We start from the raw sequence: 80,941 nt of genomic DNA on the forward strand, positions 1-80,941 counted from the left end.
ATGGTCGCGCCCGAGCGCGAGGTGCCCGGGAACACGCCGGCGATCACCTGCGCCACGCCGACCAGGATCGCCACCGTCCAGGTGATGTTGGTGCGCTCGCCCAGCGTCTGCGCGCGCTTGGCCGCGTAGTGTTCGGCCAGCAGCATCCAGACGCCGCCCAGCACCAGCGCCCAGGCGATCGGCAGCACCTTGTCGGGCAACTCGAAGCCCAGTTTCTTGACCACGATGCCGAGCACCGCGGTCACGCCGAAGGCGACGATCAACTTGAGCAGGTAGTCGCGGTTCTCGCGCTGCATGAAACCGGTCGCCAGCTGCCACAGGCGCTGGCGATAGATCAGCACCACCGCCAGGATCGCGCCGGCCTGGATCGAGATGTTGAACAGGTCGGAGCGGTGCCCCAGCCAGTGCTGCGCGATCAGCAGGTGTCCGGTGCTGGAAATCGGCAGGAATTCGGTGATGCCTTCGATGATGCCGAGCAGCAGCGCGGCGAGCAGATCGGTCATTGGACGGCCGGGATTCGGGATTTGGGATAGGGGATTCGTGCAGCGGCGGGTGCAGCGGTAACGAGCAGCTCAAAGCGGTAGCACCAAATTGGTGCGAATACTTAGATTTACGCACCACAATAGGTCATTGCTGCGGTGCGTCAGGCTTTAATTCTATATAAATCAATTTCTTAAGAACAGTAGGAACTTGGCACGCTGCTTGCTTTAGCTAGTAAGCAGGCGGCTCCACGCCCTGAAGTTTTGCACGAATCCCCCTTCCCGAATCTCTAATCCCGGACCCTAATCCATGTCCCTCGAACACGTCGAAAAGCTCATCAAGGACCACAAGGTCGAATTCGTCGATCTGCGCTTCACCGACATGCGCGGCGTCCAGCATCACGTGACCTTCCCCAAGTCCATCGTCGAGCCGGCGCTGTTCGAGGACGGCAAGATGTTCGACGGCTCCTCGATCAGCGGCTGGAAGGGCATCAACGAGTCGGACATGATCCTGCTGCCCGATTCGACCACCGCCTTCCTGGATCCGTTCACCGCCGATCCGACCCTGGTGCTGACCTGCGACATCCTCGACCCGGCGACCATGCAGGCCTACTCGCGCGATCCGCGCGGCGTCGCCAAGCGCGCCGAGGCCTACCTCAAGTCCAGCGGCGTCGCCGATCAGGCCTTCTTCGGCCCGGAGCCCGAGTTCTTCATCTTCGACTCGGTGCGCTACGCCAATGAAATGGGCCACACCTTCTTCCACATCGATTCGGAAGAAGCGGCCTGGAACTCGGGCAAGGAATACGAAGGCGGCAACAGCGGCTACCGTCCGGGCGTGAAGGGCGGTTACTTCCCCGTCGCTCCGCTGGACTCGCTGCACGACATCCGCGCCGAGATGTGCAAGACCCTGGAGCAGGTCGGCATCGAAGTCGAGGTGCACCACCACGAAGTCGCCAACGCCGGCCAGTGCGAGATCGGCACCAAGTTCAACTCGCTGGTCGCCAAGGCCGACGAGCTGCTGACGATGAAGTACATCATCAAGAACGTCGCCCACCGCAACGGCAAGACCGCGACCTTCATGCCCAAGCCGATCGTCGGCGACAACGGCAGCGGCATGCACGTGCACCAGTCCTTCGCCAAGGGCGGCGTCAACCTGTTCAGCGGCGACGGCTACGGCGGCCTGTCGCAGCTGGCGCTGTGGTACATCGGCGGCGTGTTCAAGCATGCGCGCGCGATCAACGCCTTCACCAACTCCGGCACCAACAGCTACAAGCGCCTGGTGCCGGGCTTCGAAGCGCCGGTGATGCTGGCCTACTCGGCCCGCAACCGTTCGGCCAGCTGCCGCATTCCCTACGTGGCCAACCCGAAGGCGCGCCGCATCGAAATGCGCTTCCCCGATCCGATCCAGTCGGGCTACCTGACCTTCGCCGCGCTGATGATGGCCGGCCTGGACGGCATCAAGAACCAGATCGACCCGGGCGCGCCCAGCGACAAGGACCTGTACGACCTGCCGCCGGAAGAGGAGAAGGGCATTCCGACCGTCTGCCATTCGCTCGACCAGGCCCTGGAAGCGCTGGACAAGGACCGCGACTTCCTCAAGGCCGGCGGCGTGTTCACCGACGACTTCATCGACAGCTACATCGCGCTGAAGATGCAGGAAGTGACCAAGTTCCGCGCTGCGACCCATCCGTTGGAATACCAGATGTACTACGCCGTCTAACGCGCGCCAGGGACGGCGGCTCGCGCCGCCGTCCCGCGTTGCCGCACCGCAGTCAGGAGCACCGATGCAGATCCGCGCAGGCGAACTGGACCATCCCGAGGTGATCGCGCTGTTGCGCGAACACCTGCAGGGCATGGCCCAACTGTCGCCGCCGGAGAGCATCCACGCGCTGGACCTGGACGGACTGCGGCGGCCGGAGATCAGTTTCTGGAGCGCCTGGCGGGACGGGCAATTGCTCGGCTGCGGCGCGCTCAAGCAGCTCGATGCCGGGCACGGCGAGATCAAATCGATGCGCACGGTTTCGCGGCATTTGCGCAAGGGCGTGGCGGCCGCGATGCTGGATCATCTGATCGACGAGGCAGGGCGGCGCGCCTATCGGCGGCTGAGCCTGGAGACGGGTTCGATGGACGGCTTCGAGCCGGCGCGCAGGCTCTATGCGCGCTACGGCTTCGAACCCTGCGGACCCTTCGCGGACTACGTCGACGACCCCAACAGCGTCTTCATGAGCAAGCACCTGTAGACGCACCCGACGGCCCGTGGCGAAAGCTACGGGCCGTTCGCTTTTCAGTCCACCACCACAACCAGGAGGTCTCAACGACGGGCTCGCCCCGCCGCAAGGCGACTGCGTCCGAAAAAAAGCCCGGGCCGTGACGAAACGCCCGCGCCGCAACAGCACGAAGCACTGACCGGGGAGGGGCCACCGCTTATGAGGAGCCTGCGTCATGTCGTCTCGTACCAACGCCTGCACCACCGCGACCGCGCACGCCGCGCTCGCTCTGTCCGTGTTCGCCGCTTGCCTGGGCGCACCGGCACTCGCGCACGCCGGTACCTCGGGTTCGGTGAGCTTGACCAGCGATTACATTTTTAGGGGAGTGTCGCAGACCAACCAGGAGCCGGCCCTGCAGGGCGGCATCGAATACGCCGCCGACAGCGGCTTCTACGCCGGCGCCTGGGGCAGCAACGTCAGTTGGCTGTCCGACACCGTCGTCGTCGGCGACGACATCTCCAGCAGCCTGGAGCTGGACGCCTACGCCGGTTACCGCGGCAAGGCCGGCGACATCTTCGCCTACGACATCGGCGCCTTGTACTACTGGTATCCGGGCGACTACCCGGGCGGCTTCAACAGCCCGAACACCGCCGAGTTCTATGTGGGCGCCACCGTCACGCCGGTGGAGACCGTCGCCCTGGGATTGAAGTACTCCCACGCCCTCACCGATCTGTTCGGCTACGCCGATTCGGACGGCAGCGGCTATCTGGACGCCTCGGTCAACTGGACCTTCCAGCCCGGCTGGACCTTGAACCTGCACGGCGGCAAGCAGTGGATCAAGAACAACGACGCCTACGAATACACCGACTGGAAAGTCGGCGTGACCAAGGCCTTCGACCACGGGTTCTCGATCGCCGCCGCCTACACCGACACGGATGCGGAGCAGGCGCTCTACACCAACGCGCACGGCAACGACATCGCCGGCGACGCGTTCACCCTCACCCTCACCAAGGCGTTCTGATGCGCCAACGCACCTACGGAGCTGCGAGATGAAACTGATCACCGCCATCATCCGGCCGTTCAAGCTCGACGAAGTGCGCGAGGCGCTGACCGAGGTCGGCGTTTCCGGCATCACCGTCACCGAGGTCAAGGGCTTCGGACGGCAAAAGGGACACACCGAGCTGTACCGCGGCGCCGAGTACGTCGTCGATTTCCTGCCCAAGCTGAAGATCGAATGCGCGGTCCCCGAGGGCCTGCTCGAGGCCGCGCTGGAAGCGATCCAGAACGCCGCGCGCACCGGCAAGGTCGGCGACGGAAAGATCCTTGTGCTGCCGGTAGAGAGCGCGGTGCGCATCCGCACCGGCGAACTCGACGACGACGCCCTCTGACCCTGACGCGAGATCCGATATGAAGACGCATGCATTGAAGTCCCGCTCGCGCGAGCGGTCGTTGCCAACCCTGGCCCTGGGCGCGCTGCCCCTGGCCGCCCTGCTGGCTCCGCTGGCGGCGCGCGCGCAGGACGCCGCCGCCGCGGTCGAGCCGGTGGTCGACAAGGGCGACGTCGCCTGGATGCTGACCTCGACCCTGCTGGTGCTGTTGATGACCGTGCCCGGCCTGGCCTTGTTCTACGGCGGCCTGGTGCGCTCCAAGAACGTGCTGTCGGTGCTGATGCAGGTGCTGGCGGTGTTCTCGCTGATCGTGCTGTTGTGGGTGGCCTACGGCTATTCGCTGGCGTTCGGCGGCGGCGGCCCCTGGATCGGCACCTTCGACAAGCTGTTCCTGGCCGGCGTGAACAAGGAAACCCTGGCCGCGACCTTCACCGCCGGCGTGGCCTTGCCGGAGTACGTGTTCGTCGCCTTCCAGTCGACCTTCGCCGGCATCACCGGCGCGCTGATCGTCGGCGCCTTCGCCGAGCGCATCAAGTTCTCGGCGGTGCTGCTGTTCTCGGCGCTGTGGTTCACCTTCGCCTACCTGCCGATCGCGCACATGGTCTGGTACGGGCCCGACGGCTATCTGTTCGCCAAGGGCGCGATCGACTTCGCCGGCGGCACCGTGGTGCACATCAACGCCGGCGTCGCCGGCCTGGTCGGCGCCTATTTCGTCGGCAAGCGCGTGGGCTACGGACGCGAGGCGATCAAGCCGCACAACGTCGCCTACACCATGATCGGCGCCTCGTTGTTGTGGGTGGGCTGGTTCGGCTTCAACGCCGGTTCCAACCTCGAAGCCACCGCCGGCGCGGCCCTGGCCTTCCTCAACACCTTGCTCGCGACCGCGGCCGCGGCCCTGGCCTGGAGCCTGGTCGAGGCGGTGATCAAGGGCAAGCCGTCGATGCTGGGCGGCGCCTCGGGCGTGGTCGCCGGCCTGGTCGCGATCACCCCGGCCTGCGGCACGGTCGGGCCGATGGGCGCGATCGCGATCGGCGCGATCGCCGGCGTGGTCTGCGTGTGGGGCGTGCACGGGCTCAAGCGTCTGCTGCGCGCGGACGACGCGTTGGACGTGTTCGGCGTGCATGGCCTGGGTGGCATCGTCGGCGCGCTGCTCACCGCGGTGTTCAGTTCGCCCTCGCTGGGCGGCTACGGCCTGGGCGCGGGCAACGACACGATCGCCGCGCAGCTGGGCGTGCAGGCGCTGAGCGTGGGCATCACCGTGCTGTGGTCGGGCCTGGTGTCGGTGCTGGCGTTCGCCGCGGTCAAGCTGGTGTTCGGTCTGCGCGTGGCGGAGGAAGCCGAACGCGAAGGCCTGGACATCACCTCGCACGGCGAATCGGCCTACGAGCATTGACGATGACGGGCCGGAGGCACGCCTCCGGCCCGGCAGGCGGCGCGCGCCGCCGACCCTTCGCAGCAGCGGCGCGGACCGCGTCCGACTGCAAACGCCGTAGCGGCACGAACCGTAGCCCTGCGCGGCTCCGCGCCGCTGCTGCGAAGGATCGGCCTCCCCCTTTGAAAAAAGGGGGATTGAGGGGGATTTGCTCCCGCTGTGCACGCGCTGCGTCCATCAAGACCGCCGACCCTGCGCCACTACATTCACGGTGCTAGCATCCCCCCATGCACGTCACCACGCTGCTGCAAGGCCCGCTCACGGTGGTCGACTACCGCTGTCAGTCCGGCCCGCGGGATGCGCCTTTCGTCGAGGTGCACGGCCGCCATTCGCTGGCCTATGTGCGTCGCGGCAGTTTCGGCTACCAGACGCGCGGGCGCCGCTACGAACTGGTCGCCGGCTCGGTGCTGGTCGGCCGCCCCGGCGACGAATACCTGTGCAGCCACGATCACCACCTGTGCGGCGACGAATGCCTGTCCTTCCACTTCGCCGAGGAGCTGGTCGACGAGCTGGCCGGTGCGCGTCGTAGCGCGGCCAGCCACTGGCTCGCCGCGGGCCTGCCGCCGCTGCCGGAACTGATGGTGCTGGGCGAACTGGCGCAAGCCGCCGCCGACGGACGCAGCGATCTGGGCGTGGACGAGCTCGGCCTGCTGTTCGCTCAGCGCTACCTGAGCGCGATCGGCGCGGGCGACACCGGCGCCCCACGCACCCAGGCGCGCGATCGCCGGCGCGCGATCGAGGCCGCGCTGTGGCTGGACGCGCACGCGCACGAGGCGGTCGATCTGGAGCGCACCGCCGCCAGCGCCGGCCTCAGCGCCTTCCATTTCCTGCGCCTGTTCTCGGCCGTCCTCGGCGTCACCCCGCATCAGTACCTGCTGCGCGCGCGGCTGCGGCGTGCGGTGCCCCTGCTGGCCGACGAGGGCCGGCCGATCACGCAGGTCGCCTACGACAGCGGCTTCGCCGACCTGTCCAATTTCGTGCGTACCTTCCGCCGCGCCGCCGGGGTGTCGCCGCGCGGTTTCCGCCGCGCCGCGCGCGGCGACCGCAAGATTCTCCAAGAACGCATCGGCGCCTACGTCGCAGGCTGAGCCTCCATCCAAGGAGGTTCCGCCATGTACGACCATATCGGCCTGAAGGTTCGCGATCTCGACGTCAGCCTGCGTTTCTACGAAGCCGCCTTAGGCGCGCTCGGCCATCGCCTGGACTCGCGCTACGAGGGCGGTGCCGGCCTGGGCCCTCAGGGCGCGCCCGCGCTGTGGCTGTACGAGGACGCCAACGCCGTGGGCCAGAGTCACGTCGCCCTGCGCGCGCCCGACCGCGCCAGCGTCGACCGCTTCCATGCCGCCGGCGTGCAGGCCGGCGGGCGCGACAACGGCGCGCCGGGATTGCGCGCGGACTACAGCCCGACCTATTACGCCGCCTTCCTGATCGACCCCGACGGCCACAACGTCGAGGCCGTGTGCATGGACTGAGCGGGCGCGTTCAGCCCAGGCGCGCGCTGCGCACCTGGCCGATCTCCGAGCGCGGTGGCGCGCCGAACAGGCGCTTGTACTCGCGGCTGAACTGCGAGGCGCTCTCGTAGCCGACCTTGTGCGCGGCCGCGACCGCCTCGATACCGTCGATCAGCATCAACCGGCGCGCCTCGTGCAGGCGCAGTTGCTTCTGGAACTGCAGCGGCGACATCGTGGTCACGGCCTTGAACTGGTGATGCAGCGAGGAGGTGCTCATGTGCACCGACTGCGCCAGGTCGTCGATGCTCAGCGGCTGCAGGTACTGCTGGCGCAGCATCTCGACCGCGCGCGCGATCCGGTGCGAGCGGGTGTCGGCCACCGCCAGGTCGCACAGGCGATGGCCGAGGTCGCCGACCAGCACGCGGTAGAAGATCTCGCGCAGCGCGATCGGCGCCAGCACCGGCAGGTCGGCCGGCGTTTCCAGCAAGCGCATCAGGCGCAACACCGCGTCCAGCAGCGGCGCGTTCACGCGCGCGGCGTACAGGCCGCGGTCGATGCCGGTCGACGGCGCCTGCGGGCCGGCGTCCAGGATCAGCGCGGCGATCTCGTCCGGATCGATGTCCAGGCGCAGGCACAGGTAGGGCTTCTCCGGCGTGGCCTGGGTGATCTGCCCGATCATCGGCAGGGTCACCGACACCACCAGATAGTTCAGCGGATCGTAGTGATAGGTCTCGCCGGCCAGCATCGCGACCTTGCTGCCCTGGGCGACGATGCACAGGCGCGGCTCGTACAGGGTCGGCTTGCACGGCGTCGGGGTGCTGGAGCGGATCAGGTACAGCTGCGGCACGGCGGTGGGGTGCACGCCGTCCTCGGGGGTCAATCGGGCAATCCGGTCGGCCAGCTCCGCCTGCGGGGCGCAGACGCCGTTGCGGGCGACAGACTCGGCGGAAGTGTTGGCGTTCATGGCTTCCAGCATCCGGCAGGGACGCTGCGATTATGTTTGCGGATCCTGTCGTTCGGCAGGCCCGGTTGGCGAAATTGCAGGATTGGGCAACGATTCGACAGCATCGTACTAACTGCCGACGCCCCCCGGGGCCTAACGTACGCCTCACCCCCCGACCCGACCGGGCCCGCCCCGGCGCGGCGCGCGCGCGCCCCGCCCCGACGTCCCCGGCCGAGGTTCCCTCGCACCGGGAAACGCCGCGATGTGGATCGTTCAATACGCGCTGGACCGCCGCTACACCATCGGCGTGCTGGCTATTCTGATCCTGCTGTTCGGTACGTTGTCGGCGCGGCGCATGCCCACCGACATCCTGCCCGAGGTCGGCATCCCCTCGATCAACCTGATCTGGACCTACAACGGCCTGCCGGCCGCGGACATGGCCGCCAAGCTCACCTCGTTCTCCGAGGTCGCGATCATGAACACGGTCGACGACCTGCGCGAGGTGCGTTCGGAGTCGATCAACGGCGCCAGCATCGTGCGCATCGACTTCCAGCCCACGGTCAGCCTGGACCGCGCTCTGGGCCAGATCACCGCGGTCTCGCAGACCATCCTGCGGCGCATGCCGCCGGGCACCTCGCCGCCGCTGGTGATCCGCAACAACGTCTCCAGCACGCCGGTGCTGCAGTTGGTGCTGTCGTCGGACTCGCTGACCGAAGCGCAGTTGTACGACTACGCGCGCCTGCAACTGCGCTCGCAGATCCAGACCATCCCCGGCATCCGCCTGACCCTGCCCTATGGCGGCGCGGCGCGGCAGATCATGGTCGATCTGGATCCCTCGGCGCTGCAGACCTACGGCCTGACGCCCAGCGACGTGACCTCGGCGCTGGAACGCGGCAGCCCGACCCTGCCCTCGGGCGCGATCCGCGAGGGCGGGCGCGAGCTGCAGATCTCGCTCGACACCAGCCCGGCGACCGCGGCCGACTTTCTCGATCTGCCGGTGACCGCGCGCAATGGCAGCGTGATCTACGTGCGCGACGTCGCCTCGGTGCGCGACGGCGGCGCGCTGCAGACCAACGTGGCGCGCATGGACGGCTCCAGCGCGGTATCGGTGGCGCTGATCAAGCTCGGCGGCGCGTCCGCGGTCGAGATCGTGCGCGCGGTGCGCGAGCGCCTGCCCGAGATCGAAGCCTCGGCGCCGCCGGGCATGCGCATCCAGCCGATCTTCGACCAATCGGTGTTCGTCGATCACGCGATCGGTTCGATCCAGCATGAGGCGTTGCTGGTCGGCCTGCTGGTGGCGCTGGTGGTGCTGGTGTTCATCGGTTCCTGGCGCTCCAGCCTGATCGTGCTGTCGGCCATTCCGCTGGCGCTGCTGGCCTCGGTGTCGCTGCTGCACCTGCTGGGCTACACCTTCAACGTGATGACCCTGGGCGGCCTGGCGCTGGCGATCGGCATCCTGGTCGACAACGCGGTGGTGGACGTGGAGAACACCAACCGCAACATCGCCCTGGGCAAGGACGTGCGCACCGCGATCCTGGACAGCGCGCGCGAGGTGGTGTTCCCCGAGTTCGTCTCCACGGTGGCGATCTGCATCGTGCTCACCCCGATCCTGCTGATGACCGGCCTGTCGGCCTGGGTGTTCACGCCGCTGGCGCTGGCGGTGATCTTCGCCATGGCGGCCTCGTTCCTGCTCTCGCGCACCCTGATCCCGGTGCTGTGCTATCTGCTGCTGCCGGCCGACATCGAAAGCCGCGCGCGCCCGCGTTGGCGCGCCGAGCGCGCCCTGCTGGCGATCAACCACCGCGTCGAGCACACCCTGGAATCGCTGCGCGAGCGCCATCACGACCTGCTGGTGCGGCTGGGCCACCACGGCGGCGTGCTCGCCCTGGCCGCGCTGCTGACCGTCGGCGTGGGCGCGGCCTCGGCGCTGATGCTGGGCCGCGAGTACTTCCCCCAGGTCGATGCCGGCCAGCTGCGTCTGCAGGTGCGGATGCCCTCGGGCATGCGCCTGGAAGAGACCGCGGCGCGCCTCACCCAGATCCAGCGCGAGATTCGCGACATCATTCCCGCGCGGGAACTGGAAACCGTCTACGAACAGATCGGCGTGCCCGACGCGGTCAACCTGGCGATGGTCGACAGCGCCGTGGTCGGCTCCTTCGAGGCCGAGGTGATGCTGCAGCTGCGCTCGCCGCACGCGCCCAGCCGCTTGTACCTGCAGCGACTGCGCGAACGCATCGCGCAGAAATTCCCCGACGTCAAAGTGTTCGAGCGTCCGCCGGACGCGACCAGCCGCACCCTGTCCGGCTCGGCCGCGACCATGCTGGAGATACGCCTGGTCGGCCGCGACAGCGCCGGCAACCTCGCCCTAGCGCGCGAGATCGAACAGCGCCTGCGCCAGGTGCCGGGCGCGGTCGACGTGGCCCTGCGTCAGGTCCTGGATCTGCCCGAGTACCAGGTCAAGATCGACCGCACCCGCGCCGCCCAGCTCGGCCTGGACACCCAGCAGGCCAGCCGCGCCGTGCTGGCGGTGCTGGGCTCGGCCGGCACGGTGTCGCCGGTGTACTGGACCGACACCGTCAACGCGATCGCCTACACCGTGCAGGTGCAGGCGCCGCCCGCGCGCCTGGGCGACATCGACACCCTGTTGAACACGCCGCTGCGCATCGGCGCCAACGGCCAGGCGGTGCTGTTGCGCAATATCGCCACCGTCACCCCGCGCACGGTGCCGGCCAGCATCGGCCGCACCACCCTGGCGCCGACCATCAGCGTGCTGGCCAATGTGCAGGGCACCGACCTGGGTTCGGTCTACGATCGTCTGACCACGATCACCCATGAGCTCGAAGCCCGCCTCAAGCCTGGCAACCGCATCGAGATCGCGGGCCAGGCCGGCGAGATGCAAAGCGCCTACGGCGAACTCGCGGCCGGTCTGCTGATGTCGGCGGTGCTGGTGTTCCTGGTGCTGGTGGTGAACTTCCAGTCCTGGATCCAGCCGCTGGTGGCGATGTCGGGCCTGCCGATCGCGATCGCCGGCGCCGCCTTCGGCCTGTTCGCGACCGGCACGCCGCTGAGCGTGCCGGCGCTGATGGGCGTGATGATGGTGATCGGCGTGTCGACCGCGAACAGCGTGCTGGTCACCAGCTTCGCGCGCGGCCTGATCGCCGAAGGCCACGATCCCGAACTGGCCGCCTACGAATCCGCCGCGGTGCGCCTGCGCCCGGTGCTGATGACCGCCAGCGCGATGGTGCTGGGCATCGTGCCGATGGCGATCGGTCTGGGCGAGGGCGGCGAGCAGAACGCGCCGCTGGGCCGCGCGGTGATCGGCGGCCTGCTGTTCGGCACCCCCGCCACCCTGGTGCTGGTGCCTTCGATCCTGGCCGTGCTCGGCCGCCACATCAAACGACGCGCGGCGCGCCACGCGCACGCCGTACCCACCGCCGCCGGCGCCGCCGAGGCAGGAGCGACCCCATGAATCTGCTCATCCATTCCGACCGCACGCTCGCTCGCTCCGCCCGCGCCGCGGGCGCCTTGAGTCTGGCGATCGCCCTCGCGCTGGGCGCGGGCTGCAGCCGCAGCGAAGCCGAGACCACGCCGGCCAAGGGCCTGCCGGAAGTGCTGGCGGTGGCGGTGAAACCGGCCGACAGCGAACTCGAACTGCGCCTGCCGGCGCGCGCCTACGCCGGCGAGTCGGCGCAGATCTACGCGCGCGCCACCGGCTTCGTGCGCGAGCGCCAGGTCGATCTGGGCGATCGCGTCGCCGCCGGCCAGGTGCTGGCGACGATCTCCGCGCCGGAAGTCGATCAGGCCGTGCGCGAGGCCGCGGCCGATCTCAACCAGGCCAACGCCGATCGCGAGCTGGCCCAGGTCAACTTCGACCGCGCCCAGGTGCTGGTCGGCTCGGGCGCGATTTCCAAGGAGATGTACAGCGACCGCAAAGCCAACCGCGACGCCGCCGCCGCCGCGCGCGCGGCCGCCGAGGCGCGTCTGACCAGCGCGCGCGAGCGCAGCGCGTTCCAAAGCGTGCGCGCGCCGTTCGCCGGCGTAGTCTCGGCGCGCAATATCGAGCGCGGCGACCGCGTGGTCGCCGATTCGGCGGCCTCGGCGCTGCCGATGTTCGAGATCAATGCGCTGGACCCGCTGCGGATCGTGATCGACGTGCCGCAAAGCGCCGCGCTGCAGGTGCACGCCGGCCTGCAGGCGGAAGTGCGCTTTCCGGAATTGCCGGGCGAGACCTTCAAGGCCGAAGTCGCGCGCAGCGCGCAAAGCCTGTCGCGCGATCTCGGCGCGATGCGCGTGGAGCTGCGTCTGCCCAACGCCGATGGCCGCATTCCCGCCGGCATGGTCGGCGAAGTGCGCCTGAAGGTCGCGCGCGCCGCGCCGGCGGTGCTGGTGCCGGTCTCGGCGGTGATCCAGGGCGGTGCCGGCCCGCGCGTGGCGGCGCTGCGCAAGGACGCGACCCTGGAGTTCCGCAGCGTCGCCCTGGGCCGCAACCTCGGCGGCGAGATCGAGATCGTGTCCGGCCTGGCGCCGGGCGATACCGTGGTGCAGGCGCCGAACGCGCTGCTGGGCGAAGGCGACAAGGTGCGGATCAAGCCGCCGGCGGCACCGGGCAAATCCTGAGTATCGCCGCGCACGCGCGCGGCGCTTGGTCCCCACGGCTCTAAGGCTTCGCGCCGCCGGTCAGGGCGCGCACGCGTTCGCTGTCCAGCAGCGCGATGCGGCTGTACTCGACCCGGATCAGCCCCAGCGCTTCCCAGCGGTTGAGCTCCTTGCTCACGCTTTGGCGGGTCGCGCCGATCATGCGCGCCAGATCCTCCTGCGGCAGGTGCAGGTCGATCACGATGCCCGCGCCTTGGGTCGCGCTGCCGTACACGCCGGCCAGTTCCAGCAGACGCTTGGCCAGCCGCGCCGACAACGGCAGCGTCATCATGTCTTCGACGAAGTCCAGCGACATGCGCAGGCGCCGGCACAGCAGTTTGGCGAAGGCCCGGTAGAGCTGATGGTGCTGGTCCAGCAGCGCCATGAACTTGGCCCGCGGCAGCAGCATCACTTCGGTGTCGCCGACCGCATGCGCGTCCTGCGGGCGCGGGCTGGCATCGAACATCGACACTTCGCCGAACCAGCTGCCGGGTTCGAACCAGGTCAGCAGCACTTCGCGGCCGTCGGCGTGGGTCAGGCTGATCCGGATCCGCCCGCTCACCACGCCGTACAGGCCGTCGGCGTCGTCGCCGCGCGCGTACAGCAGCTCGCCGTGGCGCAGGCGCTTGCGCAGCGACATGCTCGCCAGCAGGGCCGTCACTTCGGGCGGCAGGTCGCGCAACCACGGGTCGGCGTTCGCGTTCGACAAGGGCATGGCCAGAGTGTCGGCAATCCGACGGACTCCGTCCAGCGCGGCTGCTAGCGTGCTGCGCTTCTGGTCCGAGGCGAAGCCATGAGCACAAATACGCATGCTACGAGTGCCGGATTTTCGGCGGAAGAATGGGCCCTGCGCGTGGATCTGGCCGCCGCTTACCGGCTGGTCGCCCTGTTCGGCTGGGACGATCTGGTGTTCACCCACCTCAGCGCGCGCATTCCGGGCCCGGAGCACCACTTCCTGATCAATCCCTACGGCTACATGTTCGACGAGATCACCGCCTCGTCCCTGGTCAAGATCGACCTGCAAGGCAACAAGCTCGACGACTCGCCGCATCCGGTCAATCCGGCCGGTTTCACCATCCACAGCTGCGTGCACGCCGCCCGCGAGGATGCGCAGTGCGTGATGCACGTCCATTCGATCAACGGCATCGCGGTCTCGGCGCAACAGCAGGGCCTGCTGCCCTTGTCGCAGCAGTCGACCCTGGTGCTGTCGTCGCTGGCCTACCACGACTACGAAGGCCTGGCGCTCAACGAGGACGAAAAGCCCAGGCTGGTGCGCGACCTCGGCGACAAGACCTTCCTCATGCTGCGCAATCACGGCCTGCTGACCGCCGCGCGCAGCATCGCCGATGCCTTCCTGGCGCTGTACATCTTCGAGGCGGCCTGCATGATCCAGGTGCGCGCGCTGGCCGGCGATCGCGCGCTCGTCCGCGTGCCGCAGCCCATCGTCGACGGCATGCAGGCCCAGGCCGCGCAGGTCACGCGCGGCCTGGGCGGCGCGTTGGTGTGGCCGGGGCTGCTGCGGCGTCTGCAGCGCTTCAACCCCGGTTACGACAGTTGACCTTCGGGGCCGGTTCGGGCGTCAATCCAGAATCAGCGGATTCCCACTCTCCGGCCCAAGGGTAAGCAGGCATGGAAGACAGCCGTTTGTTGCAGGTGCTGCTGCCGATCGCGATCGCGTTGATCATGACCGGCATCGGCATGTCGTTGACGCTCGCGGATTTCCTGCGCATAGGCGAACGGCCCAAGCCGGTGCTGGTCGGTGTGCTCGGCCATTATCTGTGGCTGCCGGCGCTGGGCTTCTTCATCGCCTGGGCGTTCGCGTTGCCGCCGGAATTCGCGGTCGGCCTGGTCCTGGTCGCAGCCTGTCCCAGCGGTTCTTCCTCCAATGCGCTGACCTACCTGGCGCGCGGCAACGTGGCCCTGGCGGTCAGCCTCACCGTGATCAGCGGCCTGGTCACCTTCCTGAGCGTGCCGTTGCTGGTCAATCTGGCCCTGCAGTGGTTCGCCGGCGAGCGCGCCGATCTGCAGGTGCCGTTCCGCAGCACCGCGCTGCATCTGGCCGCATTGGTGCTGGTACCGATCCTGGTCGGCATGGGCGTGCGCCGCCTGGCGCCGGCGTTCGCGCTGCGGATCGAGAAATGGACCGGCGCGTTCGCGTTGCTGGTGTTGTTCGCGATCATCGTCGCGCTGATCGTCCAGCAATGGGCGAATCTGCCGACCTTGCTGCGCGGCGTCGGCCTGCCCGCGTTCGCGCTGGCCTGCGGCGCCACCGCCGGCGGCGTCGCCCTGGGCCGCCTGCTGCGCCTGGACCTGCCCGATGCGCTGACCATCGGCATCGAGGTCGGCGTGCAGAACGCGACCCTGGCCGCCCTGCTGGCGCTGAGCCTGATGAAGTCCGAGCAGATCGCGGTGCCGGCGCTGATGTACGGAATGATGATGTACCTGCCGGCCGCGGTAGTGGTGATGTACGGACGGCGCGCATCGCGGCGCGCGGCCGTGCCGGCGACCTAGCGCAAAGTTCCGGCGTTGCGACGGGCCGGTGCGCGCCCACGCCTCGCGGCCCGTAGGCTAGCTCGTCGCGGCACGTATGGTGGCCGCCTGTCAGCTCGCAAGCAGGAAGCCGCCATGCCCGTCGAGTCCGCCTGTCGTCCATCGAACTCCGCGCGCGGCACCGGCATCGGCCTGCGCCTGCGTTGCTTGGGTTTGGCCGCGTGCGTCGTCGCGGCGACGGCGCAGGCGCCGACCGAACCGGATCCCTTCGCCGCTCTGGATCACGGCCTGCGTCCCAGCGTGATCGCCGCCGGCCAGGCGCCGCCGCGTTGGTCGCTGGCCGAGCGCATGCGCCATTACCACGTGCCCGGCGTGGCGATCGCGCTGGTGAAGAACGGCGAAGTGGTGCGCGCAGCCGGCTACGGCGTGCGCGAGGCCGGCACCCAGGACAAGGTGGACGGCGACACGCTGTTCTCGGTGGGCTCGATCAGCAAGGTCGCCACCGCGACCACCACCCTGCGCCTGGTCGCGCAGAGGCGGCTGGATCTGGACCGCGATGTCGGCGACTACCTGCGGCGCTGGAAGCTGCCGGCCGCCGTCGCGGACGCACCGCCGCCGCGGGTGAGCCTGCGCATGCTGATGTCGCACACCTCGGGCCTGGGCGTGCACGGCTTCGCGGATTACCAGCCGAACGAAGCGTTGCCGACGCTGGTGCAGGTGCTGGACGGCCAGGCGCCGGCCAAGGGCGAAGCGGTGCGCTTCAAGCATGCGCCCGGCGCGGTCGTGGACTACTCCGGCGGCGGCGTCACCGTGGAGCAACTCGCGCTGGAAGACGTGTCCGGCCAGTCCTTGCAGGCGCTGGCGCAGGCGCAGGTGTTCGCGCCGCTGGGCATGCGCCGCAGCACCTTCGAAAGCCCGCTGTCGGCCGCGCGCGGCAACATCGCCAAGGCCCACGACCTCGATGGCGACCGGGTCGCGCTGCCGCGCGGCTGGGAGAGTTTCGGCGAGGGCGGCGCGTCCGGGCTATGGACCAGCGCGAACGATCTGGGCCGCTTGGTCGGCGCTTTGATCAAGAGCTATCAGGGGCGCGGCGATTTCCTGCCGCAGCCCTTGGCGACGGCGATGATGACCGAGGTCTCGCCCAGCGTATTCGGCCTGGGGCCGCGTCTGGGCGGCTCGGGCCAGAGCCGCTACTTCTTCCACATGGGCGCCAACGAAAGCTATTTGGCCCTGATGGAGGGTTATCCGGAAACCGGCGACGGCTACGTGGTGCTGACCAACGCCAGCAACGGCGGCGTACTGATCGACGAAATCCGCAATGCCCTGGCCGACGCGATCATGCCGGGCGCTCGCCCGCCGGTACGGGCGGTGGCCCAGCGTCTGCCGCCGTCGCCGGATTTTGTCGGCGCTTATCGGCTCGACCCGCAGACGCCGATGGATCTGCGCCGCGCCACCGCCGACAACTTCGATTACCCGGGCTTCCGCGTGAACGTCGCCGGCGACACCGTCGAGCTGCTGATGGCCGGACGCGAGCAGCCGGTGCGCTTGCAGTCGCTGGGGCCGGCGCGCTACGTGTATGCCGGGCTCTACACCATCGTCTTCGACTTCCGTCGCGACGCCTGGGGCAAGGTGCGCGGCCTGACGGTGGCGATCCCGGAAACGGATTCGGTGACCTACTACCTCAGGGAGTAGTGGAGGTCCGCGCTCGGCCGCGGCGCCGTGCAGCGCGCCCCGACCGCGAGGCGCTCGCAGCGCTCGTCGCCGCGCCGGCTATGGTGTGCCGGCGGCATCCGTCGGCGTCTGCGCCACGATCAGGTCGCCGGCGCGCGCGCCCGGTCGCACGGACCAGCCGGGCGCCAGATCGAGCCGCCAGCCCTCGCCCTTGATTCCGGACGGGTCCGCGCCTTTTACGGACACCGTCGCTTGTTTGGCGGTCAGCAACGCGCCGCCGCTGTCGACCTGCAGCGCGCCCCATTCGCCGGTCAAGCGCAGGGTCGGGTAGACCATGCCCAGCTCGCCCAGCGGGATCAGGGTTTGCGGATTGAACTGACGATTGCTCTTCTTGAGCGCGATGATCAGGACCGGGCCGTCGACCAGGCGCGCCGTCAGCTCCGCCGCCTGCGCGCGCTTTTGCCGGTCGCGCGCCTCCTCCGCCGATCGCAGTGCGCCGTCGTCGTAGTGCGTGGCGCGCGCGGCTAGCGTCTTCGGGTCCGGATCGGGCAGGCGCATCGCCGCACTCAACAACTGGTCCAGCCGCTGTCCGGAACCGAGCTTGTCGCGCCAGGCCGGATCGGCCTCGTCCAGCAGCAGGCCATAGGCCGGGCCGGTGGCGTACGCGAACGAACGCACGAAGCTGGGCGCCTGCACGAACGCGGACAGGTCGTACTCGGCGTGGGCGAGGCGCGCCTTGGGATCGTTGAGGCCGACCTTGACGCCGGTGTATTCGGGCACGCCCTCATTGATCTCGAGCTGGCCTTCTTCCAGCGCGGCCTGCGCGAACAGGCGATAGCGTTCGTGCCGGAACAGCAGCGCGTCGCTCAGGGCCGCCTGCCGCAGCGCGGGCGTCGTCGCTTTCAGGGCCTGCGCCAGGGCGCGCCATTCCAGCTGCAACAGATAGCGGCCTTCCAGCGTGTCCAGGTGCCGGTTGCCGACTTCGTTGCGAGTGAGGCCCAACGTCGGCTGGATGCGATGGAACAGCTCGTGCGCGATCAGCACCTGGCGTTTGTCCGCCTCCGTGGGCAAAGGCCACAGCAGCTGGGTCCAGCGCACGCCCGCCCATTCGGTGGGCGTGTTGGCGATGATCACGCTCTCGGGCAAGGTCCCGGCGAACAGCGCGCCGGACGCCACCAGCCGGCCTTCCTTGTCGGCGACGTTGGCCACGACCGAACGATCCGTGTAGTCGACCAGCAGGATCGGGCCGCACAAGGAGGTTCCCCACAGCGCGCCCTCGTCGCGCTCGCACAGGGCTTTCGCCTCGGCGAACACGCGGGCCGCGTCGGCGGGGTCGGGAGCGGCGGTGGCGCGCGACGGCAGCAACAAGGCGGCCAGGGCGACGGCCAGGGCGGAACGGGTCAGGCCGGAGAGCAGGTCCATGCGATCCCTCTACGATGGTTGTCGTACTTATCTACGACGCGCATCGTATATCAGGGCCGGGCGGGTGGCTAGCCGCGCGCATTCCAACGGATTCGCCCATTCGCGAACACCCGCAAGGACACCGCCGGGCGTCGGTTCGCGCCCAGCAGCAGGACCGTATCGCCCTGCTGGATGATGCGTTCGCTGGGCACGGCCTGGCGTTCGATCGAGGCCTGCACGACCCGGCCCTGGCGTATGCGCAAGGCGAAGCTGCCGGCCGGGTCGCGCGCGTTGACGACCACGGTGGGGCCGAACCCGCTGGCGATATAGCGGTCCTGCATGCGCGCGGCGTTGAGGCCGGGCGCGGCCAGGGCCAGCGCGGCGCCAAGCACCGCCAGCACGCCGAAGGCGCCGCCCGCGCGTGCGCGCAGCGACGGCGCGGCGCGCTCGGGCGACAGCAACCGATGCAGGCGCACGCTCAGCGCGGCGCCACCGGAAGACGCCATCGCGACCGGATGCGCATGGCGGTCTTCCGCCAGGCGCAGCAGCCCCTGCGCGAGCGTCTTCGCCGCGGCACCCCGACGCACCGCGGCCGCGTCGCAGGCGGCCTCGCGCTCGAAAGCGAGGCTGCGATACAGCGCCCAGGCTGCGGGGTGAAACCACACCAGCATCAGGCCCAGGCGCTGCAGCAGGTTGCAGGCGAAATCCTGCCGGCGCGCGTGCGCCAGCTCGTGCAGCAGGACGGCCTCGCGCTCCGCCGCCGGCAGGCGGGTCATGAAATCCGCGGGCACCATCAGGACCGCGCGCCGGAAGCCGATCACCTGCGGCCCGGCGACCGCGGCGATGCGCGTCTCCAGCCGACGGTGCCCGCCGTCGTTGACGCGCAAGCGATCCACGGTAGCGACCAACGCGGCCGGCGCCGCGTGCAGCGGCATGGCCGCCAGGCGCGCGAGTTCGCCGAACAACCCGATCGCCTGCCAGCCGGCGCCGCACAGCCAGCATGCCGCGACCGACGCCAGTAGGCCCAGGTAGGCCGCGCTCACCGTCGGCGGCGGCAGATCGATGGCCGGCTTCTCGCGCGAAATCTCGCCGCCCATGGTCGCGAACAACAGATGGAACGACACGATCGTGAGCACGGGCAGGGCCGCCAGCAGCGCGAAATGCGCACTGGCCACGCGATAGCGAAGGCCGGGGCGGGCAACGGGAATCAGCCGGCTGGACAGGCGCCACGACGACCACAGCAGGACGCCTTGCAGCAGCGTCCCGCCCAGAGCGAACGCCAGCAGCTCGAAGACGTACGCCAGCGTCGCCGGGGCCATGCTCAGTCGGAACCGGCTTCCAGCCGTTGGATCACCGCCTTGAGTTCGGCCAGCTCCTGCTGATCGATCGGGCGCGCGTCCAGGGCCTGCATGGCCAAGGCCAGCGACGAACCGGAGAACGCGCTGTCCATCCAGCCGCGCACCAGCCGGTTGAGGGTGGGGCGCTCGGACACCGCGGCTTTGTAGACATGCTGGCGCGCGTCGGTGGCGCGCGAGACCAAGCCCTTGGCCAGCATGTTCTGCAGGATCTTCAAGGCGCTGGTGTAGCCGGTGTCGGTGCCGGCGTACACCGCTTCATGCACCTGTTTCACCGTCGCCGGCCCGTCCCGCCACAGGATGCGCAGGATGGCGAGTTCGGCGGCGGTCGGTGGCGATTTCTTCACCGGATCAGGATGCGACGATCGCGCCCGCAAGACAAGGCGCATACTCGTGGCGGGACGGGTTGGCCGACGTGTCGGCTGCGGTGAAGACCGGCGGCGGGACGACTCCAGGTGGACGATATGGCGCTGCTGGTAGGCGAGGCATTCTCTCCATGGACCCTTAAGGCGCGCTGGGCGCTGGACCGTTGCGGCGTCGACTACGCCTATCGCGAATACACGCCTGGCATCAGCGAGCCCTGGCTGCGCTGGCGGCTGGGACTCTGGCGCCAGCCGGTGTCGGTGCCGGTGCTGTTGACGCGTGCGCAGGCGATCCGCGGTTCTTGGAACATCGCCGAGTACGCGGCGCAATGCGCGGGCGACGCACGTCTGGGCGCGCTCGCCGAGGCGCGGCCCTGGGATGAGATCAGCGAACGCGGCCTGGCCGCCGCACGAACGCGAGTGGTGCGCGCGGTGCTCGCCGACAACCGCGCCCTGGACGAGTCGGTGCCGCTGCTGCGCGGCGGCAGTCGCGCGTTGCTCAGGCCGGTGGCGCGCCGGGTGGCGCGACGTCTGGATCGCAAGTACGCGCATCTGGTGCAAGCCAACGCGCACCGCGAATCGCTGCTCGCACTGCGCGTGGGGCTCGCGCGCGCGGGCACGGGCTACTTGTTCGATCGTTTCGGCTACGCCGACATCAGCATGTCGGTGCTGCTGGAAGCGGTGGTGCCAAGCGCCGGACCCGAGGCGCTGGGTCCGGTCCAGCGCCAGTGCTGGCTCGATGCCGCGCTGGCCTCGGAATTCGCCGACCTGCTGGACTGGCGGGATGCCCTCCATCGCGTGTACGGGCGTCGCCCCCGATAGCCATGCTGCTGCCTGCGGCGCTGCCGGGACGGGTGCGCTGGCGCAGCGAATAACCGTTGCAACAAGGAGGGTCGCATGAAACGCACTTGGACCATCATCGGCGTCACCGACGTAGCCACCAGCTTCAAGTGGTATCAGTCGCTGCTGGGCCTGCCGGCCACCGAGCCGGCGCATCGCTACTTCGGACAGATCCTGGATACCGACGGCACGGTGCTGCTGTGCTTGCACGAGTGGGGCGCGCACGAGCATCCGACCCTGGCCAGCCGCGAGCGCGCCGAACCCGGCAACGGCTTGCTGCTGTTCTTCCGCGTCGACGATTTCGCCGCGGCGCTGCCGCGCGCGCGTGCGCTGGTCGCGGCGCTGGAAGAGGAGCCCGGCGTGAATCCGAACACCGGCACCGAGGAGTTCGCCTTGCGCGATCCCGACGGCTACTACGTGATGCTGAGTGCGCTCTGAGGCGCGCGACGCACGCTCAACGCCGCAGCGGCGCCGACTAGGCCAGCAAGCGCGCCGCCGCCGCAACGCGGGCGGCGACGTCATCGCCGCTCATTCCAAGGGCAGGGCCAGTGCATCGCGCAGGCGCTGCACCTGCTTGTTCAGCGCGCCCAACTCCTGCGCGCTCATGCCCGAACGTTCGCCCAGGGTCTCGGCCAGGCAGCGGGTGCGCGCGCGCAGCTCGCGCCCGGCGGTGGTCAGGCGCACATGCACCTGGCGTTCGTCCTGCGCGCTGCGTTGGCGCTCGACCAGGCCGGCCAGCTCCAGGCGCTTGACCAGCGGGGTGATGGTGCTGGGCTCCAGCGCCAAGCGCGTGCCGATCGCGCCGACGGTGAGCCCGTCGTGTTCCCACAGTGCGCTCAGCACGAGGTACTGCGGGTAGGTCAGCCCCAACGCGTCCAGCAGCGGCTTGTAGGCGCGATTGATCGCGATGCCGGCGCCGTACAGCGCGAAGCACAGCTGCTCGTCCAGCGTAAACGGGGTCTTGCCGGCCATGATCGGAGTCCTCGAAGCCTGTTCAGTCAATCACTTAGCTGAAATAAGCTTATCACGATAAAAAATATCTTGACAGTCTTTTGGGTTCATGTAGTCTGATCTTTATCGCGATAAATGATATCGCGATATTCATCCCTCAACCCTCCAGGAGTAGACCCATGAACACCTCGCGCCCCCGTGCTTCCGCCGTCCTGCTGCTCTCCCTGGCCCTGTCGGCGGCGATCTCCACCGCCTCGGCCGCCGAACCGGTCGCTCCGGCCCCCGCCAAGGACGCCACCACCGTGGTCCTGGTCCACGGCGCCTTCGCCGACGGTTCGTCCTGGAACAAGGTGATCCCGCTGCTGCAGGCCAAGGGCCTCAAGGCGGTCGCGGTGCAGAACCCGCTGACCTCGCTGGAAGACGACGTCGCCGCCACCAACCGCGTCATCAATGCCCAGACGGGCCCGGTCGTGCTGGTCGGCCACTCCTGGGCCGGCACCGTGATCACCCAGGCCGGCACTCACGACAAGGTCAAGTCGCTGGTCTACGTCGCCTCGTTCGCGCCTTCGCTGGGCGAAAGCTCGGGCGAGGGCACCAAGGCCTTCCCGGCCAGCCCCGGCCTGGCCCGCGTGATCGCCGATGCCGACGGCTACCTGACCCTGCCGGCCGATGCCGTCGCCCAGGACTTCGCCCAGGACGTCAGCGCGCAGGAAGCCAACCTGATCGCGGCCACCCAAGGCCCGGTGCGCGCCGCCAACTTCGAACAGAAGGTCACGGCCGCCGCGTGGATCGCCAAGCCTTCCTGGTACATCGTCGCCGCCCAGGACCGCATGATCGATCCGGGCGCGCAGCGTGCGCTGGCGAAGAAGCTCAAGGCCAAGACCACCGTGCTGCAGACCAGCCATGTGCCGATGTCGTCGGATCCGGAAGCGGTGGCCGAGGTGATCGCCGACGCGGCTCGCGCTGCTCGCTGATCCAAGCGCGACGCAGGCGCGGTCTTGCATGTCGCGTGTCGTCGGGAGTTCGCTCTTGTCGGTGCGCATCCCGACGCATGCGTCGCCAGACGGCGGCAAGGAGAACCCGCCTCCGGGTTCTCCTTGCGCCTTGCGGCGCAGTAGCTCGAGCGCGCGGCTTGCGGCCGTGTTGCTGGCGGTTGTCGGCGACGGTACCTTTGCCGAGGGCGGCGGGTAGGCGATACCCGGCCGACGCAGGGTAGGAAAGGGCTGCGGGCTCGCATGGATCCGACATTGCGGGCGCCGCCAGGCAGTGCTCATCACCGGTCGCTTAGCTGGCATGAATTCTCTCGCGCTGCTGCTGATCCTCGCGTGTGCGCTACTGCCGCTGGCGACCTGGCATGCGGCGCGACGCCACGGGCGCCGCGAAGAGTCGCGGCGCCTGATCGCGGTACTGGATGCGTTGTCGTCGCACACGCCGGTCGCATTCGTCGCTTGGGAACAGCGCGGCAGCATCGTGCTGTGGAGCGCCGGCGCGCAGCGCTTGTTCGGCTTCGATGCCGCGCGGATGTTGGGCCAGCCGCTGCCGGCGGGCATGGATGCGCTGCGGCAGGCGGCCGCTGGACTGAATGGCACCCAGCCCCTCGCGCGCTTGGAATTGCAGCGCGCCAATGGCGCCGCGGTGGACGCCATCGTCTCCCTGGCCGGCGGCGGCGACGGCCTGATCGTGGCCGCCATCGAGGATGCCGTGTCCAGCGCGGCCGATACGAACTCGGGGGAGGTCGCGCGCGCGCAGCGCGATGCCCTGGTTCGCGAAGTCCACCATCGCATCAAGAACAGCCTGCAAGGCGTGACCGGCCTGCTGCGTCAGCACCTGTCCGACAAGCCGCTGCTGAAGCCCCTGCTCGAAGCCGCCTCCGCGCAGGTGTCGGCGATCGCGGCGGTGCATGGCTTGCACGGCGAGGCCAAGGACGGTCAGATCAATCTGCGCATGCTGATGGTGAGGGTGGCCGCGTCCGTTTCCGGCATCATGCACGCACCGATCACGGTATCGGATCGGTGCGCGGCGCTGGAAAGATTCAGCGTCAACGAAGAGGAGTCCGTGCCGGTGGCGATGGTGCTGAACGAGCTGATCATGAACGCGGCGAAGCATCGATCGCGCTCTGGCGTGAATGGCATCGTCGCCATCGACGCGATCGCGCATGCGCAACGGGCGGAAATCCTGGTCAGCAATCCGGGCTTCCTGCCCGCGAACTTCGACTTCAGCGCCGGCGTCAGCCTCGGTAATGGGTTGGGTCTGATCCGCTCGCTGTTGCCGCGGCGCGGCGCCAGCATCGGCTTGGCCGAGGAAGGCCGTCGCGTCGTGGCCACCCTCGCGCTGCACGCGCCCGATGTGCTCAGCGAAAGCACGAAAGACCAAGAGGCGATCGCATGAACCGCATACACCGTCTGCTGGTGGTGGACGACGATCGATTGGTGCTCGCGACGGTCTGCCGCGGCTTGCAGGCCGCCGGCTATCAGGTCGAATCGGCGCAATCGGTGGACGAAGCGGTCGCGCTGCTGGACGGCTGGCGACCGGATCTGGCCTTGCTGGACATTCGGATGGGCGAGCGCGGCGGTTTCGAACTCGCGCGCGAGCTGCAGGCGCGCGATGGGATTCCTTTCATGTTCCTTTCCGCCTACGGCGACGAAGCCACGGTCGACGAGGCCACCGAGCTGGGCGCGGTGGGGTTTCTGGTCAAGCCGATCGATATCCCGCAAATCATGCCTGCGGTGGAAGCGGCCTTGAAGCGCGCCGCCGATCTGAGCCGCTTGCGCAGCACCGGGCGCCAGCTGGAGCAGGCGCTGGACCAGCAGCGAGGCATCAGTGTCGCGATCGGCATCCTGATGGAACGACACCGGCTGTCGCGCAGCGAAGCGGAGCTGCGCTTGCGCGACACGGCGCGTTCGCAGCGGCGGAAAATGACCGAGCTGGCCGAGGGCATCGTGTTCGCCGCCGACGCGCTGGCGGCCTCGGCACTGAATGGCGACCGATCGGATTAGTGATCGTCGTCGCATTTTCGAGAATTGACACGCCCTCGCGATCAGGACTAGCGTCTATCCCAGCCCTGGCGCCCCGCAAGCGCGCTGCGGCGTAACGACTGCCTCGAACCGGCAGACCATCCGTTCCACTCGGCCCCGCACCCGCCGATCGCATTAGCGATTCCAGGGGAGTGCGCGCCTATGAATACAGACCCTATTTTCGATCCGACGCCCGCTTGCGCGGCGTCCGAACGCGATACTGCGCCTCTCCGCCTGCTCGTCGACGGTCTCGACGCCGACGAACACGCGACGCTCGATGCGATCCTGAAGGTGGTCGCCTCCAAATCCCTGCGCGGCTGGATCTGGGCCGAGGGCACGGACACGGATCTGTATCTGCACACACGCACCCTGCGCCGGCCCGGCGTGCGCGCCGGCGTGTCGGGCTTGCTGGTGCGCGAACACGAACCGGCCGCGCCAGCCGAAGCGCTCGCTTTGGCGGTTCCGTTCCGCGTCATGGCGGTGCTCGAATTGCTGGATGGCGCGATAGATCGCCTGCAGCAGGAGCAGCTCGCCGTCCAGGGCGGCGTCGCCGCGGCGGCCGAGGCCGTCGAAGACGAAAAGACCCTGGCCTCATCGCTCGCGCGGCTGCTGGTGCGCCCGGTCGAACACACGCTGCGCGTACGCGTGCTGGGTCACGGCACGGTGTACTTGTGCACGCGCAGCCGCACGTACTGCATGGACTTCGAGCAGGCGCAATTGGGCAAGGCACTGGAGAGCAAGCGCTTCGTGCTCACCGCGATCGCGCCCGATTCGCCGGAACTGGCGGCCGAGCGCGATCGCGGATCGCCGCTGGACGAATTGCTGTGGCCCATCGGCCTGTTGGCCTCGCGCGAGCACGCGGCCCGCCACGAGCGCCACCGCTTGCGCCAGTGGCCGGATTTCGCGCGCCTGCCGCACGATCCGCGGCATTTGCAAGCCTGCGCGGCGCTGGCGGCGGGCGCGATGGACGCCTGCGAACTGGCCGCGGCCACCGGCATGAGCGAGACCGAAGCCGATCACTTCATGCATGCCTGCCAGTTGTGCGGCGTGCTGGAAGTGGCCGCGGTCGCGCCGGCGCCGATCCCGCCCCCGCAAGACAGAGCGACCGGCGGCCTGTTCGATCGTCTGTGGCGACGTTGGATGAAGTAGGAGATATCGATGGCTCGCGAATACATCGTGCTGGTGGCCGGCCCCATGGGCGCCGGCAAGACCACGGCCATATCCGCGCTGAGCGAGATACCGGTCGTGCGCACCGAAGCGGGCAACACGGATTTGCAGCGCAATGCCAAGGCCACCACCACGGTGGCGCTGGATTACGGCGAGATCTCGCTGGGCGATGGCGACAAGGTCCGACTCTACGGCGTGCCGGGCCAGGATCGCTTCGACTTCATGTGGCGCATTCTGGAGAAGCGCGCGCTGGGGATGATGCTGCTGTTGGACAACGACGGGCCTGACCCGCTGTCCGAGCTCGAGCGCTATCTGCATAGCTTCGAGGCCTTGGGCACGCGCGGCGCGCTGGTGATCGGCATCACCCGTCGCGACGTCGGCCGCGGCCCGGCCATGGACGCCTACCACGTGCGACTGACGCAGCTCGGGCGGGTCTTGCCGGTGTTTTCCGTCGATGCCCGCAACGCCGCGCAGGTGCGGACGATGTTGGGCGCCTTGATCGCGATGGTCGAGGCCAAAGCGGCCGCGGCGCTGCCCACCGGAGCCCCCGCGTGAGCGCGCACGATCTGCACCCGCCCTGCCGCGACGTACTGGAGGTCCTGGTCAGCCAGACCCTGGGCGTGGACTCGGCGGCGGTCGTCACCGGCGACGGCTTCGAAGTCGCCGCGGTCCTGCGCGACGGCATCGCGGTCGAAAAGCTCGCCGCCATGGTCAGCTCGCTGCTCGCGCTGAGCGAAGCGGTGGCGCAAGAGCTGCAGATGAGCGGCTGTCGAAACGTCATCGTCGAAACCGACGGCGGCGCGGTGGTGACCTTGCGCATACCCGTGCCGGGTCGCGAACTGTTGATGAGCGTTCTGTGCAGCGACGCCGCGAGTCTGGGGTCGGTGCTGTACGCCGCGCGCGACACGGCGCACGCGCTGGGGCGACGCCTGGCGACTTGATCCGCATACCGGCCGCGGACGTCGCATCGGGTCCGTGGCCGTTCCGTTTCCGGTGCGAAACCGAGGAGGTGGGCCATGGGCAATCTGACGCAATCCCTGGAAGAGCTGATGCTGATCGACGGTGCTTCCGCTGCCGCGGTGGTGGATTCCAACAGCGGCATGGTGCTGGGCAAGGCCGGCGGCGGCGTGGACCTGGATGTCGCCGGCGCCGGCAACACGGAGGTCGTGCGCGCCAAGCTCAAGACCATGAAGTCGCTGGGTCTGAAGGACAACATCGAGGACATCCTGATCACCTTGGGCAAGCAGTACCACGTGATCCGGCCCATGACCGAGCGCTCGGGCGTCTTCATCTACCTGGTGCTGGACAAGGCCAAATCGAGCCTGGCGCTGGCGCGCATCAAGACCGCGGAAATCGAGTCCGCGATGTCGCTCTGAGCCGGTCTCCCCCCGGCGACCGGCGCCGCGCCGGCGCCGGGTTTCGGCGTCGGCGGGGCCGCATACCGGGCAGTTGAGATTCGCCGGCAACGGCGTACATTCGCTGTCACACATGCCAGGCTCGGGGGGGCGGTCATGCAGTACAGGGATGTGGCTGCTGTGCGCAACGGAGCCTGGGGCGCGACGTCCGGCATCAAGCAGGCGCCCTGGCGTATCTGGATGGGTTTCGTCGCCCTGGTGTTCGCGGCGGGGCTGGCCACGGCCATCTCCGCGGCCGTCATCGAGATCCAGGCGGGCGCGACCGCCTACCTGGTCGGCGAGGGCCATTGGTCCCGGGCCCGCCTGGAAATCGTTTACCACCTCGACCGCTACTCCTTGCGGGGCGATCCGCACGAGCTGGCGCTGGCGCGCAAGGCGCTGGAAGTGCCCATGGGCGACCGCGCGGGCCGATTGGCGCTGGAGCGCCGCCCTGTGGATCTGCAGGCGGCCGAACGCGGCTTCCGCGCCGGCCGCAACGCCGAAGCGGATATCCCGCGCCTGATCTGGGTGTACCGGGCCTTTTCCCGGGCCCCGTTCTTCGCCGACGCGGTCGCGATCTGGCGCGAGGCCGAGCCTCGTATCTACCGGCTGCAAGCCATCGCCGATCAGTTGGAGGCGCATTGGCGTCGACCGGGCGCGACCGCCGCCGGACCGCAGGTGCGCGCGGAGCTGGATAGCATCGGCCGCACGCTGCAGCCCATGGAGCGCAAGTTCGCGAGCACCCTGCTCGAGGGCGTAGCGCAAGTGCGCGCGCTGTTGCTGCTGGTCAGTGGCGTCCTGTTCGTCGTCATCGCCGCCTTGGCGGTGCTCGCCTATCACTCCTCGTTACGCCGCATCCGCGCCACCGAAAGCCGGTTCCGCGCGGCGTTTCAGCAGGCCAGCGTGGGCATGGCCAAGCTCAACAGCGAAGGCCTGGTGCTGGCGGCGAACGAAGAGTTGGCGGCGATGCTGTCCTATTCGGCGGAATACCTGGTGGGTACACGTTTCAGCGACCATCTGGTCGACGCCAGCCCCGCGGGCGATGCCTGGATGGACGGTTCGGCCCCGGTCGAACGCAAGGTCCGGCGTTCGGACGGCAGCGAGTTCTGGGGGCGCGTCACGCCGTCGAACGTGCAGGTCGAGGCCGGAGCCGGCCGGATCTTCCTCATCATCGAGGACGTGTCGGAGGCGCGCGACCTGGCGCAGATCCTGACCTTCCAGGCCAGCCACGACGGATTGACCGGCCTGATCAACCGGCGCGAGATCGAGCATCGTCTGGACGAATTGCTGGCGCAGGCGCACGCCGACGGTCGCCGCCACACGCTGTGCTTCCTCGATCTCGACCAGTTCAAGCTGATCAACGACACCTGCAGCCACGCCGCCGGCGACGAAGTGCTGCGGCTCATCGCGACGACCCTGCCCGGCCACCTTCGCCCCGAGGACTGGATGGGACGCCTGGGCGGCGACGAATTCGCGGTGCTGCTGCGCGACACGCCCGTCGAGGCCGCGACCAGGCTCGCCGGCCGCATCAACCAGGTGCTGGCCGACACCTGCCTGCTGTGGGAGGGCCACCATTTCGCGTTGACCGCGAGCATCGGGCTGGTCGAGATCAACGCCGAAAGCCCCAGCGTGGCCTGGCTGCTTCGCGCCGCCGATACCGCCTGCTATCTCGCCAAGGACGGTGGCCGCAACAGCGTTCAGGTGTATGTCGAAAGCGACACCGAGGTCGCCGAGCACCGGCGCGAGATGCATTGGGTCGATCAGACGCGCTCGGCGATCGCCGAGGATCGCCTGCAGCTGTATGCGCAGCGCATCGCGTCGCTCACGGCGGGAACCGGTGGGCTGCAGTACGAAATCCTGGTCCGCTTGCGCGACGTCAGCGGCAACCTGTGCAATCCCGGCGCGTTCCTGCCGGCGGCCGAGCGCTATGGCCAGGCCAGCATGATCGATCTGCAAGTGTTGAACCTGACCTTGCAGGCGCTGTCGCGAAATCGCGCGCATCTGGAGCAGCTGGAGCTGTGCCACGTGAACGTGTCCGGTCAGTCGGCGGCCTCGCGCGATTTCTGCCGGCGCGCCGAAGCCTTGCTGGACGCGCACCCCGAGGTCGCTCGCAAGCTGTGCTTCGAACTGACCGAAACCGCGTCCATCGACCGGCTCTCCCAGGCCCATGCCTTCATCGACGCCGTGCATGCGCGCGGTTGCCTGGTGGCGCTGGACGACTTCGGCAGCGGACTGTCGTCGTTCGCGTATCTGAAAAGCCTGCCGGTCGACATCCTCAAGATCGACGGATTGTTCGTGCGCGACATCGATCGCAACGATCTGGACTACGCCGTGGTCCGCGCGATCACCGAAGTCGCCCGCTCGCAGGGCAAGCGCACCGTGGCGGAATGGGCCGAGACCGAGGCGGTGCTGCAGCGCTTGCGCGAGATCGGCGTGGATGCGGCGCAAGGTTATGCCATCCACAAGCCCTGCCCCTTGCAGGAGCTGATCCGGCAGGTCAGCCCGCTCGCCGCCAGGGCCAACGTGGCCTGATCGCGAGCGCGGCGCCGGCGCGCTGGGTTCGGTCCTTGGCGTGTCACCAGTGAACCCGCTCGCACTTGCACTAAGATGGTGCAATGCCCCCCGATTCCATCCCCGCGCCGGCCCTGGACAGCCTCACCACCCCGCTTGCCTGGAGCGATGCCGGCGGTGCGATCCTGGGTTGCAATGCGGCGTTCTCGCGCTGGCTCGGGGTCAGCGCGCGGCGCCTGCCGGGCTGGCCGCTGGCCGGGCTGGATGCGGGCGACGGGCGGCTGGCAGCGGCCTTGGCACGTACCACGATGGACGAGTCGCTGCGTTTGCGCCGCACCCGCCTGCGCTATGCCGACGGCGAGGAACGCTTCGCCGATCTGTGGCTGAGCCGGTTGGACGATGGCGGCTGGCTGCTGGAAGTGCACCCAGTCGATGAGTTCCCGGGCGACGATCCGGCCTTGTTGTTGCCCTCGGCTCTGTCGGCGTCGCTGAAGGGATTGGCGCACGAGCTGCGCAATCCGCTCGCGGGCGTAAAAGGCGCGGCGCAGCTGCTCGCGCGCCGGCTCGATCACGGCAACGCGGGCAACGGCGATTCGCGCGAGCTGGTCGGTCTGATCGGCAGCGAGGTCGATCGCCTGACCGCGCTGCTCGATCAGCTGCTGACGCCGGCGCCGCCGCGCGCGCATGCGGCGCTCAACATCCATGCTGTGCTCGAACGCGTGCTGCGGCTGGCCGAGAGCGAGGCCGGTTGGGCGGTACGGCTGGTGCGCGATTACGACCCCAGCCTGCCCGAGTTCGCCGGCGATGCCGACCGTCTGATGCAGGCGGTGTGGAACCTGGTGCGCAATGCGATCGAGGCCGGCGCGACCCAGGTGACCCTGCGCACGCGCGCCGAACACAGCGTGCGCATCGCTGACATCGCGCATGCGATCGCGCTGCGCCTGGAGATCGGCGACGACGGCCGCGGCGTGCCCGAGGAGCTGGCCGAGCAATTGTTCCTGCCGCTGGTATCCGGCCGCGCCGAAGGCAGCGGCCTGGGCCTGGCGTTGGCGCAGCAGGTCGCGCGCGAGCACCGCGGTTCGCTGGCCTACCGTTCGCGGCCCGGCCATACGGTGTTCACCCTGTTGCTGCCGATGTCGATCGAACCGGAGGCTGCGCCCGAATGAACGTCCCTTCCGCGCCGGCCCGGGTCTGGGTGGTCGACGACGACCGCAGCGTGCGCTTCGTGCTGGCCACCGCCTTGCGCGAGGCCGGCTATGCGGTCGACGGTTTCGAGAACGCCCAGGACGTGTTGGACGCGCTGGCCTCGCGCGGCGCGCCCGAGCTGTTGTTCACCGACGTGCGCATGCCCGGCGACGACGGCCTGGTACTGCTGGACAAGCTCAAGGCCGCCGCGCCGCATCTGCCGGTGATCGTGATGAGCGCCTACACCGACGTGGCCAGCACCGCCGGCGCGTTCCGCGGCGGCGCGCACGAGTTCCTGTCCAAGCCTTTCGATCTCGACGACGCGGTGGCGCTGGCCGCGCGCGCGCTAGGCGCCGAACGCGGCGCGCCGGCACCGGCCGAAGCCGGCGACGCGGCCGCGGCCGATGCCTTGATCGGCGACACGCCGGCGATGCGCACGCTGTTCCGCGCCATCGGCCGGCTCGCGCAGGCGCCGCTGTCGGTGCTGATCACCGGCGAGACCGGCACCGGCAAGGAGCTGGTCGCGCGCGCGCTGCACCGCGAATCGCCGCGCGCGCAGCGCCCGTTCGTGGCGCTCAACACCGCCGCGATTCCGGCCGAGCTGCTGGAAAGCGAATTGTTCGGCCACGAAGCCGGCGCCTTCACCGGTGCCCAGCGCCGCCACATCGGCCGCTTCGAACAGGCCGACGGCGGCAGCCTGTTCCTGGACGAGATCGGCGACATGCCGCTGCCGTTGCAGACGCGTTTGCTGCGCGTGCTGGCCGAGGGCGAGTTCTTCCGCGTCGGCGGCCGCGAACTGATCCGCGTCGACGTGCGCGTGATCGCCGCCACCCATCAGGACCTGGAGACGTTGGTCGGCGAGGGCCGCTTCCGCGCCGATCTGTTGCATCGCCTGGACGTCGTGCGCCTGCGCCTGCCGCCGCTGCGCGAGCGTCGCGCCGACATCGGCCAGCTCGCCGAGCGCTTCCTGGCCGCGGCCGCCGCCAAGTTCGCGGCTGCGCCCAAGCGCCTGTCGAAGGCGGCGCTGGAGCGATTGCAGGCGCACGACTGGCCCGGCAACGTGCGCGAGCTGGAGAACGTGTGCTGGCGCCTGGCCGCGCTGGCGCCCGGCGACAGCATCAGCCGCGCCGATCTGGACGAAGCGCTGGCCACCAGCGCGAGCGCGCGCGGCGACGACGACTGGGACGCGCGCCTGGCCGCGTGGGTGCGCGCGCAACTGGCCGAGGGTGCGCAGGACATCCATGCGCATGCGCGCGATCGGTTCGACCGCACGCTGCTGGAAGCCGCGCTGGAGCATACCGGCGGCCGCCGCAGCGAAGCCGCGGCGCGCCTGGGCCTGGGCCGCAACACCTTGACCCGCAAGCTCGGCTCCGGTCGTAAGCGCAGCTAGTTTCACCGGCGCTGAACTGAGCGCGCGCTAGCGTGCCGGGGCCGCTATCCCATTCCTTATCCAACGCACTCGATCGAACCCAGGAGTCGTCATGAACACCGCCGCCCGCACCGCCCTGATCGCCGTCACCGCCGTGGTTCTGACCGCCTGCGGGTCGGCGCCGAAGAAGACCGCGCCGCCGGCGCCCAAGCCGGTGTCCACCGCGCAGTCCGGGCAGGCGATCCTGGCCTCGGCCTCGGGCAGTCTGGTCAGCGGCAAGCTGCAGATCGTGCCGACCGCCGACGGCGTGCGCCTGACCGGCGTGATCGGCGGCTTCGCGCCGGGCAGCGTGCATGCGATCCATATCCACGAGAAGGGCGATTGCAGCGCGGTCGACGCCAGCAGCGCGGGCGGCCACTTCAATCCGGGCATGAGCGCGCACGGCAAGGTCGACAGCGGCAGCCATCACGGCGGCGATATGGACAACCTGGTCGCCGATGCCGACGGCGTGGCCAAGGTCGACGCGCACGCGCGCGCCGTGACCCTGGGCGGCGGCGCCGGCAACGACATCGCCGGCCGCGCGGTGGTGGTGCATGCGGCGCCCGACGACTACGTGAGCCAGCCGGCCGGCAACGCCGGCGCGCGCGTGGCTTGCGGCGTGATCTCGGTGTCGCACTGAGTTCGGCGATCGGCGGCGCCGCGCGTTGCCGTCGTGGCATAAGGGCGGCGACGAACCAGCGCCGCCCGCTTATCCTGACCGCCCACGCCTAGACACGCCGCCATGACCCGCCTGCGCATCCGCGACGCCGAAGCCGCCGACCGCGATCTGATCGCCGACTGGATGATCGCGATGGCCTGGGAAACCGAACACAAGCGACTCGATCCGGACACCGTGCGCGCCGGCGTCGAGGCCGGTCTGGCCGATGGCGCCAAGGCGCGTTACTTCATCGCCATGCGCGAAGTCGAAGTCGCCGGCCGCGAAACCATCGCCGCCGCCGCCGGCACCTTGATGTTCACCCACGAGTGGAGCGACTGGCGCAACGGCGACTGGTGGTGGATCCAGAGCGTCTACGTCGCCCCCGAGCATCGCCGCCAGGGCGTGTACCAGGCCATGCACGGCCACGTCGCCGCGCTGGCGCAGGCCACGCCGGGCGTGATCGGTCTGCGCTTGTACGTCGAACGCGCCAACACCGCCGCGCAAAGCACCTATCGCGCGCTGGCCATGGACGACGCGGGTTACGCGATCTTCGAAAGCGAGTTCGGCCAGCGCTGAGCGCGCCGGCTCGGGCGCGCTTCAAAGCTGATCGCGCGCCTGCTCACCGTCTTCGCAATGCACGAAGGTCACCGGCACGCCGTGCGCGCCCAGCACCGCGGCGATCTGGCGCAGGCGCGCCTCGAAATGCTGGTAGCGGCGATTGAGCTGGGCGCGGCAGTCGTCGCTGTCGCAGGGCGCCTCGGGCGCGTAGCGCGCATGCCAGGCCGGCGGCGAGAACATCGCGATCCGCGCTTCGCCGTCGGCGTAATGGATCAGCGGCTCCGGCGGCGTGTCCAGCCACTCCTCGCCGTCGGGCTGCAGCAGCGCGGTTTCCAGGATCGGCCACAGCGGCGCCAGGCCGGCGTGCTCGTACTGCATGGCCATCATCGCAGCTAGGTCGTGCACGGTCAGGTAGCGCGCGTGCTCGACCTGCAGGCCGAACGCTTCCTGCGCGGCCAGGGCGGTGTCGGCGCCGGCCATGCCGCGTTCGAGCAGGCTGGTTTCGAAGGCGTCGCCCACGCGCGCGGCGATGTCGGGGTCGCCGCCGAGCAGGAACGGCACCAGCCGCAGCGGGCCGCCGGCGAAGTCGGGCGAGGGCGGCAGGGTGCCGGGCAGGCGGTCCTCGTGGGCGCCGAAGGCCACGATCCGGCCCTCGGCCTCGCGTCGGCCGGGCGCGCGCGCGGCCAGCTGGTCGAGCTCGTGGTGCAGCGGCCAGCCCGGGCGCAGCACCTCGACCGGGTCGTAATGGGCGCCGACGACGACCAGCTCCAGCGCCGCGGCCTGGGGCGCGAAGCCGGCCAGATCGCGCGCGATCAGGTCGGCCAGCGGCCCGACCTGGGCCTGGGACAGGGCGTGGCGGGCGACGGCGGCGTCGCCCCGGAGCTCCAGCGCAAGCGCCCCGAGCACGTGCAGCGGGGCGGGAGGCGCTTGGCGGTGGCTGGCGTCTGAGGTCATCGTCGGGCTTGGATACGCTGGCGTTTGGTTGCGCGCGGAGGCGGCGCTACACTGCGCCATTATGCCCGCGATGATGTTGCGGGCCGGTCTCCAGCTTCACCCGCCTTCCCGCTGTCCCGCCAACCCGAGGTATCCCGATGCGTCCTGTCCGTCCCGTCGCCGTGCTCGGTGGCGTTCGCATTCCGTTCTGCCGCCAGAACACCGCCTACGCGGACGTCGGCAATCTCGGCATGTCGGTACGGACGCTCGGCGCCCTGGTCGAGAAGTTCGGCCTGCACGGCCAGCAGCTGGGCGAGGTCGCGATGGGCGCGGTGATCAAGCACAGCAGCGACTGGAACCTCGGCCGCGAGGCCGCGCTGTCCTCGGGGCTGTCGCCGCTGACGCCGGGCATCACCCTGCAGCGCGCCTGCGGCACCTCGCTGGATTCGATCATCACCGTCGGCAACAAGATCGCCACAGGCCAGATCGAGGTCGGCATCGGCGGCGGTTCCGACACCACTTCCGACGTGCCGATCGTGTACGGCAAGCGCCTGCGCCGCCGTCTGCTCGAGGCCGCGCGCGCCAAGACCACCAAGGACAAGCTGGCCGCGTTCAAAGGCTTCCATCTGCGCGAGCTCAAGCCCGAGTTCCCGGGCGTGGCCGAGCCGCGCACCGGCAAGAGCATGGGCGACCACTGCGAGGACATGGCCAAGGAGTGGAACATCGCGCGCGACTCGCAGGACGAGTGGGCGCTGTCCTCGCACCAGAAGCTGGCCGCGGCCTACGAGCGCGGCTTCTTCGAGGACCTGGTGGTCAGCTTCCGCGGCGTCTCGCGCGACAACAACCTGCGCGCCGACAGCAGCCTGGAAAAGCTGGCCACGCTGAAGCCGGCGTTCGACAAGGTCTCCGGGCGCGGCACCCTAACCGCGGCCAATTCCACCCCGCTCACCGACGGCGCCGCGGCCTGCCTGCTGGCCTCGGAAGAGTGGGCGCGCGCGCACAACCACGAGGTGCTGTGCTACCTGCGCGATTCGCAGGTGGCGGCGGTGGACTTCGTGCACGGCGAAGGCCTGCTGATGGCCCCGACCGTGGCGGTGCCGGAGATGCTCAAGCGCAACGGGCTGACGCTGCAGGACTTCGATTTCTACGAGATCCACGAGGCTTTCGCCGCGCAGGTGCTGTGCACGCTGCGCGCCTGGGAGAGCGAGGACTACTGCAAGAACCGCCTCGGCCTGGACGCGCCGCTGGGCCGCATCGACCCGGCCAAGATCAACCCCAACGGCTCCTCGCTGGCGGCCGGCCATCCGTTCGCGGCCACCGGCGCGCGCATCGTCGCCACCGCCGCCAAGGAGCTCAAGCAGCGCGGCGGCGGCCGTTGCCTGATCTCGATCTGCACCGCCGGCGGCATGGGCGTGGTGGCGATCCTCGAGCGCTGAGCCTCGCCCGCACGCGTCCTGCTACCTGTGGGAGCGGCGTGAGCCGCGATCGGCGCCCGGCGCCCTCGCGACTCGCCCCGCTCCCATCGCGTTAACGGGCATCGAGTTTTTCACCCAGGAGCGCCGGCATGTCCCTCGAAGCGATCCAGGCCAACATCGTCACCCTGGACGTCGACGCCATCGTCAATGCCGCCAACAGCTCGCTGATGGGCGGAGGCGGCGTCGACGGCGCGATCCATCGTGCCGCCGGCCCCGAGCTGGTCGCCGAATGCCGCCTGCTCGGCGGCTGCAAACCCGGACAGGCCAAGCTCACGCGCGGTTATCGGCTGCCCGCGCGCCATGTGATCCACACCGTCGGCCCGGTCTGGCGCGGCGGCGAGCACGGCGAGGCCGACACCCTGGCCGCGTGCTATCGCAATGCGCTGGAGCTGGCGCAGCGGTACGCGCTGCGCTCGATCGCGTTCCCCTCGATCAGCACCGGCATCTACGGCTATCCGATCGAAGCCGCCGCGCGCATCGCGATCGCGACGGTGACGTTGGCCACGCAGTCGTACCCGCTGCGCGCGATCTTCTGCTGCTACTCGGCCGAGGACCTCGCGGTGTATCGGGATTTGCTCGCGTCCGGCTAGGCAAGCCGCTGCGCGGCCTCTATCCTCGTCGCAGGCACGGCGCGCAGTCATGGGGATGGCGCGCGTCCACCGGCGCGGCCTTGCGAACACGGGCGCGCCGAGTCGCCGGCGACAGGGGATCCGATGACTGCGTTCAATCCGTATGAGGCGCCGAAAGCGCCGCTGTATGTCGCGCCGACGCGGGTCGAGCTGGACGGCGACTGCTGGCGGGAAGGCGCGGTGCTGGTGGTGCGCGCGGAGTGCAAACTGCCGCCGCGCTGCATCAAGTGCAATGCGCCGGCGGTGGAGCCGATCAAGCATCGCCGTTATTACTGGCACACGCCGGCCTGGTACGTGCTGATCCTGTTGAATCTGCTGATCTACGCGGTAATCGCGGCGATGGTGCGCAAGCACACGCGCGTCAGCGCCGGCCTGTGCGAACGCCACCTGCGCCGGCGCAGGATCGGCCTGGGCATCGCCTGGGCCAGCGTGCCGCTGGGCATGACGCTGATGTTCATGGGCGTGGATATGGAGCGCGGCTGGCTGATCCTGGCCGGCGCCCTGCTCATGTTGGGGCTGTTGATCGGCGGCGTGGCCATGGCGCGGATCCTGATGCCCAGCCACATCGGCCCGGTCTATGCGCGCTTCAAAGGCTGCGGCCAGGCGTTCCTGGCGACGCTGCCGACCTACGTCGGCGGCCGCTGAGTCCGCTGCGCGAACGCGCGGCGATCGCCGCGCATCGATGCCGGACGCCGCTCAGCCGCGCAGACGCGGCATGCCGTGTTCGTCGCGTTCCTCGACCACGGCCTCGTCGAAAATCTTCTGGCGCAGGTCGCGTCCCGGCAGCTCGCTCGCGGCCTCGCCACGCGCGGCGCGCAGGGCGTTGGCGTAACTCAGGCGCGCGCGCGCATCGTCGCCGGCGGCGGCGAAACCGTGGCCCAGCTCTTCCCAGGCTTCGCTGTTGGCGCCCTGGGCCAGCGCGCGGTGCAGATAGGCCTCGGCCTGCGGCCATTGGCCTTGCGCGCGGGCCAGGCGCGCCAGCGTGACCAGCAGCGCCGGGCTGGCCGGGTGCGCCGACAGCCAGCGCTCGGCGTTGCCGCGGCGCGCGTCGAGGCGGCCGATCGGCAGGCGCCCGTAGAGCGCGGCCAAGGATTCGTCCCAACGCGTGTCCAGCGCCTGTTCCAGGCTCTTGGCCGCGGCTTCTTCCCAGCGCAGCGCGGCGGCGCGTTCGGCGTAGGCGGCGACCGCGGCCGGTTCGCTCTTGAGCGGCTTGGGCAGCGCTTCCCAGCGATCGGCCAGCACGTTGGCGTCGGCGGCTTCGCGCAGCGAGGCCTCGGCCCACTGCGCTTCCAGCAGGCTCAGGCGCTCGGCCGGCACGGCCTGTTGCTGGCGCAGCGCACCGAGCAGCCCGTAAGCCTCGCCGGCGCGGCCCAGCGCGGCCAGCGCGCGCGCGCGCAGCAGCAGTCCGCGCGGCGGCAGCGGCTGCGCGGCGGGCGCGTCCAGCGCGAGCAGGGCCTCGTCGGCGCGATCCGCGGCCAGGGCCAGTTCGGCCGCGGCCAACGCGCGCGTGGTCGGGTAGCCGGCATTGCCCAGGCTGTCCAGATGCTGCGCGCTGGCGGCGGCGTCGCCGCGCGCGGTCGCGGCCTGGGCGGCGCCGACATGCGCGATCGAGGCGACGTCGTCGCTGCGCGCGGCCAGGGCCAGGGACTTTTCCGCGCGCGACCAATGGCCCTGATGCAGCGCATCCAGACCGTCGATCAAGCGCGCGCGCGCCTGCTTCTTGCGATGCCGGCGCACCGCCGCGAACGGCAGCGACAGCACCTTCCAGGCCAGCCACAAGCCGATCAAGGTGGCGCCCGCGATCAGGATGGCCTTCGGGACGTTGGTGGTGTAGTCGTTGCCGCCGTAGCGCACCAGCACGTAGCCGGGGTCCTGCACCAGCAGTTGCGCGACCAGGGCGCCGGCCAGCGCCAGCACGATCCAGAACAGCAGATTGCGGAACAGATTCATCCGGGCTCCTCAGCGCGTGGTGCGCAACTGGCGCAGTTGCTGCAGTGTGCTGCCCAGCGTGGGAACCGTCAGTGAAAGCGGCATGGCGGCCAGCGATTTCAGGCTGTCGCGCTGGCGCGTCTGCGCCGCCGAGGCCGGCGCCAGGCGTTGCAGCCAGCCGTCGGCGCGGCTGAGCGCGTTGCGGTAACCGGCATCGTCGCGGCGTTCGGCGGCGGCGCGAGCGAGCGAGATTTCCAGTTGCAGGCCGGCCAATGCGATCGCGCGATCGGCCGGGCGCAGCGCGACCGCGCCGTCGCTGGGCTGGATGTCGACGATGTTGCCGAACGCGCGCTGCCACCACGGCGCACGCGGCGCGGCGGGCTGCGCGTCGCGCACCGGCGCCAGGCTCAGCGTGCGCGCGAACGCGTCCAGCTCGGCCATCGCGCGCACGCGCGGGTCGATGCCCAGCGCGTCCAGCGCGGCGCGCTCCTGCATCAGGGTCTGGCGCAGGCTGAGGTAGGCCGGGTCGTCGATGCCGTCGAGCACGCCGCCGGCCAGCGCATAGGCGCGGCGCGCGCCGGCCAGGTCGCCGGCGATCTGCAGGCGTTGCTGGCCCAGGGTCAGCAGCAGTTCGGTTTCGTCCAGGCGCATGGCCTGGGCGCCGTGGCGATCGGGGTCGGCGAGTTTGGACACGCTGTCTTCGATCAGGCTGGCGCGCGTGCCGATGCCGTGCAATTCGTCGCGCAGCACGCGGTTGGTGGTGTCGGCCTGCTGCAGGCGGCGGTTCTGCGAGCGCTGGTCGTTGCGTAGCGCGTTGATGCGCTCGTCCAGCGCATCCAGGCGCAGGTCGGCGTCGGCGACCGCGGCGCGTTCGCGCGCGGCACTCGCTTGCATTTGTTTCCAGTAGTACCAGCCGCCGGCCGCGAGCAGCACGAGCAACAGCAACCAGAGCCAGGAGTAAGAGGAGCGTCGGGGGGCGGGCGAGGGCGAGGACACGTCGGAGGCGGGCCGGGAGGTGGGGGAGGCCGGGGCGGAAGAATCGGGGGAGGCGCTCATGACACCGCCATGCTACCGGAAGGCCCGTCCCCGCAAGTCATGCGGATCGACGCAACTCGTCCGGCACGGCCGCCAGCAGCTCGCGCGGACGCGGGCCGGCGGCGACCCGGACCCGGGCGAAACCCAGTTCGCGCGCGAGCAGGGCCAGGCGCTGGCTGGCGGCCAGCGCGGTGGCGCCGCGCAGGGCGCGGGCGGCGTCCTCGGGCAGGGTCTCCAGGGCGCGTTGCAGCGCTTCGCCGCTGGACAGGGCCAGCACCGCCGGCGCATCCAGCGCGCGCAGCCGCGCGATCGCGCGCGGCGCGGGCGCGATCGGCACGCGCGCATAGACGTCGGCGCGCAACACCCGCGCACCGCGCGCCTGCAGCTCCGGGGTCAGCAGGCCGCGGCCGCCGGGCGCGGTGATCAGGCCGACCGCGCGGCCGGCCAGCTCGCGGGTGTCGAGCGCGGCGAGCAGGCCTTCGCTGTCCATTCGGCGCGGCACGTGCACGCGCGCGATGCCGGCCCGGCGCAAGGCCGCCGCACTGCCGGCGCCGACCGCGAACCACTCGCGCCGGCCGTCGTCGCGCAGCGGCCGCAAGGCGTGCGCGGCGCGTACCGCTTCGGGACTGGTGAACACCGCATAGGGCGCGCTCAGCGCGACCTCGAGGGCGGCGCGCGCGGCCTCGTCGTCGCGCCGGCGCCAACGCCACGGCGACAGGGCGATGAAGTCGGCGCCCAGCCGCGCCGCGCCCCGCCGCAGGGCGGCGTGCGCGCCGCTGGGCCGCAGCGAGATCACGTACCATCGCGGCGGTTGTGGCGGTGTGTGCGGACGCATGCCGGCAGCTTGGCATAGCCGCGCAGGCCGCGGCATCCCGTCCGCCTCCCCCAACGCGTGCCCCATGAGCCTCGAACAAGCCCTGCAACGCCTGCGTCAGCACTACCAATCGATGCCGCCGGTGGCGGCGATGCAGCTCAACATCGCCGACTACGACGGCCAGCGCCTGCGCCTGCACGCGCCGCTGGCCCAACACGTGAACGACAAGGGCTGCGCCTTCGGCGGCAGCCTGGCCTCGATGATGACCCTGGCCTCCTGGGGGCTGGTCTCGCTGCGCCTGGAACAGGCCGGCCTCGACGCCGACGTTTATGTGGCCGACAGCCAGATCCGCTACCTCGCCCCCCTCTACGCCGACATTGACGTCGATGCCGAGCTCGCCGCCGACGCCGACTGGGACAGCTTCCTGAGCACGCTGCGCGAGCGCGGACGCGCCCGCACCGGCCTGGTGGCGCGCGTGCGCCTGCCCGAAGGCGGGGTCGCGACCGATTTCACCGCCCGCTACGTCGCCATCGCGCGCGGCTGAGGCGCGCGACACAACACCGCGCCCGGAACCGGCTAGCATGTCGGCCGACGCGGTCCCTTGCCGGAGACACCCGATGCGCCTGTTGAAAGTCCTGCTGCTGCTGTGCCTGTGCGCGGTCGCCGGCGGCGCCCTGGCCAGCAAGAAGACCAACGAACTCGAACGCAACCAGTACGCCTGGTCCGGCGCGGTGCGCTGGGGCGAATTCGAACAGGCGCAGAACCTGATCGATCCGATCTACCGCAAGGCCCACCCGGTCACCGCGCTGGAGCTGGAGCGCTACAAGCAGGTCCAGGTGTCGTCCTACCGCGACGTCGGCTCCAGCCTGGACAAGGAACTCGGCCTGGCCGTGCGCGACATCGAGATCGGCGTGATCAACCGCCACACCCAGGCCGAACGCACCGTGCGCTACCGCGAGGAATGGCGCTGGGACCCGATCGCCAAGACCTGGTGGCTGACCTCGGGCCTGCCGGACCTCTGGGACGGCATGTAACCCCGCCCAGGGCCCGTCGCGACGGGCCCGAGCCGGTTTTTTTGCGCCGCCCGCCGCCGTGGGCGACAATCGCGCCCCCATCCGTCGTCCCCGTGATCCTGTGACCTTAGAAGAACTGCTCGCCTTCGGCAGCCGCCACATGTTCCTGTCGATGGGTCTGGTCGGCCTCACCGTCGCCCTGGTCTACACGGAAGGCGCGCGCCTGTTCCGCGGCTACAAGGCCCTGCGTCCGGCCGAGCTGACCGGCCTGATCAACCGCGAGAACGCGCTGGTGGTCGACCTGTCGCCGACCAGCGATTTCGAGAAGGGCCACATCGCCGGCAGCCGTTCGGTCTCGCCCGGCCAGTTCGATCCCGAGAACAAACTGCTGGCCAGCGCCAAGTCGCTGCCGGTGGTCATGGTCTGCCGCAACGGCCAGGCCTCGGCCGATGCCGCCAAGCGCCTGAAGAAGGCCGGCTTCGAGCAGGTCTATTGGCTCGACGGCGGCGTGCAGGCTTGGCAGCAGGCCGATCTGCCGCTGGTCAAGGGCCGCGCCTGATCCTGCCCGGTGGCGGCCGCCGTGCGCGGCCGCCCCTTGCGTGCGGCGCGCGGCGCCCCCACGCCTGAACGCGGGGCGTGGTTCGCACGCATGCCATAATCGGCCTCTTTCCGCGGTTTCGACCGCATCGTCAAACACTTAACACCGCTGGAGTCATCCGATGTCCGAAGAAAACGTCAACGGCGCCGTCGCGCCGGTCGAAGCCGCCGGTCCGGCGTTCACGGTCGAAAAGATCTACGTGAAGGACGTCTCCTTCGAAGTCCCCGGCGCGCCGGCGGTGTTCAACGAGACCGCGCAGCCGCAGCTGCAGATGAACCTCAATCAGAGCGTGCAGCGCCTCAACGACGCCGCTTTCGAAGTCGTGCTGGGCATCACCCTGACCTGCAGCGCCGGCGACAAGCCGATGTACCTGGTCGAAGTGAAGCAGGCCGGCGTGTTCGGCCTGGCCGGTTTCGACGAGGCCACCCTGGACGGCATGCTGGGCACCCATTGCCCGAACGTGCTGTACCCGTACGCGCGCCAGCTGGTCAGCGACCTGATCCAGTCCGGCGGCTTCCCCCCGTTCTTCCTGCAGCCGATCAACTTCGACGCCCTGTACGCCGAAGGCCTGCGTCAGCGCGCCTCGCAGCAGGCCGGCGGTCTGGCCGATGCGGAGACCGCGGGCAACGCCTGAGGGCCGCCCGCGATCGGACCACGGCATGGACACGGACGCGACTTCCGGTGATGCCTCGCCGCGCGTGGCGGTGTTGGGCGCGGGCTCCTGGGGCACCGCGCTCGCCGCCCTGATCGCGCGGCACGGTCATCCGACCGTGCTGTGGGGCCGCGACGCCGACGGCGTCGCGGCGATCGAGTCGCAACACGAAAACCCGCGTTACCTGCCGGGCATCGCCCTGCCGGAATCGCTACGCGCGACCGCCGACATGGCGGTCGCGCTCGCCGGCGCCGATCTGGTGCTGGTGGTGGTGCCCTCGCACGCCTTCGCCGAAACCTTGCGCTCGCTCGCGCCGCATCGGCCCGCGCACGCGGGCGTGGCCTGGGCGACCAAGGGTTTCGAACCCGGCAGCGGCCGCTTCCTGCATGAAGTCGCGGCCGAAGTGCTGGGCGACGACGTGCCGCTGGCCGTGGTCACCGGCCCGTCCTTCGCCAAGGAAGTCGCGCAAGGCCTGCCGACCGCGCTGACCGTGCATTCCGACGACGCCGCGTTCGCGCGCGCGGTCGCCGGCGTGCTGCACGGCCCGAGCTTCCGCGCCTATACCGGCGACGACATGCTCGGCGCCGAACTCGGCGGTGCGATGAAGAACGTGCTCGCGGTCGCCACCGGCGTCGCCGACGGCATGCAGCTGGGCCTCAACGCGCGCGCCGGCCTGATCACCCGCGGCCTCAACGAGATGCTGCGCCTCAACCACGCCATCGGCGGCCAGCCGGAAACCCTGATGGGCCTGGCCGGTCTCGGCGATCTGGTCTTGACCTGCACCGGCGACCTCTCGCGCAATCGCCGTCTCGGCCTGGCGCTGGGCCGCGGTCAGAGCATCGAAGCGGCCGTGCGCGAGATCGGCCAGGTGGTCGAGTCGGTGCAGACCGCCGACGAAGTCATGCGCCAGGCCGAACGCCACGGCATCGAACTGCCGATCTCCAGCGCGGTCCAGGCCGTGTTGCACGGCAAGATCACGCCGGCCGACGGCCTGCGTCAGCTGCTCGCGCGCGAACAGAAGCCCGAGTACCCGCACGAACTGTTCGGCTGAGTCCGGTATCGCGCGGCGCGTGGCCGCGCCGTCGTCCGGCTTGGCCTGAGCCGCGGCCGAGGCCACACTAGCGCGCCTCCCCCGCCGAAACGGACTTCCGATGCGCGCGCTACTCGCGGCCCTGCCGCTGCTGCTGTGTTTCTCCGCGCCCGCCTGGGCCGCCGTACCGCCCTGCGGCGAGTACCAACCCGACGACGAATACGCCCCGCTGCTCAACTTCGCCGGCAACAGCGTGAGCGCGCGCGACCGCCAGGGCTTTCTCAGCACCAACGCCTGGCGCTATCGCATCGACGGCGACACCTTGTTGATGCGTCACGCCGACAGCCCGCTGCTCGACGTCTACCGCATCGAGGCCGGCGGCGAGCGGCTGGTACTGCAACCCGACCGCATGCGTAGCCAGGCGCTGACCTATCGCCGCAGCGCGCCCGCGGTCTGCGTCCCCACGCTGGGCGCGGGTGTCGCGAACGCGCCGCAGGGCACGCCCGAAGCCGATCAGGATCGTCTGGCCTGCGCCGCCGGCGACATTCAGGCCTGCGTCGGCGAACTCGCCTACGACCGCGAAATGCCGGCCGAACAGCGCGCCCAGCGCTTGCAGGAGTATTGCCGACAAGAGGCCAGCCCTTATGCCTGCGAAGAGTGGGTCAAGGCGCTCGCCCCTAAGGACCCGAACGCGCCGCTGTACCTGTTCCGCACCGCGGCGGTATCGGCGCCGGAACTGGCCGCCCTGCGCGCCGGCTGCCGCGAAGCGCGCTCGGCCAAGGCCTGCACCGCGTTGGCCGAACAGGACTGGATCGCCGGCCGCTACGCCAGCGCGCGCGACACCTTGGCCAGCGCCTGCGAATGGCGGCTGGACGCTCAGGCCTGCGAGCACGTCCAGGGCTTGAAGGTGATCGAGCTCAGCGACGCGCCCGCGCGCCGCAAGCCGCAACAGCCCTGCGGCACCTACGCCAGCGGCGCCGGCGGATTGTTCGATGTGTTCCGTTTCGGCGACGACCGCGCGGTGGCCGCCTCCAGCGATGGCGAAGCGACCATGCGCTATCGCCTGCGCGAGGACCAGGTGCTGGTGCGCCACGACAAGGGCGACGACTTCGTGCTGCGCTGGCTGGGCGACGATACCCTGGTCGGCATGGACGACTGGACCCGATTCACCGTCTATTTGCGCGGCATGCCCGAGACCTGCGCGGCGGTGCCGCTGCCGATCGCCAGCGACCAGATCATCGAACGGCCCTACCGCGTCGACCACTGCGCGCTCGCCGCCGGCGCCAGCGTCGAGGCCTGCTGCGCGAGCGGCTCGATGTCGGCCTGCATGGGCGCCGGCCATACCGCCGCGCTCGGCGGCGATTGGGCGCGCGCGGCCGGCTACTACGACCGGGTCTGCGCGATGCACGTGCGCGAAGGCTGCGGCAACGTGGTCGAGGCCTATCACAACAGCGGCGACGACAAGCTGCTGGCCGGTATCCGCAAGGTCTGCAAGGACGAGCCGCGTTCGGTCGCCTGCGAGGAATTGGAACTGGCCAGCGCCGCGGCGATGAATCGCAAGCAGATGGAGCGCGAACTCGAGCAATCGCTGCGCGAGGTGCTGGAACGGATCCCGGCGGAAGCGCCCGAGACGGAGCCCAGCGCCGAAGAGTGAGCTGGGCCGGCAATCGGGCGCGGGGCGCGCTCAAGCGCGGCATCGCGTGGCCGCGGCCCGCCGCGCTTGGGAGGGTTGCGCGGCGATGCTGTTCGCCTGCGGCTCACCGCATCCTACGGGGCTGCCGGAGCGTCTACGCATCGATCGAACGCGCAAAGAAAAAGCCCGGCAAGCCGGGCTTTCTCTTATCGTTCGACCGCTTCGATGGATCAGAAGCTGGCGCGAGCGCCGATCATGTACTGGGTGGTGTCTTCGACGAACTCGACCTCGGCCACGACGCCCCAGGTCTGGTTGAACTTGTACTGGCCGCCGAGGGTGCCGACGAAGTCGCCTTCGAAGTCGCCGCCGTCGATGTAGCCGGCCTTGACCCAGCCTTCCAGGTTGTCGGTCATCTCGCCGCGGATACCCAGGTTGAGCTTGCCGCCCTTGCCTTCGCCGCTGCTGTTCTCGACCGAGATTTCCTGACGCAGGTACGACAGCTCGGCGATGAAGTCGGCGCGGTCGCTGATGTCGGCGTGGTAGCCGAAACCGATTTCGGCGGTTTCGAAGTCGGTGTCGAAGGTGCCGGGGATGCCGTTGACGCGGACATCGTCCTGGGTCTTGCTGTAGTGACCGAAGACGGTGAAGTTTTCGCCCAGCTCGACCGAACCGCGGATGTAGCCGCCGTCCAGCTCGGGATCGAAGCCGGCGACGCCGGTGTCGACGTCAACGCGGGTGTAGCCGCCTTCGACGTAGGAATAGCTCAGGCCCTCGGCCGAGGCGACGAACGGGGCGGTGGCCAGCAGCGCTGCCAGCACGAGTTGCTTCTTCATGAATTCTCAATCCTGATGTTTGGTTTGCGTCCATGCCGCATTGCGGCGGGGCGCACGATAACGAAACATTCACATCGCCACAACTGCCAAAGGCGACACGGATTTCGTGTGACCGCCTCTAAAGTGGGGCTAAACCGGTTCGGCGCAAAAAAAGAGCCCGGCCGGGGCCGGGCTCGATCGCGACGTTCGGGGGAGAGAGAGAAATCGCGATTGGTACGGGGTGACGCGCCCGCGCTTAGAAGCTGACGCGCGGGCCAACGAAGAACTGGGTATCGCCGTCGACGAACTTGACGTCGCCGTTCACGCCCCAGGTGTCGTTGAACTTGACCAGAGCGCCGACGCGGCCGTAGAACTCGCCGTCCGACTTCTCGTAGTCCTCGTAACCGGCCAGCGCATAACCCTGGATGTTCGGGGTCAGCGTGCCGTTGACGCCGGCTTCGACGCTGTAGCCGTTGAAGTCCAGACCCTGGCCGGCGTCGAACTTCTCGTAGGCCACGCGGGTCAGCAGGTCCACGCGCGAGTTCAGCTCGTGGTTGTAGCCCAGGCCGACGCGCCACTGGTCGAAGTCGATATTGGTGTTGTCGATCTCCTGCTTGCTGTAGCCGCCGAAGATGTGGAAGTTGTCGGCGATCGCGCCCGAGCCGTTCAGGGCCCAGCCGTCGGCGTCGCCGCCATCGGTGTTGGTCTTGGCGTAGCCGCCTTCGACGTAGGTGTAGGACACGCCCTCGGCCGCGGAGGCGGCGAACGGCAGGGCGGCGAGCAGGGTCAGGGCAAGCAAAGTGCGCTTCATAAAGGTCTCAGCCTCTTATTGGTTTTGTGCGTCCGAATCGCGGCGCCTCGGGGTGGGGCGGCTCTTGTGATTCGGATGTGGCGCAGTATCCAAGCGGCGATTCAATCGAAGCTGAATTTTGTACTTGAAAGTTTAGGAACTCTGCGGTTCGTGCACGGTCACGCCGAAAGTCATGCCTGTTAAATACTTGTAAACAAAGGATTTACAGCGAATTTGCCGAACAAAACGGCGGATGAATGCGCGCTGGCAACGTTTACAGACGGCGTCGAAAGGCACCGGATATGCGCAGGTTTTCCGGGTCTGGATCGTGTCAGGCGGGGTCGACGGCGGCCTCGCGCAGCTGTTCCCAATCCAGCCCGTAGCGCGCCAGGTATTTGCGCAGGCGGTCGGCGTCGTTGGTGCTGGCGCGCTGGCTGCGCGAAACCGCGAACAGCTCGCGCCCGGCCTGCGACAGCGACTTCGCGCGCGCGCACACGCGCGCCACGTCTTCCAGTTGCACGCGGTCGAAACGGTCCAGCGCGTCCCAGCGTTCGCCCAGCAGGGCCTGCAGCGGCGACAGCGGCTGGCCCGAGCGCCACTGACGGCGCAGGCGCTCGATCTCCTCTTCGACCTGGGCGGTCTGGATGCGCCCGGCGTTGGCCAGGGTCGCCATGCGCATCACCGAGGCGCCCAGGTCGCGGAAGTTGCCGCTCCAGGCGGCCTCGGCGCTGGTGGCGTAGCGCAGGTAGCGCTCGCGCGCCTCGCGGTTGAAGGTCACGCGCTGGTGCTGCTCGCGCGACCAGCGTTCGAGTTCGAAGTCCAGATTGGGCTCGATGTCCTCGGCGCGCTCGGCCAGGCCGGGCAGGCGGTAGGTCCACAGGTTCAGGCGCGCCAGCAGGTCGTCGCGGAAGCGGCCCTGCTGCACCGCCTCGTGCAGATCGCGGTTGGTGCCGGCGATCAGCTGGAAGTCGCTTTCGACCTCCTTGTCGCTGCCCACCGGCAGGAAGCGCTTCTCTTCCAGCGCGCGCAGCAGCACCGCCTGTTCGTCCAGGCCCAGCTCGCCGATCTCGTCCAGGAACAGCAGGCCGCGATGGGCCGAGCGCAGCAGGCCGGCGCGGTCGCCGGCCGCGCCGGTGTAGGCGCCTTTGACATGGCCGAACAGCGAACTCATGGCGCCGTCGCCGCGCAGGGTCGCGCAGTTGACCTCGACGAACTGGCCGGGCAGCTGGTGCTTGAGCTTCTTCAGTTCGAACACGCGCTTGGCCAGCTGGCTCTTGCCGGCGCCAGTCGGGCCCATCAGCAGCATCGGCGCGCGCGAGCGCGTGGCCACCGTTTCGATCTGCTCGATCATGCGGTTGAAGGCGGCGTTGCGGGTGGCGATGCCGCTCTTGAGCAGGTCGCGATCGTGCAGCTGCTGTTGCTGAAAGCGTTGCGCGATCAGGTCGTAGCGCGACAGGTCCAGGTCGATCACCGCGTAGGTGCCCGGATCGGCGCCGCCCTGCTTGCGCGGCGGCGAGGTCTGCAGCAGGCGGCCCGGGAAGTGCCGGCTCTCGGTCAGCAGGAACCAGCAGATCGGGCTGACATGGGTGCCGGTGGTGATGTGGACGTAGTAGTCCTCTTCCTCCGGCTTGAACTCGTAACCGGCCAGGAAGTCGTGCAGCGCCGCGTACACGCCCTCGAAATCCCAGGGGTCGGCCAGGTAGGTGTCGTGGATGCGGACTTGCGTCTCGGGAGAAGCCTGGCCCAGGTCCTCGCGCACGGTCGCGGCCAGCTTGCCGTAGCGGCGCTGGTCCAGCAGCAGCTCCAGGCGGTCGAGCAGGAAGTCCTGGTGCATGCCCAGCGACACCGTCGGCCGCCACTTCTCCCAGCGCCCGGGCCCGGTGCCGCTGTCCAGCATGGTGCCGAGCATGCCGATCACGACCTGGCGCTTGCGCATATCCATTCCTATAAGAGACGCGCCGACAATATACGAAATTCAGATAGCCACCGAACTCCGTCCGCGCCGATATTGAAAATAACTCTTCAATATCAACGGGATACTACGTCGGCGTGAAGTTGGCACGGCGATTGCTCTAGTACCTGGGCACCCGGCGAGTTTCGGCGGGTGCGAGCAGGCAGCGGCGCCTGGCTGGCAATGGGGCCAGCCGGGCCGGCGGTAACGGCGCGCCAAGACGGCGGCCACCGGCCCGGCGCTACGGCGCGGGTCCGACGCAGTACCACCAACGAATAGAGTGAAGGCCATGAGCACCCAGAATTACGACGTCATCCAGGAGCCCGGCTCCGCCCCGATCAAGCTGTGGACCCGCGGCGTGCCGCTGGAGGACGAGGCGCGCCAGCAGTTGCAGAACATCGCCAAGCTGCCCTTCATCCACCGCTGGATCGCGGTGATGCCGGACGTGCACCTGGGCAAGGGCGCGACCGTGGGTTCGGTGGTGCCGACTATCGGTGCGATCGTGCCGGCCGCGGTCGGCGTCGACATCGGCTGCGGCATGATCGCCGCGCGCACCAGCTTGACCGCGAGCGACCTGCCGGACGACCTGGCCGGGCTGCGCAGCGCGATCGAGCGCGCGGTGCCGCACGGCCGCACCACCGGCCGCGGCATGCGCGACAAGGGCGCCTGGCAGAACCCGCCCGAGCGCGCGATCGAGGGCTGGACGCAGCTGGTCGCCGATTTCCAGCGCATCTGCGAGCGCCACCCGCGCCTGAAGAACACCAACAACCTCAACCATCTGGGAACCCTGGGCACCGGCAACCATTTCGTCGAGGTCTGCCTGGACGAGGAGCAGCGCGTGTGGTTCATGCTGCACTCCGGCTCGCGCGGCGTTGGCAACGCGATCGGCACCCACTTCATCGAGTTGGCCAAGCAGGACATGCGCCGCTGGATGATCAACCTGCCCGATCAGGACCTGGCGTATCTGCCCGAGGGCAGCGAGCATTACGCGGACTACGTGTTCGCGGTCGACTGGGCGCAGCGCTACGCGCGCATCAACCGCGAGATCATGATGCAGCACGTGGTCGCGGCCGCGCGTGGGGTGATCGCCAAGCCTTTCGAGGCCGCGGCCGAGGCGGTGAACTGCCATCACAACTACGTCAACCGCGAGCAGCACTTCGGCAAGGACGTGTTCGTGACCCGCAAGGGCGCGGTGAGCGCGCGCAAGGGCGAGTTGGGCATCATCCCCGGCAGCATGGGCGCGAAGAGCTTCATCGTGCGCGGCCTGGGCAATGCCGACAGCTTCCATAGCTGCAGCCATGGCGCGGGCCGGGTGATGAGCCGTACCCAGGCGCGCAAGCTGATCAGCGTGGCCGACCACGTCAAGGCCACCGCGCACGTGGAATGCCGCAAGGACGCGGAGGTGGTCGACGAGTCGCCGGCCGCGTACAAGCCGATCGAAGCCGTGATGGCCGCGCAGAGCGACCTGGTCGAGGTCGTGCATACGCTGCGTCAGGTGGTGTGCGTCAAGGGTTGAGCGCGTCGCCCGCGGGCGACGCGGTATTTATATGGAAACGGACGGGGCCGGGCCCCGTCCGCATCGTTATTCGGAATTCGCAATGGACATGATCGAACTGGACGGCTCGGCGGGCGGCGGGCAACTGCTGCGCACCGCACTGAGCCTGAGCCTGTGCACGGGCATCGGCTTCAGCATGCAGCACATCCGCGCCAAGCGTTCGCGCCCCGGCCTGATGCGCCAGCACCTCACCGCCGTCAACGCGGCCGCGACCGTCGGCCGCGCCTTCGTGCACGGCGTCGATTTGGGCGCGACCAGCCTGCGCTTCGAGCCGGGCCAGGTCGTGCCCGGCGACTATCGCTTCGCCACCGGCACCGCAGGCTCGACCACGCTGGTGCTGCAGACGGTGTTGCCCGCGCTATGGAGCTGCGACGCGGCGTCGCGGTTGGTGCTGGAGGGCGGCACCCACAATCCGCTCGCGCCCAGCGCCGACTTCATCGCCGACAGCTATCTGCCGGCGCTGCGCCGGATCGGCGCGGAGGCTTCGCTACGCCTGGAGCGCCACGGTTTCTATCCGGCCGGCGGCGGCATCGTGCACGCGGCGGTGGCCGGTGGCGCCCAATTGCAGCGCCGCGTGTTCGATACCCGCGGCGAGCGCGAGTCGATGCGCGCGACCGCGCTGCTGTCGGCGCTGTCGGCCAGCATCGGCCGCCGCGAGCTGGAAGTGTTGGGCGAGCGCCTGGGACTGGGCGAGAGCGAGCTGGAGTTGCTCAGCGTGCGTCCGGCGCTCGGCCCGGGCAATGCGCTGAGCGTGCAGGTGCGCCATGCCACGCACTGCGAGACCTTCACCGGCCACGGCGAGCGCGGCGTGATGGCCGAGGACATTGCGCGCAAGCTCGCCGACGAGGTGCGCGCGTATCTGGATTCGCCCGCCTGCGTCGGCGAGCACTTGGCCGATCAGCTGCTGCTGCCGATGGCCCTGGCCGGTGGCGGCGAGTTCACCACCACCACGATCAGCGAGCACCTGAGCAGCAACGCGCGCCTGATCGAGAAGTTCCTGCCGGTGGAGATCGATTGGCAGGCGCTGGGGTCGGATCACTGGCGGGTGGTGGTTGCCAGCTGATCGCGCCCTCACCCCATCGACAACGCCGGCGACGGCGTTGCCGATGCGCGCGTGGCGTCGACCTCGCCCGACGGCCGGCGCAGCACCACCCACAGGCACAGGCCGAGTGCGACGAACTGGCTGAAGGTGGACAGCGCCAGACGGCCCATCAGTTCGGGCAGCGGCATGCCGCCGAATGGCAGCACCGCGCTCAGCGCGAGGTAGGCGATGGCCAGCGCGACGATGCGCGGCGGCTGCAGGCGGCTGCCCGCAGCGACTAGCAGCCACAACCAGATCGGCGCGAACAGGCCGTTGTGGTCGGGCACGAACGGGCTGCGGTAGGCGGCCAGCGCCAGCAGCGCCAGCCAGGTCGAGACCAGTTCCAGCCGCGACATTCTCGACGCGCGGCGCGCGGTGAAGATCGCCAGCGCGAACACCGCCAGGGTCCAGACCCAGGACACCGCTTTCTCCACCGCCGGCGTCATGCCGCCCACGCCCAGCAGCTCCAGCTTCAGGGTCAGGCCCGGCACCGAATCGTTGATCGCCACCACCGGCTCCAGCCCGTCCAGCCACAGGAAGGCCCAGGATTCGTTGCTGAGAATGCGCGGCGCCTGGAACTGGAAGAAGGCTTCGAAGGGCGCGGTGCCCAGCCAGAGCAGCGCGATCACGCTGTACAACGCCGCGAACGCGATCGTCCACGCCGCCTCGCGCCAGCGCCGCGCGGCCAGCAGGTACAGGCCGAGCAGGCCGGGGAACAGCTTGAACACGGCGAAGCCGAGCAGGGCGCCGCCGGCGATCGGGCGGCCGCGCCAGAACAGCATCATCGCCAGCAGCGACATCGCGATCGCCGCGATCTGGAAATTGCCCAGCTGCAAGGTCAGCAGCACCGGCGTGCTCAGCCACAGCGCGGGCATCAGCAAGGCGATGCGCCGCCCGGCCGCGCCGCCGACCCAGCGGCCCAGCACGAACACGCTCGCCGCCAGCACCGCGCCTTCGATCGCGAACCACAATGCGCGCAGTTCGAGGAAACCGTCGCTCACCGCGAGGCCGGCGCGCGGCAGGATCAGGAATTGCGGCAAGTACAGGAAGTCGTCGAGCTTGAAGCGGCCTTCCATGCCGCCGTAGTGCTCGGGATCGTAGAGGTTGGGCACGCCCTGCGCGGCCAGGCCGGCGGCCTTCCACATGCCGGAGAAACAGTTGTGGCGCACGTAGAACTCGTCGAACCAGTACGCCGAGGCCTGGGCCTGGGCCGGATCGAGCATGAACAAGGCGACGCCGGCGGTGCGCGCGATCGCGGCCAGCGCGATCAGCAGCCACAGCGCGCTCCAGATCGGATGCGCGCGGCGCAGGCCGTCCCATTCGCCGGGCAGCCGGCGCGCGAGCCAGGGCGTGGCGAACACCGCCAAAGCCAGCGCGATCGCCAGCGCGACGCTGGGCGCGAACGCGGTGGGCACATACGCGCCCACCGCCACCGCGGGCAGGGTCGCCAGCAGCAGGCTCAACAGGGCGGCGACGACCCAGCGTTCGCTGGAAATCCGGTGCGCGGCGAGGTTCATGCGGTCTGGCTCCGAAGGACGGTGCGGCGCGAGCGAAGGCGTGCGGCGTTCATTGCGCGGCCCAGCCTTCGACCTTGCCCGAGAACACGTAGCGGCTGAGTTCCTCGAAATCGTCGAACACCAGGTCCGGCGCCGACTCGCGCGCATGGCCGTTGTGGGCGCGATCGACGCGCAGCAGGGTGGTGATGCCGAAGCGGCGCGCGCCGGCGATGTCGCTGGCCGGGTCGTCGCCGATCATCCAGATGCGCTCCGGATCGATGCCGAGCTTGTCGATCGCCAGCTGGAACGGCGCCTCCTGCGGCTTGTCGGCGCCGGCCTCCTCGGAGGTCACCACGTAGTCGAAGCAATCGTCCAGGCCGAAGTAGATGATCTTGCGGAATTGGATCTGCGAAGTGAGGTCGGTGATGATCGCCGTGCCGATGCCGCGGCTGCGCAGCGCCATCAGGAACTCGCGCACGCCCGGGAACAGCTCGCAGTGGGCGAGGAAGGTGCGCCAGTAGGTCTGTTCCAGATCCAGCGTGATCACCAACTGGGTCTTGCGCCCGAGCAGCTCGATGCCGCGCTGGAAATACAGCAGGCGGCTGTGCGAGCTGGCGGTGCGTCCCAGGCGCTGCTTCACTTCCAATCGCGCCTGCGAGAAAGCCTGACGCACGTCGGCGACGTCGCAACCGAGCAGGCGCACCGCCTTCTCCTCGGCGGCCACGGTCGCGCAGGCGTGCGGGTGACCGTAGGCGTAGAGGGTGTTGTCGGTGTCGAAGATGATCGCCTGCGGCGCGCGCAGGGCGGTATCCGCGTTGTGGATGTTCAGGCTCATTGGATTCGGTTCTTCAGGGCTTCTTCGGTGTGCACCAGGACCAGCAACTGCATGATCCCGCTCATGCCGTCCTCCCATTGGGGACGGATGTCCAACATCTCCTGCAGGCCGGGCACCAGACTGCGCGCGGCCAGGGCGATGTCCTCGGCGACCACGTCGCCTTCGATCTCCATCTCGACTTCGCCCGAGTCGTCGGCCAGCTGCACGTCCAGGTGCAGGCCGCATACGCCGATCAGGATCCGCGCCACGCGCTCGTGATACGTGCCGTTGCGGATCAGCGCGACCAGCTTCAGGCGCACCTGATCGGGCGGGATGCCGCGCTCGAGTTGCTGCGGGTTGACCGGTTGCAGGCGCAGCACCAGGCTGGCGACCGCCTTTTGCGGATGGATGTAGCGCTGCGAATCCGGCGCGCGCCGCTCCAGCGAACCGGTGACCGCGGCCAGGTCGTGGCCGCGCTGATGCACGTCGCGGTGGATTTTCCAGGCCCGGCGCAGCGATTCGTCCACGTCCAGGAACACGCTGACGTCGTAGCGTCGACGCAGGCGCGGGAAGTGCAATGCGTGCAGGCCCGAGGCGATGATCACGTCGTTCTTGGCCAGCAGGGTCGGCTTCTCGAAGCGCCCGGCGCTGTGATCGTAGCGGCGGCAGACGATGGCCTTGCCGTCCATCAGCGCCAGCACGTCGTTGCCGAAGCGTTGCAGGTCGTTGGCGCGCGGATTGAGATGTGTCAGGCCCTTCCACATCGGCGCGTAGCGGTCCCAGATGTGGTAATCGTCGCCCGATACGTGCACCACCGAGTGGTCGCCGAACACGCCGGCCAGGGCGCGGCTCAGGGTGTCCTTGCCGGAGCCCGAATCGCCGGCGATACCCAACGCCAGCGGCTTCTGGGCGATGCGGTAGTAGTCGTTGCGGCCGACGCGTTCGCGCAACATCTGCACGATCAGCACCAGGCCCGACGCCACCATCAGGGTCATCCACAGCGAGTGCACGTGCGGGGTGATGCGCGCGGCCACCGTCGCGATCGCCGGTGCCGGATCCCAGCCCAGCAGGGGCGCGCTGGCGCCGCTGGAAATGAACACGTGCATCGCGATCAGCAGCAGCGAGAAGCCGCCGGCCAGCACGCGCGCGCTGCGATCGCCCTGCAGCTGGTGCGCGACCAGGAACGGCACCAGCCACAGGTACCAGCCCGGCGGCGCCGGCGTGCCCAGCACGACCAGGAAAAACGAGAGGCCGGTGCTGGCGATCAGCAGTTCGAAACTGATGCGGCGGAAACGCCAGGCCGCATAGGCCGCCAGCAGGTACAGGGTAGGGGTCAGGTAGAGCTTGAGTTCCTCGCCCAGCGGCAGGGCCAGGTCGAACACGCGCCCGAACTCGCGCGAGCCGAAGACCATGCTCACGAAGCCGGACGACGCCAGCCAGGGCAGCGTCAGCAGCGTCGCCAGCACCGCGCAGGCCAGCGCGAACGGCGCCAGCATCGAACGCAGGCGCTTGTTGCGCCACAGGTAGATGCCGATGAAAGGCGCGGCCAGGCCCATGCTGAGCTTGGCCGCCAGCGCCAATCCGAGCGCGGCGCCCGAGGCCACCGGACGATAGCGTCGGATCAACAGCAGCGACAGCAGCAGCAAGGCGATCGGCACGATGTCGGTCTGGCCGTTCCAATAGGTCACGAACAGCACGATCGGCGACCACCAGTACAGCCACAGCAGCATGCGCGGGCGCTCGGTCGGCAGCAGCCGCCGCAACAGCAGCAGGCAGGCCAGGTCGGCGCCGAGCAGGCCCAGGCGGAAGCCGATACCGGTGTAGGCGGCGCTGCCGGTGGCGGCGTCGACCAGCCAGCCCAGCACGCTGCCCGGCGCGTGCGCGAGCAGCATCACCGGGCCGTAGGGATAGGCCAGCGGCGTGCCGCCGGCGGCGAGGAAGCTGGACCACGGATCCAGGCTGGGAAAGCGGATCGCGTGATCCAGGAACGGCAGGAACCACTGCTGCTGAATCTTCGGCACCAGCAGCACGATCAGCGCCGCGCGCAGCAACAGGCCGGCGCGGAACTCCCAGGTCCGCAGCATCGGGTCTCGCCACAGCCGCGCCAGACTCATCGCCAAAGTTCGGTCTCCTTGGTGCAGACCGCGTCCACGGCGATGCCGTCGCGCGCGAGCCGCTCGCGCAACTCGGCGATGCCCTGGGCGGCGTCGCGGCCCTGCAGTTCCGGCGAGACCAGGCACAGGCGGAAGCCGGCCGCGCGCAGGCGATCGGCCTGGGCGCGATCCAGCGGAAAGCGGGTGAAGCAATCGACCCAGACCCAGCCCACCCGACCGGCCAGCGACAGCGCGGTGTCGATCGATTCGTACTCCGACACCCGCACCGCGCAGCGCGATTCGCCGCGCGCGGCGGTGCGGACCAGGAACGGGAAGGACTGGTCCAGGAAGAACCAGTCCTGGATGCCGCGCTCGCGCATCAGCGCGATCAGGCGGTCCTCCAGGCCCTCCTCCTTGACGTTGAGGATCAGCAGGCGATGGCGGTAGTCGTCCAGCCAGTCCTCGAAATCCTCGCCGTCGGCGAAGGCGTCGTGGTGGATGATGATGGCGTCGCCGCGGCTGCGCAGATCGAGCTCGATCCCGAACTCCGGCGAGGTCGCGCGCAGTTCCGCGCGGGTGTTGCGGCGGTGGCGGACGATGATCATGCGGGGTGCGAGAGGTCTTTGCGCAGGCGCAGGCTGAAATCCACGGTGCGGCGGATGAAGCGCGCCTTGGCGCGCCAGTTCACGTTCCAGTGCGAGCTGCCGTAGGCGCGTTCGCCGAAGCGCACCCGGAAACGGCGCACTTGCAGGCCGCTGCGACGGGCCTGGTAGTAGGCGTACAGGTCCAGCGAGAAATCGTGCGGCGGCGCCTGCCAGCGTTCGAAGAAGGCGCGCGCGAACAGGGTCGGTTGGGCGTTGATGTCCCACAGCCGGCGCCGCAACAGCAGGGTCTCGAACAGCGACATGCCGACGGTGAAGACCACGTCCGCCACCGGCCGGCCGTAGCGGCGGCCTTTGACGAACAGCGTGCCCGGGTCGCGGTCGTCGAACAGGGCCAGGCCCTCCAGCGCGTCGGCCGGATCGGTCTGCATGTCGGCGTGGGTCCAGCCCACGATCAGGCCGCGCGCGGCGCGCAGGCCGGCGAGGATGCCGTAGCCGTAACCCTGGTTGCGTTCCACGCGGACGCTGCGGATGCGTTCGACGCCGTCCAGCAGTTCGGCCAGCACCGCCGGGGTGTCGTCGGTGGAGCCGTTATCGACCAGGATCGCTTCCACGTCCTCGCGCACGAAGGTCTGACGCAGGCGCGCCACCAGCAACGGCAGGTTGCGGGCTTCGTTGTAGCAGGGGATCACCAGGGACAGGCGCAGGGAGATGGTCACGGCGTTTCGATCTTCCTCAGCACCACCGAACGGCCCATCGCGAATACCGACGGCAGCAAGCGGACCAGGGCGCGGTCGGTGGCGTCGATCAGCTTGAGCAGGAAGCGCGGCAGCTCGACGGTCTTGGCCTGCACCACCACGCCGCCGGAGACCAGGAACACGAAGCACTCGTTGAGCTGGTTGCGTTCGATCGCGAAGCCGGGCAGGTGGCGGCGGAACGCGTCCTCGTCGCGGAACAACAGCAGCGGGATCGCGCAGTTGGCCGACCAGGGATCGCGCGGATCGTTGGCGACCACGTTCTCGTCGAACACGTCGATGTCGTAGGACCAGCCCTCGTGGCGCATCGCGCGCAGGGCCAGGCGCAGCAGGAAGCAGGTGTTGAGGTCCTGGATCAGGATCAGCCCGCCCGGCGCGAGCTTGCGCTGCATGACCTGGAAGAAGCGCACCGGATTGGGCAGGTGATGGATCATGTGGCTGAACACCGCCACGTCGATCGAGCCGTCCGGATACGGCGGGTCCATGGCGTCGGCGACGTCGTCGATCCACGGCCGCGCCTCCACGTCGGTGATGCGGAAATTGTCGTGGCGGATGAATTCCTTGCTGAAGCCGGAGCCGGCGCCGAACTCGACCACGCGCTGGCCGGGCTTGAGGTAGGCGTTCATCCAGTCGTAGCGCTTGTGCAGCAGGAACTCGAGATTGCGCGGGCGGTGCTTGAGGAAGAACTCGCGCGCCAGTCCGACTTCGCCTTCGTGCGCGAAGCGGTTCTCCTCGTGCGTGGGGAAGTAGGTGCTAGGCAGGACCATGGGACGACTCTCCAGCGGAACGGGCAGCGATGTTGCGAACGGCGGCGAAAGCAGGGATCAGCATCGGAAGCGCTCCGGCTCGCGCATGCGGTAGCGCTCGGCCAGGGCCGGGCGCGCGTGCGCGGGCACCCGCGGGTCGTGTTCGATGCGGTAGGGGTGGGCGTCCCACTTGTGGAAGCAGGACTGCCAGTACTCGAAGGTGCGCAGGTCGTCGGGCGTGCCCCAGCACAGATAGTGCGCGACTTCGAACACGCGGCAGTTGAGGCCGGCGGCGACCGCGTCGTTGATGCAGCTGTCGACATAGAACTCGCCGTTGACGCGCCCGTCGCGCGCGATCATCGCGTCCGCGGCGGCGGCGAAATCGGCGGCGCGGCGGAACGTGAAGGTACCCAGCACGATCGGATCGCGGGCGGTATCGGCCAGCGGCTGCTTGACCGACACCGACAGCACCCGGCCGTCGACCTCGTCGACCCAGCCGTAATGCGTGGGCCGGCGCGCCGCGCCCGGATAGCCGCGCGCGACCCAGACGATCACGTCCACGTCCTCGTCGTCCAGCAGCGCCGACAGCGCCTGCGCGTCGAACACCGCGCCGTTGTCGCAGGCGCCGATGGTCAGCGGTTGCTCGGGGTCGACATCGTCCAGGCCTAGCAGGCAGGTGCGGGCCTGGCCGTCGGTCACGCGCTCCAGATCGACCAGGGCGCAGCCAGGGAAACGCGCGCGCAGCGCATCGGCGATGCGCGCGGCGCCCTCCAGGTCGCGGCGCTGCACGAACACGCGCCGCGCCGGCTCCGGCAGGTCGCGCGCGGCCTGCACCACCATCGGTTCGCCGGAGACCGGAATCAGCGGCTTGGGCTCGCGATAGCCCTCGCTGGCGAAGCGCGCGCCCAGCCCGGCCATCGGCACCATCACCGCGCCGCGCTGGCGCGGCGGCGCCTGCGGACGGGCCGGATCGGCCAGGCGCCGGAACGCGTCGGACCAGTAGCGGTACTCCTCCAGGTCCTGCGGCGTGCCCCACTGCATGAAATGGTTGAGCTCGTACACCGCGACGCAGGCGCCGTCTTCCAGCATCGGCTTGTAGGCCAGGCTCACGTAGTGCTCGCCGCCCAGGCTGAGATCCTCGCGCGCGCTGCAGCGTTCGAAGGCGTCGCGCATCAGCGCGCCGGACCTGAAGTAATAGCTGCCGCTGGAGGCGTACTCGCGCGTGGGTTGGTCGGTGTAGGGCTGCTTTTCCTGGATGTCGAGCACGCGCGCGCCGTCGGTGCGCACGTAGGCGTAGTTGGTCGATCCCATCATGTGCGGATGGAAACCGGTGTAGCAGGGAATCGCGCCGTCGCAGCCGCTGTCGAGCACGAAGGACTTGAAATCGCGGTAGTCCCAGGCGCAGGCGAAATCGCAGTAGTTGACCAGGGTGGGCGCGTCCGGATCCAGCAGCTCCATCGCCTGCAGCACCGCGTGCACCGGGCCGCGCTTGTGCGGCGCGATCCCGAGCACCCGCCCGCTCGGACAGATCCGCGCCAGCTGCTCGGCCATGCGGTAGTCGTCGCGATCCAGATGATCCTGGTTGCACACGAACACGAAATCGGTCTCGCCCGGGAACAGGTCGACCACGTGCGCGATGATCGGCTTGCCGTCGATCTCGATCAGCGGCTTGGGCACGCGATAACCGGCGCGGCGGAAGCGCTCTCCGAAACCTGACATGGGGACGACGATCTGCATGGGCTCCTTCCGTGGGGTCGTGCGGTGCGTGGGGGTCAGTGCGCGGGCCGCGCCAAGGCGCGGCGATAGGCTTCGGCTTCCCAGTCCACCAGGGCGGCGACGTCGTCGTCGCCCAGGTAGACCAGCGGCTCGTCGCCGCGCAGGCGCAGCGCGACCAGGGCCAGGCACTGCAGCATCGCCTGCGCGCCGGCCGACAGGCCGGGCGCGACCAGCACGCCGGCGCCGGGCAACAGCGCGAACGCCGGCGCGACGCCGCTGGCGGCGGTGCAACGCGCGACCGCGTCCGAGAGCGCGTCGGCGCCGTCCAGCACGGCCGCGCGCGCGCCCAGGAACACCGCGTGGTCCGGATACAGCGCGCCGTCGCGGGCGATCGCCAGCGCGGCCGCATCGACCCCCAGCGCATGCACGCGCGGGTCCTGCGGTGCTTCCCAATTCAGGTCGTTGACCGCGCGCAAGCGCGCCGGGTCGGCGCTGCGCGTGGAGCGCTCGGGCAACGCCAATCGACGCTCCACTTCGTTCAGCAACGCATCGGCCGCGACGCAGTCGCCGGCGCCGACGACCAGGCCGTGATTGGCCAATACCAGCACGTCGGCCGCGCGTTCATTCAAGGCCTCGCGCACCGCCTGGGTGAGCGGATAACCGGGGCGCCGATACGGCACCCAGGCCCAATTCAGGTCCTTCAACAGGGCATCCAGTCGCGTGCGCGCATCCGCGCGTACCGCCCAGGCGATGGTGTTCACCGAATGCACGTGCGCGACCACCGGATGCGGCAGCAATGCGTGCAGCGAGGTTTCGATCGAGGGCCGCAGCGCGTGCGCGGCGCCCAGCCGCGCCAGTCGCGCTTCGCCGTCGGCGTGGCCGAGCGCGGCGCGCGCCTCGTCCAACGGCAGCGGCACGAAAATATCGCGCTCGCGCGCCTGCGCGAGCCAGGTGCCGGAGGCCTTGACCCACAAGGTGCCGTCTTGTTTGACCGACGTGTTACCGCCGCCGCCCTGTACCAGCAGCGGATCGGCGCCGATCCGCGCCGACCAGGCGATCAACGCGTCGAGAGCGGCTGCGATGTGACCCATCACGCCCCCGCCGGCGCGGCGTCGGTGCGTGGTCTGGGCGTCGTTCGGTGCTGCGAGAACGGTCGATCCATGTGTTCCCCCTCCCTGCTGGCTGTTGCTCCTGAAACCCCTAATACTCGGTTTGGACTTGCAACCGGCCGTCCCACGGCCGGATAACGCACTCCCCGCAACGGTTTCCCCAGCCGGGCATTGGACGTCCCGGCAACCGATGTGGTCCGCATTTGCCCCCTGACCACGTTATGTGGATAGGATATAGACGGGGGGCACCACGGATGGAACGCCAAGGATGATCGCGAACATGGTTCGCGTGCAAGAGCATCTCCGAAGCGACGCGTGCTGGATGCCAAAGGGAAACCGACCGGATCAGGTCGGCCGAGGATGCTCGTAAGTCAAGGAAGTTCAGGGATGAGTGATATCGACCCGCGTATCGCCGAGCTATCGCCTGCGAAACGCGAACTGCTGCGTCAGTTGAGCGCGCGTCAGCGCGTGGGCCAGAACCGGATTCAGCCGCGCGCGCGCCCCGAGCGCATCCCGCTGACCTTCGGCCAGCGCCGACTGTGGTGGCTGGACCGTTTTCTGCCCGGCATGACCGCCTACAACCTGCCGGTCGGCCTGTGGCTGGACGGCGAACTCGATCGCGTCGCCTTGCGCGCGGCCCTGCAAACCCTGCTCGATCGCCACGAAACCTTGCGTACGGTGTTCCGCGCGCAGGACGGCGATCCGTATCAGCACATCCTCGCGCGTATCGACCTGCCCTGGCAGGAGCTGAGCGCGAGCGGCGCCAATGCCGACGAGCGCGAGGCCGAGGCCCTGCGCCTGGCGCGCGAGGAAACCGCGCGCGCGTTCGATCTGGGGCGCGACGCGATGATGCGCGCGACCCTGATCGACGTCGCCGCGCAGCGCCATCTGCTGGTGCTGGGCTTCCACCACATCGCGATCGACGGCTGGTCCACCAACGCGCTGCTGGAGGAATTGCAGCGCGCCTACGACGCCCTGCGCGCCGGTGGCGCGGCCGATACCGCCGCGCCCGCGTTGCAGATCGCCGACATCGCGCTGTGGCAGCACGAGACCCTCGGCGGCGACGGCCTGCAACCGCAGCTGGATTACTGGAGCGAGCGCCTCGACGGCGCGCTCACCTCGCTGGATCTGCCCGCCGACCGGCCGCGTCCGTCCGCGCAGAGTTTCCGCGGCGCGCTGTACCTGAGCGAAGTGCCGGCGCCGGTTTACGAGCAGCTCGAGCGGCTCGCGCGCGAGCGCCAGGCCACGCTGTCGATGGTGTTCCTGGCCGCGTATCAGGCCCTGTTGTCGCGCTACACCGCCCAGGACGACATCACCGTCGGCATGGGCGTGGCCGGGCGCGCGCGGGTCGAGCTGGAGCCGGTGATCGGCTTCTTCGTCAACACCCTGCCGATGCGCACGCGCATCGAAGGCGATCCGAGTTTCGCCCAGCTGCTGGCGCAGGTGCGCGAGAGCGTGCTGAGCGCGATGGAGCATGCCGACGCGCCGCTGGACCGGATATTGGAGACCCGCCGCCTGCCGCGCTCGGCCAGCCACACGCCGTTCGCGCAAGCGCTGTTCTTCTTCCAGAACTACCCCGCGCTGGGCCTGGGCATGGGCGGCATGCAGGTGCGCCAGGCGCATCTGACCGATCTGGCCCCCGGCACCGCCCAGGGCGATCTGAGCCTGTTCGTGAACCAGCACGGTCAGCGCGAACTGATGCTGGAGTACAGCACCGATTTGTTCGACCGCGCGCGCATCGAGCGCTTATGCGGGCATCTGCTGCGCCTGCTGACTTCGGCCGCGGCCACACCCGACGCACCGCTGAGTACGTTGGAGTTGCTGACCGACGCAGAGCGCGAAGAACTCGCGCGCTGGAACGACACCGCGCGCGAGCTGCCGGACGATCCCACCATCGCCGCCCAGGTCCAGGCCCAGGTCGAGCGCACGCCCGACGCGATCGCGCTGCGCTGCGGCGCACGCGAGATGACGTACCGCGAGCTCGACCGCCGCGCCAACGCGCTCGCCCACGAATTGCGCGCGGCCGGCGTCGGCCCCGGCGAGCTGGTCGGCCTGTACGTGGAACGCACGCCGGAAATGCTGATCGGCCTGCTCGGTATCCTCAAGGCCGGCGGCGCCTACGTGCCGCTGGACCCCACCTATCCGGCTGATCGCCTGGCCTACATGCTCGAGGCCTCGGCCGCGCGCGTGCTGGTCAGCCAGCGCGCGCTCGCCGACAGCCTGCCAGGCGATGTCGCGACGGTGATCTACGCCGACGCCGATGCGGCGCTGGACGCGCGCGCCGAGCGCGCGCCCGACGGCGGCGCCGCGGCGCGCGATCCGGCCTATGTGATCTTCACCTCCGGTTCCACCGGCAAGCCCAAGGGCGTGGAAATCCAGCAGCGCTCGGCGGTCAACCTGCTGCGTTCGGTCGCGCGCGAGCCGGGCCTGGCGCGCGGTCAGGTGCTGTGCGCGATCAGCACGCTGTCGTTCGACATCGCCTTGTTCGAGCTGGTGCTGCCGCTGACCGTGGGCGCGACCATCCTGCTGGTCGACCGCGACACCGCGCGCGACGGCCTGCGCCTGCGCCGTCTGGTCGACGACACCGCGATCGACGTGATGCAGGCCACTCCCGCGACCTGGCGCATGCTGCTGGAACTGGGCTGGAGCGGCAAAGCCGGGATCAAGATCATCTCCACCGGCGAGGCCCTGCCGCGCGAACTGGCCGACCGCCTGCTGCCGTGCGCGCGAGAACTGTGGAACCTCTACGGCCCCACCGAAACCACGGTGTACTCGGCGCTGTGCCGGGTGCACCCGGGCAGCGGCCCGATCCTGGTCGGCAAGCCGGTCGACAACACCCAGATCCACATCGTCGATCGTCATATGAAGCTGCTGCCGGCGGGCGTGCCGGGCGAACTGCTGATCGGCGGCGACGGCCTGGCCACCGGCTATCGCGGGCGCCCCGATCTGACCGCGGAGAAGTTCATCTCCGACCCCTTCGGCGCGCCGGGCGGCCGCCTGTACCGCAGCGGCGACCTCGCGCTGTGGCGCCGCGACGGCACGATCGAGGTGATCGGCCGCATCGATCATCAGATCAAGCTGCGCGGCTTCCGCATCGAACTGGGCGAGATCGAATCGGTGCTCGCGCAGGTGCCGGAGGTGACCCAGGCGGTGGTGCACTGCCGTGAGGACAGGCCCGGCGACCAGCGTCTGGTCGCGTACGTGACCGCCAACGGCGTCGCGCCGGCGATATCCGCATTGCGCGATCACCTCAAGGCCGCGCTGCCCGATTACATGGTGCCCAGCGCCTTCGTCGTGCTTGAGCGCTTCCCGCTCACGCCCAACGGCAAGGTCGACCGGCGCGCGCTGCCGGCGCCGGAAGCCGTGGCCGGCGGCGACGACGACGCCAGCTACGAGGCGCCGGTCACGCCCGAGGAATTGACGCTGGCCGCGATCTGGCAGCAACTGCTGGGCGCGCCGCGGATCGGGCGCGGCGACAATTTCTTCGACCTCGGCGGCCATTCGCTGCTGGCCACGCGTTTGCTGGCGCGGATCGAGCAGCAGTACGGCGTCGAGCTGCCGCTGCGCGCGCTGTTCGAGGACGCCACCCTGGAACGCCTGGCCGCGCGCGTCGCCGCGGCCAGCACCGAGCTGGCGCCGGAGGACCTGGAAAGCCTGCTCGCGAGTCTGGAGCACCTCAGCGACGAGGAGGCCAGCGCGCGTCTGGCCGCGAGCCTGTCCGGAGGCGCGCATGGCTGAAATCCACGAGCGCCTGGCCGGCCTGTCGCCGGAAAAACGCGCGCTGCTGCTGCAGCAACTGGCCAAGCAATCGCCGTCGGCGCCGCGCAGCGAAATCGGCCGGCGCCCGCGTCCGGCGCGGATTCCGCTGTCGTTCGCGCAGCAGCGGCTGTGGATCCTCGACCAGATCGATCCCGGTTCGGCGGCCTACAACGTGCCGACCTCGCTGTGGATGCAGGGCCGTTTGGACCAGGCGGCGTTCGCGCGCGCGCTGGACGAGATCCAGCGTCGCCACGAAAGCCTGCGTACGCTGATCGCGGCCGACGAACAAGGCCCGCACCAGGTCGTGCAGCCGCCGTCGGCGGTGCCGATCGAACGCCATGACCTGCGCGCGCTGCCGGCGTCGGAGCGCGAGTCGGCGGCGTTCGCGCTGGCCCGCGCCGAAGCTCGGCGCGCATTCGACCTGGCGCGCGGGCCGCTGCTGCGCGCGCTGCTGGTGCAGGTCGACGACGAGCGTTATCTGTTCACCCTCAACGCCCATCACATCGCGGTCGACGGCTGGTCGCTGGGCGTGCTGCACGAGGAACTGCGCCAGTTGTACAGCGCCTACCAGGCCGGCGCGGCCTCGCCGCTGCCCGAGTTGCCGGTGCAGTACGTGGACTACACCCTGTGGCAGCGCGAGCTGCTGGAAGGCCCAACCCTGCAGACCCAGCTGGACTACTGGCGCCAGCGCCTGGCCGGCCCGCTGCCGGTGCTGGAGCTGCCCGGCGATCGCGCGCGTCCGCCGGTGCAAAGCTACCGCGGCGACGTGCTGCGCAGCATGCTGTCGATGCAGACCTGGGACGCGATCAAGCGCCTGAGCAGGCAGGAGGGCGCGACGCCCTTCATGATCGTACTGGCCGCCTATCAGACCCTGTTGATGCGCTACTCCGGCCAGCACGACCTGGTGGTCGGCGTCGGCGTCGCCAATCGCCGCCGCGAGGAACTCGAGCCGTTGGCGGGGTTCTTCGTCAATACCCTGGCGCTGCGCAACGACCTGTCCGGCAATCCCACGTTCCGCACCCTGCTGGCGCAGGTGAAGGACACCACCCTGGGCGCGTACTCGCACCAGGACCTGCCGGCCGAACGTCTGATCGAGGAACTGCAACCGGAGCGTTCGCTCAGCCACGCGCCGCTGTTCCAGACCATGCTGTTCTTCCAGAACTTCCCCTCCGAAGAGAGCGATCTGGCCGGGCTGAGTCTGGTGCCGGTGGATTTCGACACCATCAATCCCGGCACCGCGCGCTCGGACCTGGCCTTGTTCGCGAGCGAACACGAGGACGGCCTGGCCCTGTTCTTCGAATACGCCAGCGACCTGTTCGACGCCGCCACCATCGAAGCTTTCTCCGCTCACTTCCAGCAGCTGCTGCGTTCGATCGCCGACGACCCGGACCAGCGCATCGGCGAGCTCGAGATCCTGCCGCCCGAAGCGCGCCAGCGCCTGCTGTCGGAATGGAACGACACCGCATTGGATGCGCCGGTGGATACGCCGCTGCATCGTCTGTTCGAGCGCCAGGCCGAGCGCCGGCCCGATGCGATCGCGGTCGAATGCGGCGCGCAGCGCCTGAGCTACGCCGAACTCGATGCGCAGGCCGACGCCCTCGCGCGCGCGCTGGCCGCGCGCGGGGTGGGCCCCGGCGAGTTGGTGGGCCTGTTCGTCGAACGCTCGCCGCGCATGCTGGTCGGCCTGCTCGGCGTGCTCAAGGCCGGCGCGGCCTACGTGCCGATGGACCCCAGCTATCCGGCCGAGCGCCTGGGCTACATGGTCGAGGACGCGCGCATGCGTCTGATCGTGAGCGAACGCGCGTTGCAGGCGCAGCTGCCGGCTTGCGACTGCGAGCCGCTGTGGCTGGACGATCTGGACGCCGCGCCCGGCGCGCGCGTCGACAGCGGCGTCGGCCCGGAAGACCTGGCCTATGTGATCTTCACCTCCGGCTCCACCGGCCGGCCCAAGGGCGTGCAGATTCCGCACCGCGCCGCAGTCAACTTCCTCAGCGCGGTCGCGCGCGAGCCGGGCCTGGGCGAAGACGACGTGATGTGCGCGGTCACCACCTTGTCCTTCGACATCGCGGTGCTGGAACTGCTGCTGCCGCTGAGCGTGGGCGCGCGCATCGCCCTGGCCGATCGCGCCACCGCGGCCGACGGCGCGGCGCTGGCGCGCCTGATCGACAGCGCCGGCGCCAGCGCGATGCAGGCCACGCCCGCGACCTGGCGCATGCTGCTCGACGCCGGCTGGCGCGGGCGTGCGCAACTGCGCTTGCTGTGCGGCGGCGAAGCGCTGCCGCGCGAGCTCGCCGACCGTTTGCTCGCCCACGGCGCGCAACTGTGGAACCTGTACGGTCCCACCGAAACCACGGTCTGGTCGGCGGTCGAGCGCGTGCGCGCCGACGACGCGGCGGTCAGCATCGGCCGTCCGCTCGCCAACACCGAGATCCATATCGTCGACGCGCGCGGCCAGCTGGTGCCGGTGGGCGTGCCCGGCGAGTTGCTGATCGGCGGCCTCGGCGTCGCCCGCGGCTACCTGGCGCGGCCCGAACTCAGCGCCGAGAAATTCGTGCCCGATCGCTACGGCGCGCGCATCGGCGCTCGCCTGTACCGCACCGGCGATCTCGCGCGGCGCCTGCGCGACGGCCGCATCGAGGTGCTGGGGCGCATCGACCATCAGGTCAAGCTGCGCGGCTTCCGCATCGAGCTGGGCGAGATCGAGGCCGTGCTGGCCGAGCATCCGCAGGTGGGTCAGGCGGTCGTGGTCTGCCGCGAGGACCGGCCCGGCGACAAGCGCCTGGTCGCCTATGTGATCGGCCAGGCCGACGCCGCCGAGCTGCGTGCGCATGCGCGCCAGCGTCTGCCCGAATACATGCTGCCCTCGGCCTATGTGACGCTGGCGCAGTACCCGCTGACCCCGAACGGCAAGGTCGACCGCAAGGCGCTGCCGGCGCCGGACGCCGAGGCGCTGGAGACTCATGCCTATGTGGCGCCGCGCAACGGCGAGGAAGAGACCCTGGCGCGGCTGTGGGCCGAGGTGCTTGGGCTGGAACGGGTCGGCATCCACGACGATTTCTTCGAGCTCGGCGGCCATTCGCTGCTGGCCACGCAGCTCATCACGCGCGTGCAGAAGGCCTTCGGCGGCGAAATCGCCTTGCGCGCCCTGTTCGAGGCGCCTAGCGTGGCCGGCTTCGCCGAGCTGCTGCTGCGCCAGCGCATGGACAGCGTCGACGCCGACGCGCTGGCGAGCATGCTCGACCAGCTCGAAGGGCTGTCGGACGACGACATCCAACTGTTGTTGGCGGGCGAGGGCGCGGAACGATGAACGCGACGATCGCCTTAGCGGTGGACCGCGCATGAGCCGGCCCGACGACAACGCGCCCGGCGCGATGGCCGAGCGCCTGGCCCGGCTGACCCCGCAGCAGCGCGAGCTGTTGAGCCGACGCCTGTCCGCGCGCGACACCGACGCGGCGGAAGACAACGCGATCCAGCGCCGCAGCCGACCGGGCGAATCCCTGCCCTTGTCGGCCGCGCAGCAACGGATCTGGTTCTTCGAGCGCCTGCAGCCCGGCAGCGGCGCCTACCATGTGTACGGCCACCACATTCTGCGCGGCGCGCTCGATCCGGTCGCGCTGGAGCGCGCGCTGGCCGACGTGATTCAGCGCCACGATGCGCTGCGCATGTCGTTCGCCGAAGTCGCCGGCGAGCCGCGCCAGACCGTGGCGGCGCAGGTCGAGGTGACGGTGCCGCTGATCGACCTGCGCGGCCTGGACCTGATCGCACGCGAAGCGGCGGCGCGCCGCTACGCCGACGAGGAAACCGAACGTCCGTTCGATCTGGCACGCGCGCCCTTGCTGCGCGCGACCTTGCTGCGTCTGGACGACGAAGAACACCTGCTGTTGATGGTGATGCACCACATCGTCTCCGACGCCTGGTCCGGCGGCGTGCTGTTCGACGAACTCTCGCGTTGCTACGACGCGCGCCTGGACGGCCAGACCCCGGCCCTGCCGGAGTTGCGCCTGCAGTTCGGCGACGCCGTGCTGTGGCAGCGCGATGCGGCGCAGGAGCGCCAGGTCGCCGACCAACTGGCGTTCTGGCGCCAGGCCCTGGAAGGCAGCAGCGGCCTGCTCGACCTGCCCGGCGACCGTCCGCGCCAGCCGACGCCCACCGGGCGTGGCGCGCGCCATCACCTGCGCATTCCGCTCAGCGTCGCCGCCGGCCTGGCCGATCTCGCCCGGCGCGAGCACGCGACCTTGTTCATGGCCCTGTTGGCCGCGTTCCAGAGCCTGCTTGGCCGTCACGCGGGTCAGGACGATGTGGTGATTGGCTCGCCGGTCGCCAACCGCGGCGTCGACGGCGTCGCGCCGCTGATCGGTCTGTTCGTGAACACCCTGGCGCTGCGCGGCGACCTGTCCGGCGATCCCAGCTTCCGCGATCTGCTCGCGCGCACCCGCGCCCACTGCCTGGATGCGTTCGAGCATGCGCAGGCGCCGCTGGAGCGGGTGATCGACCAACTGCGCCTGGAGCGCGTGCCCGGCCGAACGCCGCTGTTCCAGACCATGTTCGTGCTGCAGAACGCCGGCACCGCGCCGCTCACGCTGCGCGGTTTGAACGTCGAATGGTTCGAGCCCGAGGTGCACACCTCGCGCTTCGAGCTCACCCTGTCGCTGGGCGCGTCCGAAGCCGGCCTGGACGGCGTGCTCGACTACGACAGCGACCTGTTCGACGCCTCCACCATCGCGCGCCTGGCCGATCAATACGGCGTGTTGCTGCACCGCGTGCTCGCCGATCCCGACCTGCCGTTGTCGCGGCTGTCGCTGCTGGACCAGGACGCGCGCCACGAAGTGCTGGCGCTGGGCGACGGCGGACCCGCGCCGCAGCCGCCCGCGCCGACCTTGTACGCCCTGTTCGAACGTCAGGCCCAGCGCAGCCCGGAGGCGATCGCGATCGTCGAGCCGGGACGCGAGTTGAGCTATCGCGACGTCTACCGGCGCGCCAACGGCATCGCCCAGCGCCTGCGCGCCTTGGGCACGGTCGCCGAGACCCGCGTCGCGGTGCTCGCCGACCGTTCCACCGAGGCGCTGATCGGCGTGCTCGGCGTGCTCGCCGCGGGCGGCGCCTATGTGCCGATCGATCCTGCCCACCCGGACGAACGCATCGCCTTCCTGCTCGCCGACGCCGGCGCGCTGGCCCTGGTCGCGCCTGCGGCGCTGGTCGCGCGCGCCGATGCGGTCGCCGGCGCCGTGCCCTGCGTGATCACCGACGGCGTGCCGCCGGCCGAGCAGCCGCCGGCGGAACTGGCCGGCGCCGACAGCGCCGCCTATGTGATCTACACCTCCGGTTCGACCGGCGCGCCCAAGGGCGTGGTGATCGAGCACCGCGGCGCGGTCAATCTCACCCTCGGCTTCATGGCGCGCCACGACTTCGTCGCCCAGCGCCTGTTGATGATTCCACCGCTGGTGTTCGACGCCTCGGTCGGCGACATCTTCCCGGCGCTGGCCAGCGGTTCGGCGCTGGTGCTGCATCCGGCCCCGGCCGAGCTGGGCCCGTACGAGCTGGAAAGTTTCTGCCGCGATTACGGCGTGACCGCGATCGACGCGCCGGCCGCGCTGTGGCGGCGCTGGAGCGAGGGCTGGTTCGCGGCCCAGCGCACCCGCCCGCTGTTGCCGGCCTTGCGCCTGATGATGATCGGCGGCGAGAGCGTGCCGCTGGAGCAGGTGCGTCGCTACGCCGGCGTCAGCGGCGGCCGGGTCGCCTTGTGCAACCACTACGGCCCGACCGAAGCCTCGGTCTGCGCGACCATGCTGTCCACCCGCGACGGCGGCGAATTCGCCGGCGCCGAGCTGCCGATCGGTACGCCGCTGCCGGGCGTGCGCGTGTACGTGCTCGACGCCGAGCTCGGTTTGGCGCCGCGCGGCGTGATCGGCGAGCTGTGCATCGGCGGCGCCGGCATCGCGCGCGGTTACCTCGGCCAGCCCGCGCTCACCGAAGCCGCGTTCCTGCCCGACCCTTACGCCGATACGCCCGGCGCGCGGCTGTACCGCACCGGCGATCTGGCGCGCTGGAACACCGACGGCAGCCTGCAGTTCCTCGGCCGCCGCGATCACCAGGTCAAGCTGCGCGGCGTGCGCATCGAATTGGGCGAGATCGAAACCGCGCTGGCCGCGCACCCGCAGGTGCAGGCCGCCGCCGCCGCGCTGCGCGAGGACCGGCCCGGCGACAAGCGCCTGGTCGCCTACGTGGTCGCCGAGGCGGGACTGGAGCCGGCGGCGCTGCGCGAGTTCCTCGCCCAGCGCCTGCCCGACGCCTTGGTGCCGTCGCTGTTCGTGGCGCTGCCGTCGCTGCCCTTGAATCGCAACGGCAAGGTCGATCGCCACGCCCTGCCGGCGCCGCCGGCCACGGCCGCCGCCGAGCGCCGCGTGCGCGCGCCGCAGGGCGAAATCGAAACCGGCGTGCTCGCGGTCTGGCGCGAAGTGCTGGGGCGCGAGGACATCGGCGCCGACGAGGATTTCTTCGCGCTCGGCGGCGATTCGCTGTCGACCCTGCCGCTGGTGTTCAAGCTGCACGCCGCGTTCGGCGTCGAGCTGCCGTTGGCGGCGGTGTTCGCCAGCCCCACGGTGGCCGGCCTGGCGCGCGCGATCGAAGCCCAGCGCGCCGGCGTGGCCGACGCGCGCACCGATCTGCGCGCGCGCGTGGTGTTGCCGCCGGACATCGATCCCAGCGGCGCGCGCGCGCCGGCCGCGCGCGCGCAACCGGCCTCGACCCTGGTCACCGGCGCCACCGGTTTCCTCGGCGCCTATCTGGTGCGCGAGCTGCTCGACACCACCGACGCCGAACTGTTGTGTCTGGTGCGCGCCGACAGCGAGGCCGAGGGCTTGCGCCGCATCCGCGCCAACCTCGATACCTACGAGCTATGGCGCGCGGGCGACGAACATCGTCTGCTGCCGGTGTGCGGCGATCTGTCGGCGCCGCGCCTGGGCCTGGACGCCGAGGCGTTCGACGCGCTCGCGCAGCGCGCCGAGGTGATCTTCCATAACGGCGGCCAGGTCAATTTCCTCGCGCCCTACGAACATCTGGAAGCGGCCAACGTCGGCGGCACCCTCGAGGTGCTGCGCCTGGCCACGCGTCACCGGGTCAAGCCGGTGCATCTGGTGTCGACCCTGGGCGTGTATCTCACCGAGCGCCATATGGATCGGGTGGTGCGCGAATCCGATCCGCCGCCGGACGCCGAAGGCCAGATGGGCGGCTACAACCAGAGCAAGTGGGTGGGCGAGCAACTGGCGCTGGCCGCGCGCGCGCGCGGGCTGCCGGTGGCGATCTACCGCCCGGCGCGCATCACCGGCGACAGCCGCCTGGGCACCAGCAACGTGGGCGACTACTTCAACGCCTGGATCAAGGGCTGCGTGCAGCTGGGCTATGCGCCGCACCTGCCCGACGAGTCCTTCGACATGGCGCCGGTGGATTACGTCGGCCGCGCGATCGTGCGCCTGGCCTTGGGCGCGGGCGATGCCGACGGCCAGTACCACTTCTTCAATCCGCATCGCCTGCCCATCGTCGAAGCGGTCGAGACCATGCGCGACGCCGGCTTGGCGGTGGAAGAGATCGACTACCCGTCCTGGCGCAAGGCGCTGCTGGCCGAAGCGGCGGTGTCGCGCGATAACGCGCTGGCGCCGTTCGCCGGCTTGTTCCCGCAGGATCCGGACCCGCGCGAACCGCGCTTCGATTGCAGCGCCACCCTCGACGCGGTCGCCGCGCTGGGTTTGGTCTGTCCGCCCGCCGACCGCGTGCTGTTCGCGACCTATCTGGATTTCCTGCGCAGCCGCGGCGCCCTGCCGCTGGCGGTCGAGGAGGAGGAAGCGTGAACCGCTACGCCGGCCTGCGCGATTTCCTGCTGATCTGGGTCGGCCAGCTGGTGTCGGGCGTGGGCTCGCGCCTGACATCGTTCGCGCTGGGCATCTGGGTGTACCAGAGCACCGGTTCCACCACCCAGTTCGCACTGATCTTCGTCGCCATGGCGGTGCCGGCGCTGCTGATCTCGCCGATCGCCGGCGCCCTGGTCGATCGCTGGGATCGCCGCCGCACCATGATCGTCTGCGACGCGGTCTCGGCCCTGACCATGGTCGCGCTGGCCGTGCTGTACGCCACCGACGGCCTGGCCTTGTGGCATGTCTATGTCGGCGTCGGCATCTCGGCGATCGCCAACGCCTTCCTGCAGCCGGCGTACGCGGCCAGCATTCCGCTGCTCGCCAGCCAGGAGCAGCTCACCCGCGTGAACGGCCTGGTCCAGACCGGTTTCGCGATCGCCCAGGTCGGCGGGCCGCTGCTGGCCGGCGTGCTGGTCAGCACGATCTCGATGCAGGGCGTGCTGATCGTCGATGCGCTGACCTTCGTGATCGGCGTGATCGCACTGTGCTTCGCGCGCGTGCCGCGCCCGCAACGCAGCGCCGAGGCCGAGGACAGCCTGTGGCGCGAAGCCGCCACCGGCTTCCGCTACGTGCACGATCGCCCGGGCCTGTACGGCTTGCTGCTGGTGTTCGGCGCCACCAACTTCCTGTTCGGCATCGCCAGCATCGCGATCACGCCCTTGGTGCTGTCGTTCGCCGACGCGGCCCTGCTGGGCGTGCAGATGGCGGTCGGCGGCTGCGGCTTGCTGTTGGGCGGCCTGGCCATGAGCACCTGGGGCGGACCGCGCCGGCGCATCCACGGCGTGCTCGGTTACTCGCTGGCCGCCGGCGTGCTGCTGGCCGTGCACGGCCTGGCGCCGTCGTTCGCGCTGGTGCTGGTGGCCGGTTTCGGCTTCTTCCTGACGTTACCTGTGCTCAACGCGTCGAATGCCGCGCTGTGGCAGAGCAAGGTGCCGGCCGATCTGCAGGGCCGCTGCTTCGCGATCCAGCGCGTGCTGTCGGAAGCGGCGATGCCCTTGGGCTATTGCCTGGCCGGTCCGCTGGCCGAACACGTGTTCGAACCGTTGATGGCGCCCGGCGGCGCCCTGGCCGGCACGGTCGGGGCGTGGATCGGCGTCGGTCCGGGCCGCGGCCTGGGCCTGATGTTCATTGTCCTTGGGGTCCTGATGACGGCGGTCGCGGCCAGCGCCTATGCGGTGCGCGCGATCCGTCGGGTCGAGGACGAATTGCCCGATGCGCCGATCCTGGCGACGGGTTCGGCGGCGGGAATCGGCGCCGCGGCTTGAGTTGGGATGGAGGTTGCATGCAAGGAGAAGAGATGGATCTCGGCGCGTATCGGGTGGTGGTCAATCACGAAGACCAGTACTCGATCCTGCCGGTGGCATACGCGATTCCGCAGGGCTGGCGCGACGCCGGCTTCGAGGGGTCGAAGGACGATTGCCTGGCTCGCATCCGCGAGTGGTGGACCGACATGCGCCCGCTCAGCGTGCGCGATGCGGCACGCGGCTGAGCCAGGAACCAGGAGCGAGGCGATGAGCCCAGATAACGATTCCTTCCAACTGCCCGACCCGGACGCGGCCATGATGGCCGGCCGCAGCCATGTCGAGAGCGCGGGCGCGGCCGCGCGCGGCCAGCTGCTGCGCGCCTCCGACGTGGAGCGCAACCAACCCGCCAGCGCGCCGCTGCCCACCATCGTCAGCTGGGTGCGCGAGTTCCTCGCCCAACCGCACCCGGAGCTGGGCCGGACCGGGCCGGTATGTCCGTTCACGCCGCTGGCGCTGGGCCTGGACACGATCTGGCTCACCGAGGTCGCCGATGCCGAGCCCGATCCGGAACGCATGGCCGAGCTGATCGCGCACTACCGCGGCCTGTTCCTGGAGATCGAACCGCGCTCGGGCGCGGCGGCGGTCAACAAGTCGATCCTGATCGTGTTCCCCAACCTGGGCGTCGACGGCGCCAGCGTGGTCGATCGCATCCAGGCCGAGAACAAGGGCGGCTTCGTCGAGCTGGGCCTGATGCTGGGCGAGTTTCACGCCCACAACAGCAGCCCCGGCCTGCGCAATCCCGATTTCTTCCCGCTGCGCAGCCCGGTGCCCATGCTCGCGATCCGGCACATGGTCGAGTCCGACCTGCCGTTCCTGCGCCGCGAGATCGACGCGCCGGAAACGCGCGCGGCCTATCTGCGTTCCTACCTGCGCCGACTCGGGCCCAATCTGCGCCGCAATAACTTCGAACAGGCGATCGAAGCCCTGGTCGAGGCCGAGCTGCAGCTGCGTCTGGCCGCGATCGCGGTCGAAGCGCCGCGCCTGAGTGCCCTGCCGCGCACCGTCGCGCGTGCGGGCGGCGCACGCACGGCGCGCGCCGCCGCGGGATCCGCGCTCGATGACTGACGCCTCCGCCACATCCACCGCCGCCGCACGCGTGGCGATCGTCGGCGGAGGCCTCGCCGGCTCGCTGCTGGCCCTGCGTCTGGCCGCGCTCGGTCACGGCGTCGACGTTTACGAACGCCGCCCCGATCCGCGCGTGAGCGGCGCCGAGGGCGGGCGCTCGATCAACCTGGGTCTGTCCAAGCGCGGCATCCAGGCGCTGACCGAGGCCGAGTTGATCGATGCGGTGATGCCGACCTCGGTGACCATGGCCGGTCGCGTGATCCACGCGCCCGACGGCAGCACCCGCTACCAGCCCTACGGCAAGGACCGCGGCGAAGTGCTGCACTCGATCGACCGCAACGAACTCAACCGCCTGCTGCTGGATCGCGCCGAGCGTCATCCGCAGGTGCGCCTGCATTTCGGCCATCGCCTGGTCGCGGCCGACAAGGTCGCGCGCGAACTCGAATTCGACGCCGGCGGCGCGACCTTGAAGGTGCGCCCGGATTGGGTGGTCGGCGCCGACGGCGCGTTCTCGCGCGCGCGCCAGGAAATGCAGCGCGGCGAACGCGCCGACTACCACCAGGAATACCTGGAGTGGGGCTACAAGGAGCTCACCCTCAAACCCTTGGCCGACGGCAGCTCGGCGATCGAACTGGAGGCGCTGCACGTGTGGCCGCGCAGCCACGGCCTGTTCGTCTCGCATCCCAATCGCGACGGCTCGCACACGCTCACCCTGTTCCTGCCGTTCGAGGGCCCGGACAGTTTCGCCACCACCCGCAGCGAAGACGACGTGCGCGCGCTGTTCACCAAGTACTTCCCCGATCTGCTGCCGCTGCTGCCGCAGCTGGTCGAGGAATGGATGGCGCATCCGGTCGGCTCGCTGGTGACCACGCGCACCGCGCCGTGGAGCCGCGAGGACTGGATGGTGCTGGTCGGCGACGCCTGCCACGCGGTCTATCCCTTCTACGGCCAGGGCATGAACTCGGCGTTCGAGGATTGCTCGGCGTTGATGGCCGCACTGGCGCGTCATCCGGGCCGGCGCGCGGACGCGTTCGCCGACTACGAGCGCTCGCGCCGCCCGCACACCGACACCCTGGCCGAATTGTCCAAGGCCAACTTCGTCGAACTGCGTCAGAAAGTGCAGTCGCCGTGGTTCCTCGCGCGCAAGCGCCTGGATGTGACCTTGAACCGACTGCTGCCGCGTTCCTGGCTGCCGCTGTACACCATGATCGCGCACACCACGATGCCTTACGGCGATGCGCTGGCCAAAGCGCAACGGCAGGAACGCATCCTGGTCGGCGCCGGTGCCGGCATGCTGGCGATCGTCGCGGTCGGGGCCTGGTGGGCGTTGCGCGGCTAGTAGTCACCGTTTCGGCGCACTTTGTGCACGTTTCGGCGCTGGATGACCCTGCACAAAGTATGCATTCTGCGTGCCATCAATCCCGACGCTTCGAACAGTTTCGAAACCTCGATGCGCGGCACTTGACGCTGCCCTCGGCCGTGGAGAAGCTGGCCCCACGCCGTACCGGGCTGTAACCCGCGTGCTGGGGCGAACAGGAACCGCTGCATCCCACCGGGGAGCCACGCAGTGACGCATAAGGAATGTGGGCCCGCCGACCGTTCGCCGTCGGCTCCTTCGCATCGATCCATTCGCCGATTCGCGCCTGTCGTGAGCTTGTCTTGGTGTTGGCCGAAGGTGGGCGCAAGCGCCGCGAGGAAGCCTGGGCGCGTCCGGTTTTGCGCCGTGTCATCGCTTTGTTGGACTTCTTATAGAGGCTGTCGCAGCGACCGCGACGGGTAGGCCTCATCGTGGGTCATGCCCGGCTCGCGCCGCGCACGCCTCAGCAGCAAACCACGCCGTCCGCAAGGTTGGCGCAGACAACAAGAAGGGGATGGTATGGGTTACGAAGGATTAAACCGCCGCCGCTCCATTGCCGTGCGCGCTCGCTCGCTCGCGGCCGCGCTGGGCTTGCTGGCGCTACTGAGCGGCGCCGCTTCCGCGCAGGAGATCGGCCAGGTCTGGACCAGCGATTTAGCCTTCAACGGACCGCACCTCACCGAGCGCGCCGTGCAGCAGGACATGGAAAGCATCCATGCCGCCTCGCTGCCCTACGGCCCCTTCAGTTTCGAAGTCACCAAGCAGACCGTGCTGAGCGACCGCACGATCTACCAGTACGAATTCGAGCGCGTGCCGCCGGTGGTGGGCGAGTGGAGCCACCACAGCCTGCTCGACCCGCAGCAGCCGAACGCGACCTTGCAGATGGTGGTGGACCAGATCAAGCAGCGTCTGGACGCGGACAGCATCGGGCAAGGCTGTCCTGCGTCCACCGTCGTGACCGTGTCGCCGAACTGGCAGGTGGACAGCAGTTGGGACAACGGTCAGAGCCTGAACGAGAACACCACCTACACGGCCAGCTATACGGTCGGCTCGCCCGGCAGTTGCACCAGCACGAACGAGAATGGGTCGATCCTGCGTAACCGCTCCATTCAATGCCCCAACATCACCGTGCATGCGTGGAGCGCCGCCAAGCAGGCCTGCGCGGGCGTGCCTGGCTCCGAGATGAGCTACGCCAGCGCACCGGTGCGAACCTGCCCGACAGAGGAGAACTGCCAGATCAGCAGCGGCACCCTGGCGGAGACCACCAGCGACTTCGATCTGGGCTGGGTTTCGTTGCAGCGCAGCTATCAATCGGGTGGTTCCGTCGCCGGCGGGGGATTCGGCGGGGGCTGGACCAACTCGCACAACATCCGCTTGGCGATGGGCACCGATCCGATTGGCGGCAGTCCGACCGTGCACTACGGGCTGGTCGATGCAGACGGGCGGCACACGGCGTTCAAGTCTGTGGGCGCGGCCTACGAGGCCAGCGATGGCAGCGGCGACCGGCTGGTTGCCTCCGGCACGAACTGGGTCGTGTACCGCGGTGATCGCACTTTGAGTTTTGATGCCGAAGGACGATTGTTACAGCAGGCCTACGAAGACGGCACCACGTTGGCCTACGGCTACGACAGTTTGCAGCGACTGAGCACGATTACCCACAGCGGCGGACGAGTACTTGAGTTCACTCGCACCACTGGTAAGGGCGGCGCTCCAATCGCATCGATCAGTTCCGCTGGCGTGGTGTTGGTTAGCTACACCTACACCTCATTGGGGCAGGTCGAGACCGCGACCTATCCGGACGGCGCGCAGCGCCGTTACCACTACGGTATTGATGGGATACCGATGCTGCTGGTCGGCGTTACGGCGGAGGATAATCGACGCCTCAGTACCAATGTATACGACGAAAAGGCGCGTGTGCAGTCACGCACGCTAGGAGATATCACCGACGGATTGTCGCTGTCGTATTCGGCGGCCGGCACCGCCACCGCCACGAATGCCTTAGGTCGTCAGAATGTCTACGCGCTCACCGCGACGCCGCCCAGCGGTGCGCCGCGCAAAATCGCATCGGTCGCCAACAGCGCCGGAACGACCAACTACACCTACTACCCTGAAACCACCGACTTCCGCCGCCGCATCGACACGGTCACTGATCCCAACGGGACCGTGACCAAACACCAGTATGCGGAACTCACCGATACCGTGTCGGGCCTTCTTGCTCGCGCCCATACCGTGGTCGAAGCGCAGGGCGCAGCGCAGGCGCGCACCGTCGAGCAGCGCCACGAGCTTGCGATCAACCGCGTGCTGACGACTCTGATCGGCAACCGTGAGACCCGCATCACTCGCAACGCACGAATGCAGCCGACCTCCGTCACCGTGCGTGACACCGCCACCAACGCCACCCGGACCACGGCCTACGTCTACTGCGAAGCCGCCGATGTCGCGGCCAGCAACAGCACCTGCCCGCTGCTCGGCCTGCTCAAGTCGGTCAATGGCCCACGCACGGACGTCAACGACGTCACCGCTTACGCCTACTACCCCAGCGACGACGCCAGCTGCGCATCCGCGCCCGCGACCTGCCCACACCGCAAGGGCGACCTGTGGAAGACCACCAACGCCCTGGGGCAGGTCACCGAGGTGTTGCAGTACGACGCCCAAGGCCGGGTGCTGTCGCTCAAGGACATTGCCGGCGTGGTCACCGACTACGAATACCACCCGCGCGGCTGGCTGACCGCCACCAAGGTGCGCGGGCCTAACGCCGCCAGCGAAGCCGACGACCGCATTACCAGCGCGATTTACGAACCTACCGGCCTGGTCCAGCGCCTGACCCAGCCTGACGGCAGCTACATCACTTTTGCCTACGACGCAGCGCAGCGCCTGACCGACGTCACCGACAACGCCGGCAACACCATTCACTACACCTTGGACAAGGCCGGCAACCGCATCAAGGAAGAGACCAAGGACAGTGGCGCAGTGCTGCGCCGGCAGCTGTCGCGTTTCTACAACAGCCTGGGCGAGCAAACCCAGCACAAGGACGCCGGCAACCACATCACCGGCACCACCTACGACGCCGACGGCAACCCCAACCTGGTCACCGACCCGCTCAGCCGCGTGGTCGACCACGACTACGACCCGCTCAACCGCGTCTCGCGCACCGTGCAGGACCCGGGCGGCATCGCCGCGGAAACCGGCTACCTCTACGACGCGCTCGACAACGTCACCCGCGTGACCGACCCCAAGGGGCTGCAGACGAACTACAGCTACAACGGCTTCGGTGACGTGACCCAGATGACCAGTCCGGACACCGGGCTGACCCAGTACGGCTACGACAGCGCGGGCAACCTGGACAGCCGCCTCGACGCCAACGATGCCCAGGCGCACACCTACGATTACGACGCGCTCAATCGCCTGACCTCGGTCTCGATGCTGGCCACCAGCGGCGGCAACGACATCGTCTATCACTACGACACCTTCAACACCGGCTGCGGCGGCGACCCAGCGTTCGCGCAGGGCCGCATGACCGGCACGAACAAGAACTTCGGCGCCGCGATGCGCTACTGCTACGACCGCTTCGGCCAGGTCGAAACCAAGATGCAGATCGTCGGTGGCCGGTTCTTTATGGTCGACTACACCTACACCGCTGCGGGCGATGTGAAGTCGATCAGCTACCCCGACGGCGCCGTCGTCGACTACGTACGTAACGCTCAGGGCCGCATCACCGAAGTTGGCGTGACCCCGAACGGCGGTAGCCGCACGGTGCTGCTCAATCAGGCCGGCTACGCTCCATTCGGCCCGGCGGTCGGCTGGGTCTACGGCAACGGCCGCACCCTGGCGCGTCAGCACGATCTCGACTATCGGCCCGTCACGATCCAGGACAACGCCAGCGGCGGCCTGTCGCTGCACTACGGCTACGACGCCGCCGGTCAGCTCATCGAGCTCAAGGACGGCCTGCAGAGCGCGTTCCTGGCCCGCTACGACTACGACAATCTTGGCCGCCTGACCATCCTGCGCGACGGCCTCAGCAGCATCCCGATCGAGACCTACACCTACGACGCCACCGGCAACCGCACCAGCCTGCTGCACGGCGGNCCTCGGCCAACAACTTCACATGGCCCGCTACGACTACGACAACCTGGGCCGCCTGACCATCCTGCGCGACGGCCTCAGCAGCATCCCGATCGAGACCTACACCTACGACGCCACCGGCAACCGCACCAGCCTGCTGCACGGCGGTATCACCACCAACTTCGCTTACCCCGGCAGCAACCATCGCCTGAGTTCGGTGGGCAGCGTCGCGCGCAGCTACGACGGCGTGGGCAACACCACGGCCATCGGCGGCGCGCTCAAGCAGTTCAACTACGGCGAAGACGACCGCATGAACAGCGTGTCGCAAAACGGCACCATGCTACGCAGCTACGCCTACAACGCCCTGGGCGAACGCGTGCTCTCGACCATCCCGGCCGTTACCGGCAACCCCGATGGCAGCGGCGGCACCCCGGCCGTGAACACCTACACCGTCTACGACGAGTCGGGCCGCTGGCTGGGCGACTACGACCACAACGGCGCGGTCCTGCAACAAGCGATCTGGCTGGACGACCTCCCGGTCGGCCTGCTGGCCGGCGCGGGTGCCAACCAGAAACTGCACTACATCGAGCCCGACCACCTGGGCACCCCGCGYGCCGTCATCGACCGCACTCGCAACGTTGCGATCTGGACTTGGGCGCTACAGGGCGAAGCCTTCGGTAACAGCCCTCCGAATCAGGACCCCGATCTGGACAGCACGAACTTCGT

Annotated in this window: 66 protein-coding genes and 1 pseudogene (1 of these 67 running past the window's edge); 45 read left to right on the plus strand and 22 right to left on the minus strand. The window is 69.5% G+C overall.

Annotated elements, in window-relative coordinates; translation table 11 throughout:
- Window positions 1-503 carry the 5' portion of an undecaprenyl-diphosphate phosphatase gene (locus tag ASE43_RS18955; RefSeq protein ID WP_056177151.1) on the minus strand. Its footprint begins 304 nt before the window's first position, so 503 of the gene's 807 nt are visible here — the first part of the coding sequence; the start codon lies at window positions 501-503; the stop codon falls past the left edge of the window.
- 286 nt (window positions 504-789) lie between these two features.
- Between ASE43_RS18955 and glnA the strand changes: the two genes are divergently transcribed.
- From glnA to ASE43_RS18990, 7 genes are all read left to right on the plus strand, one after another.
- A complete protein-coding gene (gene glnA, locus ASE43_RS18960; RefSeq protein ID WP_056177149.1) occupies window positions 790-2,199 on the plus strand; it encodes a type I glutamate--ammonia ligase in 1,410 nt (469 codons plus the stop codon).
- A gap of 64 nt (window positions 2,200-2,263) precedes the next feature.
- A complete protein-coding gene (locus ASE43_RS18965) occupies window positions 2,264-2,719 on the plus strand; it encodes a GNAT family N-acetyltransferase (protein WP_056177147.1) in 456 nt (151 codons plus the stop codon).
- A gap of 202 nt (window positions 2,720-2,921) precedes the next feature.
- A complete protein-coding gene (locus tag ASE43_RS18970) occupies window positions 2,922-3,707 on the plus strand; it encodes a TorF family putative porin (protein WP_082607382.1) in 786 nt (261 codons plus the stop codon).
- A gap of 28 nt (window positions 3,708-3,735) precedes the next feature.
- Complete coding sequence (locus tag ASE43_RS18975) at window positions 3,736-4,074, plus strand: P-II family nitrogen regulator (protein WP_056177145.1); 339 nt, start codon at window positions 3,736-3,738, stop codon at window positions 4,072-4,074.
- 91 nt (window positions 4,075-4,165) lie between these two features.
- Window positions 4,166-5,467, plus strand: coding sequence for an ammonium transporter (locus tag ASE43_RS18980; RefSeq protein ID WP_343123562.1), 1,302 nt, complete (start codon window positions 4,166-4,168; stop codon window positions 5,465-5,467).
- Between the two features lie 266 nt (window positions 5,468-5,733).
- Window positions 5,734-6,594: an AraC family transcriptional regulator gene (locus ASE43_RS18985; protein ID WP_057161559.1), complete on the plus strand. Its 861-nt coding sequence runs from the start codon at window positions 5,734-5,736 to the stop codon at window positions 6,592-6,594.
- A 24-nt stretch (window positions 6,595-6,618) separates the two neighbouring features.
- The gene (locus ASE43_RS18990; protein ID WP_056177140.1) at window positions 6,619-6,978 is read left to right on the plus strand and encodes a VOC family protein; all 360 of its coding nucleotides are present in this window, start codon (window positions 6,619-6,621) and stop codon (window positions 6,976-6,978) included.
- Window positions 6,979-6,988: 10 nt separating this feature from the next.
- Here the strand turns inward: ASE43_RS18990 and ASE43_RS18995 are convergent, their stop codons facing one another.
- Window positions 6,989-7,921, minus strand: coding sequence for an AraC family transcriptional regulator (locus ASE43_RS18995; protein ID WP_056179714.1), 933 nt, complete (start codon window positions 7,919-7,921; stop codon window positions 6,989-6,991).
- Window positions 7,922-8,162: 241 nt separating this feature from the next.
- Here ASE43_RS18995 and ASE43_RS19000 point away from each other — a divergent pair, with 241 nt between their 5' ends.
- Entirely contained in the window at window positions 8,163-11,369 is a 3,207-nt protein-coding gene (locus ASE43_RS19000; RefSeq protein WP_057161560.1) for an efflux RND transporter permease subunit, read from the plus strand.
- Window positions 11,366-12,517 carry an efflux RND transporter periplasmic adaptor subunit gene (locus ASE43_RS19005; RefSeq protein ID WP_056177136.1) on the plus strand — a complete coding sequence of 384 codons (1,152 nt, stop codon included), beginning with the start codon at window positions 11,366-11,368 and terminating at the stop codon, window positions 12,515-12,517. Before ASE43_RS19000 ends, ASE43_RS19005 begins: the two co-directional genes overlap by 4 nt.
- 40 nt (window positions 12,518-12,557) lie before the next feature.
- On the opposite strand, the gene ASE43_RS22000 is transcribed toward ASE43_RS19005, so the two are convergent.
- Entirely contained in the window at window positions 12,558-13,250 is a 693-nt protein-coding gene (locus ASE43_RS22000) for a Crp/Fnr family transcriptional regulator (RefSeq protein ID WP_056177134.1), read from the minus strand.
- A gap of 78 nt (window positions 13,251-13,328) precedes the next feature.
- Here ASE43_RS22000 and ASE43_RS19015 point away from each other — a divergent pair, with 78 nt between their 5' ends.
- From ASE43_RS19015 to ASE43_RS19025, 3 genes are all read left to right on the plus strand, one after another.
- Window positions 13,329-14,093 carry a class II aldolase/adducin family protein gene (locus ASE43_RS19015; protein ID WP_056177131.1) on the plus strand — a complete coding sequence of 255 codons (765 nt, stop codon included), beginning with the start codon at window positions 13,329-13,331 and terminating at the stop codon, window positions 14,091-14,093.
- A gap of 71 nt (window positions 14,094-14,164) precedes the next feature.
- The gene (locus ASE43_RS19020; RefSeq protein WP_056177129.1) at window positions 14,165-15,046 is read left to right on the plus strand and encodes a bile acid:sodium symporter family protein; all 882 of its coding nucleotides are present in this window, start codon (window positions 14,165-14,167) and stop codon (window positions 15,044-15,046) included.
- Window positions 15,047-15,160: 114 nt separating this feature from the next.
- Window positions 15,161-16,717 carry a serine hydrolase domain-containing protein gene (locus ASE43_RS19025; protein ID WP_057161561.1) on the plus strand — a complete coding sequence of 519 codons (1,557 nt, stop codon included), beginning with the start codon at window positions 15,161-15,163 and terminating at the stop codon, window positions 16,715-16,717.
- A gap of 78 nt (window positions 16,718-16,795) precedes the next feature.
- On the opposite strand, the gene ASE43_RS19030 is transcribed toward ASE43_RS19025, so the two are convergent.
- The 3 genes from ASE43_RS19030 to ASE43_RS19040 form a co-directional block, all read right to left on the minus strand.
- A complete protein-coding gene (locus ASE43_RS19030) occupies window positions 16,796-18,118 on the minus strand; it encodes a hypothetical protein (protein ID WP_082607383.1) in 1,323 nt (440 codons plus the stop codon).
- A 68-nt stretch (window positions 18,119-18,186) separates the two neighbouring features.
- Window positions 18,187-19,416, minus strand: coding sequence for a M56 family metallopeptidase (locus tag ASE43_RS19035; RefSeq protein ID WP_057161562.1), 1,230 nt, complete (start codon window positions 19,414-19,416; stop codon window positions 18,187-18,189).
- Between the two features lie 2 nt (window positions 19,417-19,418).
- Window positions 19,419-19,799, minus strand: coding sequence for a BlaI/MecI/CopY family transcriptional regulator (locus ASE43_RS19040; protein ID WP_200943975.1), 381 nt, complete (start codon window positions 19,797-19,799; stop codon window positions 19,419-19,421).
- A 117-nt stretch (window positions 19,800-19,916) separates the two neighbouring features.
- Between ASE43_RS19040 and ASE43_RS19045 the strand changes: the two genes are divergently transcribed.
- Both ASE43_RS19045 and ASE43_RS19050 read left to right on the plus strand, forming a co-directional pair.
- Window positions 19,917-20,636, plus strand: coding sequence for a glutathione S-transferase N-terminal domain-containing protein (locus ASE43_RS19045; RefSeq protein WP_057161563.1), 720 nt, complete (start codon window positions 19,917-19,919; stop codon window positions 20,634-20,636).
- A 75-nt stretch (window positions 20,637-20,711) separates the two neighbouring features.
- Window positions 20,712-21,092 (plus strand): VOC family protein, encoded by a 381-nt coding sequence (locus tag ASE43_RS19050; protein WP_057161564.1) that lies wholly within the window; start codon window positions 20,712-20,714, stop codon window positions 21,090-21,092.
- 90 nt (window positions 21,093-21,182) lie between these two features.
- On the opposite strand, the gene ASE43_RS19055 is transcribed toward ASE43_RS19050, so the two are convergent.
- Complete coding sequence (locus ASE43_RS19055) at window positions 21,183-21,626, minus strand: MarR family transcriptional regulator (protein ID WP_057161565.1); 444 nt, start codon at window positions 21,624-21,626, stop codon at window positions 21,183-21,185.
- 158 nt (window positions 21,627-21,784) lie between these two features.
- On the opposite strand from ASE43_RS19055, the gene ASE43_RS19060 reads away from it, so the two are divergent.
- From ASE43_RS19060 to ASE43_RS19115, 12 genes are all read left to right on the plus strand, one after another.
- Entirely contained in the window at window positions 21,785-22,579 is a 795-nt protein-coding gene (locus tag ASE43_RS19060) for an alpha/beta hydrolase (RefSeq protein WP_082607384.1), read from the plus strand.
- 496 nt (window positions 22,580-23,075) lie between these two features.
- The gene (locus tag ASE43_RS19065) at window positions 23,076-23,993 is read left to right on the plus strand and encodes a sensor histidine kinase (RefSeq protein WP_235568827.1); all 918 of its coding nucleotides are present in this window, start codon (window positions 23,076-23,078) and stop codon (window positions 23,991-23,993) included.
- The gene (locus ASE43_RS19070) at window positions 23,990-24,601 is read left to right on the plus strand and encodes a response regulator (RefSeq protein ID WP_057161567.1); all 612 of its coding nucleotides are present in this window, start codon (window positions 23,990-23,992) and stop codon (window positions 24,599-24,601) included. Before ASE43_RS19065 ends, ASE43_RS19070 begins: the two co-directional genes overlap by 4 nt.
- A 180-nt stretch (window positions 24,602-24,781) precedes the next feature.
- Window positions 24,782-25,768 carry a hypothetical protein gene (locus ASE43_RS19075; RefSeq protein ID WP_057161568.1) on the plus strand — a complete coding sequence of 329 codons (987 nt, stop codon included), beginning with the start codon at window positions 24,782-24,784 and terminating at the stop codon, window positions 25,766-25,768.
- Window positions 25,769-25,777: 9 nt separating this feature from the next.
- Entirely contained in the window at window positions 25,778-26,341 is a 564-nt protein-coding gene (locus ASE43_RS19080) for an ATP/GTP-binding protein (protein WP_056177106.1), read from the plus strand.
- Entirely contained in the window at window positions 26,338-26,727 is a 390-nt protein-coding gene (locus ASE43_RS19085) for a roadblock/LC7 domain-containing protein (protein WP_056177104.1), read from the plus strand. Before ASE43_RS19080 ends, ASE43_RS19085 begins: the two co-directional genes overlap by 4 nt.
- A 75-nt stretch (window positions 26,728-26,802) precedes the next feature.
- On the plus strand, window positions 26,803-27,162 hold the full coding sequence (locus ASE43_RS19090) for a hypothetical protein (protein WP_056177102.1): 360 nt from the start codon (window positions 26,803-26,805) through the stop codon (window positions 27,160-27,162).
- A 159-nt stretch (window positions 27,163-27,321) separates the two neighbouring features.
- The gene (locus tag ASE43_RS19095) at window positions 27,322-29,712 is read left to right on the plus strand and encodes an EAL domain-containing protein (protein ID WP_162258815.1); all 2,391 of its coding nucleotides are present in this window, start codon (window positions 27,322-27,324) and stop codon (window positions 29,710-29,712) included.
- An 83-nt stretch (window positions 29,713-29,795) separates the two neighbouring features.
- Complete coding sequence (locus ASE43_RS19100) at window positions 29,796-30,857, plus strand: ATP-binding protein (protein ID WP_056177098.1); 1,062 nt, start codon at window positions 29,796-29,798, stop codon at window positions 30,855-30,857.
- On the plus strand, window positions 30,854-32,266 hold the full coding sequence (gene ntrC, locus ASE43_RS19105; RefSeq protein WP_057161570.1) for a nitrogen regulation protein NR(I): 1,413 nt from the start codon (window positions 30,854-30,856) through the stop codon (window positions 32,264-32,266). The genes ASE43_RS19100 and ntrC overlap by 4 nt, the downstream gene beginning before the upstream one ends.
- Before the next feature lie 91 nt (window positions 32,267-32,357).
- Entirely contained in the window at window positions 32,358-32,924 is a 567-nt protein-coding gene (locus tag ASE43_RS19110) for a superoxide dismutase family protein (protein WP_057161571.1), read from the plus strand.
- 102 nt (window positions 32,925-33,026) lie between these two features.
- Window positions 33,027-33,518 carry a GNAT family N-acetyltransferase gene (locus ASE43_RS19115; protein ID WP_057161572.1) on the plus strand — a complete coding sequence of 164 codons (492 nt, stop codon included), beginning with the start codon at window positions 33,027-33,029 and terminating at the stop codon, window positions 33,516-33,518.
- A gap of 21 nt (window positions 33,519-33,539) precedes the next feature.
- Here the strand turns inward: ASE43_RS19115 and ASE43_RS19120 are convergent, their stop codons facing one another.
- Window positions 33,540-34,454, minus strand: coding sequence for a hypothetical protein (locus tag ASE43_RS19120; RefSeq protein ID WP_057161573.1), 915 nt, complete (start codon window positions 34,452-34,454; stop codon window positions 33,540-33,542).
- A gap of 137 nt (window positions 34,455-34,591) precedes the next feature.
- Here ASE43_RS19120 and ASE43_RS19125 point away from each other — a divergent pair, with 137 nt between their 5' ends.
- The 3 genes from ASE43_RS19125 to ASE43_RS19135 all read left to right on the plus strand — a co-directional run bounded on the left by ASE43_RS19125 (window position 34,592) and on the right by ASE43_RS19135 (window position 37,182).
- On the plus strand, window positions 34,592-35,869 hold the full coding sequence (locus ASE43_RS19125) for an acetyl-CoA C-acetyltransferase (RefSeq protein ID WP_056177088.1): 1,278 nt from the start codon (window positions 34,592-34,594) through the stop codon (window positions 35,867-35,869).
- 128 nt (window positions 35,870-35,997) lie between these two features.
- Window positions 35,998-36,498: an O-acetyl-ADP-ribose deacetylase gene (locus ASE43_RS19130; RefSeq protein WP_057161574.1), complete on the plus strand. Its 501-nt coding sequence runs from the start codon at window positions 35,998-36,000 to the stop codon at window positions 36,496-36,498.
- 123 nt (window positions 36,499-36,621) lie between these two features.
- Window positions 36,622-37,182, plus strand: coding sequence for a hypothetical protein (locus tag ASE43_RS19135; RefSeq protein ID WP_057161575.1), 561 nt, complete (start codon window positions 36,622-36,624; stop codon window positions 37,180-37,182).
- Window positions 37,183-37,233: 51 nt separating this feature from the next.
- Here ASE43_RS19135 and ASE43_RS19140 read toward each other — a convergent pair whose 3' ends face one another.
- From ASE43_RS19140 to ASE43_RS19150, 3 genes are read right to left on the minus strand one after another with little or no spacing between them, the layout of a single operon-like run.
- Window positions 37,234-38,487, minus strand: coding sequence for a heme biosynthesis HemY N-terminal domain-containing protein (locus ASE43_RS19140; RefSeq protein ID WP_057161576.1), 1,254 nt, complete (start codon window positions 38,485-38,487; stop codon window positions 37,234-37,236).
- Between the two features lie 9 nt (window positions 38,488-38,496).
- Entirely contained in the window at window positions 38,497-39,522 is a 1,026-nt protein-coding gene (locus tag ASE43_RS19145) for a uroporphyrinogen-III C-methyltransferase (RefSeq protein ID WP_082576394.1), read from the minus strand.
- A 37-nt stretch (window positions 39,523-39,559) separates the two neighbouring features.
- A complete protein-coding gene (locus ASE43_RS19150; protein ID WP_235567192.1) occupies window positions 39,560-40,297 on the minus strand; it encodes a uroporphyrinogen-III synthase in 738 nt (245 codons plus the stop codon).
- Between the two features lie 103 nt (window positions 40,298-40,400).
- Between ASE43_RS19150 and ASE43_RS19155 the strand changes: the two genes are divergently transcribed.
- The 6 genes from ASE43_RS19155 to ASE43_RS19180 all read left to right on the plus strand — a co-directional run bounded on the left by ASE43_RS19155 (window position 40,401) and on the right by ASE43_RS19180 (window position 45,262).
- Complete coding sequence (locus ASE43_RS19155; protein WP_057161577.1) at window positions 40,401-40,859, plus strand: YiiD C-terminal domain-containing protein; 459 nt, start codon at window positions 40,401-40,403, stop codon at window positions 40,857-40,859.
- A 73-nt stretch (window positions 40,860-40,932) separates the two neighbouring features.
- The gene (locus tag ASE43_RS19160; RefSeq protein ID WP_056177076.1) at window positions 40,933-41,349 is read left to right on the plus strand and encodes a hypothetical protein; all 417 of its coding nucleotides are present in this window, start codon (window positions 40,933-40,935) and stop codon (window positions 41,347-41,349) included.
- Between the two features lie 100 nt (window positions 41,350-41,449).
- Complete coding sequence (locus ASE43_RS19165) at window positions 41,450-41,887, plus strand: rhodanese-like domain-containing protein (protein ID WP_157489589.1); 438 nt, start codon at window positions 41,450-41,452, stop codon at window positions 41,885-41,887.
- A gap of 160 nt (window positions 41,888-42,047) precedes the next feature.
- Window positions 42,048-42,560 carry a protein-export chaperone SecB gene (secB, locus tag ASE43_RS19170; protein WP_056177074.1) on the plus strand — a complete coding sequence of 171 codons (513 nt, stop codon included), beginning with the start codon at window positions 42,048-42,050 and terminating at the stop codon, window positions 42,558-42,560.
- Between the two features lie 25 nt (window positions 42,561-42,585).
- On the plus strand, window positions 42,586-43,629 hold the full coding sequence (locus ASE43_RS19175) for an NAD(P)H-dependent glycerol-3-phosphate dehydrogenase (protein WP_057161578.1): 1,044 nt from the start codon (window positions 42,586-42,588) through the stop codon (window positions 43,627-43,629).
- Between the two features lie 100 nt (window positions 43,630-43,729).
- Complete coding sequence (locus ASE43_RS19180; protein WP_057161579.1) at window positions 43,730-45,262, plus strand: hypothetical protein; 1,533 nt, start codon at window positions 43,730-43,732, stop codon at window positions 45,260-45,262.
- 209 nt (window positions 45,263-45,471) lie between these two features.
- Here the strand turns inward: ASE43_RS19180 and ASE43_RS19185 are convergent, their stop codons facing one another.
- From ASE43_RS19185 to rtcR, 3 genes are all read right to left on the minus strand, one after another.
- Complete coding sequence (locus ASE43_RS19185; protein ID WP_057161580.1) at window positions 45,472-46,074, minus strand: outer membrane beta-barrel protein; 603 nt, start codon at window positions 46,072-46,074, stop codon at window positions 45,472-45,474.
- A 235-nt stretch (window positions 46,075-46,309) separates the two neighbouring features.
- The gene (locus tag ASE43_RS19190) at window positions 46,310-46,864 is read right to left on the minus strand and encodes an Ax21 family protein (RefSeq protein ID WP_057161581.1); all 555 of its coding nucleotides are present in this window, start codon (window positions 46,862-46,864) and stop codon (window positions 46,310-46,312) included.
- A 310-nt stretch (window positions 46,865-47,174) separates the two neighbouring features.
- Window positions 47,175-48,779, minus strand: a complete 1,605-nt coding sequence (gene rtcR / locus ASE43_RS19195) for an RNA repair transcriptional activator RtcR (RefSeq protein ID WP_057161601.1) — start codon at window positions 48,777-48,779, stop codon at window positions 47,175-47,177.
- 304 nt (window positions 48,780-49,083) lie between these two features.
- On the opposite strand from rtcR, the gene ASE43_RS19200 reads away from it, so the two are divergent.
- Window positions 49,084-50,310, plus strand: coding sequence for an RtcB family protein (locus ASE43_RS19200; protein ID WP_057161582.1), 1,227 nt, complete (start codon window positions 49,084-49,086; stop codon window positions 50,308-50,310).
- Between the two features lie 82 nt (window positions 50,311-50,392).
- Complete coding sequence (gene rtcA, locus ASE43_RS19205; protein WP_057161583.1) at window positions 50,393-51,412, plus strand: RNA 3'-terminal phosphate cyclase; 1,020 nt, start codon at window positions 50,393-50,395, stop codon at window positions 51,410-51,412.
- 8 nt (window positions 51,413-51,420) lie between these two features.
- Here rtcA and ASE43_RS19210 read toward each other — a convergent pair whose 3' ends face one another.
- The 8 genes from ASE43_RS19210 to ASE43_RS19245 are packed head-to-tail and all read right to left on the minus strand — an operon-like array spanning window position 51,421 to window position 60,743.
- Complete coding sequence (locus ASE43_RS19210) at window positions 51,421-52,947, minus strand: glycosyltransferase family 87 protein (protein ID WP_057161584.1); 1,527 nt, start codon at window positions 52,945-52,947, stop codon at window positions 51,421-51,423.
- A gap of 49 nt (window positions 52,948-52,996) precedes the next feature.
- Window positions 52,997-53,761, minus strand: coding sequence for an HAD family hydrolase (locus ASE43_RS19215; protein WP_056177058.1), 765 nt, complete (start codon window positions 53,759-53,761; stop codon window positions 52,997-52,999).
- Window positions 53,758-55,854 (minus strand): glycosyltransferase 87 family protein, encoded by a 2,097-nt coding sequence (locus ASE43_RS19220; protein ID WP_157489588.1) that lies wholly within the window; start codon window positions 55,852-55,854, stop codon window positions 53,758-53,760. Before ASE43_RS19220 ends, ASE43_RS19215 begins: the two co-directional genes overlap by 4 nt.
- Complete coding sequence (locus ASE43_RS19225) at window positions 55,851-56,438, minus strand: phosphatidylinositol-specific phospholipase C/glycerophosphodiester phosphodiesterase family protein (protein ID WP_056177053.1); 588 nt, start codon at window positions 56,436-56,438, stop codon at window positions 55,851-55,853. The genes ASE43_RS19220 and ASE43_RS19225 overlap by 4 nt, the downstream gene beginning before the upstream one ends.
- On the minus strand, window positions 56,435-57,154 hold the full coding sequence (locus tag ASE43_RS19230) for a glycosyltransferase family 2 protein (RefSeq protein WP_200943973.1): 720 nt from the start codon (window positions 57,152-57,154) through the stop codon (window positions 56,435-56,437). The genes ASE43_RS19225 and ASE43_RS19230 overlap by 4 nt, the downstream gene beginning before the upstream one ends.
- Window positions 57,151-57,957 (minus strand): class I SAM-dependent methyltransferase, encoded by an 807-nt coding sequence (locus ASE43_RS19235; protein ID WP_056177051.1) that lies wholly within the window; start codon window positions 57,955-57,957, stop codon window positions 57,151-57,153. Before ASE43_RS19235 ends, ASE43_RS19230 begins: the two co-directional genes overlap by 4 nt.
- A gap of 57 nt (window positions 57,958-58,014) precedes the next feature.
- Complete coding sequence (locus tag ASE43_RS19240) at window positions 58,015-59,673, minus strand: NTP transferase domain-containing protein (RefSeq protein WP_057161586.1); 1,659 nt, start codon at window positions 59,671-59,673, stop codon at window positions 58,015-58,017.
- Between the two features lie 35 nt (window positions 59,674-59,708).
- The gene (locus ASE43_RS19245; protein WP_057161587.1) at window positions 59,709-60,743 is read right to left on the minus strand and encodes a class II aldolase/adducin family protein; all 1,035 of its coding nucleotides are present in this window, start codon (window positions 60,741-60,743) and stop codon (window positions 59,709-59,711) included.
- A 405-nt stretch (window positions 60,744-61,148) separates the two neighbouring features.
- Here ASE43_RS19245 and ASE43_RS19250 point away from each other — a divergent pair, with 405 nt between their 5' ends.
- The 8 genes and pseudogenes from ASE43_RS19250 to ASE43_RS22735 form a co-directional block, all read left to right on the plus strand.
- The gene (locus ASE43_RS19250; RefSeq protein WP_057161588.1) at window positions 61,149-64,499 is read left to right on the plus strand and encodes a non-ribosomal peptide synthetase; all 3,351 of its coding nucleotides are present in this window, start codon (window positions 61,149-61,151) and stop codon (window positions 64,497-64,499) included.
- Window positions 64,492-67,827 (plus strand): non-ribosomal peptide synthetase, encoded by a 3,336-nt coding sequence (locus ASE43_RS19255; protein WP_057161589.1) that lies wholly within the window; start codon window positions 64,492-64,494, stop codon window positions 67,825-67,827. The genes ASE43_RS19250 and ASE43_RS19255 overlap by 8 nt, the downstream gene beginning before the upstream one ends.
- A 31-nt stretch (window positions 67,828-67,858) precedes the next feature.
- Window positions 67,859-72,364, plus strand: a complete 4,506-nt coding sequence (locus ASE43_RS19260) for a non-ribosomal peptide synthetase (RefSeq protein ID WP_057161590.1) — start codon at window positions 67,859-67,861, stop codon at window positions 72,362-72,364.
- Window positions 72,361-73,692 carry an MFS transporter gene (locus tag ASE43_RS19265; RefSeq protein ID WP_057161591.1) on the plus strand — a complete coding sequence of 444 codons (1,332 nt, stop codon included), beginning with the start codon at window positions 72,361-72,363 and terminating at the stop codon, window positions 73,690-73,692. The genes ASE43_RS19260 and ASE43_RS19265 overlap by 4 nt, the downstream gene beginning before the upstream one ends.
- 32 nt (window positions 73,693-73,724) lie before the next feature.
- Window positions 73,725-73,916, plus strand: coding sequence for an MbtH family NRPS accessory protein (locus ASE43_RS19270; RefSeq protein ID WP_235568829.1), 192 nt, complete (start codon window positions 73,725-73,727; stop codon window positions 73,914-73,916).
- Window positions 73,917-73,938: 22 nt separating this feature from the next.
- Window positions 73,939-74,796 carry a DUF6875 domain-containing protein gene (locus tag ASE43_RS19275; protein WP_056177032.1) on the plus strand — a complete coding sequence of 286 codons (858 nt, stop codon included), beginning with the start codon at window positions 73,939-73,941 and terminating at the stop codon, window positions 74,794-74,796.
- Window positions 74,789-76,135, plus strand: coding sequence for an NAD(P)/FAD-dependent oxidoreductase (locus ASE43_RS19280; protein WP_057161602.1), 1,347 nt, complete (start codon window positions 74,789-74,791; stop codon window positions 76,133-76,135). Before ASE43_RS19275 ends, ASE43_RS19280 begins: the two co-directional genes overlap by 8 nt.
- Before the next feature lie 4,123 nt (window positions 76,136-80,258).
- A pseudogene (locus ASE43_RS22735) lies at window positions 80,259-80,941 on the plus strand (hypothetical protein); the annotation flags it as partial.

The sequence above is a fragment of the Lysobacter sp. Root983 genome, assembly GCF_001429345.1.
Classification (GTDB): domain Bacteria; phylum Pseudomonadota; class Gammaproteobacteria; order Xanthomonadales; family Xanthomonadaceae; genus Lysobacter.

Coding starts and splice junctions, on each gene's coding strand:
- secB (WP_056177074.1), top strand. CDS start 42,048: ATGTCCGAAGAAAACGTCAACGGCGCCGTCGCGCCGGTCGAAGCCGCC.
- ntrC (WP_057161570.1), top strand. CDS start 30,854: ATGAACGTCCCTTCCGCGCCGGCCCGGGTCTGGGTGGTCGACGACGAC.
- ASE43_RS18970 (WP_082607382.1), top strand. CDS start 2,922: ATGTCGTCTCGTACCAACGCCTGCACCACCGCGACCGCGCACGCCGCG.
- ASE43_RS19030 (WP_082607383.1), bottom strand. CDS start 18,118: ATGGACCTGCTCTCCGGCCTGACCCGTTCCGCCCTGGCCGTCGCCCTG.
- ASE43_RS19270 (WP_235568829.1), top strand. CDS start 73,725: ATGGATCTCGGCGCGTATCGGGTGGTGGTCAATCACGAAGACCAGTAC.
- ASE43_RS19185 (WP_057161580.1), bottom strand. CDS start 46,074: ATGAAGAAGCAACTCGTGCTGGCAGCGCTGCTGGCCACCGCCCCGTTC.
- ASE43_RS19070 (WP_057161567.1), top strand. CDS start 23,990: ATGAACCGCATACACCGTCTGCTGGTGGTGGACGACGATCGATTGGTG.
- ASE43_RS19210 (WP_057161584.1), bottom strand. CDS start 52,947: ATGAACCTCGCCGCGCACCGGATTTCCAGCGAACGCTGGGTCGTCGCC.
- glnA (WP_056177149.1), top strand. CDS start 790: ATGTCCCTCGAACACGTCGAAAAGCTCATCAAGGACCACAAGGTCGAA.
- ASE43_RS19240 (WP_057161586.1), bottom strand. CDS start 59,673: ATGCAGATCGTCGTCCCCATGTCAGGTTTCGGAGAGCGCTTCCGCCGC.
- ASE43_RS18975 (WP_056177145.1), top strand. CDS start 3,736: ATGAAACTGATCACCGCCATCATCCGGCCGTTCAAGCTCGACGAAGTG.
- ASE43_RS19005 (WP_056177136.1), top strand. CDS start 11,366: ATGAATCTGCTCATCCATTCCGACCGCACGCTCGCTCGCTCCGCCCGC.
- ASE43_RS19280 (WP_057161602.1), top strand. CDS start 74,789: ATGACTGACGCCTCCGCCACATCCACCGCCGCCGCACGCGTGGCGATC.
- ASE43_RS19075 (WP_057161568.1), top strand. CDS start 24,782: ATGAATACAGACCCTATTTTCGATCCGACGCCCGCTTGCGCGGCGTCC.
- ASE43_RS19015 (WP_056177131.1), top strand. CDS start 13,329: ATGAGCACAAATACGCATGCTACGAGTGCCGGATTTTCGGCGGAAGAA.
- ASE43_RS19035 (WP_057161562.1), bottom strand. CDS start 19,416: ATGGCCCCGGCGACGCTGGCGTACGTCTTCGAGCTGCTGGCGTTCGCT.
- ASE43_RS19140 (WP_057161576.1), bottom strand. CDS start 38,487: ATGAATCTGTTCCGCAATCTGCTGTTCTGGATCGTGCTGGCGCTGGCC.
- ASE43_RS19245 (WP_057161587.1), bottom strand. CDS start 60,743: ATGGGTCACATCGCAGCCGCTCTCGACGCGTTGATCGCCTGGTCGGCG.
- ASE43_RS19045 (WP_057161563.1), top strand. CDS start 19,917: ATGGCGCTGCTGGTAGGCGAGGCATTCTCTCCATGGACCCTTAAGGCG.
- ASE43_RS19145 (WP_082576394.1), bottom strand. CDS start 39,522: ATGAGCGCCTCCCCCGATTCTTCCGCCCCGGCCTCCCCCACCTCCCGG.
- ASE43_RS19135 (WP_057161575.1), top strand. CDS start 36,622: ATGACTGCGTTCAATCCGTATGAGGCGCCGAAAGCGCCGCTGTATGTC.
- ASE43_RS19260 (WP_057161590.1), top strand. CDS start 67,859: ATGAGCCGGCCCGACGACAACGCGCCCGGCGCGATGGCCGAGCGCCTG.
- ASE43_RS19255 (WP_057161589.1), top strand. CDS start 64,492: ATGGCTGAAATCCACGAGCGCCTGGCCGGCCTGTCGCCGGAAAAACGC.
- ASE43_RS19160 (WP_056177076.1), top strand. CDS start 40,933: ATGCGCCTGTTGAAAGTCCTGCTGCTGCTGTGCCTGTGCGCGGTCGCC.
- ASE43_RS22000 (WP_056177134.1), bottom strand. CDS start 13,250: ATGCCCTTGTCGAACGCGAACGCCGACCCGTGGTTGCGCGACCTGCCG.
- rtcR (WP_057161601.1), bottom strand. CDS start 48,779: ATGCGCAAGCGCCAGGTCGTGATCGGCATGCTCGGCACCATGCTGGAC.
- ASE43_RS19080 (WP_056177106.1), top strand. CDS start 25,778: ATGGCTCGCGAATACATCGTGCTGGTGGCCGGCCCCATGGGCGCCGGC.
- ASE43_RS19200 (WP_057161582.1), top strand. CDS start 49,084: ATGAGCACCCAGAATTACGACGTCATCCAGGAGCCCGGCTCCGCCCCG.
- ASE43_RS19115 (WP_057161572.1), top strand. CDS start 33,027: ATGACCCGCCTGCGCATCCGCGACGCCGAAGCCGCCGACCGCGATCTG.
- ASE43_RS19155 (WP_057161577.1), top strand. CDS start 40,401: ATGAGCCTCGAACAAGCCCTGCAACGCCTGCGTCAGCACTACCAATCG.
- ASE43_RS19090 (WP_056177102.1), top strand. CDS start 26,803: ATGGGCAATCTGACGCAATCCCTGGAAGAGCTGATGCTGATCGACGGT.
- ASE43_RS19235 (WP_056177051.1), bottom strand. CDS start 57,957: ATGGTCCTGCCTAGCACCTACTTCCCCACGCACGAGGAGAACCGCTTC.
- ASE43_RS19025 (WP_057161561.1), top strand. CDS start 15,161: ATGCCCGTCGAGTCCGCCTGTCGTCCATCGAACTCCGCGCGCGGCACC.
- ASE43_RS19020 (WP_056177129.1), top strand. CDS start 14,165: ATGGAAGACAGCCGTTTGTTGCAGGTGCTGCTGCCGATCGCGATCGCG.
- ASE43_RS19175 (WP_057161578.1), top strand. CDS start 42,586: ATGGACACGGACGCGACTTCCGGTGATGCCTCGCCGCGCGTGGCGGTG.
- ASE43_RS19000 (WP_057161560.1), top strand. CDS start 8,163: ATGTGGATCGTTCAATACGCGCTGGACCGCCGCTACACCATCGGCGTG.
- ASE43_RS19060 (WP_082607384.1), top strand. CDS start 21,785: ATGAACACCTCGCGCCCCCGTGCTTCCGCCGTCCTGCTGCTCTCCCTG.
- ASE43_RS19220 (WP_157489588.1), bottom strand. CDS start 55,854: ATGAGTCTGGCGCGGCTGTGGCGAGACCCGATGCTGCGGACCTGGGAG.
- ASE43_RS19100 (WP_056177098.1), top strand. CDS start 29,796: ATGCCCCCCGATTCCATCCCCGCGCCGGCCCTGGACAGCCTCACCACC.
- rtcA (WP_057161583.1), top strand. CDS start 50,393: ATGGACATGATCGAACTGGACGGCTCGGCGGGCGGCGGGCAACTGCTG.
- ASE43_RS19275 (WP_056177032.1), top strand. CDS start 73,939: ATGAGCCCAGATAACGATTCCTTCCAACTGCCCGACCCGGACGCGGCC.
- ASE43_RS19215 (WP_056177058.1), bottom strand. CDS start 53,761: ATGAGCCTGAACATCCACAACGCGGATACCGCCCTGCGCGCGCCGCAG.
- ASE43_RS19180 (WP_057161579.1), top strand. CDS start 43,730: ATGCGCGCGCTACTCGCGGCCCTGCCGCTGCTGCTGTGTTTCTCCGCG.
- ASE43_RS19125 (WP_056177088.1), top strand. CDS start 34,592: ATGCGTCCTGTCCGTCCCGTCGCCGTGCTCGGTGGCGTTCGCATTCCG.
- ASE43_RS18990 (WP_056177140.1), top strand. CDS start 6,619: ATGTACGACCATATCGGCCTGAAGGTTCGCGATCTCGACGTCAGCCTG.
- ASE43_RS19110 (WP_057161571.1), top strand. CDS start 32,358: ATGAACACCGCCGCCCGCACCGCCCTGATCGCCGTCACCGCCGTGGTT.
- ASE43_RS19190 (WP_057161581.1), bottom strand. CDS start 46,864: ATGAAGCGCACTTTGCTTGCCCTGACCCTGCTCGCCGCCCTGCCGTTC.
- ASE43_RS19250 (WP_057161588.1), top strand. CDS start 61,149: ATGAGTGATATCGACCCGCGTATCGCCGAGCTATCGCCTGCGAAACGC.
- ASE43_RS18985 (WP_057161559.1), top strand. CDS start 5,734: ATGCACGTCACCACGCTGCTGCAAGGCCCGCTCACGGTGGTCGACTAC.
- ASE43_RS19050 (WP_057161564.1), top strand. CDS start 20,712: ATGAAACGCACTTGGACCATCATCGGCGTCACCGACGTAGCCACCAGC.
- ASE43_RS19130 (WP_057161574.1), top strand. CDS start 35,998: ATGTCCCTCGAAGCGATCCAGGCCAACATCGTCACCCTGGACGTCGAC.
- ASE43_RS19225 (WP_056177053.1), bottom strand. CDS start 56,438: ATGATCATCGTCCGCCACCGCCGCAACACCCGCGCGGAACTGCGCGCG.
- ASE43_RS19120 (WP_057161573.1), bottom strand. CDS start 34,454: ATGACCTCAGACGCCAGCCACCGCCAAGCGCCTCCCGCCCCGCTGCAC.
- ASE43_RS18995 (WP_056179714.1), bottom strand. CDS start 7,921: ATGAACGCCAACACTTCCGCCGAGTCTGTCGCCCGCAACGGCGTCTGC.
- ASE43_RS19055 (WP_057161565.1), bottom strand. CDS start 21,626: ATGGCCGGCAAGACCCCGTTTACGCTGGACGAGCAGCTGTGCTTCGCG.
- ASE43_RS18965 (WP_056177147.1), top strand. CDS start 2,264: ATGCAGATCCGCGCAGGCGAACTGGACCATCCCGAGGTGATCGCGCTG.